This is a genomic window from Pantoea sp. 9140, assembly GCF_000745295.1.
GTDB lineage: Bacteria > Pseudomonadota > Gammaproteobacteria > Enterobacterales > Enterobacteriaceae > Pantoea > Pantoea vagans.
In genome coordinates this window covers 1-115,343 of sequence record NZ_JQNO01000003.1, presented here as the reverse complement: position 1 = coordinate 115,343, position 115,343 = coordinate 1, and the positions used below count along the sequence as shown (strand labels likewise).

Below are 115,343 nucleotides of genomic sequence, written 5' to 3'. Positions count from 1 at the left end.
ATCGTTATTTTTATGATGAATCTTTAAGTGACATACCAAACATTTTTCAGTTGCGATCTTCTAGAAATAGTTCTCACTTCACAGGATTGCGTATCCTCCGAAAATTAGCAAAAGGGGAAGACCCTACTTCCCCTTCTTACTTCTCGGTGGCTCAATTACTAGCTTATTTTACTGAAACTTTTAGTATGCAAGATGACTTCATTAAGAATTTAGATGTTCTTCTACGCCATGGTTTTGTTGAGTCAAATAATAGGCTAGACACATTCTCAGAATCTGTTGATAGAATAAAAATCACAAACTATGGAATGTATATGCTCAATGATCTAGCATATTATTTTACCTATCTCGACCTGATTTGTACAGATTGTGGCATCTTCGATGAAGAAACAAGTAATTATCTTACTGAAGCAGCTAGAAAAGAATATCATTATTTCACTAACCGAGACAGAATTAAAAGAGTTGAAGTGCGGTTAGAGAGGGTGGAAAAATTTATACAATATATTCATCAAGAAGAGCTGCGTGAAAGAGAAATATACTCACTGGGCATGCCACAAGAGGAAATGTTTTCTTATAAAGCACTTGATGATTTTGAAAGTGAAAAGCAACGAGTGATGAGAAGTGCTAAGAGACAAAACTTTAAGGCTTTAAGTAAACGGCAACCACATAGATAAAAGCTTTATAATTTACCTTTTTCGTGAATGCTAGCTCAAATGAATCTCATGATAATTGGCATATTTGATTATCATGAGGTTATGCTCATATTAAAATAGTCAGTAGTGTTGTTCATCGAGAATCTATTATTAACAATCTGGCTTAGTAGCCATTATTTAACATAATAAGTATTTTGCGCATAACTTGAAGTTAAATTTCCCGGCTTGAGCAATGCTCCACAATGGCCTACTTTCAATCAGTACATAACGCCTTACCATCAAGCCAACCGGAGTCACGATGGCCGACAAACAAAATCTCGCTCCATACAGCGGCACCCTGTTTTTCGATGTCAATGAAACCCTTCTGGACACCACCGAACTCAATCAGGTTGTTGCTCAGCGCCTCGGTAACCGGCCGGAGCGCGCCGAGGCCTGGTTTACCTCGCTGTTGCATCATTTACTGGTCGAGTCAGTGACGGGCAGCTGGCACAGCTTTGGTGATATTGCCGAAGCGGTACTGAAGATGACCGCTGCACGTTACGGCGTCACTCTGCCAACTGACGCGACGCCGCTGGCTGACATTATTGCCGCCATGCCCGCCCATCCGGACGTTGCCGCAGGACTGGCTGCCCTGAAGCAGCAGGGATTTACGCTGGTTGCGCTGACCAACTCCTCAGCCGCGCTGGCAGAAAAACAGCTCAGTTCAGCCGGGCTGGCACCGCTGTTCACCCGCATCCTTAGCGTGGAACAGGTGCAGGTCTATAAGCCCGATCTCAGAGTCTATCAGTGGGCAATGAAAGAGATGGGCAAGCCCGCCGCAGAGTGCATGATGGTGGCCGCGCATGGCTGGGATGTTGGCGGAGCAAAACAGGCAGGCATGAAAACTGCCTTTGTCAGCCGTCAGGGACAGCTACCTTATCCGCTGGCACCTGCACCTGATTTGATCGTCAGTGATATCCAGGCGCTGGCCGCACAGCTTAAGCCGCTCGGCTGAGCATAGTGCGCAGTGATTGCCGGTGAAACCCAGGCATTCAGTCTGTCTGAGTTTCAAACGCCGATCTGACCGCTTCCACGATACGCCCGGACAGCGTCGCATCGTCCAGCAACGGGAACGTTTTTTTAAGCTTGCCGGAAATCTGCCAGCCATTTTCCTTCAGCGAACGAATAATGCGACTCGCGTCCTGATCGGGCATTTCAATGACTTCCTTCAGGCGCTGCTGTGCACGCTGAAATATCACCAGTACGCGCGCTTCATCAGCCATCTCTTTTCGGACGGTGTGCTCTATAACTTTGCAGGTATAGAGCACATGCTCGGTTAAGTCGGGATAGCGCCAGGCGAAACGGGCATCCTCATAGTCGCTGAAACTGAAGTTGCTCAGCGTGCCATCTTCATAGGTTTTGAGCTCACTAAATCGATAGCAGCCTGCATAGCGCCGCATCAGCCGTTTCGAGAACACGTCCAGCGTGCGGTCGTAGCCGACCCGAAAATCCATCGAGCTGGTGATGGTGGCTGAGACCGGCAGGATGACCCCATCAGGTATCGCCCCGTCACGAATCAGCGTGTCATTGATTAAAAATCGATGGATGCGGCCATTGCCATCACGCATCGGGTGGATATAGACGAAGCCAAACGCAATAACCGCGGCACGGGCTAGTGGCGCGGCACCCTGTGTCGCCAGGTCAAAGGCTTTGAGGCCCTGCATGAAGCAGGGAACATCATCATAGTGTGGCGCAATATAGTGGACGATATCTTCACGCATTGTCGACTGCCCGACAAACACGGGTGAGCGGCGCAGGCCCAGTCCCAGTGCGTCACGGCCAAGAATACCCTGCTGTATGGTATGCAGGCTGCTATCACTGAGCGGATCGTCAAGCTGTCCGCAATACTGCGCAATCACGTGAGCAAAACGCTGAATGCGGTCGCCCTGATCCGACTCTTTCTCAATCAGAAAACTGGCGCGCGACTCTTTAAATGTCAGCCAGCTGGCAGTGCGCATCAGAATGTCTGCACCAAAGGCGTTATCCAGATCGTTTAAGGCATCATGAAGATCGAACGTAAGCGCCTGCTCAACGGCCGCGGTTCTGCGCACCAGTGGGCAGAAATCCACCGATCCCGGCAGGTTATCATTGATTCGCCAGCGTCTGACGCGCTTTACTGTTGTTCGGGTCAGACAGGCTTTGGATGAAATGGCCTCAATATAGCCTCCATTGGTGACATCCGGCACCTGCAGCGTGTTGCCGGTTAGCCATTCATAGAAAAAGCCAGCCCGCCGCGCATACTGTCCGAACGGCTCCTGACGGCACCACGCCTCCAGAGGTTCCGGGCCGACAGCGGTAAACAGGCGGGCAAAAAACTCCAGGTGAATCTCTTCGTATTTGAGACCAAAGGCAAAGTGACCGGCAAAATCATCTTCCGGCTGATAGCCAGGGGGATAATGATTTTCCACCTGCCCCTGACTCTCATGATGAGAGCGTACCGTTCCGATAGCTGACTTAACGCGTAGTGGCTGCGCCAGTCTGATAGCATAACGTTCGCGCAGTGCGCTAAAGCCGACCAGCATAGTGAATCCTTTATCCGTTGCCCGAAAAGAATAACAAAAAGGATATTTAACACTAAAACGCTAATATGGCTATCGTGACAACATTAATTTCTATCCGAGAACGGTAATAAACGGGATCTACGATGCGGAAACGCTAATTTATTTGTTCAGGGCTTAACCACGATGCACAGCAGCCCGATAACAATAATCGCCACGCCCGCCAGGCTATGCCAGCTGAACGCCTCATGAAATACCGGCACGCAGACCGCCACCAGCCAGACCAGCACGTAACTCAGGCTGAGCAGCGGATAGACCCGGTTCAGCGAGAAATAGTACAGCGCGCGAATCCAGCAGAGCATCGAGACCCCGTACGCGCCCAACCCGGCAAGCAACAGCAAGGCAGGGAGTATCGCAATCGCAGGCAGCGACGTGAGGCTACTGACATCGGGCAGGCGCGGCATCGCCCAGCGCATCATTAATTGTGCCACTGAAACCAGCAGCACGCTGCACGCGACCCATCCGTATCCTTTCATAGCTGACTCGCCATCAGCGCCACACCCGTCACCACCAGCAGCGTGCCGGCGATCTGACGCAGCGTCAGCCTTTCACGCCACAGGATGCGTCCGGCCAGCGCAACGAAGATGAAGTTCAGGCTCAGCATCGGATAGGCCTGGCTGACAGGCACCCGCTGCAGCACCAGCAGCCAGAGGAGCATCGCAACGCCTAACAGCAGCACGCTCAACCCAATCCAGCTCAGGCGAATCCGGCGCGATGCCGCATGAGTCGCCTGTTTCTGGCACAGCTGCGCACTGCAACTGAGCAGACTCACCAGCACAATCAGCAGCAGCATTACTTCATCTGACCGTAGTAGAGGCAGACCAGCCTGCCCTGACGATAGACCGCATCAGGCACCGGCACATCCTCCCCGATATCGCTGTGCACCGAGTCGACCAGCAACAGCAGCGACACGCTTCCGGTACGGCGATGGTCGGCAAGCCAGCTGCCGAAGTCGACCTGAGAGACAAAACGGGACTGCGTATCCGGGTAGCTCAGCCCATATTCCAGCTCGCCTTTGGTGTCGTAGAAGCCAATATCGCTGCGCTGCAGATGCCAGGCGACGGCAGAAGCCACGCCGGGATTGTCCGCCAGGATAAAGCGGCTGGAGGCCAGACGTGCGCTAATCGTGGTAACAAAGTGCTGCGGCTGTTTAGCGTCGCGGATTTTTTCCGGGATCGCAGCGCCAATAAGCAGTGCGACACCCAGCGGACAAAGCGCGGCCGCCAGCCAGCGGCGCTGTGAAGATCGGCAGCTGTATGCGCCCACCAGCCCCCAGATGAGAAATGCCAGCGCGCCCAGTACCAGCTTCAGCATCTCGTGCGTGGCGAACAACGGATGATGCGTCACGCTCCAGGGCGCCAGCACCAGCAGCACCGTTGCCAGGGTGAGAATGCCGAAAATCAGGTTAAGCCAGCCATTAACGGTTAATGCGCGCCCTGCCCGCTGCGCGGCGTTCAGCCCATAGTGCGCCATCAGCAGCGACAGCGGCACAAAACAGGGCAGGATATAAGTCGGTAGCTTGCCCTTTGCCAGGCTGAAAAACAGCAGCGGCATAACCGTCCAGCTCAGCAGATAGAGCGCGCCCGGATGCTGCTGACGCTCGCGCCAGCCGATCATTAACGCGCCCGGTAACAGCGCCAGCCACGGCAGTGTGCCCAGCAGCAGAACCGGCAGGTAATACCAGAACGGTGCCTTGTGCTGTGCATTCTCTTCCGCAAAGCGCTGGATATGCTCAACCCAGAAGAAGTAGTGCCAGAAATCGGGAGCCTGATGATAGATCGCCAGCGCCCAGGGCGCGCTGATCGCTGCGGCTGAAAGTACCGCCAGCGGCCCGAAGCAGAGCAGCTCCGAAAGTCTCTTGCGCCAGATCGCCCATGGCAGAATCGCCAGCACCGGAACCGCCAGTGCCAGAAAGCCTTTGGTCATAAATCCCATGCTGCAGGCGAGACCCAGCAGCAGATAACCGCCCACACGGCCAGTTCGTCCGGTAGCCTCTGTTGCCAGCCAGAAGCTGCACATCGCCGCCGCCAGCCAGAGCATCAGCATAGGATCGAGCACCGCATAAGTGCCCACGCCGTAGACCAGCAGCGAACTGAGGAAAATCAGGGTGCCGGCCGCGGCGGTACGCGCCGAACCAAACAGCCGGCGGCCAAGCCAGAAGATCAGCGCAGCGGTGATCGCCGTGGAGAATATCGAACCCGCCCGCACGCCAAAATTGTTGTGGCCAAACAACCACTGACCCAGCGAGTTAATCCAGTAACCCGCAATTGGTTTTTCAAAATAGCGCAGGCCAAAGAAGTGCGGTGTGATCCAGTTACCGGTCGCCAGCATCTCCCGGCTGATCTCCGCATAGCGGGTCTCATCCGGTTGCCAGAGATCGCGGAACACTGGTGGGATAAGGTAATAGAGAATAAAGAAGCTGAAAAAAAGCACCCACTTCGTGTTGTTACGTATCCGCACTAGTTCGCCTCTTCAGTCAGTTGCTGGCAACCCAACCACCCTTCCCGTCCTGGGATTTCGCCTCTGACGACCCTGCCCACCGGTAACGTGCTGAGATTGTCGGGCAGCAGCTCGCCTAACGGACAGAACTGGATGCCGTTACGTTCTGCAGCCTCCAGCAGCCGATCAAAGTCCGCGTAGCCGATAATGCCCTCCACTTCGGCATGTATGGTGTAAACCGCGCCCTCATCAGACGCGAGCATCTTCGCCAGAATGTAGTCGTTATACCCTTCTGCGCTGACCTCGCGGCCAACCACTTCATCCCATGTGGGCAGCGTTACCGGGATCTGCACCGTGCCGATCTGCCCATCAGGCAGCAGGGGCCGGAACGGGCCGCTGCCCCGACAGTCGCTGTTGTAGTGAAAGCCGAAGTCCTGTTTGGCGGCGATCACCCGGCCATCAGCGCGCCAGCCTGCAACGGCCGAGCAGCTGACCGGGTGACCGAGGATCTCACTCAGCGTTTCGGTGCCGCGCGCTATCTGCTCCACCAGCTTATCCTGCGGCCAGACGCCCGCCCAGGTCTGCCAGGCAAAGTGGTCCCAGGCGTGCAGACCAACTTCATGCTGACGGGTGGCGTCCTGCATGATTTGCCGCAGGCCGCGTCCCATCTGCTTTCCCGGCCAGGCCGTGCCGGCGAGCAGAATGTCCCAGCCATAGAGCGATGCGGCACGGGAACGCAGCATCTTCATGAGAAACGCCGGTTTCACCAGCCGCCAGAGATGGCGGCCCATGTTGTCCGGTCCCACGCTGAAGAAAAAGCTGCCCCGCACCGCATGACGCCGGAATAGCTCAAGCAGCGTCGGCACCCCCTGCTTCGTGCCGCGCCAGGTATCTACGTCAATCCGCAGACCAATCTTCTTCATCACTTATCAGCCTGTTGCTCGACGGTGCGCAGGAAGAAGTCGAGCGTGTTGTCGATAGTGACATCCATCGTGACGGTCGGCGTCCAGCCCAGCAAACGACGCGCATTGCGGATAGCGGGTTTGCGGTGCTCCACATCCTGATAGCCTTTGCCGTAGTAGCTGCTGCTCTCCACTTCACGGAAACCGGCAAACGGCGGGAACTGGCTGCGCAGCGGATGACGCTCAAAGCTTTCCAGCAGCTGCTCGGCCAGCTCTTTGATACTGGCTTCGTTGTCCGGGTTACCGATATTGATGATCTGACCATCACAATTCTGCTGCTTGTTTTCGATGATGCGGAACAGCGCTTCCACGCCATCCTGAATATCGGTAAAGCAGCGTTTCTGTTTGCCGCCGTCGATCAGCTTAATCGGCGAACCTTCTACCAGGTTGAGGATCAGCTGAGTGATCGCACGGGAGCTGCCGATGCGTGCCGCATTGAGGTTATCCAGACGCGGTCCCATCCAGTTGAAGGGACGGAACAGGGTAAAACGCAGCCCCTCTTTTTCGCCATATGCCCAGATCACGCGGTCCAGCAGCTGTTTCGATACGGAGTAGATCCAGCGCTGTTTGTTGATCGGCCCGACCACCAGATTAGAGGTATCCTCATCGAAACTGGCATCGGTACACATGCCGTAGACCTCAGAGGTAGACGGGAAAATGATGCGCTTCTGATACTTCACGCAGTCGCGAATGATTTTCAGGTTCTCTTCGAAATCGAGTTCAAACACGCGCAGTGGGTTGCGGGTGTACTCAATCGGCGTCGCAATCGCCACCAGCGGCAGGATGACGTCACATTTTTTGATGTGATACTCAATCCATTCAGAGTGGATCGCGATATCCCCTTCGACAAAATGGAAGCGCGGATGCTCCAGGAAGCGGCTGATAGCATCTGAACTGATATCCAGGCCGTAGACTTCGAAATGTTCATCCTGTAGCAACCGCTCGGTGAGATGGTTACCGATAAAGCCGTTAACACCCAGGATCAGCACGCGGGTACGGCGCTGCAGCACCGACTGCGGCTTTGAATAGAGCAATGCGCCAGGCACCATGCCCAGGCTCTGCGCCAGCTGACTGCCGTTCATGTAAACGCCATGCTCAGACTGTCCGGTCTGGATTTCCAGTGCGCCTTCGCCGCAGGCGACCAGGAACGGCTGTTTAGAGATGACCGTACCCGGTTTCGCCTGCTGCTGCTGCGGATGAACCCGGCTCTTCCAGACGATAAATTTAACCGAACCGGCAAAGGCGAATGCGCCAGGCCAGGGATCGGTGACCGCTCTGACCAGATTGTGAATCGTCGCAGCAGGCTGATTCCAGTCAATGCGGCCATCTTCGGCCGTGCGACCGCCCACGCGGGTTGCCTGGCTGTCATCCTGTGGCCACTCACTGACCTCACCCTGACGCAGGCGAGGCAATACGTCGCTCAGCAACTGCTCTGCGGCCTGGGTCAGCTTGCGATGCAGCGTCAGCGCATTGTCCTGATCGTCAATGGCCACTTTCTGCTGCGCCAGAATATTACCGGCATCAGCGCGCTTCACCATGCGATGCAGCGTGACGCCGGTTTCTCGCTCGCCATTGACCAGCGCCCAGTTCAGCGGTGCCCGGCCGCGGTATTTAGGCAGCAGGGAGCCATGCAGGTTAAAGGCCCCCTTCTGAGCGCATTGCAGGATCTCATCGCTCAGCAGATGGCGATAGTAGAAGGAGAAGATCATTTCTGGTGCCATGGTACGGATGCGGTCAAGCCAGATCGGATGATTCGCCTCGTCCGGTGCATAAACCGGAATACCGTGCTCTGCCGCCAGGCGGGCTACCGAGCCGAAAAAGTTATTTTCGGTCGCCACGTCGTTGTGCGTGAAAATGGCGGTGATCTCATAGCCTGCATTCAGCAGGGCATTGATGCCGACACAGCCCATGTCGTGATAGGCGAAAACAACGGTCTTCATGATTGAGTATCCTGTACTGAAGGCTCTTCAGGAGCCTGAACAATGCGTTGAACGAAATAGCGCGGACGCGCGCGAACGTCGTTATAAATGCGCCCGATGTACTCCCCGAGCAGTCCCATACCCACAAACTGGGCGCCGATAAACATGAACAGCACGGCGAACAACACGAAGACGCCGTCACCCGCCCAGGCCGCACCAAAAAAGAGTCGCAATACGATTAGCACCAGTGAGAAAGCAAAGCCGGAGAGCGCAATCAGGCTGCCGACCACGCTGAGCAGTCGCAGCGGCGTAGTGGTCAGGCAGGTCACCAGGTCGTACATCAGGTTGATCAGGCGCATAAAGCTGTATTTAGAATCGCCAAAAGCGCGTTCGGCGTGGATCACCGGCAGCTCGATGGTGTGACGGGCAAAGGTATTGGCCAGAATCGGAATAAAGGTGCTGCGTTCGTGGCAGTTGAGCATCGCCTCGACGATGTGGCGGCGGTAGGCGCGCAGCATGCAGCCATAATCCCCCATTGCTTTGCCGGTGACCCGCTGAATCAGGTGGTTGAGCGTGCGCGAAGCCTTGCGACGGAACCAGGTGTCCTGGCGCTGCTGCCGGACGGTGCCCACCACGTCATACCCCTGACGCGCAGCCTCGACCAGCCGCGGGATCTCTTCCGGCGGGTTCTGCAGATCGGCATCAAGGGTAATAATCAGATCGCCACGGACCTGGCTGAACCCGGCCATGATGGCAGAGTGCTGACCATAGTTGCGGTTGAGCAGCACGCCGGTTATCCGGCTGCCGGGAACGGTGGCGGCCTGTTCAATCAGTTCGGCAGAGTGGTCACTGCTGCCGTCATCCACCAGCAGAATTTCATATTCAAGGTTGATGGCGTCGCAGGCGGCGCTGGTGCGCTGCAGCAGCTCCGGCAAACTCTCCTGCTCGTTATAGACAGGGATCACCACGGACAGCATATTGATCGGTTTGATATCGCGCATCTCAGGCTCCGGCAATGTCATGTAAAGCCTGAATCACGCGTTCAACATCCTGATCCGTCATGGATGGAAACAGCGGAATTGAACACATCTGCTGGCTGTTACGATCACTGGCGGGCAGACGCAGATCGGGATAGCGCTCGCGGTAATATTTGTGGGTATGCGCTGCACGGAAATGCAGGCCGCTGCCGATGTCCCGCGTCTTCAGCGCCTGCATAAAGGCATCACGGGACAGGCCGCAGCGTTGTTCATCAATGCGGATAATAAACAGGTGCCAGGCATGCTGATGCGGCCACTCTGGCCGTGAAAGTGGCGTAAAAGGCAGCGAGCACAGCGCCTCAAGATAGCGTTCAGCAATTTCACGGCGGCGGGCAATAAAACCTGGCAGTTTCTTTAACTGTACCAGCGCAATGGCTGCGCTGATATCGGGCAGATTGTATTTGAAGCCCGGCATCATCACTTCCGCCTGCGGCAGACGCCCCTGGGTCTGACGATCAAATGCATCCACAGCAAGGCCATGAAACTTCAGGCTGCGGATACGATCGGCGAGAGCGGCGTCATCGGTCACGACCAGGCCGCCTTCCGCGCAGGTGATGTTTTTGATGGCGTGAAACGAGAAGATTGCCGTGCCGCGATGTCCGACCGGCCTGTCGTGATAAGTCGTGCCCACCGCGTGAGCCGCATCTTCAATAATGGCAATGCCATGCTGCTCAGCCAGTTGATAGATCGGTGCGATATCGGCGGGCGCACCGGCGTAATGCACCGGAATAATGGCGCGGGTGCGTGGCGTAATAGCCTGAGCTATCCGTTCCGGCGTCACCATCAGGTTGTCCGGATCCACATCAATCATGACGGGCGTGGCACCCAGCAGCGTAATCAGGTTCAGGGTTGAAACCCAGGTCATGGATGGCGTGATCACCTCATCGCCAGGCCCGATCCCCATCGCCATCAGCGTGACATGCATCCCGGCAGTAGCCGAGCTCACTGCAATGGCATGCTGGTTGCCGGTCAGCTGAACAAAGGCCTGCTCCAGTTCGGCGCATTTCGCCCCGGTTGTTATCCATCCGGAGTCGAATACCGCTTTAACAGCAGCCAGCTCCTCATCACCGAATGAAGGGCGGGAAAATGGCAAAAAATCCATGCTAAAACTCCTGCAAATCAAACCCATAAACTGTCGCGCGTTGTTAATCGGATATAACGCCGGAAAAGAACTGTAATAGCGATTTATCAATGTCTGGCAGGCAGATAAGTCATAACAGGTTTCCCGTTATGGAATTAAGGTTACCGGACTGCTAATACAAGCTAACGTATGAAAGTTAACTGAACATTAAATGAATAGGTTTAATTACAATAAAATCAACAGGGATTCAGTTAATGGATTCCTGAAAAGTTCACTATTATTTCAATAATATTTCCCCGGCACTCAACTCTTTTTGATTTATTGATATTTTGTTTATAAAACAGCAAGCCCGGCCTGTTGTCAGCTCAGATATAGCTCGCCTGACATCAATTCCCGCGCAGAATAAAAACGTAAGCCACTGATTAAAATAAGCTAATTTCAGATTGTGAATTGCCGAATCAATGTCGTCACATACTTCCAGTCAGGATTTCAGTAAAATGACAGATTAATAAAGTCGCCTTAATGTATTCTTAATATTTCCCGTTATTAATGTTCCGCTACCCGGAGTAATCATTACATTTAGGTGAATCTGAGGTGACAGTCAGTTAATATCTTTCAGATTATCTGTGCCTCTGTGGTAAAAGCAGTGCGAATAAAAGCGAATAAGATCGCGGTTTCAGGCATTAACGTTTGGTCTTTCTGAAAGAGAAAAAGTGATGATACGTGCCGCCTGTTTATGCACTCTGTTTGCCCTGATCAGCCCGGTGCTCTGTGCCGCGCCGGTAACCTATGCCATTACCCCCGATAAAACGTCGATTGGCCTTTCGTGGCGTGCCTTTGGACATGACTTTTCGCAGGCCAGACTGCAGGGCGTGACCGGCATGGTTACGCTTAATCCTGATGAAGATCGTGACGATCGTATTGAAGTGAATATTCCGGTGGGAACGCTGGTCGCCTCGAACAGCCTGTTAACCTGGCAACTGAAAAGTGATCTGTTTTTTGATGCAGAGCGCTACCCGCAGATTCATTTCGTCAGCAGTCGCGTGGCTGCGCTGGGTGACGGTAATTACCGGATTTTTGGCACGCTGACGGTTAAAGCTGTCAGCCGGCCGGTGGTGATGCTGGCCTCGCTGGACAGCGGGAAGACGCTCGTTCCTGCCTCTCGCTTGCTGGCACTGCATGCTTCCACCGCCATCTCTCGCTCCGCCTTCGGTATGGATCGGCTGGTCGGGGTAGTTGACGATCGGGTAAATATTGCGCTTAAGATTGCAGCACAGGTCAGAGAGCCGCGCTGATTGCCACCGCTGCGCATGCCGCAGGATAAGGTAAGCGCTGCCTGTCATGTTTCAGCGGTGGACGCCAGTTGCGCTGAGAGGTTGCGGCCAATCAGTGCGTATTGATAACCGTCGCGCGTCCACCAGGCCAGCTGCATGCCGTGACGCTGTTGGCGAGCAATCGGGTTCGTGTCTTCGTGTCGTGCGATGCGGGCGAGATACAAAGCGCCATCGGGCCATAATCCGCGTGCAACCAGGCGATCTGCGCAATTGACGTCCGTTCGTAGCGCAGGATATGCACCATTTTCAGTTCAGCACCCGCTATGCGCAGTTGATGAAACCTGCCAGAGACACTCCGCCAGCGCGGCGCTATACGGTAAACAGCTCAGCACCGGTTTCTATTCAATAAAAATAAACTTATTTTTTGTCAGCCTGCCATGCCGAATCAGATCAGCACGTTTTCCACCTGACAGAAACGCCTTTCCGTCAGGGACATCACCGCGGCTTCCGCAATCGCCTGTGCCCTGAGGCCATCCTCCAGACCAGGCAGATCCCCAACCTGCTCCCCGTTCAGCGTTCGGATAAATGCATCCAGATGAGCATAATAGGTTGGCTGCACCCGGCTGAACCAGTCTGGCAGCAGCCCAGGCTGCTGAATCTGCGCGCCCTGATAACAGCTGACTCCGCGCTGCGGCTGGGAGGCCGATTCCAGCATGCCGTTTGCCCCCATCACACTGATGCGTTCGTCATAGCCATAGCCGGTGCGGCGGGCATTATCGAGCTGTGCCAGCGCCCCGCTCTGCAGCCGCAACAGCAGCGTGCTGGTATCCACGTCGGCGAATTCGCCGATCAAAGGTAGTGCCAGCGCGGCCCCCATCGCCGCCACTTCCGTTACCTCTTCTTCTGTCAGCCAGCGCAGCAGGTCAAAAAAGTGGATAGCCTGATCGCGCATCTGACCGCCGGACGTCTGAAGATAGGCCAGCGGCGGCATGGACGAAGAACGGCAGACCATCTGAATCAGTTCTGCCGGACCAATCCGCCCCTGACGGAGTTGCTGCTTTAGCTGCTGATGGCTGACATCAAAACGGCGATTAAACCCCACCGTGACCGGCACGTTGTAAGGGAGGACGTTAGCCACGGCCTTACGGGCACGCTCAAGAGAGAGATCGACCGGCTTTTCACAGTAGATTGCTTTACCGGCGCGGGCAGCGGCTTCAAGCAAATCCGCATGGGTTGGCGTCGCGCTAGCGATAAGCACCATGTCAATTTGCGGATCGTTTATCGCTTCAGTCACGGACGCGACCCGGGCATCATAGCGGGTCGCAAAGTCGGCAGCGCGCGACGGTTCCGCATCCGCCACCCACACCAGCTCTACTCCAGGATGGGCCTGAAGATTCGCGGCATGAACTTCACCAATAAAGCCACACCCCAGCAGGGCAACACGTTGCTTTTTATTCATTTATTTGAACTCCATCATAGTCCGGCAGAAAGCTGCACCGGCAGGATAACGCGGCGTTTTACACTTACGGCATGATGTTTTGAGGTGTTTACCTCAGAGGAGAGCGGCATGTCGCTGAAAGAGGTCGCCCGACGGGCAGGTGTGGGACTGGCAACCGTGGATCGGGTGCTTAATGAACGTGGCGGCGTCGCGCCGGAGACGGTTCACAGAGTACTGCAGGCAGCACGGGAAATAGGTCTGAAGCGTATCCTGCCTGAAGAGCATCGTCATCCGTGGCAGATAGAATTGCTGCTGAGCAGCAACGATTCGTTTTTCTTTAAGCAACTGGCGCAGGATTTTACAGAGGTCGCCTCGCATCTGGGCTATCGCCGGTTAACGCTGCATCGCACCTTTGTTCCGGAAGCACAGCCCGGGCGACTGGCCAGGCTTATCAGACAGGGAGCAGAGACACGGGATGGACTGATCGTTTTTGGACATGAGCATCCGGCGATTTATGAGGCGCTGGAACATTGCCAGGTGCGTGGTGTACCTGTGATCTCGCTGGTCACCGATTTGCCTGGTGCTGCCCGGCTCTGTCATGTCGGGATCAACCAGCTGCAGGCAGGACGCACCGCCGCTCAGCTTATGGGTAAAATGCTGCATCAGCCCGGTGAGGTATTGATGGTCAGTGGTCACAGGGATTACAGCGCGCATCGTCAGCGCATTGAAGGATTTTGCACGCTGATGACTGAACGCTATCCCCATCTTCGTCTGCGTGAAGTTCTGGCCGCTCAGGAAAATCGCGAAACAATCAGTAAGTTGCTGGAGAAACAGCTGGTTCGGAGCGGAAATCTGTTGGGAATTTACAACACCGGGCTGGGGAATACCGAAATCGGACAGGCGCTGGCACGGCATCGCCAGCTGAATCAGTGCGTCTGGGTCACCCATGAACTTTACGCCACGACACGCACGCTGATGGCGCATCAGAGCGTTGCGCTGACGCTGGATCAGAATACCCGGCAGCATGCTCAGTTGGCGGTACAGCTGATGCTGAATTATCTGGAGCAGAAAGTGAAACCCGATGAGTATGCCAGTGGAAAAGTAGACTTCATGATTTATACAGCCGAGAACGCGTTATGAAGCAAACCAACACCTCATACTCTCCACCGGGGGCCGCATTTTCGTTATAGATGCCAGCCGTTGAATCTGTTTAGGCTATTGATAATGGCAAAGCGGACAAACCACTTTTAACCTCATGCAGCCTCACTTTTACTCTGCACTTCTGTATTGCAATCGCCTCAGAACGTCAAAAAACGCCGACATACAGTTTTTAAAACTGCCCACCCCCTAAATATTAAAATATAAATCTATATACACTCAATTTGTTATTTTAATATTCCACTCCATTTCTGAGTTGTTATCATCGCCTCGAATCCGACAGACCATCACCGCATGCAGTGAAAAACTTTCCAGATTAACCATTCTGGACCCGGGTCGTTGAACAGAATGAGTAATTCAGGAGCTGGCATGCTAAGGCGCATCACTGATAAAGCACGTTTTGTATAAGGTTTGATAAATATCAAGCCTGCCTGGATTTTTATGGGTAGTTTCCCGTTACGCTTTCACTTTATGACAGTGCGATGCTAAATTCTCATCGGTTTGAGGCAGGGAAACGTCCAGCGCTTTGAATATAAGCGGACTGAGCAGTAGGTTATCCTGAATTTTATCTCCACCGGTAACGGTGCCTGGCGGATTAATGAGAGCGTGGTTTGGAACAGTGTTTATCTCCGGTGCGCACCACCACAGAAAGAGTGCTGCACGCCGTTATTTTCGAAGTCGTTGCTAATGTCCTGGTATTCATCATTCTGATTAATTTTGCCTCGGCAGCACCTTCGCAATCGGCACTGTTGACTATAGTTTCATCAACGCTGGCGATGGGATGGAACTATCTGTTCAACCTGATTTTTGACAGCGTTCAGCTGCAAACCGGATTTAAAAAAGACTGGCGAATAAGATGTCTCCATGCCGTTTTATTTGAGGCAGGTCTGTTATTCGTATTGATACCTTTTGCAGCATGGTGGCTGGATATTACGCTACTCGCAGCGCTGAAACTGGAATGTGGATTGGTGCTGTTTTTTCTGGTTTATGCTTATCTGTTTAATCTGATATGGGATTACGGTAGGGCTGCAGTAAAAATCATTAAAAAACAATAAATTATAAAATCAATAAGGTGAAAACTGATTTTTTAACCTTCCGCTTAGCCAGGTCAGTGAAGCGTCAGAGGCGACACTGCGCATCTGAACGCATCCAGTGCGTAAGGACACACGTATATCAGTTGTCAGGTTATTATTTATTTTACTGGCAGCATCGATAGCACAGCGAGTCAGCTTAGTTAAAGTTAAGACCGCGCATAAGCTCATTTTTACAGGTTAACTTCAGCAAAAAATTATGAACAAAATCTACTATCTGAATAAGTTAAGAAACTGCCCGTCAACCGATATCCTGGATATCGTGACAAGCTATATGCGGAAAAAACTTCCTTCTGACGATCTCTCTTCTTTTGAGGGCGCATACGATCATCGCAAAGCCGAACTAATAATGAATGAGACTTACAACGAAGTGCCTGCGGAAGTCTGGCGATTAGTTTGCTGACGCTGAAATAAGCAGAGAAAATTAACATTAATACATTATCCGCTGAAAAATTACTGCACTGCTGATTATCCTTTTTCGTCTTACAGGTACGTCCGCGGACTGATATTTTCCAGCAGGGATAATGTATCGATAAGTCAGAGCATCACCCCTTCATGCAGTGATGCTCTGATATTATTCAGACACGGATATCAGAAGTGATATGACAGGCCGATCATACCACTGTAATCCGTTTTAAATTCACCACCCAAACTGCTCTCTACTTTCGCATTTAGTGAAAGGCCAGGCGCGACAATACCTTCCAGCCCTACACTGCCACGATAACGGTTATCTGACCAGGCGCTGTATTGCCGGTTTGACTGACGATCGGAAAGTGTGGTTGTGGAGCCATTATTACCAGGTGAATACTGATAGGCCAGACTGGCATTGACGTTAATATTCGGCATTAATGCGCCCAGACCGCGTTTCTGCACCATGAACCCGCTGCTGGTGAAGTAAGGTGTGGATGAACTTAACGAAACTGACGCATCTTCCCCTTTCAGGGTATAGCCGGACATGACACCAGCGGTCACACCAACAAACGGTGAGATAAACAGAGTATCGTTAGCCAGCGCAAACTCATAGCCAGTGCGCAGGCTGCCTGCCAGCATATGGCTGTCCTTTTTCATGCCATTAATATTTAAAGCAGGATCCAGCGTTATCTCCTGATTCAGATACATATAACGACTGGCCGCATCAAAGAACCATCCGGCATCAGCCTGCCAGGAATAAAATGCACCGACAGTAGCCAGTCGATGCTTTTCATGACCCTCCCCTTTTACCTCACCCTGCGTATAACTGGCGCTGATACCGGCTGTTTGCTTGTCGCTGCGGGTATCCCAGCCCACATTCAGTGTTTGCTGGTTGACGTCGAGTCCAAGAAAATGCCCTTTTTTCTGCTCTATTGTTGCCCATGATCCGCTGCTTTCTGGCGCGGCGCGCAGACTGTCAGTGCGGTTATGCAACTGACTGACCGCTTCACTGAAAATGTACTGCCGCGAGGCGATTAAGGCACGCGTGCGCTGGATCAATGGCAGGTTGTCGTAAACAGAGAACCAGTCATCCGGATTGAACGCCGGCTTTTTGGCTTCCTCTTCTGCTTTCGCTGCTTCCTCTTTCGCTTTTTTTTCAGCTTCGGCTTTTGCCTCAGCCTCTGCTTTGGAATTAGCTTCTTCCTCTGCTTTCGCTTTCTCTACAGCAGCTTGCTCAGCAGTAGCATTATCCGCTGACGAAGCATCTGTAGCAGGCGCTGGCTCTGGCGTTACTTCTGGCTCAGGGGTAACTTCCGGTGCTGGCGACAATTCCGGCTCAGGCGTGACTTCCGGTGCTGGTGTCAGTTCTGGCGCTGGCGTCGGTTCCGGCGCAGGCGTCACTTCCGGTGCTGGCGTCGGTTCCGGCTCAGGCGTGACTTCCGGCTCAGCCGACTTATTACTTTCCAGCACCCACAAAACACGGTCGTTATTGTCTTTCACCTGATAATTGGGGGTGTAAACGCTAAATCCGCTGTAGCTGTCTGCAAAAGAGAAATAGCTGTGCGACGTGCCAGCAGGTGCATCAACCATTACCAGATCCTGGGCCAGCGCAACTTCGTCTTCACTTCCGATTAGCAGACTTACGTCCAGCAGGTTGTCGCCACCACTCACCGAATTTTTTACAATCAGTTTGTCGCTTTCCAGTGTGGAGGGTTTAACGCCTAACATCAGATTTAACCCGGTCGCATCCAGCGTATCGACATTCAGTGTTTTGGCGCTCCAGCGGCCTGAAGGCACCATTGAAAGTGTCGAACCACGTCTCGCCAGAAGTGAACTGATATTACTGTTGCCGGTCATCGTCCAGTTCGCATTGGCATCCAGCGTCATAAGGCTGCTGCCTGTTGATGTTACGGCCCCCTGATAGTTAACCTTACCAAGATAAAGTGAGGCATTGTTAGCCAACTGAACATCGCCTTCCACTTCGCTGGCGGGCAGCAGTGCCAGTGCATCCGCGCTTCGCACTGGCTGACTGCAGGAAACATCATCAGAATAGATGGCAGAATAGCAACGCCAGCTTTTCTCGCCTGCAAGCTCGCTATCGTTGTAGCCAAAAGAGAGTTTTGACGAATCAGCAGCAACAATGTTGGCTTTCACGCCAGCATATTCTCCCACCTGGAAATTCGCACCAGTACCTACATTGATCTGATCGGCTTTAAACAGTGAAGTGTTCCAGTCGTCATCAACGATAACGCCTCCCGCATGTGGAACCGGCTGACCAGAGAGCACCACCGTGCCATTCTCAACATTGAGATTGCCATTCAGGTTCATGCCCCCCGTAAGTGCAGTAATGGCCGTAGCGTTGTGCGGCAGGATATTCACGTTCATCACGCCGTTAAGCGCCTTCTCCAGGGTTTCTCCCAGAAAGCCTCGGAATACCTGAATATTAAGCTGTGTGAGGCGATGGTTGATCGCTTCATCCGCATCGGTTCCAAGATACGTCCAGGTCGATGTCGAGGTTTTATCGGTTGGGAAATACCAGTAGGATGAGGTATTTAATTGAAAATACTCGGTATCTTTGGTGTAGGGGTTTTTATACACATAGATATTACCTGGTGTTCCTTTTGGGTTACTGCCCGTAAATGTATAAAAGGGAACGTCTGCGGCGTTATAGCCCGTAATGTTCAGCGTTGCTGCGGCAGCACTGTGGTTTACCAGCGTAGCACCGCTATCTGTATGGTTAATCCTTTTAAAACTCAGCGCGTTTCCATTCAAATCTAAACGGCCCCCACGATAGCCAAAGTAGATCTGATCAGTCGCAACCTGACTTTCATCATTCAGTACCACGGTTGGCCGACCACTCACTAAAGTGACTGACGAAAACGCCTGTTTATTGCCTGAGGCATCAGCTTGTTGATCGAGGATAACGGTACCCTCTCCCACATTCAGTGAACCCGGGTTTGTGCCAATGGCATTGATATGCAGTGTACCTGCGCCGATTTTATGCAGCGCATCGCTTGCCACGCCATTGACCTGCCACAGAACCTCTTTGTCCGCGTCAACCTCAATGCCGCCGCCAGCCCAGGTCGCATTGACGCCGTCGGCAGACGAGACAGTGTAGTTATTGGAAAACTGAAGTTTGCCAGCGCCCATGTTGATCGGCGTATTTAGCGTGATCAGCCCGCCAGCACCGTTGAAGCGAAGATCTTTGGTGGCATCAAGTTCTGCATTGGTGGCGATAGAGGGCGCCGCTGACGCATAGGCCGAATCCAGGCCTGCCCATGACCAGGAGGAACCGTATTGTGTGATCGCGGTGTTGTCCCAGAAAATCGTGCCGTTACCTGCGACATCGACAACATCAGGAGAGGTGTTAGTGGCAATAGTGCTTTGAATGTAACCATCCGGAATATATTCCCAGATACTCTCGGTGCCGTAAGGCTGATCATTAACAAACGCACCGTGTAACACCCCTGCAATCTTCCAGACCTTATCTGTTTCGTCATAGACCATGATTGGGCTGCCACTGTCACCAGCCATAGTCCCGATCGCCAATGGTGAAGTCAGGGGATTATCTGGACCATAGTCGATCGCACGCAAACTCCCGGATGGCGTGGTAACTGTACCGGCATTGATCGTTCCCCCACTAACCCAGTTATAAGCACCACTCAGGGTAATCTGCTGTGTCTGATCTTCGCTGACCTGGCTTTGTGTACCACCACCGATACGGGTATACCAGGAGTAGCGCGAAGTATCCCCTTTACGGATCTCAGACTTCTCTACGGTTTCAATTGGTCCGGCATCGATAACCACTTTATTCAGACGTGGCAAATGAAAATCGACGTCTGAATCAGATGGTGTTTCATTACGATTAATCAGCTTGTAAGTTGCGCCATACTGCGCACCTTTACCAAAACCCACTGACTGATAACCGGTATTATGGCGTGCACTGGCAACATAGGAAGGCGCAACCAAGGTACTATAACCATAATTAGCGACCATGCCGAAATCGGGCATAGCGAAATCAAGATACCCCGATAAAGTACCATCCATTTTATAGACCGGTATATTCGTCAAACCAACAGAATAATTCCCCAGGTTTTCAGCGAAATCACGATATTCCTGCACATCAACATCGTGTCGCATGATGCCCGCATAAGATTTTGTGCAGATAAAGAAGGTGCAATATAACGCTGCGCTTCCAAAATGTTTCAATGGATTATCCTCATGAGGCTATTATTATTTAAGAAAAACACCTTAATTAATGAAATAGTATCATTATGACAATCGGCAACAGAATCTGAGTTTTATATAGATATTGATTCAGATCAAAGTAAGAAGCCAGATTAGCGTAAAATTTGTGATAACCCATTGTATTAAAAGGCTATAAAAACCCATTACCAAATTGGATTAAATTTTTTCATTTAATATATTTATTAAAAATCATGTCGGGACAATTGCCAAATGAGATCAAAATAGATATAAAAAAACACTTCCTGATAAAAAATAATTTGTTAATTCAGAATAAAATTTTTTATCTACCGGGAAGTTAATTCTTATCTAAAAGAAGCTAATAATACTTTGTGGAAATAATGGTCAATATCATTCATGGGATTAACCCATCCAGTGTCTGGTACACATAAAACACGCGGTTAACCCATTTATAGTGTAAGAACGGCACCAGGAATCCGTAGTAGTCCAGAAAAAGGACTGCGATAAATGATCGGGTGTCTTGCAAAGATTTAGCCAGGATTGAGTTTAGACAAAGCCTCTTTGGCATTATCTATGCATTTCAATGGCGTTTGATAATCCTGCTGGCAGGGAAATTGAAAAGTGATTATTGCGGGTGATCGCGATGATACAATGCCCACTGCTCAATCCTTTCTCCTGAAGGTAACAGACAGTAGAGTGTGCTGGTGCTCAATGATTCATCCTTTACCTGCTGGCCGCCACGCTGCAGGCACCATTGACTTGCAGGATTCCGCATTGCCAGGCGCTGTGGCTCGGCATGATGGGGCATGCAGGCACTAATTTGTAGCGTGGCCAGCATCAGGGAGCAGACTGTGATTCTGTTCATGATTTTCATAAAACCCTCTCTCAGGATCAATTTCAGGTAGGTGAGACTTCATTTCTTATGCTCACAAGGCTATGGCACAAAGCGCATTAGCGCATTAATTAATACGCTCGCCGTCATACGTTTTTCATAGGCCATCGCTTCAGATTCCTTTCTTGCCCGTTTATGGAAAAATCTGGTGTGTATCTGAGCATGTAATAATGATAGCACCTACGCGCTAAACCCTCTCTTAACAACACCTATTGCTACCAGCACTCTCATTACTGACCTGCGAGAACCAATAAACAAACCTCAAATGAGAATGACTGTAATAATAAATAACAAGACTTCCCGAGTGACAGCTAACACATAAGCTTAATTTTAAATGAAAATTCCTTTATGACACTTCGGTTCTTTTAACCTCTTGTCAAAAGATGCATGCTTTCACTCTCTTTACATAATTAACGCCTGACCTGCATAATCCTGCCGCCCTTAGTAAATATGCTGTAATTAATGGATTTAATTAACAAGACGTTTAATTCTTATCGGGCTAAAAGAGCGTATGAAGTGCGAAATGGCATGCCTGTTTAACATTTTCACAGCCCCCCAGGCCCTTTAATAAAACCTTAAGGAAGAGTCACAGATATGAATAATAATACTGACTTAAATAAACGCGTAAAAGCGATGATACTGGCCGGTGGAATGGGTATGTTGCCTCTGGTCAGTTCAGCTGCAGTTGTCGGAAGCCAGAGAGGCGGAGATATTACGCTGGCAGATGGCACCACATTAATCGCCGATCAGTCATCTGGCGATGGTTATTATGGCATTCTTGTAACAGGTGCAACCGCTGCTGAAGTGACAGCCGGTTCGGGCAGCACAGTTACGGTGAAAGACCCTGAGCATTACGCTAAGGGAATTTTCATCCAGGCTGCGAACAGTCACTTTACTGCTGATAAATTAATTCTCAATGTTTCAGGAATATCCGCAGTGGCGATGGAGCTCAGTGGAAAGCAGGTTACTGCCAATCTGGGATCAGGTAGCTCCGTCACATCGATTGGATCAGGTATTGCTTACGCAGAGGGGGTGGTTGTAAGCAATCAATCCTCGTTGCAGGCCGAAGCATCGAGTATCAGTACCCAGGGCACCAACGGTATTGCACTGCGCGTCAGCGGTTACGGCTCAAACGTTGATCTAGGCAGTGACAGTAGTATACAGACCAACGGGACCAACAGTCATGGTGTACAGGTGGACACACTGACCGGTGATGCGATTAATGGTGCCGCAACGCTTAAAGCGGAAGCGCTGACCATTAATACTCTGGGCGATGCCTCGCAGGGCATCAATATTCAGGATAATGGCTCGGTTGATTTGGGCAGCCACTCAACCATTATCACCACAGGTAAGACTTCTGCAGGCATCTGGAGCCTGGGTGAACTGACTGCCGATCATCTGACAATCAGCACATCTGGCACGACTTCTCCTGGCATTTCAGCCAGAGAAAATAGCCTGATAAATGTCGGCGCAGGCAGCGTGATCTCTTCAGCACAGACTGGCGGCCTTGTTGCGATGGATAATAATGCCACCCTCAACTTTTCAGGTAGTGAAGAGGAACGCAACACCATTCAGTCTGGTGGTTATGGCGCATCCGCCCAATCGACAGGTGCAGTGATCAATCTGGCAAACACAGATATTGTTCTTAAACAATCAGATATGATCAGCAGAGGCCTATGGTCTCTGGGGGGAGGCGTGATTAATGGCGAAGACATCAGCATCACCGGGCCTGATACAGGAATAGGTGTTGTCGCCTGGAATGGTGGCCAGACCAATCTGACAGGCGATCTCTCTATAGATATGGCCTCTCCGGACGGAGTAGCAATAGCAACACTTTACGCCGAAGGGTTTGAACCGGGCATTATTACTTCTCAGGGTAAAGCGGATATCACCGGCAGCGTGGTATCGCTGGGAGGTCTGATTGACATTAATTTAGAGCCGGGTTCACTGTGGTCCGGTAGTGCTGCCAGCGATAATGTGAATGGCGGTCATTTAAACGTCAGCCTCACCAACAGCACATGGAACGTTAGTCAAACATCAAATCTTGATAACCTGACATTAAATAACTCACTGACAGACCTTTCTGCAGCAACAGACGATGCGACCTACTCCACTCTGACCATTGCTAACCTGAGCGGTAGCGGCAACTTTACCCTTCGTACCAATCTGGTCGGCGATGGTGAAGGGGTAAATAATACTGGCGACAAAATCGTGGTGACCAAAAGCAGCGCAGGTGAGTACGGTCTGAATATTCTGAACCGCGGCAGTGCCATTACCACAGGTAATGAAGTGCTAACCGTTGTTGAGACTACCGATGGTATCGCGACTTTCAGGGGCAACACCGACGTTGAACTGGGCGGCTATGTCTATTCGGTCAACAAACAGGGTACTAACTGGGTTCTCTCATCGCCAAAAACACCTGAAACGCCCGCAGCAGACGAACAGGCTGTAATACCAGCAGAGAATCCCACTGTTCAGCCCGCCTCCGCTTCGGATGCCACGGATGCCACGGATGCCACGGATGCCACGGATGCCACGACGCCATCAGGACAAAATAATTCAACCATCACCAGCACAGCGAATGCAGGTGCCAACTTCCTTAACATCGGTTATCTGATGAATTATGCCGAAATGCAGACTCTGATGCAGCGTATGGGTGATGTGCGCCAGGGAAAGACGGGCGGCAATGTCTGGCTGCGCGGAATGGATGGGCGTTTCAGTGGTTTTGCCAATGGCAAGCTGAGCAACTTCAGCATGAATTATACAGGCTATCAGTTTGGGGTAGATAAACGCCTGTCCGATGATCTGCCGATCTATCTGGGCTTGTTCATGGGAGCAACAGAGGGCTCGCCTCATTATCGTACTGGCGATGGGACTACCAAATCTGAACATTTTGGTATCTACGGCACATGGCTGAATGACGCGGGCTTCTACCTGGATGGCGTACTGAAATTCAACCGCCTGAGAAATCAATTCGATGTCAGCGATACCCAGAATAATCGCGTATCCGGACAGGGTGTCTCATCAGGCCTGAGTGGATCACTCGAAGCCGGGAAGAAGTTCAGCTTCTCTGACGAACTTACTGGCTTCTACCTGGAACCACAGCTTCAGCTGACTGCCGGTCATCAGGATGGAACCTCTTTGCAGGCGTCGAATGGCCTCAACATTAATCTCTCAAGTTACAAATCGATGATGGGAAGAGCCAGCGTACTGGCAGGTTATGAAGTCAATCAGAACAACTACAAACTCAATACTTATGTCAAAACAGGTGTTTTGCGCGAGTTTGACGGGGATGCTGCTTATGCTCTGAATGGTTCAGATGAGCGTCTCTCGTTTAAAGGTAATGGCTGGAATAACGGTATCGGTGTCAGTGCGCAAATCAGTAACCATACCCTTTTTATCGAAGGAGATATGGTGAATGGAAATCGCTTCAACCAGCGCCAGGTCAACGCCGGCTATCGTTTTAGTTTTTAATAAATAAACCGACAAAGGATGGGTGTTAAAGGAAACGTGTAAATGAAGAAAATATTATGGATGATACTTGCCCTCATCAGCTCAGGCTCGGTATATGCCCGGCAGGAGGTCACGGTTGCAGAGGCGAAAACCCTGCGCGACGATCGTCAGGTTACGCTCACGGGAACGATCACTGGCAGGGCCGATGATGATCACTACTGGTTAAAAGACCCGACTGGCCGCATCCGTGTCGATATAGACGATGATGATGATGATCGCTATCTGATTGGTAAAAAGGTACGGGTTAGCGGTGAAGTTGATAGGGATGATGGCTACAGCGAAATCAACGTAGATCATGTTTATATCCTGAAATAATTATCTGTAAATATAAAAAAGCCAGCGGTGACGCTGGCTTTTTTACTTGTTTTAACGTATCAGGAGTCTCAGTTAACCTAACGTTTGCAGGATCACGGACATATGAGATGCATAAGGAGTTAAAATTTTACAGACTCAATAACACCCTTATAAAGCTCTAGCAGAGTCAGATCATTGATGAAGGCGTTAAAGGCCATATCACCACTTAGCGAAAACTTCTTCATGACATTGTATTTATGTGCATAAATTGTTTTAGCGGAGAGATTCAGGCGTTTAGCTGTCTGCCCTACGCTATACCCTTTCTTGAGAAAACTTAGCACCTGCAGCTGGACTACAGTAATACGTGCGAAATCGCAATGCGAGCAATCCGTGTGTACAAAACCTTTGGCGCTCCCCTGATTTCCCAGCCAGAACCGGATGATTTTATCAGCAATATCGCGAACAGAATCCCTGCGCGAAATGATAATCAAAGAACGATAGCAGAGAGGCAAATGCTCAGTAATAATGTCTTCAATATCATCAACAAAGACTATTAAAATGCTACCGGGTTTCCTATCCCGGTAGGCAGGCTGACACATATAAAGGCGCCACTGTGCAACACTAATGAGTATAAAGTCCGCCTGACATAAACTTTTCGCGTCATAAGCGTGTAAGAATTCTACTGGCGTATCTGATAACAGTGCCTCCTCAATAATTTTGGAGATGCCCAGCCGAAAGAAGTAGTTCTCATTTGTACAAACGACTTTAAAATCCATTTTTCCCTTAAGCATCCCAAAAGTTAAATAAAAATAGACTCAGGTAAACTTGCCATTAACCAGGGTCAGCTCACCTTTCTCTTTTAATTCTTTCAAAACTCTGCAAATGGAGCTTTTTGAAAGATGAGAACTGTTTTCAATCAGGTAAAGTGCCGAAAAGCGCTTCTTAAGATGCGGTGGCAATTTTTCCCAGCGGCCAATTAAAGAAATCACTTCATCATGTGAGTTATTCTTGGGTAGCTGAATGTAGTTCATCAGGTCTGAGTACTGGCCAGAAAGAATGGACATGGCATCGTTAAAGAGGTCCTTCTCAAATACCAGTCGCCAGAACACATCGTAATCGATGAAACTGACCTTCCCATAATCGATTCTTTCCAGATAGACAGGAGGTTCATCGAGTGCCGGTGTGACACCGACAACAAAGGGAGCAGACAGGATATTTAAGACCTTATTTTCACTCTTTAATTTTAGTAAGAAGTCACCATCAAGAATGAACATTACCCGGCGTACATTATCTTTAGTGAGATGATAACGACGCTTACCACGTGAAATCTCATCTGGATTAGCAACCTGGGTGTACCCGGCTAGCGCATCGATGATCCGCTCATGATTCTCAGTCACTCTATACATAATAATTAACTCAATCTAACTAACACGAAGTTAGTGATTAGTAGAAAAATTAGTAAAAATCCGTTTGTTATAGTCTCTTTATTTCGCCTGGTGTATTTCTTATCTCTGACCCCCCAATATAAGCCATAGAAGAGGTCGTTATTGGTTTCACTATAGTAAAACCATTGCGATAAAATTCAACACCACAAACATGCAAAAAGGAAGATCATTAAGCCAGCGAATGGCATCACAACCAGATATTTCACCGCTTTAAAGCCATTTTATCAGTAGTTCAAACTAACAAGTAGAGACTTACTGATGGGGTTATAACTTTTTCCTTAAAAAAGGAATCAATCATAACCATATGAACATTAATGTTATAAAATCACTGTATTAAAACAAACAAGTACGCAGTAGCATTTTAAAAACCTGTAATAATCTTCACATGTTTACTCATAATATAATGATTGTTAATTCTCCCGTAAAAATAAAAAAAACAACACAGCTCCTGATGGCATAAATTAAACCATAGCATTGTCATAACAGACATTTAAATCGACAAATGATATATATATAGATTTATATTCTAATTTTTAATAATTAATAAGAATTTTAAGCCAACACAGGACATACCTTTAAGCACCCGGATTTTACTTTACACTTCATATGAAGCTGACTCACTGCGAATCAGACTGATTTAAGAAAAGCCCATAGATTATTTTCAAAGCCTTTACATCGCAGAATGCGTACCATTCTCACCGTCTGAAATTGATAGTTCCGCCTCAACGAAAGACAACCATAAAAATATGAACAGAAATAACTTATCGATAAGCTGAATAACCTCAATCCACCCAACTAAATCATAATGGATGTAAAAAAAATGTAATGAAATCATAACTTCTATAGCCAGTAAAAACCGCACCAAATATCAATTATGGATATTTTGCTATTTTATTTTTTATGACCTAAGAATCTAATAGCGCCGTTCGCTTGAAGCGGCATTTTAAAAAATTCATTACTGAATAACTGAACAACTGATTAATCCTGGAGATATAAATGAGAGAGTTAACATCTGTTGAAATGCAGAACGTTTCAGGCGCAGGTTTTTTTGATTTCATCGGTTCAGTCGTTGTAGGTGCAGCTGCAGGTATTACTGCTTTCGGTCTTAAATGGGCCATGAGCGGCGGTAGCGCGGGCGGCGTCCTGGGCGTTGGTATTATCTCTGGCGGTGTTGGTCTGATCGTGGGTGCCGTTGTGGGGCTGGTCGATGGCGCACTTTATGGCGCGATGAATGGCTGGGAAACAACTGCAGGCTGGTTCAATAATATAGTTGAAAACCAGCTTGACCTGGGAACAGGTGTAATTACTGCATAAGGAAAAATCATGCGTGAATTGAAAACAAATGAAATTGACGGCGTTAGTGGCGGCTCATTAACTTCCGTCATTTTAGATTTCTTTAAACAGATTGGCGGAAGCTCCAAAGAAAAAACTGAGTGGGTACGTCCGGAATCAATACCAGAAGCTAACCCGGTTAGCGGTACTGCTTTTGGCATGGGTATTGTCGGTGTTGCTGCGGCCGTAGTTTTCGGCCTGCTGATGTTCTGATTTACCAGGAAGGCGACAGACTTCCGGGAAGGAATGAGCGCTTGTCATAAAAATCAATCGCTCATAATTAAATGTTGTTCACTATTTTATACAAAGGAAAGTATATGAAAAAGGTATCCATGGTTGCTATGGGTCTGCTGCTGGCAGCGGCACAGGTTAGTGCAGCAGAAGCTTCAGATGGCACAATTAACTTCACCGGCACCATTGCATCTCAGACCTGTACCGTAAGCGTTAACGGCGGAAGCAGTACTGCCACCGTTACCCTGCCGAAAGTAGCAGCCGGTGTATTAAATGCGGCAGGTGCCGTTGCGGGCAACACTCGCTTTACTCTGGCGCTGAGCGACTGCTCCGCAACAACTGGCGATGTCTACGCTTACTTTGAGCAGGGCGCTGGTGTGAACGCCAATGGTCGCCTGACTAACACGGGTACTGCTACAGGTGTTGATCTGCAACTTCTGGACAGCGCTAACAACGCCATCAATGCAGGCAGCACTGAACAGTCTACCGCTCCTGCAACTGTCGCTCTGACTGCAGGAGCTGGCACCCTGTCTTACTCAGCTCAGTACTATGCAACTGCTGCTGCAGAAGCGGGTACCGTTGCGTCAACAGTAAACTATTCAATCAATTACCTGTAATTGATTATGGTGAGGGCAATGCCCTCACCACTCTTCTCCTTTCATCACTTCAGTTAATATCATGAAAAAAAAAAGTTTTAAATTTTTGATCTCCTGTTTGCTCACTTGCGCAATGACTTCGTCTGCCTTTGCCAGTGTGACCATCATTGGTACCCGGGTAATCTACCCCGCTTCCGAGAAAGAGGTTACTGTTCGTCTGGATAATCGCGGCGATCATCCCGCGCTTGTTCAGGCATGGGTTGATGACGGAAATCCTGACGAAGCAGTAGATAAAATAAATGTTCCTTTCGTTTTATTACCTCCGGTTTTCCGTATGGAGGCGAATAAAGGACAAACGTTACGGATTGTTTTTACGGGCGCCAGACTGCCCACCGACAAAGAGTCTATCTTCTGGCTTAATGTCCTTGATATACCTCCTCGTGATAAAAGTCTGGCTAATCAGAACCAGCTGCAAATGGCAATCCGGAGTCGCATCAAGATTTTTTATCGTCCAGTTCAGTTTGATACAGCCCAGGCCAATAAAGCTGCGTCAGGACTGGTATGGCGTCACGGTCAAAGACCTAATTTTCTTTCCGCAACTAACAACTCACCTTTCTACGTTAACGTCTCACAGATTAATGCAGAAGATAACGCAGGTCATAAATTAGTCAGTGAAAAAGGGGAAATGCTGGCACCAGGCGAAACAAAAGAGTTCCCGTTGAAAGGCATGAGCACAAGTCAAATAAAAACAACATTTAAGTATCAGTATCTGGACGACTTTGGTGCAGCACGTAAGGTTGAAAGCAAAATAAACGAGTAGCTTTTGATAATTATCCAGGGGAAATTATGATGGCAAGGACGGTATTTTTTAATAAACCAACTGGCAAAACTTTTTATCGCTCTTTTTTGGCGCTGTTCCTGACCGCAGCAACTCAGTCAGCGATTGCTGAAACTGCTTATGATTTCGATGAATCATTTGTAAAAAATTTAGCTGGTGTAAAAGTAGACGTTTCCCGCTACGCAACTGGTAACCCCATTGATCCCGGGGTCTACACGCTGGATATCTTTTTGAATGGCCGTCAGATTAGTCGGGAGAATGTTCAGGTTGTGCGTGAGGGAGCAGGTACTAAAGCCTGTCTTTCTTATGATCTGGTAAAAAGCCTTTCCATTAAAGATACAGTCTTCAGCTCTGAGCAAGCTGAAGAGTTACGTTCAGGTAAGCAATGTATAGCACTGGAAGATGTGGTTAAGGAGAGTCATGCCGCAATCAACTCCGCTGATATGCAGATGGACATCTCAATTCCACAGATTTATTTGCTGCGCTCAGCACGTGGCTATGTCGCTCCAGAATTCTGGGATAAGGGCGAAACGGCGTTAACACTTAACTATGACACCAACTATTATCGCTCTGTTAACGACGGACGTGAATATGACTCTTTTTATGGCAGGGCGCTGGCAGGTTTTAACCTTGGCGGCTGGATGTTTCGTCATGATGGCTCATTAAGCTGGCGACGCCAGCAAGGTAAGGACTCTCATCATTATAATGCCATCAACACCTATGTTCAGCGTGATATCCCGCAACTGAAATCACGCTTACTGTTAGGTGAAGGTAATACGAGTGGCGAGCTCTTTGATACCCTCGCTTTCCGGGGTGCGCAGATATCGACTGTCGATCAAATGTGGCCTGATTCACAACGTGGTTACGCACCAGAAATTCGTGGCGTTGCACGTACTAATGCTCAGGTAACTGTATCGCAAAACGGTAGTAAAATTTATGAGACAACCGTTTCGCCAGGCCCCTTTAATATCTCCGACCTCTACCCTACCGGCTACGGTGGCGACTTAGATGTCACTGTAAAAGAAGCTGACGGCAGCGAAACGCGTTTTTCAGTTCCTTATGCAGCCATGACGAGACTGAAGCGCCCGGGTATGACGTTCTACTCTGTGACGGGAGGTGTGTCGCGTAAAGACAACATGGCTTATACGCCTTCTGTTTATCAGGGCACCATTCAGCATGGCTTTACCAATAGTCTGACCGGTTATACCGGTGTGCTGGGATCAGACAACTATATCTCTGCGCTGTTAGGCGGTGCATTTGGGTTACCGATCGGCGCTATCTCTCTTGATATCACTGGTGCTCAGACAAAATATGGCGATGAGAAAAAGCAGGGTGTGAGCTATCGTGCGACCTACAGTAAAAAAGTTTCTCAGACTGACACCAACTTTACCCTCGCAGCGTATAGATTTTCGTCATCAGGCTATTACAGCTATGACAATGCACTGCAAATTAATAACTATTACAAAAAGAATAAAACCAACGGGACAAATTATCTCTCCCGGCCTAAACAACGCTTTTCACTGACTGCCAGCCAAAATTTTGGGGAGTCATATGGGAATATCTATCTTACTGGTTTCGTTCAAAATTACTGGAACAGCACCGGTACAAACACCCAATTTCAGTTAGGCTATAATAATAGAATTGGTCGCGTGTCCTATACATTGTCAGCAAACCGATTATTATATTCAACCGGCGGGCATGACACGCAACTCTCACTCGACTTCTCTATACCACTTGGTAGTGAAAGTAAAAATTATGTAACTGGAAGCGCCACACATAATAAAGAGGGTGTAACTGCTCAAACTGCACTTAATGGTGTACTAGGTGAGAATGATCAATTTAGCTATAACGTAGGTGCTGCACGCGATATCGATAATAAAAAATCAGGTTCGTTCGGTGGTCAATATCGCTCACCTTACAGCATGCTGACAGCAGCATATACTAAGGGTGAAAACTATTATTCAGCCTCGGCAGGCGCCAGTGGAACAGTTATTGCGTTACCTGATAGCATTAACTTTAGTGCTTATCAGTCGACAACGTATGCTGTAGTAAGCGCCGATGATGCAGCAGGTGCCCGCGTGTACGGTTATCCCAACATAGTGCTGGACGGAAGCGGCAGAGCAATTGTACCTAATCTTAATCCGTACAGAATAAATGAACTGGCGATTGATCCAAAAGGTATTCCACTTGATGTTGAGCTGGAATCAACTCAACAGCGAGTTATTCCTGTTGAAGGTGCTGTAGTCAGACTGGACTATAAAACCAGTAAGGGAAAACCACTTTTAATAAGGGCAAATCAGCCAAATGGCAATGCCTTACCATTTGGTGCATCAGTTAATGATGAAAATGGCAATCTGGTGACTACTGTTTCACAGGGTGGTCAGATTTACGTCAGGCTGAATAAAGATGTCAGCCGTCTGCATGTTTCATGGGGGAAAACGGCAAATGACAAGTGCCTGGTTAACCTTGAATCTGGTGCCGTTCAGTCCAGTGAAAATCAGACACTGGCGAGATTAACGACAACCTGCAGTAGCGATCAAGTGCAGCCGGTACGGTACGCATCTAATACCGACAATAAAGATACACAGGGTTAATGGGGTAACATCATGTTTTTAATTTCAGGAAAGAAAGTAATGCGCCTCATTGGCTCAGTTTCATTAATATTAAGTCTGATGCTGATAGCTACTTTCAATGTTAATGCAGCGGGTACCTCAACGGATGTGACACTGACGTGTAAAATAACATCAAGTACATCGTTAGTTGATGTGAGCTCATTGGGCATTAATATTTCAGCAGCTGTGCCAGTGGGTACGATCGTTTATAGCGGCACGGCAACTGCTAACTTCAAATGTGCTCTGGATAATTTGCAGCAGTACTTAGATGGATTAAGCGGTGAGGTCTATTTTAAGCGCAAGGCGATTGACGCGAGTGCCCTGGGTTATGGATTGACGTTATATACTGGCTATGGCGGAGAGATGAGTACCGATGCCGCAAGTATTGCAACCGGTATCATGATTAGTACTTATGCCTTAACCAGCGGCGGAACCGTGGGCACCTATACAGATGTCTCTCTCAACGTACCCTATCAGATTGTAAAGACCTCCAACTCTATGTCAGCATCGACTTCTCTAAAGAGCTATGTAAACGCTTTTGATGTTGGTTCGTTAGTATCAGGTAAAGATGTATCATTCAACTTCACTAATATTAAAACAGGTATCACAGTTAAAGATCAGACATGCTCAGTCGCCGGTGATACCAATCTGCCTGTGCCATTAGGTAGTTACACCACGAACCCTACTAGCGGTTTAGGATCAGGAATCGGCCAGACTAGCGCTACAACCGCGTTTAATATTCAGCTTAACTGTGAGGCACTTCTTTCGGGTTCGTTTGATGTGATGATGCAGTTGGATGGTGATGCGTCTAGCGGATTATCGGATTTGGGTGTGGTGGCACTTAACTCGGCCTCAACAGCGAGTGGTGTCGGTGTACAAATCCTCAATGAAAATCAGCAGCCGATAGCACTCGCTACACCGTTTAACATTGCGACTTACCCGCTCTCATCTGCCTTAATCACAGTGCCACTCTATGCACGTTATTATCAGACGGCGACGAAAATAAATCCCGGCTCGGCCAATGCAGTAGCAACGTATACGCTTAGTTACCAGTAATCAGCAGGGCTCTGCGGAGCCCTTCTTCACATTTATCTACAGAAAAGGATTATCTGTGAATAAACCTAAGGAAAAAAGTAAGCTCAGGCTTGGTGTATCAGATGAAAGTCCATTTATTTTTTACTCCATCCAAAACATACTGGTAAAGGAGTTTTCAGAACTTGATATTATTTCTTATCCGGTTGAAGCTGATCATTTGCTGTCTGTTATCAGAGAGGATATGCCAGATATATTAATAACGGACTTCTGCTTTAATTTTGAGCGTAACGATGTTAATGGCGTGAAAAAAATAGAACAGATACATAAGAAAAACCCGGACTTAAAAACTATTATTTTTACTGCACAAAACAGTCAGGCTATTTTGAAAAGTATATTGCAAATCCCGGTTAATGCCATCGTACACAAGCGAGACGACATTCGTGATTTGGTCAAAGCATTCAATTGGGTTTGCTCATCCAATACAGGAATATACTACTCAGAACAGATGAAGAATTTAATGCTCTCTGCACCCGCAGATCCGGCACAAACACTTTTGTCGCCGTCAGAAGTAGAGGTCATTCGATTATTCGCCATTGGATATAGCCTGATGGAGATAGCAAAAGCACGTAAACGTAGCATAAGCACCGTTGCAACACAGAAATACAACGCCATGCGTAAGCTACAGCTGCAATCAAACACAGATTTGATTAAGTATGTTTTTGCACAGGAACTCATTTAATCACCTGGCACAAAATTTTTATATACAGCGAAAATCATGAAATTTCATAATCAGAACATTGCATTACTGGCACTAACCTGTACTCCATTTTTCACATCTGCAACCAACCTGCAGCAAGCTGCTCAGGCTGCATTGAGCTATGACTCAGCATTACAATCCAGTCAGATGACCAGTTCAGCAGATAAACAAAAATACTGGCAAGGCATGGCCGGAATGTTGCCAACATTAACTCTGGAAGGAAACTGGGATCGTCAGGAACAGCCTGATAAGAAATATCAGAGTGGGGTAACCAACCACAGTTACGATCTCAGCGTCAGACAACCGCTATTTGATATGAGTAAATATGCCGGATGGCGTAAAGGTGTTGCTATTGCCAACACTGCTGAAGCACAGGCAAAACAGGCTGAAGAGAAATTACTTAGCGCTATTAGCAATGCTTATTTTACAGTGCTTTATCAGCAGGAAGTTTTACAGGCCGCCAAAGCCGCCAGCCATAACTTTAGGCAACAAGAGCAAAAACTTCAGACCGGGTTAATCAATGGGCAGAATACCCGCACTGAACTGGACGAGGCAAAAGCTAACTACGCTCTGGCACAGGCTAAGGAAATAGAAGCTGGCAATCAGCTATTGCTGGCAGGCGAGGCATTTCGCCGTTTATCAGGTATCAGCCCGGACACTGTAGAACCAGTGAATTTTCAGTGCCTGAAAGCATCGCCTTATTCTTCTCTGACCGATGCAATTAATGCCAGCCAGCAGCGTAATACTGATATTAAAATTGCGCTTTTTCAGAATGATCAGGCAGACGCAGATGTTCTTGCGGCTGACGGCGCACACATGCCAGTGGTCTCGCTCTATGCGAGATACGGCAAGAACTGGAGTCGTAATGACGACGACGACAATATCCTGTATGACGCAATCTTCGGGACGAACTCAAAGAGTAATAACCTCCAATATGGCGTAAACGTTTCTGTTCCATTGTTTGCCGGCGGCAGTCAGGTTTCACAATCCTTTGAAGCAGCTTATCGTCGTCAGGCAGCAAAGTATTCCACGATGGAAGCACAACGCAAGGCGGCAACCGATACCCGTTCTGCCTGGCTTAGCCTGACCAATGGCAAAGCCTTAATCAGTGCTCAAAAGAATGCCGTCGACTCAGCACGTGAAAAAGTGGTGTCGGTCCAGTATGGCCGTGAAATGGGCTTTCGCACCGTTAATGATGAACTGGATGCTCAGCAAAAATATTACACCGCACTCAAAGATCAGGCTGAAGCACGCCTAAGTTATCTCAATGCCCTAATCAATCTGGCGCAAAGCACTGGATCGTTATCGCTCGACATGCTGAATTTTTTTCAGTGCCGTTAATCCCTTAATCATGATGAATCTATAAATGGAACAATCACTCTTTCGTCAGGAGGCGCTTGATGCCGCTAATCGGGGTAACCTGGGCATCGTAGCACTTTATTGTCCGCCCTATCGCTGGCTTGTTATTTCTGTGGTGATTTTTATTACTGCCGTTACAACCCTGTTTTTCATTTTCGGCAGCTATACGAAATATGAATCTTCTACCGGAGAACTGCTGCCTGAGAATGGCATGTTAGTCGTTCCTCCTCCTGTAAGCGCAACCGTGGTGGATATTCCGGTTAAAGAGGGACAACTGGTCAAAAAAGATGATGTTCTTATGGTGTTGTCATCCGAAGTCTCAACACAGATGGGACAGACACGTCAGGTTATCGCCGAAAATCTGGTGGCTCAGCGGGAACGACTTCAGCAGGATCTTCAGACGCTTGCCAAATTGCATGACGTCGAAATGAAAGGGTTATCCGACACCATCGCCAGTCTGAAACTCCAGCAGGAACAGCTGAGACTTCAGCTGTCACACCGCCGCAAACAGGTGGCGTTAGCGAAATTGCAACTGGATAAACTCAACGCTATGCATCTGGAGGGGTACGCCTCAAACCGTCAGCTGGAAGAACAGGAATCCAATCTGCTCGACAGCCAGGCACGTTACCAGGAGTACCAGCGTCAGCTGCTGGACACGTCGCAAAAAATTGTTCAGGCGGAGCAGCAACTGCATGAAAAGCCGCTGGATGATGAGAAAAAACGCAACGACATCGAACGGCAACTGGCAGATAACCGTCAGTCAATGGCAGAGAATGAAGCGCGCCGATCCATTGAGCTTCGTGCGCCGAAGAGTGGTTATGTCGGCATGATCATGGTCAAAAATGGTCAGATGCTGAACGCCGGTCAGTCGGCCATCGCGATTCTGCCTAACAATACCAACCTTGTTGCCCGCATCATGGTCAATACGCAATCCATTGGCTTTATCCAGCCAGGTCAGCGTGTCGTGCTGCGCTATAAAGCCTTTCCTTATCAGAAGTTTGGCCAACAATATGGCAAGGTGATCGAGGTCTCTCGAACCGCCCTCTCGCCTCAGGAAGTCACCACCTTAACCGGTAAAAACAATGTTCAGGAACAGCAGTACCGGGTTCTGGTCTCTCTGGATAAACAAACTATTTCTGCTTATTCGCAGAATGAAAAACTGAAGCCTGGTATGGCGCTGGATGCCGACTTTATTGTTGACAAACGTCGTCTCTATGAATGGGTACTGGAGCCGATTTTCGCGCTGGGACACAAAATTTCTCTCTGATTTATAAGGTCTGTTCTGTGTTGTTATTAGAGAAACTCAATTTCAAATGGTTTAACCGCTTACCGATGATTCGTCAGTCACAGGCAGCGGAGTGTGGTCTGGCTTGTCTTGGCATGATAGCTAATTATCACGGCCATCAGATCGACATGATCACGTTACGTCGTCAGTTCGCTACATCGCTCAAAGGCGCCACACTGGCTGATGTCATCGCTATGGCACAACAGCTCAATATGACTTCCCGCGCACTGCGAGTGGAAATGGAAGAGCTGTCTAAACTGCGCATGCCCTGCATTCTTCACTGGGAACTGAACCACTTTGTGGTATTGAAGAAAGTACGCGGCAATAAAATCACCATTCACGATCCCGCGCGTGGGATCCGCGAACTGACCTTTAAAGAAGCATCGACCGCCTTTACCGGTGTCGCGCTGGAGCTGGTTCCCTCTTCCACCTTTGAAGTAAAAGAAGAGAAAGAAAGCATCTCAATGATGAAGCTGGTGGGCAGCGTGACCGGGGTAAAGTCTGCCTTTGCTCAGGTGCTCATCCTCTCAATCGCACTGGAGCTATTCGGCGTCCTCGGCCCCTTCTTTATGCAATGGGTGATGGATATGGTGCTGGTTTCTGCTGACTATTCTTTACTGTCGCTGCTCGGTGTGGGCTTTATCATGATCGCGCTGTTTCAGACTATCGTTACAGCGTTGCGCTCATGGGTAATGAGCTGGTTCTCAAGCCAGCTTAGTGTGCAGTGGACCATAAACGTCTGTCACCATATGTTAAAGCTGCCGCTGGAATGGTTCGAATCACGCCACGTCGGAGACATTCTTTCTCGTTACGGTTCGCTTAATACGATTCAGAGTACACTGACTTCCCGTTTCATCAGCACCGTACTGGACGGTGTCATGTCAATCGTTACGGTAGTGATGCTTTTCATCTATAACGCGCAACTGGCGTGGCTGGTCATTGGACTTTTTCTCGCCTATGCACTGCTGCGTTTTATGGCCTACGATCCGGTTCGCCGCGCCAATGAAGAACAAATCATCAGCTCGGCCCGTACCCAGTCGTCTCTGCTTGAAACGCTGCGTGGGATCCAGGCGGTTAAAACCAATAATAAACAGGTACCCCGACTCTCGGCTTACATGAACTTTCTGGTGGATACCACCAATAAAGGCATCGTGATTCAGAAGCTCAACATCCTGTTCGGTTCGGCTCAGGGACTGCTAACCTCAGTGGGCCGTGTGGTTCTGGTCTGGCTTGCTGCCCTGCAAGTTTTGGATGGCAACTTCTCTGCCGGTATGCTGACCGCCTTTATCAGCTTTTCAGATCAATTCATGAGTCGCGGTTCAGGTTTGATCAATGCCATCATCGATTTCCGTATGCTGAGAATGCATGGTGAACGCCTTGCCGATATTGTTCTGTCTGAAACAGAAGTCAGTTCTGAGGGCAATCCAGGTCTGGTTAGTAAGGAAACCGACAAGGAGACAGACGTACCGCAGGATATCAAGCTTATCAATCTCCGTTTTCGTTATGCGCCGACTGAACCCTGGGTTGTCGATGGTGCAAATCTGGAGATTAAAGCGGGTGAAAGCCTTGCCATCGTGGGGCCATCCGGCCAGGGTAAAACTACGATGGCCAAACTTATTCTTGGCCTGCTACACCCGGAAGAAGGCACCATCACCGTGGGTGGCATGGACATCACTCAGACCGGACTTGAACATCACCGTAATCGCATCGGCTGCGTAATGCAGGATGACATTCTCTTTTCAGGCTCAATCAGCGAGAACATCAGCTTCTTTGATAACGAACCCGATCACGCAAAAATTACCCGCGTGGCCCGTCTGGCTCAGATTCATGGCGATATCATGAAAATGCCGATGAATTATCAAAGCCTTGTAGGTGATATGGGCTCGTTTTTATCAGGTGGCCAGCTACAACGTATCCTGCTGGCGCGCGCACTCTATCGCGAACCTAAAATCCTGGTACTGGATGAGGCCACCAGTCATCTGGATATCTATAACGAAGCCCAGATCAACAACGCAATTAAGCAGATGATGATCACCAGAATCATCATTGCACACCGTCCGGAAACTATCCGCAGTGCCGATAAAATCGTCCTGTTAAATAACGGTAAGCTCAGCGAAGTCACGGCAGAGCAGTTATTTGGCCAGACAACAACCCATAATAAAACGGAGATTACCCATGGATAAGACTATTTGCCGCTTCACTGAAGGCACAATTACCTTGCCGGAAGGCTACTGCGAACGAACACTGAATACGCTGGCTGATACCCGATCTGTTCTGCCACCAATCACTATTTCCCGTGATAAGTTAGGCGACCATAACAACCCGGAAGAGTATATCCTTAGCCAGCTCGCTATCCTGCAAAAGCAGATGAAAGACTGGCAACAGGAAGCCCATCAGCCAGTAGTTTTGGGGGACAACCTGACTACGGGAATCATGATCAGTTATGATTTCCTGCGACCAGATAATCTTCGTCTTTATCAGAAACAAGCTTTATTCACGCTTAATATGGAAGACATATTGATTTTCTCTCTGTCGAAGGCGAGTCCTATTACCGCAGCAGATCTTCAGTTGTTCTCAGATACGCTAAAGAGTTTCCGTACCTGGTAATCAGTCGTGTACAGATAAAAAAACCGGAAGGGAGTTAACTCTTCCGGTTTGCGTTTCACTAATCAGTTACTGCGTTTAGTAACGCTGGCAGGTGAAAAGATAGGAGAGCGGCCCGCCGACCAGATAAGTTTTTTTATCAATTTGCGTGATATCCAGTTGCAGATAACCAGGATCGAGTGTGATCTCTGCCAGGAGAAGATTAAACACAGCATCCGATGTAGTGTCGTTAGTTGAAGTAATGGTCGTTCTTAATTTGTAGCGATAAGTGTCGCTATCGATTTTATTACCGGCACTCAGTGCAATACGTCGATTAAGGATGGTCACCTTATCACCAAAAGTAACCTGCCCATTCATTAACAGATAGCCGAGCTTAGAATCAATAAAACGTAAATCCTGAGAAACAACAAACTCAATCTTTTGATCATCATGACGGCTAAGATCGTAGCGGCTGAATGCTGAGCAGCGGAAAGGCAGGTCGTCAGGCCGGGGCTTCACGTAATTAATTCCCGCGAAGACCAGCAGCAGCATCACAGCCAGGGTTATCGTCAGCGTGAGGGTAGCGTTCCGTTTCAAAGCGGTCTCCAGTCAAGATAATAGAAGTTATCGCAGGAAACGATATGGCCACTGCTGTTTAGGTTACAGGCGGAAAGAATGGTCCTGCCATAATCTTTAGTTGTGAATGCCGTGTTTTTATCGAAATAGATGCGTCGTCCTGATACACAGGATTGATTATTCTCTTTAAGGATTTCCAGAATCTGCTTATCCAGTGACTTTTGCTCAAAAACATCCAGCCCCTGAATAATGACCGCCTCGCAACCACCTTCCAGTTTGATGGTACTCATAGCAGAATTCTTTGCAGCGGGATCCCCTGAAGTGATGTACCTGAAAGCACCACCCAGCAACATCAGCATGATAAGGACGACTATGACCTGTCTTAAGTTGAAAAAAGATTTTTTAACAGGCTTGTTTGCGATAACTGGATCGGATGATAGTGAGTAGCTATCCTGGCTGGAATCAACATTTTCCTCAGGCATTTCATCAGCCTGAAGCTTCCCCACAACCACAGCCGGGGAGTGTTTATGTTCAATTTTAATGTCAGTATTTAGTCGGATGCCGATTTTCGGAATGGTGATAATCAGATTTTCACAACCATAAGCCGCAAGCGCTCTGCGCAGAATACTCAGATACTGGTTCAGATTACTGTTTGATCCACGCAGCCCATATTTATCCCAGACTTCGGTCAGCAGGGTTTCGCGCGCCAGTATTTCTCCCTGGGAATTCAGTAACTGCTCAAACAGCCGGCCCGATGAAATACTCAGACTCAGCGTGTCCTGAGTAGGAATATGGCTCAGCGTACAATCATCTGAATTATAGGTAATCTGGTCATCGATAATGTAAATCATTAAGAAATCACTGAATTTGCGCTCATTTCCGACAGTATAATTCAGCTGATCTCAAGAAGCACGAATGAGTCCTGAATCAATCAACGCATAGAGGTGACGTTTAACTGGCATTAAAATGCGACAGGCATGAAGATCTGCAGCCTGCCGCATCGTTCTCGTGATTAATTCCGGCTTTCAGGGCTGATTCTCTGCGGCAAACGCCGGGTAATTAGCCTGCGTGATAGTCTTATAGGGGATCCAGTTCAACGGGTCGACTTTCTGTTTATCCAGCAACGCCTTAACGATCTTAACCGCTCCTGTCGCCTGCCCCTTAGCATCCTGGAAAATTGTCAGCGTCATCTTTCCATTTTTAACAAACTGCTGACCGTCGGGCGTACCATCAATTCCGGCGACCAGAATGTGACTGTTTTTCGCCTGACTCAGCGCCATGATCGCGCCGATGGCCATTTCATCATTATTTGCAGCAATCGCATCAATGGGTCGCTGATTAAGCAGCCATCCCGACACCACGTCTACCGCTTCATTGCGCTGCCAGCGTGCGGTCTGTTTTTCAATCACCGCCATCTGCTTATATTTAGCGATCACAGCTTCAACAGCGCGTGTCCGTTCACGCGCTTCTTCGTTCGATAATGCACCCATTAAAATAGCGACATTGCCACGGTAGTTCATCTGTTTTGCCAGCGCCTCCATCTGCATCTCACCTCCCAGAGCAGAGTCCGAACCGACATAGGCCATATTGACCGGCAGTTTCACTTCCGGCTTGCGGTTAACAAACACCAGCGGAATGCCTGCGGCTTCTGCCGCTTTCACCATCGGCAGTATGCCCTGGGTATCGACCGGATTAAGAATAATTGCATCCACGCCCTGATTGATAAAATCCTCAACCTGCTGAACCTGAAGCGCAACATCACCTTTGGCATCGACAAACTGCCCCTCCATATTCAGCGCCTTTATCTCACCCACCATCTGAGTTCGCAGAATTGAGACGAAGTTAAGGTCGAAATTCGCCAGTGCAACCCCGATTTTTGGTGTTTTCGCCCAGGCAGTAACGCTAATCAGCAGGCTGAGCAGCAGTGCTAACAACATTCTGGTTTTCATCGTGTATTCCTGTAGGGTAATTTTTATTGAGTAAACCACCGGGCAACAGGCAAATACCCGGTGGAATCGCTTATAACGTAAAATGATTGCGGAACTGCGCCAGCGCGGTTTCGCTGTCACCTGCGGCCCAACCCTCCAGCGCAATAACGCCGCTGTAGCCCATGTGATTCAGCGTACGGGCGATGGCACGATAGTTAATTTCTCCGGTGCCCGGCTGCATCCGGCCCGGCACATCGGCTACCTGAATCTCCCCGATGGCGTCACCACAGCGGCGGATAAGCGCGATCAGATTTCCCTCTCCAATCTGCGCATGATAGAGGTCAAGGTTCATCTTCAGAGCCGGGCTGCTGACCGCTTCGACCAGAGCCAGCGTATCGGCAGCTCGCGCAAATGGCGTACCCGGATGATCCACCGCCAGATTGAGGTTTTCGAGGGTAAAAACCCGACCGGCTTGTTCGCCCAGTGCAGCCACACGGCGCAGGGTGTCGGCCGCTTTAAGCCACATCTCGCCGGTCACCAACTCAATCGGACGAACCGCCTGGCCGCTGGCATCCAGTCCGGTGCCATGCAGATTCAGGCGCGGGCAGTTCAGACGTTCTGCAACCGCCAGTGAGGTTTCTGCGCTTTGCAGTAGCTGCGCAATCTCATCATCATCGGTCAGGTTCCCGCTGAGGTAGCCTGTCATGGAGGTAAAACGTGCGCCTGTTGCCACCAGCGCGTCGATATCTTTATTAGCCCAGTTCCAGATCTCCACCCCAAATCCCAGCGCATGGATCTTTTCCACACGCGCGATAATGGGCAGATCGAGAAACACCATCTCGGCACAGACTGACAGCTGATAACCGGCCATTAGCGTGCTCCCAGCAGAATGGGTTTACGTTGTCTGACTGATTCAATGCAGGCCAGCGCAATTTCCAGCGCGTTGCGCGCATCGGTGCCGGTCGCACGCGGTTTATCACCGTGCAGAATTGAGCGCGCAAACTCTGTCATTTCAGCAACATATGCCTCACGCAGCAGATCTGTATCCAGCCGGGAGGTGGCGATTGCAATACCGTCGGCGTGATAGCGTACGCAGTTATCCTGATTGATATTGCCTGTCTGCAGCATGCCTTTGCTGCCAAACACTTCGCCGCGAACGTCATAGCCGTAAACGGCCTGGAAGCTGGCTTCCGCCGTGGCTATCGCTCCGTTATCAAAGCGAATTGTCACCACCGAGGTATCAAGTAACCCTTTATCTTTAAAATCAGGCCGTACCAGCGCATCAGCCAGCGCATAGACTTCGACAGGTCGCGCCCCCGGATTAAAGTGCAGCAGAGTGTCAAAATCATGGATCAGGGTTTCAAGAAAGATGGTCCATTGCGGGATCGGGGCCGGATCGCGCAGGCCTGGATCGCGGGTCACAGAGCGGCTTAACTGGGTGGTGCCATTGTTGCCCGCCCTGATCGCTTCAATGGCTGCGGCGAAGCCCGTACTGAACCGACGATTGAACCCGACCTGCAACACGACCCCCGCGTCCACAGCGGCAGCGATAGCCCGATCGGCTTCCTGCAGCGTCACCGCCATCGGTTTTTCGCAGAAAATATGTTTGCCCGCCTGCGTGGCGGCGATCACCAGTTCAGCATGCGTGCGGGCGGGTGTAGCAATAGCAACCGCATCTATTTCACTGTCATTAAGCAACGCCTGGATATCGGTATAGGCTTTCTGCACTCCCAGCCGATCCGCCAGTTGCTGCGCTGCGCCAGGCTGCAGATCGGCAACGGCTGTCAGCCGGGCGCCGGGCACCCGTAGCGCCAGGTTTTCTGCATGAAAACTGCCCATGCGGCCAGCGCCAATCAATCCCACTCGTACCGTTTTAAGACTCATAACTGCTCCTGTCATTTATTGTCAGCCCGTCAGAGCTGGGTAGGGTTCGGAGTTCGCCTGCACTTCAGCAGCAAAACGACCGGATTCTGAACGCATCATTGGCTCAGTGTGTTCCGGCAAAACGCGCCATCCATTTTGCCGGCCCGTCAGTGCCGGATGTTCCGTTCAGGACTCAGTGACGCCGGACAACATCGGGATATCAAAGCCGGAGGTCGTGCCGTTCTGTCATGCCGTAAGTCAGATAAACAGCAGTAACTTCAGATTTTGTTTACGCATAACCGCTTAACTTTCAGGTTATTTTTAACCGGTGAGCGTTATCAACAGCGTTGCAAAGCGGATGCCAGTTTTTAAGCAGGTGTTTCTGTGAACGCGCTCGCAGAAGCCTCTTCATAACTGAAACTAAAATGTACATGTCAACTTAACATGTCATTAAAATGGACATTTCATCAACGTCGGGAGAGTGGAATGCAATCGCTGCATGATTTATTGCCAAATAAAGAAGAGAGCGACGCCATATTCAACCTGCCGGACAGCAGTGACGCGGCACAGTGGGAAACACAGCTGGTGCGCGGCTGGCAGGCGTTTATCCAGGGTGAAAAGCCACACTGGATCCGCCGCAGTATTCTGCAATCCTGGGCACGCTCACGCGAGCATCACATCGATCCGACGCACTTCTGCTACACCCCGGTCGCCCCGTCAGAGCTGGCCGCTATCCTGAGTCATCACAGCGAGCTGATCGCCGTGGCTCATAGCGTGATGGAGAATCTGCTGGCCTATAATCCCGATGGACACATTAATCTGACCGATGCTCAGGGCGTTGTGCTGAGCTTCTGCGGCAGTGACCTGACGCCGGTTGGCAGCGTTCTGCGTGAGGAAATTCTGGGCACGAACTGCACCGCGCGCTGCCTGCGCGAGCAGCGGCTGGTATACGTGCTGAGTGGGGAAAACTGGAAAATCGCACTGCGTAAACGTAACCGGCAGTGTGCCGCAGCGCCCATCCGGGATGCCAGCGGTCAGATGACTGGCGTGCTGACGCTGACCGCCACTCCTGATAACTTCAATGCCCATACGCTGGGAACGGTACAGGCCGCCGCAGAAGCGATCGGCCAGCAGCTGACGCTGCGCCGCCTGCTGGCCGAGCAGCAGTCGATACTGGAAAACCTGAATGAAGGCGTGGTGGTCTGCGACCGCGAGGGACGCATCAAAACGCTGAATCGCTATGCGCGTCAGATCTTTGCCGGTCTTGATGCCGGTAACGCTTCGATTGACCAGCTGCTGCAACCTCAGTCTGGTTCGCTGCTTACCCTGCCCTGCTGCAATGACCGTGAGATGGTTTTCCGCCCTGATGGCAGGCACAGCGTCTCCTGTCTGGTCTCGCTGATGCCGGCCCCGGACGGCGGGCGTATCCTCTCGCTTCGGGAAAACCAGCGCATTCGCGCCATTACGCGACGGGTTCTCGGCGTCAGCGCCAGTTATACCTTTGATATGATACGCGGTCAGGCCCCCACGCTTCAGCAGGCGCTTCAGGATGCCCGCGCCAGCAGTCGCAGTGACAGTACCGTTCTGCTGACCGGTGAAAGCGGAACCGGCAAAGAACTGTTTGCTCAGGCGATCCACAACGCCAGTAGCCGGGCAAATGAGTCCTTTGTCGCCGTCAACTGCGGCGCGCTGCCGCGTGATCTGGTACAGAGCGAGCTGTTCGGCTACGTCGATGGTGCCTTTACCGGTTCACGGCGCGGTGGGTCGGCAGGCAAGTTTGAACTGGCCGACGGGGGCACACTGTTTCTGGACGAGATTGGCGAGATGCCGCTGGAGGCACAGACCAGCCTGCTACGCGTGCTGCAGGAGAGTGAAGTACTGCGCATCGGGGCAGCGTATCCGGTAAAAGTGGATGTCCGTATTATCGCGGCGACCCACTGCGATCTGCAAAGCGCAGTCGAACAAGGTGCCTTCCGGCGTGACCTGTTCTATCGCCTGAATGTCATTTCGCTGACCATCCCCGCCTTGCGTGAACGGCAAAGCGATATTCCCGATCTGGTGAATACCTTTATCCGCACGCTGTGTCAGCGGCTGAATAAACTGCCTCCGCAGGTCAGTCCTGAAGCAATGAACGCTCTTGAGGACTGGCACTGGCCTGGCAACGTGCGTGAGCTGGAAAATCTGGTGGAGCGAATCGTCAATCTTTGCCAGAGCCATATTATCGACCTCGCCGATTTGCCGCCCGCGATGGTGACCCGCAGTGATGCTGAAAACTCTACGTCTGCCAGCAGTCTGCTGCAGGATAATGAGCGAGCCTGCATCCTGCAGACACTGCGCGATCAGGGCGGAAATATGCGTCAGTCCGCTAAACTACTGGGTATTTCACGTACGGCGCTTTACAACAAGCTCAATCAATGGAACATCGCCATCGACACGCTGCGTCAGTAAATTAATCTTAAAACGCAGTAACTGGCCTGGCGGCCTGCAAGAATAATTCTTACGCGGCAATTCATAGCTTTTCGCCGCAGCAGGACTTAAAATGTGACCACCCATAACAGTGGTCACTGAATTTATCACCCACCTTCAATTTGTCAGGCTATCACAATGACCCAATCCGTAACGGACAGTGGAACGCGCGGTCCTGCCGATCACAATGTGCGTGACCAGATTGTCGAGGCTGCCATGCAGCACTTTGCGCATTACGGCTACGAAAAAACCACCGTCTCCGATCTTGCCCGGGCTATTGGTTTTTCCAAAGCCTATATCTACAAGTTTTTTGAATCGAAACAGGCGATTGGCGAAGTCATTTGTTCAAACCGACTGGCGATGATCATGGAGCGTGCTGAAACCGCGATCGCCGATGCTCCAGGTGCATCAGAACAACTGCGGCGGCTGTTTCAGACGCTTTCCGCCACCAGTACTGAGCTATTTTTTCACGAACGTAAACTCTATGACATTGCCGCTGTCGCATCGCGCGACCGCTGGCCCTCTGCCATGGCTTACGAAAAGCGGATTCTGAATCTGATTCAGCAGATCCTTCGCAGGGGTCGTGAAATGGGTGAGTTTGAGCGTAAAACTCCGGCTGACGACGCGGCAGAAGCTATCTATCGGGTAATCAGACCCTATGTCAGCCCTGTGCTACTGCAGTACAGCCTCGATGAGGCTGAGGCCGCTTCCACGCAACTGGCCGCACTGGTATTACGCAGTCTTGCCCCCTGAAAGAAGTGACTATTGACTTAATTAGTCACAAAGGCAAAGATAACGGCCTGTCTGATTATCGCTCAGGATCCTGATGCTGCTAAGCTTATCTCTGTCTGTTCACTTTCATACCAGCATTCGCATATCGCACCCTTCTGCTAAGGGTCTCGCTAATCGCGCTTCAGGCGCGCATCAACTTTCTGCGGCAGTATTTTATTCGCTGTCCGGACTGACTACGGGAGCAACCGCATGAGTCATTCAACCTCATCTCAACGCATCGTCATCACCGGCGCGGGTATCGTCTCGCCGCTGGGTTGTGGCGTTGAAACCGTCTGGCAGCGATTAACGGCGGGTGAATCGGGTATTCGCGTTCTGCCCGATGCGCTCACCGCAGGAACCGGTATTTCAGTGGGGGGCAGCGTGCCTGGCATCGAAGACGATCCGCTGGCCGGATATGACCCGGAGTCGTTCATTGCGCCAAAAGAGCGAAAAAAGATGTCGCGGTTTATTGAGTTTGCGCTGCTGGCAGCGGAAGAAGCGCTGAAGCAGGCAGGCTGGCATCCTGAAGATGCGTCTGCGCGTGAACGCACGGCTACGATCATTGCTTCTGGCGTTGGCGGCTTTGGTGCGATTGCCGACGCAGTGCGTACGACCGACGCGCGTGGTCCGCGCAGGCTCTCACCTTTTACTGCTCCCTCGTTTCTGGCGAACATGGCAGCCGGTCATATCTCAATTAAACACGGTTTCACCGGCCCGCTCGGCGCGCCTGTTACTGCCTGTGCAGCAGGCGTACAGGCTATTGGTGACGCCGCAAGATTAATCAGAAGTGGTGAAGCGGACATTGCGATTTGTGGCGGCACCGAAGCGGCGCTGGATCGCGTGACGCTGGGCTGTTTCGCAGCCGCGCGCGCACTATGCGCAGGATATGAAGATGAGCCGCACCACGCCTCACGTCCGTTTGATCGGGACAGAAGCGGCTTTGTCATGGCCGAAGGCGCTGGCCTGCTGGTCATTGAGTCGCTGGCCCATGCAGAGGCACGCGGAGCGACGCCGCTGGCGGAGATTGTCGGCTACGGCACCAGCGCCGATGCTTACCACCTTACGGCGGGTCCGGAGGATGGCAGTGGCGCTGCGCGGGCAATGAGGTTAGCTCTGCGACAGGCGGGTATCAGCCCGGATGACGTTCAGCATATCAATGCTCATGCAACCTCGACTCAGGTCGGCGATCACGGTGAGCTGTCCGCTATTCGCGCCGTTTTTGGCGATGATTCGCCGGTCGCGATCTCATCAACCAAATCCGCCACCGGCCATCTGCTGGGTGCGGCGGGTGGCGTTGAGGCGATATTCACACTGCTGGCCCTGTGCCATCAGCTTATTCCGCCAACACTGAACCTTTATCATCCCGATGAAGCAGCAGGCAGTCTTGACCTGGTGGCGCTTAAAGCCCGACCTGCCGCGCTGAACTATGCCATGTCGAACGGATTTGGTTTTGGCGGCGTCAATGCCAGTATTCTGCTACGTAAGTGGTAATGACGGCATATTGACGACTCAATCGACGCTGCCGGATATACTGGCAGCGTCGCTGATCACATCACCATCCAGCCTATACAGCGCATTCTGTTATTTCCTGTCTGCCACCAGTCTTCAGCCCTTCAGCATCAGCTTTATAAATCTGTACCTTTCCTGACAAAATTGCCGTCGCCTGGCCGTCTGCCCTTTTCTTTCAGCACTACAATTAATTGAATGAAAACAACTTCAGAGAACGTTGATGAAAATTGCAGCTTTCGATATTGGTGGTACCTCTTTAAAAATGGGTGTGATTGACGATCAGGGAAATATTCTGACCAGCGATAGTGCTGATATTTCCCATAACGCACGCGATAAAATACTTGATGAAATCCTGGCCTGGCTGGAGAAAAATCCCGGTTGTGCTGGTATTGCCGTCAGCACACCCGGTTATATTGATGCTGACGCTGGTTATATTGCCATGGGCGGCACCATACGTGACTTTGACCAGTTTCATCTGAGCCAGTGGCTGACAGAAAAAACGTCCCTGCCTGCTACCGTCGAAAACGATGCACACTGTGCACTGCTGGCTGAAAAGTGGCTGGGAAAAGCGAAAAAGCTCAACGATTTCCTGATGCTGACGATAGGCACCGGGTTAGGCGGAGCGGCCTTTTGCAATGGCGCACTGATTCGGGGTGGACGCAACCGGGCTGGCGAGTTTGGTTGCCTGCTGACGTCGCGTCCCACCAGCGGCAATATAGAACGCCACACCATGAGCCAGAGCTGTACCATGACAGCACTGCGGGAGAATTACAGCCAGCTTATTGATAAGCCTGCCGACGATGTCAGTGGTAAAGATGTCTTTGACGCATACGATCGTAATGAAGACGCCGCGCAGCAGGTGGTAAATAAATTTTATGCGGATCTTGCGGCCTGCTTATATAACCTGTTCAGCGTGTTCGACCCGCAGAGGGTATTTATTGGCGGGGGAATTACTGAGCGCGAACCCTTCCTCAAGGAATTGGGAGAGCAGCTGGCAAAATATGATCCTGATATCCGCATAGATGCCGCAACCTACGGTAACGACTCCGGCATGCTGGGCGCAACCTGGAATTACCTGCAGCGCCAGCCTGCGGGCAATAAGACCTGAGAGCTTTACTTTCCCTGAAGTGAAAAATTGCCATCAGGTCTTATCCGCAGAGGCTTAATGCTGGATGTTAGCCAGATCGTCTGAGGAAAGACCTGTCATTTCCATGATGGTTTTACGTTCAAGGCCGCGCTGTAACATAACGCGAGCGATTTCCAGAGTGGCTTCGCGCTTACCTTCACTGCGGCCTTTCTCCATTCCACGCTGTTCGCCCAGCTCAATACCTTCAGCGCGGCCTTTTTCTATACCTTTTGCGATACCTTTTTGCTCAAGCTGCTGTGCAATAGTCATCAGTGCATCTCCGTGTTGCGGCACCCGCTGTGCCAGTTCGCGAACGAAAGCTTCGTGATCAGCTGATTCACCTGCCTGCATTAAATAGTGTATCAGCGCCAATACCTGGGGTGAAGAAAGATAATCGGCCATCAGTAAGGTACTCAGACGGTCAATGATCGAAGCCATATCACGTTGATGAATATGCTTCTGCATCAGTGTCAGTGCGGCCATGCTACGGTGCTTCATGATTTCGTCATCAGGAATAACCGTGACGTCCACCAGCGGAAAAGCACTTCCATAGAGTTGTTCTGCCACAGCCGGATCATCAAATTCGTCGAACCAGCGGGTCGAATAAGGATAGGGCGAGCGCTTACCGGTGTAGAACAATACAGGTATCACCAGAGGCAGCTTTTTATGACCCGCTGCAAGATGCTGTTGCATAGCGGCAATCGCATAACGCATCAGACGAAACGCCATATGCCTGTCCGGTGTAGATTGATGTTCAATCAGAACGTGTATGTAGCCGTCCCCGGCTGAGGTTTTAAGACTGTACAGAACATCACTAAAATATTGCCGCAAATCGTCTTCGACAAAGGAGCCGGATTCAAGCTTAAGTGTGCCGAGATCGCAGATTTTACGCAGTTCTTCAGGAAGATGCAGCTGCATAAAATCTCTGGCAACATCCGGATTTGCCAGAAACTGTCGGAATGTCGCGTCATGGGGAACAGGGCTTTTTTTCTTTCTCATCGGTTTACTTTCTATAAGGTTCACATACTGACAGCTCAAGGAAAAGTGGTTTATCCAGGCCGGACGGCAATATTATCGTTGTGTTATCTGTGAATTAAAATGGCCTACGCCCATGATGAATTAACTGAAATTCTTAAAAGTAAAACCAATGCATTAAAAATAAGCCACCCCTTAATATAAAAAATAAATATCGTTACAAATCAGCAGGATGAGCACTGATGAACTGAAAAAAACCATGATTCCCCACATCCACCAACAAGATTAAAACCGGAATAAATAAGAGATAATGAATTATAAAAAAACGATCATTGCCTGAATCACCTGTTTTTTTCAGCATGATTTACCAATGATAAAACGGCTCAGTTTAAATTTATAAACCACGCCTGTTAATTAGCAGCATTACATTCACTAGCAAGGTATTTCTATTTCCTGCCAGCCGCTATATCAGCATTGATTTATTCGGTAACAGAATGACTTAATAACTGTAAGCGCTGCAGTGAATATTATTCATGTCCTTATCCCCGTATCGGCGCATCAAACAGACTCAGCGCCACGATGAGAAGGGCATAAACCAGCAGATAGAACAGAATCAGCGCAGCCAGCAACCGTCGATGGCTACGCATCTCACTTTTCTTCATGGTGCCATTCAGAAGGTGTAGCTCAATGCCAGCGTGGCCGAGGCACCATTGTGCCGGGCGACGATGGGGCTATCTGAAGCATGTTTATCCAGCCAGGTGTAATCGCCGATCACGCTGGCAGCCCAGGCGGGCGTGAACTGGTGACTCCATGTCAGGCTGGTGTCTGTGCCATAAAATCCACCCGCGGCGTTATAGCGTTTAAACCCGCTACGAGCACTCTGCTCGCTGCTCACGCCATACCAGGTGTTCATATAACGCGCATCGCCAGACAGACCTGCCACCTGCAGTACCACCGTATCGTCCTGGGTCTGCCAGGGGATCAGGGTTACAGACGTCCGGTACTGCACGCCCTGACTGTCACTTAATGGCAGCGTCGCTTTCCCCTCAACCACAAACCACGGGGTAACCGACCAGCCCACCGCCAGCGCGGTGTTAACCGTTGCGTCGATATTCCCCATGCCTCTGAGCCGGTCATCACCGTCGCGCCACGATGAGTTACGGTCAGAGCGGCCCAGCCCATAGCCCAGCGTATGTTCCAGATACAGCCCGTTATCCGCCTGCAGGTCATAACCAATGCCTTTTTGCGAGTCGAAAAAGAATGCTCCGTCGCGCGCCTGAATAACCGGCATCAGCTGCCAGTGCTGCTTATCTGCGCCGCTGTAGCGTGGGGCATTAATGCCCGCAATGCCCAGCGTCAGGCTGGGCGGTGGCGTGGCACTCTCATCAGCCATAGCAGTAGCGGCACTCAACCCCAGCGAAAAACAGACCATGTGAAGCGTTATTTTTCCGGTTATCATCACGTTTCCTCATTATCACATCAGGTGCGGAGCTGAGGGATTCAGTGCCGCGTCACTGTCCGGAGTATGCGAGGCGAGTGTCAATGAACGACCAGGGATTTATGAAGAAACAGTCAAGGTGATCCGAAAATGCAGTCAAAACGTGTACTGATTATTGAAGATGACGCAGATGCGGCGGGTGTACTTGAGGCCTACCTGAAACGTGAAAACTATGAGGTCATGATTGCCGGTGACGGACCCGGCGGGCTGGAAACCGCAGGACGCTGGCAACCCGATCTGATCCTGCTGGATATCATGTTGCCTGGCATGAATGGCACCGAAGTGCTGGCCGCGCTGCGTCGGCGTGACGATACCCCGGTAATCATGGTGACGGCGATGGGTGACGCGCCGGACCGCATCGGCGCGCTACGTTATGGTGCTGATGACTACGTGGTCAAACCCTACCATCCGGGCGAAGTCGTGGCGCGCGTTCAGGCCGTGCTGCGCCGCAGCCAGAGTCACGCGCCCGCCGCAGAATCGCTGCGCTGGGCGGGTCTGGTGGTTGATCCCCTGGCACTTACCGCCGTGGTTGATAGTGACAGTGATGCACCGCGCCGCCTGGATCTGACGCCTACCGAATTTTCTCTGCTGGTCACGCTGATGCGTGCCCCGACGCGGCCTTTTACCCGCCTGTTTCTGCTGGAGCACTGTCTGCCGGAAAGCGATGCTCTGGAGCGTGTAGTCGATACCCACGTCTATAACCTGCGCCGTAAACTGGAGGCTGCAGGCATCTCTGACGTCTTACCGGCAGTACGCAGCGTCGGTTACCGGTTCAGACAGCCATGAAGAACAATACGCATACCTCACTGTGGCGCTGGATCTGCATCCGGGTGCTGTTTCTGGCTATCGGCAGCGTGATCCTCATCGCCGCCTGTATGTGGTTGCGCTTTGCGGTGCAGGCGTTCTGGGTCTACCACCGGATGCCGCCCACGCTGCTCGATGAGTTCACGCAGCTGCGCCATCATCCCGCCAGCGATCCGGCACGCTTTCATCAGATTGTCGATCAGTGGTGGGGGATCAAATTTTCCGATCCTTCGCTGGCATCCTCTGACTGGCTGACCGTGCTGGTCCTGGTAGTGGTCACCATCCCGTTTATGGTGATGATGGCGCTGCGTTTCGCCCGTCCGCTGTCGGCGCAGTTCAGCCAACTGGCGACGGCGGCGCGTGCGGTGTCGAAAGGGGAATTTGGCCGGACGGCGGCGGTAGTGAAAGAAGCCCCACAGGAGCTGGTGCGCTTTACCGACGATTTTAACCAGATGACACAACAGCTGGCGCGCTACGATCGTGAGTTGCGCACCTCGCATGTGGCGATGGCACACGAACTCCGCTCACCATTGACAGCAGCGATGGGCCGCCTGCAGGGCATTCTGGACGGCGTCTTCCCTGCCGAGCCGCAGCAGCTGGCGATGATCATGAAGCAACTGACGCAGCTCAGCCGCCTGACCGATGAACTGCATCTGCTGTCACTGGCAGACGCCGGGCAGCTTACCCTCAACCGCGAGCGATTTAATCTCTCTGAGTTACTGCGCGAGCGTTCAGGCTGGCTGCTGCCACAGGCAGAAGAGTCGGGGGTCGTCATCAGCGTAATGGCACCCGGCGATCTGCTGCTCTGCGCCGATACCTTTCGCCTGGGTCAGGTCATAACCATCATCTGTGAAAATGCGCTGCGCTACGCCGCCGATGGTGGCGCATTGTTGATCACCGCCAACCAGAACGATAAGGCGACCACGCTGACTTTCCGTGATTACGGTCAGGGCGTAGAGCAAGACTTCCTGCCGCAACTGTTTGACCGCTTTACCCGGGCTGACTCCTCACGCGCCCGCCACTCCGGCGGCAGCGGGCTGGGGCTGTCGATCGCCAAAGTGATTATCGAGGCGCACGGCGGATCGCTGCACGCCACCCTGCCTGCCGAGGGTGGTCTGCTGATTGGGATAACGTTACCGGCGGGATAAATTTACTGACTTGACCATTTCTTGATGGTTCATGGAACGTTTCTGGACACAGGCCGGGTTCAATGAGCACAACTCATTAAAGGAACCCGGTTATGACAGACTTCTTATCGGATGCTGCCCGCCAGGTGTGGCGTCATCTCTTCAGTGTACATATTTTCGCGCCGATCGTGTTCGTGCTGCTCGGCGTATTCATCATGACCGGCTGCCGCGACAACAATGCTGCCCCGCCAGCCGCCCCACTCCGCCCGGTCAAAACGGTGATTGCCCCGCCGCTCAGCAGCAACGCGTCACGCGTGCTGACCGGTGAAATTCGCGCCCATGAAGAGGTTGCACTGGCCTTCAGGCTGGATGGTCGGGTGGTGAGCCGCGCGGTTGAGCTGGGCGATCGCGTCACCGCCGGGCAACCCCTGGCCGCGCTGGAAAACGATCAGTCACGTAATCAGCTGAGCAGCGCGCAAGCCGATCTCGACAGCGCCCGCGCCGCCGAACGCGTCGCTGCGCTTAACCTCCATCGGATGCGGCTGCTGATGCCCGGCGGAGCCATCGCCCGCAGCCAGCTGGACAGTGCCGAGGGAGACTGGCAGAGCGCGCAGTCCCGCCGTCTCAGCAGCGAAGCAGCACTGAAAAATGCCCAGGATAATCTCAGCTGGACCCGGCTCACTGCGCCCGCCGCAGGCCGGATTACCGCCCTCCCGGTTCAGCCCGGCCAGGTGGTCAGCGCCGGACAGACTGTGATGACGCTGGCAGCCGGTGATGCACGCGATGCGGTGTTTGATCTGACAACGCCTGCTTTGCTGCGAGCTGACGACCAGACTCCGCTGAAGGTGACGCTGCTCGCCGACCCGGACATCCAGGCCAGTGGCACGATACGTGACATCAGCCCACAGGCCGATTCACAGACCCGTACCTGGCGGCTGCGCATCTCAATGCATCAGCCACCCGAGGCGATGGCACTGGGTGCCACCGTCACCGTCACGCTTCCCGATCCGCAACCGCCGGTTATCGCCCTGCCCGCCAGCGCCCTGACCCGGTTTGCAGACAAGCCCGCGCTGCTGGTGGTTGATGCGGCATCACGCTTACAGCTTCGTCCGGTGGTGCTGGCCCGCTTCAGCGCACAGCAAATCTTTGTCTCTGCCGGGATCCGGCCAGGCGAGCGCGTGGTTACCGCCGGTGTCGGCACCCTGCAGCCCGGTGAAAAAGTGACACTGGCGCAGGAGGGCTCATGAAAAAAATGACTGGCTTTAACCTTTCCGGCTGGGCGCTGGCGCATCAGCAGCTGGTCATCTTTTTCATGCTGCTGGTAATGGCGGCGGGTGTGCTGAGTTATGAACGCCTGTCACGTAATGAAGACCCGGCGTTCACCATCAAGACCGCCGTGATCTCTGCCCGGTGGCCCGGAGCTGACGTAAACACCACCGTACAACTGCTGACGGACGTGCTGGAACAGAAGGTGCAGGAAATCCCGTCGCTGGATGCGGTTGAGAGCGAGACCCGCGCCGGAGAGACGGTCATTTATGTCAACCTGCGCGATGACACGCCACCTTCTGAGGTGGCCGGTATCTGGTATCAGCTGCGGAAAAAAATGCATGATGTGACGTCTTCCCTGCCGCAGGGCGTGCAGGGTCCGGCGGTTAACGACGAGTTTGATGATACCTTCGGCACAATTTACGGCTTCACGGCGGATGGCTTTACCGCCAGAGAGCTGCGCGATCGGGTTGATAACCTGCGCCGCAGCCTGGCCAGTCTGCCCGACATTGGTAAAACCAGTCTGCTGGGCGTGCAGGAGCAGCAGGTGGTTATTGCCTTTTCCCCACGCAAGCTGAACGGCATGGGGCTCGATTTACAGCAGGTCAGCGACGCCATCAAAGCGCAGAACGATGTGGTGCCCGCTGGCAGCCTGCGCACCGACCGCGAAAATATCGCGCTGCGGGTGAGCGGTACGCTGACCTCGGTCGAAAGCCTGCAGGCGATTACCCTGCATATCGGGGAGCGTTTCATCCCACTGACCGATCTGGCGACCATCAGCCTGCAATCTGCTGAACCGCCGGTACCCACCTTTCGGATTAACGGCGTGCCGGCTATCGGGCTGGCAATCTCCATGGCCGCCAGCGGCAACATGCTCAATTTCGGTAAACAGCTTAACCAGCGCATGCAGACACTGGCCGGTCAGCTACCGCACGGTATCACCATGACTCGCGTGGCCGATCAGTCTTCCGTGGTGAAACAAGCGGTCAGCGGCTTTGTGCGGATACTGGGCGAAGCGGTTGTCATCGTGTTAGCCGTCTCCTTTGTTACGCTGGGATTGCGTGCCGGTCTGGTGGTGGCGGCGGCTATTCCGCTGGTACTGGCGATGACCTTTACCGGCATGTTGCTGGCGGGCATCGGACTGCAGCGCATCTCACTGGGCGCGCTGATTATTGCGCTCGGGCTGCTGGTGGATGACGCCATGATCACCGTCGAGGCGATGGTGGCACGGCTCGAAGCGGGCGACAGTAAGTGGCAGGCCGCGACGTATGCATTCAGAACCACCGCCTTTCCGATGCTGACCGGCACGCTGGTGATGATCGCCGGGTTCATCCCGGTCGGATTCGCCGCCTCCAGTGCCGGGGAGTATTGCTACTCGCTGTTTGTGGTGATTACGCTGGCGCTGCTCTGCTCATGGGTGGTTGCGGTCATCTTCTCGCCGCTCACCGGCTGCTGGCTGCTGTCAGCGAAGCGCATCAAAGCCCACCAGTCGCCGGGCTTACTGACGCGCGGCTATCATGGGCTGCTGGAGGTCATTCTGCGCCACCGGCTGATGACGATTGGCGCAGCGCTGACGGTGCTGCTGGTCAGCCTGTACGCCACCACCTTTATGCAGGGTGAATTTTTCCCGGCGTCAGACCGCCCTGAACTGCTGGTCAGCCTGACGCTGCCCGCCAGTACTTCCCAGGCGGAAACCACGCGCCGTACCGCACAGCTGGAACAGATGCTGCGCAACGATCGGGATGTGGCGAACTTCACCAGTTACGTCGGCTCTGGCGCAATACGCTTCTATCTGCCGATGGATGTATTGCTGGATAATGAAAACATCGCACAGCTGGTGGTGGTGGCGAAGAATCTGGCGGTACGCGATCGGCTGCGCAGCAGGCTGGAGAAGAAACTGGCCGCGGATTTCAGTGATATCACGACGCGGGTCTCGCCGCTGGAGCTGGGTCCGCCGGTGGGCTGGCCGCTGAAATATCGTATCACCGGCCCGGACAATGGCCGGGTGCGGCAGGCTGCCGGTGAGCTGGCAGCGCTGATCGCCCGCTCTCCACTGACCCGCGAGGTGAATCTCACCGCCGGGGAGCCGGAACGGGTCATGACGCTGGCCGTAAACCAGACCGCCGCCCGTGCCGCCGGACTGTCGTCCGACACCATCGCCTCTGCGCTGAACACCCTGATGTCCGGCAGCGTGGTGACCACTCTGCGCGATCGCAACCGGCTGATTGACGTGGTGCTACGCAGTAATGACGCCGAGCGGCAGAACACGGAGACGCTGGAAGGATTGATGATCACCAATGCCAGCGGACAGAAAATTCCGCTGCGCCAGGTAGCGACCCTGAACTGGGGTGTGGATGATCCGGTGATCTGGCGCCGTCAGCGGCTCTCTTACATCACCGTACAGACCGATATCGCACCCGGTCAACGGGCTGAAAAGGTCTCGCAACAGCTCGCACCTGATGTCGCCGCCCTGCGCGCCTCACTGCCTGCCGGATACGGTATTGAAGAAGGTGGCGTAGTGGCGGAATCGGACAAAGGCAATGGTTCGGTGTTTGCTCTGCTGCCGGTGACGATCTGCGCCATGCTGGTCCTGCTGATGATTCAGCTGCAACGCTTCTTCGGTATGCTGCTGGCACTGAGCATGGCCCCGTTTGGCCTGCCCGGCATCGTCTCCGCGATGCTGCCGGCAGGCACACCGCTGGGGTTTGTGGCGCTGCTGGGGATTATTGCGCTGGCGGGGATCATCATCCGCAACGCGGTGATTATGATCAGTGAAGTGGATGCGTACAGCCGCGCCGGACTGCCTGCTGGTGACGCTATACGGCAGGCCGCCCATCACCGGGCGCGTCCCATCCTGCTGACCGCCTGTGCCGCGATACTTGGCATGATCCCTATCGCCCATCAGGTGTTCTGGGGGCCGATGGCACTGGCGATTATTGGTGGTCTGGTCAGCGGCACGCTGGTGACGCTCACGGTGCTGCCCGCCGCGTTAAGTCTGCTGATGCAGCGACGTTCAGGTTAAAGCAGTTCGTATTAAAACGCCCGGCGATCCCATGCTGAGAACAGCGGGATCGCCGGATGCGTTCAGTTCATCACCTCGACCAGAATCAACGGGCACTTTCTGACTTTGCAGGCCTGACTGTAGGCCAGCGAGCAGACCGAACAGAGGTCGCGCACGTCAGACTGGTACTCATACTCCATGAAATAGCGGAACTGGCCGCCCGCCGAATCTGTTCTCCAGAATCGCTGCGGCTCCAGAATTTCATCCAGTTGCCTGAATGTCAGGGCTGACGGGTTGTGATACCCGACTCTTACGCGGTATGTAGTCATGCACCGATTATTGGCATCCCGGCCCCGCCGCCGCCAGTTGGTTATTGTTTTCAGTACAATAGCTGGCGCTTATCAACCCGCTTCGCCTGGTGTCACAGGCGGTTCGGCCAGCAGCGCCAGCAGATGCAGCACCGCTTTTGATGGATGATGCCGACGCCAGGCAAACGCCACGTCGGTAAACAGCGTGTTGTTCTCGATATCGCAGAAGCTGACTTCGGGATTATCGACGCAGCGCAGCGACTCCGGCACCAGCGCAATCCCGCAGCCTGCAGCCACCATGCCCAGCGATGTGGTGATCTGTGGCGCCTGCTGGAAGGTGTGGCGTGAAAAGCCCGCCCGCAGACAGGCCGTAACAATCAGCTCATAGAGACTTGGCGAAACGTCGCGCGGGAAGATTATCAGGGTTTCATCCGCCAGCGCGGACAACGAGACTGTCGGCGTGCCGCTGAGGGGATGGCAGCGCGGCAGCGCAATCAGCATCTTTTCGGTGGAGATCACGCGCAGATTAAACGCCTTGCTGCTTTCGCACGGCAGCCGGATAAAGGCAGCATCCAGCAATCCCTCTTGCAGATCCTGCATCAGCAACGACATATTCTCTTCACGCGTCAGCAGCTCCATCGCCGGATAGCGTTCCGTAAACTGACGGATCAGGGTGAAGATGCGCGGATTAAACGCCACCGAGCTGGCAAACCCAAGCGACAGCTGGCCACTGATCCCGCGGGCAATCCCGCGCGCGTTCTCCAGTGCCTGATCGGCCAGTTGGACAATTTGCCGGGCATCGGCCAGAAACGCTTCCCCCGCTTCAGTAAGTTCCACGCCGCGCGTCAGTCGCTTCAGCAGCGGTGTGCCAATTTCCTGCTCCAGCCGCAGTATCTGCTGGCTCAGCGGCGGCTGAGAAATCCCCAGCATTTCAGCGGCCCGGGTGAAGTGAAGCGTCTCGGCTACGGCAACAAAATAACGCAGGTGGCGCAGTTCCATATCAAAAACGTCTCAAAGTTAACAGGTTTCGCTATTGGACCCACCGACTGAATCGGTTCACCATTAGGTTAACACGGCTTAACGGTTAATCGATGAGGCATGAAATGAGCAATTGTGTAACTGATTGTTCCTGTGAGGATCAACTAAAACATAGTGTCTTAACGCTTTCCCAGGATGCACCAGAAAGCGTTATCTATCAGACCTCTTTAATGAGTGCGCTGCTGAGCGGCGTCTACGACGGCAACGTCCGCATCGCCGACCTGCTGCGCAAAGGGGATTTCGGCCTGGGCACGTTTAACCGGCTGGATGGCGAGATGATTGCGTTCGACAGCAAGGTCTATCAACTGCACTCAGATGGCAGCGCGCATCCGGCCGATCCGGCACAGAAAACCCCGTTTGCGGTGATGACCTTTTTCAGGCCGCAGCACCTGTTTGAGTTTGACCGGCCCATGTCGCGCGAGGATATCCATCGGGTGATCGACAGCGAAATCACCTCCGATAACCAGTTCTGCGCGCTGCGCATCAGCGGTCGTTTCAGCCGCGTCGATACCCGCACCGTGCCGTGTCAGTGCCGTCCCTACCGCTCCATGCCGGAAGTGCTGGGCGATCAGCCGACCTTTGCCTTCAGCCAGCGCGCGGGCGAGCTGATTGGCTTCCGCACGCCACAGTATATGCAGGGCATTAACGTAGCGGGCTATCACGAACACTTTATTACCGACGACCGCGAAGGCGGCGGCCACATTCTCGATTATGCGCTGGAACAGGGCACCCTGACCTTTGGTGCCATCAGCAAGCTGGTCGTGGATCTGCCGCAGGACAGTGACTTTCTCAATGCCGACCTGAACCCCGCCAATCTTGACGCCGCGATCCGTGCGGTAGAAAGCTAATCAGAGGAATGACGATGAAAACTCCAACCGATACCACACTCTGGACCTGCGGCGCTGACCTGGTGGTCGCACAGCTTGAGGCACAGGGCGTGCAGCATGTTTTTGGCATCCCTGGCGCAAAGATCGACAAGGTTTTTGACTCCCTGCTGGATTCCTCCATTCAGACAATCCCGGTTCGTCATGAAGCCAATGCTGCCTTTATGGCCGCCGCAGTGGGCCGGCTGACCGGCAATGCCGGTGTGGCACTGGTCACGTCCGGGCCGGGCTGCTCCAACCTGATCACCGGCATGGCCACCGCTACCAGCGAAGGCGATCCGGTGGTCGCCATCGGCGGCCAGGTGAAACGCTCCGACAGCGCCAAACAGGTTCACCAGAGCATGGATACGGTGTCCATGTTTCGCCCGGTCACCAAATATGCAGTTGAGGTAACCGATCCCTCTGCGCTCTCTGAATGCCTGTCGAATGCGTTTCGTCACGCCGAGCATGGCCGCGGCGGCGGCGCCTTTATCAGCCTGCCGCAGGATATTGTCGACCAGCCGGTGACCGGCAAGGCACTGAGCAGCAAGGGCCGTCCGGTGCTGGGTGCCGCGCCAGACGCGATGATTGACACGGTCAGCCAGGCGATTGCCGGGGCGAAAAATCCGGTCATCCTGTTGGGATTAATGGCGAGCCAGCCGGAAAACAGCGAAGCGATTCACGATCTGCTGAGCCGCAGTCATATTCCGGTCACCAGCACCTATCAGGCGGCGGGCGCGATCAGGCAGGATCACTTCTCACGCTTCGCCGGTCGCGTCGGACTGTTTAACAACCAGGCAGGTGACCGGCTGCTGCAACAGGCTGACCTGATCATCACCATCGGTTACAGTCCGGTAGAATATGAACCGGCGATGTGGAACAGCGGTAACGCCACCCTGATTCACATCGACGTGATTCCGGCAGAGACCGACAACCGCTACCTGCCGGACGCCGAGCTGGTGGGCGATATCGCTGCCACGGTGCGTAAACTGGCAGCACGCATTACCGCGCCGCTGCAGCTGACATCAGAAGCCGCCAGCATTCTTGAAGATCGTCAGCAGCAGCGCAAACTGCTGGCGATGCAGGGTGCCAGTCTCAATCAGTTTGCCCTGCATCCGCTGCGCATCGTGCGCGCTATGCAGGACATCATTAACAGCGACGTCAGCCTCACCGTTGATATGGGCAGCTTCCACATCTGGATCGCCCGTTATCTTTACAGCTTCCGTGCCCGCCAGATCATGATCTCCAACGGTCAGCAGACCATGGGCGTGGCGCTGCCGTGGGCGATTGGTGCCTGGCTGGTCGATCCGCAGCGCAAAGTGGTATCGGTTTCAGGGGATGGTGGCTTCCTGCAGTCCAGCATGGAGCTGGAAACGGCCGTCCGGTTAAAAGCCAATATCCTGCACATCGTCTGGGTCGATAACGCCTACAACATGGTGGCAATGCAGGAAGAGAAAAAATATCACCGCGTCTCTGGTGTCAATTTTGGCCCGGTCGATTTCAAAGCCTACGCCGAAGCGTTTGGCGCTGCGGGCTTTGCGGTGACCAGCGCGGCAGAACTGGAGCCGACGCTGCGTAAAGCGATGGATGTCCAGGGTCCTGCCGTGGTGGCTGTGCCGGTCGATTACGCCGACAACCCGCTGCTGATGGGTCAGCTGCATCTGAGTCAGCTTCTTTAATTTCACAAAAGGAAATCAGGATGAAAAACAGAGTGGCATTGGTAACCGGCGCAGGCCAGGGCATTGGTGAAGCGATCGCCCTGCGTCTGGCAAAAGATGGGCTGGCGGTGGCCGTCGCCGATTTCAATCAGGAGACCGCCCGCCAGGTCGCGGAGAATATTAACCAGCAGGGCGGCAAAGCGATAGCCCTGAAAGTCGATGTCTCACAGCGCGATCAGGTGATGGATGCTGTTGAAGAGGCGCGTCGCACGCTGGGCGGTTTTGATGTCATCGTCAACAACGCCGGTATTGCACCCTCCACGCCGATTGCTGAGATCACCGAAGCGGTGGTCGACAAGGTCTATAACGTCAATGTCAAAGGGGTAATCTGGGGCATGCAGGCCGCAATTAAAGCGTTCGCTGCAGAAGGCCACGGCGGCAAAATCATTAACGCCTGTTCGCAGGCGGGTCACGTCGGCAATCCGGAGCTGGCGGTCTACAGCTCCAGTAAGTTTGCCGTGCGCGGCCTGACGCAGACCGCCGCGCGCGATCTGGCACCCGCCGGTATCACGGTCAACGCCTTCTGTCCGGGCATTGTCAGAACCCCGATGTGGGAAGAGATCGACCGGCAGATCTCTGAAGCCGCCGGAAAACCCGCCGGTTACGGCACCGAAGAGTTTGCAAAACGCATTACGCTCGGACGGCTTTCCGAGCCGGAAGATGTAGCCGCCTGCGTCGCTTACCTCGCCAGCCCCGACTCCGATTATATGACCGGTCAGTCTCTGTTGATTGACGGCGGCATGGTGTTTAACTGATCTGCTCTCGCCTGCTGCGTCTCTGCGCAGCAGGCTTTTCTCAAGACCGGATTGAACCGTTAATTTATTTTATCTGAAAAGCGGTTACCCATCAGCCGGTTGCCCTCCTGACCCCGTTTTTGCTTAGTTTTTGTCGCCGCAGAGATTAAAGCTGCTTATCACCCTGCCGATAAAACAGAGACTCCTCTCCCTGTTCGAAGCGACCATGTTAACGATCAACCATAACGAAACCGCCGCCATTACGAACAAATTGCGGTACGGTACTGACTCCGTTCTGGGACGAACGGTTGAACGGCTATCATCAGGGATGCGGATTAACAGTGCCAAAGACGATGCGGCAGGTCAGGCGATTGCCAACCGTATGACGGCCAATGTCAACGCCGACGCGGTAGTGGCACGCGGCCTTAATGATGCCATCAGCTATTCCCAGACCGCCAGTGGCGGCCTGGGGACCATCGTCGATCTGTTGATCCAGGCGCGTACGCTGTCGGTGCAGGCCGCTAACGGCACGCTGTCAGACGCGGATCGGCAGAGTGTAAACGGTGCATATCAGCAGATTCTGGCCGGCATCAACGAAGTCGCGGATCACACCGAGATTTTCGGGCGTTACCCGCTGGCAACGGATAATCCCGATCTGCCGCCTGCGAAACTAGGTAACGTTGACCCTATCAACGTTAAGTTCCCGGTGCCGGGCAAGAATTACTCGTTTACCTCGGGTGTGATCCCGCTGGCCTATATCCCGGCAGGCTCAACATCGATAAGCATTACCATTGACTCACTGGGTCAGGATGACGATCTCCAGTTGTTTACCCGCGACGGTAAACATCTGGCGGGAACACCGCTGGACGGCAGTGCACCTGATTACACCTGGACCAGCAAAGGCATTACGGATGCAGCGACCGCAGATTCGCGCCTGCTGACCAGTAAAAACGGTTTTGCTACTGGCGCAACTTATGACAGCTCTCAGCTGCTGGAAGGCGGCCCGAGCTGGGCGCTGGCGGGCAGTAACAGCAGCAGCTACAACGGGATGACCATCACCTACAGCGGTGACGGCGACCGCTATGAAGATGTCGCCAGCGGCGATTTCAATAACGGCACCAATACCGGCACCCGGCTGGAGCGCATCTCGCTGGACACCGTCAGCGAAGATTTGATTGTGGTGGTGGTGGGCAACGGCTCCTTCACTGGTAGTCTGACCTGGGGAATCCTGCCGGAGCCCAAGGGCGTGCCTGCAACGCCGCCACATGAGAGTCGTCCTCTCGAAGTGATCACCAGCGCCGACTATGGTCAGCCGATACAGTCGGATAGCATCCCCGCTACGCCGTCAGATACTAAAACGCTGGGACTGAACAACACCACTCTGCTGACCAGTGGCGACATCTCCACCACCATGAAGGCGCTGGATAAAGCGCTGGAGAAGATCAGCGGCTATCAGTCGCTCTATGGCGCTAAGATAAATCGTTACGAGTCAAACCGTAATGTGCTGTCAGAACAGGGTGTGGATACCTCTGCGGCTCGCAGCCGCATTCAGGATGCAGACTATGCTGAAGAAGCGAGTCAGCTGGCGCGCAGCCAGATTATCCAGCAGGGACAGACAGCCGTCAGCAAGATGGCGAACAAAACACCTGAAATGATCATCCAGCTATTAGGCAGCTAATACCTTATCCGGCTGAGCATCCTGACTCAGCCGTTTATCCTGTTTCTTCACCATCTGAACCGCCTGATTCCGCACCCTGCTGGCCCGACATTCGCGATTACACCTCGTCACCCTTTGATCCCAGTCACACAAACTCGTTTAAGATTCGTTTAAAGATGATCGCGATCACCCTTCCTTGTTAAAGAAATGCTAAATCCTGACAACTATTTACTATCATCCTGCAGTGCAGGGTTAAATAAAACAACAGGTTAATTGTTACCACGCTAACTAATTACCTGAATTTTCCTGGCTTCATGTAACTTTTTTATTACTTTTACGCCAATGTGAGGGCTGCTATTTTGCTGACGATACTGGGTTTTTCCATGGTTGTTTGCTTCATGTATCTGATCATGACCAAACGCATGTCAGCCTTAATTGCGCTGATCCTGATACCAACTATATTTGCGCTGATTGGCGGATTTTATGCCGGACTGGGTGCCATGATGCTGGATGGCGTCAAAAAGCTGGCGCCGACCGGTGTGATGCTGACCTTCTCCATTCTCTATTTTGGTCTGATGATCGATGCCGGGCTGTTTGACCCGCTGGTACGCTTTATTCTCCGGCTGGTGCGTGGCGATCCCCTGAAAGTGCTGGTCGGCACCGCGGTGCTGACGCTGCTGGTTTCGCTGGATGGTGACAGCTCCACCACTTACATGATCGCTATCGCCGCGTTTCTACCGCTCTATCACCGGCTGGGCATGAACGTGCTGATGATGACCTGTCTGGTCAACCTCGCCAGCGGCATCATGAACCTTTCTCCCTGGGGTGGCCCGACGGCACGAGCCGCCGCAGCACTGCGCATTGATGCGCTCGACATCTTTATTCCGATGCTGCCAGCGATGCTGCTCGCCTGCGTCAGCCTGGTCGCGATGGCGGTGCTGTTTGGCCTGCGTGAGCGTAAACGGTTAGGCGTGATGACCATGAAAGATCACCATCTCGACAACATCGAGCTGGGTCTGGGCGATGCCGAAGAGTGCGCTGCCAACCGCCGTCCGAAGATGTTCTGGCCTAACTTTATCCTGACCACGGTGCTGCTGGTGCTGCTGGTAATTGGTTTAATGCCGATTCAGATCCTGTTCATGCTGGCGTTTGCCATTGCAGTGATGCTCAACTATCCCACGCTGGAGGAGCAGAAAGCCCGTATCAGCTCGCATGCCGGTAACGTGCTGGCGGTGACCGCGCTGATTTTTGCCGCCGGTATCTTCACGGGTATTCTCTCCGGCACCGGCATGGTGGATGCCATGGCGAAGAGTCTGCTGGCCGTGATCCCAACCAGCTTCGGACCTTACCTGGCGGTGTTTACCGCGCTGGTCAGCCTGCCGTTCACCTTCTTTATGTCGAATGATGCGTTTTACTTCGGCATCCTGCCGGTTATCGCGCAGACGGCGGCCAGCTACGGCATTACCGCCGAAGAGATTGCCCGTGCTTCCATTGTCGGTCAGCCGTTCCACCTGCTGAGCCCGCTGGTGCCGTCGGTCTACCTGCTGGTGGGCCTGGCGAAAGTCGATATCGGCGACCACCAGCGCTTTGCCATCAAGTGGGGGATTCTGGTCAGTCTGGTATTGATGGCGGGCGGTCTGCTGACCGGTGCTTTCCCGCTGTTCCACAGTTAATTCTCTGCTTTCTGGCGGATAACCGGCTTTTTTTGCCCGGTTATCCGCTTCACCGCTCCGCCTGTTGTTGCAACCCGCTCTACACTCTATAGCCAGGCTGATGTGCTGCGCGCCAGACAGGCCGTAGTCTCTCAGAGATTTTGCCGATGACCCTATGGAGGCCCGATGAAAATTCACCACCTTAACTGTGGTTGTATGTGCCCGCTGGGCGGCGCGTTCTATGATGGATTCAGTAAAGGCCTGAAAGCGCACCTGGTCTGTCACTGCCTGCTGATTGAGACAGATCGCGACGGGCTGGTGCTGGTCGATACTGGCTTTGGGCGGCAGGATATCCATACGCCCGGCAGTCGCCTCTCGGGCTTTTTCCGCGCCTTAAACAATATTCAGCGGCGTGACGATCTCACCGCCTTGTCACAGGTGAAGGCACTGGGCTTTCGGGCTGACGATGTGCGGCATATTATTCTGACCCATCTTGATTTTGATCATGCTGGCGGACTGACCGATTTTCCGCAGGCACGCATCCATCTGTTGCAGCAGGAGGTCGATACTGCCCACCAGCGTCATAGCTGGCTGTCGCGCGAGCGCTATCGTCCCGGACAATGGGGCGGGATCGGCAACTGGGAAACCTATCAGCCGCAGGGGGAAACATGGTTTGGTTTTGAGGCGGTAAATCGCCTGCGGGATTTACCACCGGAGATTTTGCTGGTGCCGCTGGCGGGCCATACGCCGGGTCACGCGGGCATTGCGATTCAGCAACCCGATGGCTGGCTGCTGCACGGCGGCGACACCTGGTTTTACCGCGGCGAAATGCGACAGCCGACGCGCCACTGCACGCCGGGACTGCGCTTTTACCAGTGGATGATGGGCATGGATAATGTGGCCAGACGGCACAACCAGCAGCGACTCCGTGAACTCTCCTGCCAGCGCGGCGGCGAAATCACCTTTTTCTGCAGTCACGATGCGCGCGAACTGGATGCGTTGCAGATTAATGCGCCGCTGCGCTGATGCGATAAACTCCGTAATGGTGATGGGGCAGTCACCTCAGGGCGAGGACTATGCCGTCCCGTCACTCCCCTGGGACGTCACGAGCCCCGGATGCAGAGGCACGCCGGAAACGTCTGTCGTTTCTCGTGCCTTAGACAGATCGCATGCAGCCTGCATGGATAACCAGAGCCGCGCTGAAATACCCAGCCCCGCCTCCAGCCGAAGAGCCATTTCCGGGCTTACGGAGGCTTTTCCGCCTGACACTTTGCTCAGCGATGCCGCCGAAACGCCCAGCTGTTTAGCCAGACTGCGCATACTGATGTCATTATCTTCCAGATATTCCGCTATCAGGCTGCCTGGGTGTGGCGGTTTAAACATTACCATCAATGATAATCCTCGCGGTTGAGAATGAATGCGTCGACGTCCGTGAATCCGAATGTGATGTGCCAGTTTGCTCTGACCGGAACTGAATAGACGTTCTTTCTTTCCCCGTGCCTGGGTAAAAGCGAAAGCCCGGCTTTTCATTGTACAATGGTTTGTTTTATTCACTGCGGAGGTCTTTATGAAAGCCATCATTTTCGGCGAAGCCCGACGGAATCTTTCTGCCACGATGATTCAGACGGCAGAAGATAAAGCGCCAGTAATGATCATTCGCCGGAACGGTGAGTCCTGCGTGCTGATGTCGACTGAAGAATATAACTCACTGGAAGAGACGGACTGGCTACTGCGATCGCCCAGGAATGCCCGCAGATTGATGGATGCTATCGAAAGCCTGCGAAGCGGTGACGGGACTGACAGGAATGTGATTGCGTAAAACTGTCCAGGTCCGCAGAAGCCCGGCGGGTCTTTGCCGTCAGTGGGGATGCTCTGTCAATCGCCTTATGCCGCTATCATTATTGACGGGCTCAGGAGTTTACCCCTGAGCCCTTATCTTGCGCCTGTTTCAGCGGCGTCGTCATCCACCGCAATCCTGTTACGTCGGATCGCCCGCCCTCTTTTTAAGCTGTGCGGAAAGCCATGGCGCAGTCAGACTCTCTGCGGATGTGCTGACCGCTTCCGGCGTACCGGACGAGACAATCCTTCCGCCCTTCAGCCCCGAACCGGGCCCCAGATCAATCACCCAGTCCGCCTCTGCCACAATGCGCATTGTGTGTTCCGCCATCACGACGGTGTGGCCGCGCGTTACCAGTTCATTCAGCACAATCAGCAGTTTGTCCATGTCGGATGGGTGCAACCCGGTTGACGGTTCATCAAGCAGATAGAGCGTGGCTGTGCGCTGGACGCGTTGCAGCTCCCAGGCGAGCTTGATGCGCTGACACTCACCGCCAGAGAGCTCCGTGGCGGGCTGACCCAGCGTCAGGTATCCCAGCCCCAGAGATCGCAGTGCCGACAGGGAACGCTGGATCCCGTCGTACCCGTCAAACACCCTGGTGGCATCGTCTACGGTAAGATCAAGCACATCCGCTATGGTCAGGTCGTTCCACTTCACCTCTAGCGTTTCGGGGTTGTAGCGGCTTCCCGCACAGACCGAGCAGGTTGCGGTGGCGCTGGGCATAAAGAGCAGCTCAATCGAAATCTGTCCCTGACCCTCGCACGCAGGACAGCGACCCGCGGGCAGATTGAAGGAAAACCGGCTGGCGCTGAAACCTCGGGCTTTCGCCTCGGGGGTCTCTGCAAACAGCCGGCGGACGATATCGAAAAAGCCGGTATAGGTGGCCAGATTGGAGCGTGGCGTCCGCCCGATAGGGCGCTGATCGATTCTGACCAGACGGCCAATGGCGTCATTTCCGCTGACAACCTGACCCTTAACGTCCGGCACCAGGTCCTCTTCCTCACCCTCTTCACTGTCAGATGTTTTGTCAAAACGTCCGAGCATTTCCGGAAGTACGCGATTCAGCAGCGTCGATTTGCCGGAGCCGGAAACACCGGTAACCGCCGTCATTCTCGCCAGCGGGATGGCGATATCCACGCCGGTAATATTGTTGCAATGGACCTGCTCAAGCCTGAGCCAGCTCTCCGCGGGCTGGCGCTGGCGCAGCCCGGTATAGCTGCGGGAGAAGAGATAGCCTGATGTCGGTGAGGCACTGACGTCTTTAAGGCCTGCCGGTTCACCGTTATAGACGATCTCACCGCCATGCATTCCCGGGCCGGGACCGACTTCGATGAGCCAGTCAGCCTCGGCGATGAGGTCGAGGTTATGTTCGACGACCACCAGCGAGTTACCTGCACGCACAAGATTCCTGAGGGATGCGAGCAGCGCTTTGACATCCTCAGGATGCAGACCAGCTGAAGGCTCATCCAGCACGTAAAGCACGCCAAACAGCCGCGAGATCAGCTGGGTAGCCAGACGTACGCGCTGCAACTCGCCGGAGGAGAGCAGCGTGGTGCGGCGTCCCGGTGCCAGATGCCCAAGTCCCAGCGTCTCAAGCTGTTCAAGCCGCATGCAGATATCTGACGCCATCCGGATGACGGCTTCCCGCAGCGCCGCCTCGGCAGGCAGATCTGATGATGAACCGTCTGCATAAGGCCTCAGCCGTTCAGCAAGTTCAGAAACCGACAGCTCACTCAGACTGGCAATGTCATAACCGGCAAAGGTCACGGACAGTGCGTTCCGGTTTAACCTTTTGCCATGACACACTGAACAGGGCGTGACCGTGACAAAGCGCGCCAGCCGTTTTTTCGTCGTCTCGCTGCCACCGGAATAGCTCTGCAATACGATTTTTGCTGCGCTGGTGTAGGTGCCGGTATAAGCGGGCTCTTCGCCAGCCGCCAGGGCTTTTTCACGCTGTTCAGCGTTCAGACCCATAAAAATCGGCACTGATGGCTGCTCGTCAGTCAGCAGTATCCACTGCTGGTCGCGGGCTGAAAGCGTATCCCAGGGGGCATCGACATCGTAGCCGAGCGTCTCAAGGATGCTGCGCAGATTTTTGTTATGCCAGCCCCGCGGCCATGAAGCTATGGCGCCCTGCCGGATGCTCAGTGACCTGTCCGGCACCATCGCCTCGGTTCTGACGGTATGGACCCGTCCCAGCCCCTGGCAATGCGGACAGGCACCTTCAGGATTGTTAGGCGAGAAATAATCGGCGGTCATAAACGGCACACCGTCAGGCCTTGTGCCCGCACGGGAAAACAGCAGGCGCAGCGTGACGGAAATTCGGGTCAGGCTGCCTACCGTTGAACGCTCCTGCGCGCCAGCCCGGCTCTGCTGAAGCGCCACCGCAGGCGGCAGTCCGTCAATGTTATCCACATCCGGCGCAGCGGCCTGATCGATCAGGCGACGGGCATGGGGTGAAACCGACTCAATAAACCGGCGCTGGGCTTCTGCATAAAGCGTATCAAAGGCGAGTGAGGATTTCCCGGACCCTGAAACCCCGGTGAACACCACCATGGCATTACGGGGAAACCGCAGCGATACATCTTTGAGATTATGTGTTCTTGCACCCTGCACCGAGACATAAGGATCGATGTGCTCATCAGCGCGATAAGTTTGGGCGTTATCTTGTTCTGTCATGATGTCCCTGTTTGATGATGCACGGCAGATTAACGATCAACTGCCGTTAATGACTGAAAATTGCAGAGGCTGACCCGGCTTTCGGGCTATCCGGCCCATTACGGGACAGAAACACCAGCAAGGGTAGTCAGGGATTTTAGTCTGCACAACGCGGGGGCAGCTGATTCAGGACAGTAAAAAGAACAGCACATAAAAAAGCCCACACAAGGTGGGCTTTAGTTACCGGGCGCTTATCCTTTCGGATTGAGCTGCACCTACGAGTGATGCGAGCGGAATATTGAACATTTTATGCAGGTTCCGGATCATGGGCAGCGTCAGCGCACGCTTATGATTCAGTACCTCATAGACGCGGTTCGGGCGTCCAATTGCCGGCACCAGGTCTTTCGCTGTCAGCCCCATCTGCTCCATGCGGAATTTAATCGCCTCCACCGGATCAGGTGCCTCAATCGGATAATGTTCCTGTTCATATTTTTCAATAAGCAGGATCATGACTTCCAGAAAGTCACCGGCTTCACTTCCCGGTTCTGGCTCATTGTCGAACAGGGGAGATACGGCGGTTAGGGCGGCTTGATAATCTGCTTCACTGTGAATCGGTTTGATTTTATAAGTCATCACATTTCCACCCTATTTGCATTTACCCTGTCGTACGTCGTTTTATCTCAAGTTGATGGCTATGTCATTGCGTGCTTAGCAGAAACAAAGCACATGAGCATAAAAATGGCGTCCATGTGTTCAGATCCATTTATGAACGTTACGCTGGCAGGTCGGCACAGATAAGTGCCATTCCGGGCGAAAAAAACTGAAAGGCGATCCCGCGCCGCAGATTTCATTCAAAACGTGCTCTGCACGCAAAAAAAAACCCGTCAGCGACGGGTTTTTTCAGGCCTGAAAGATGAAAGTCAGCGTTACGGCTTTTTAAACTTGTCTTCGACCTTATCTTTTGCTTCAGCAATTTTATCCCCGGCTTTTTCCACGAAACCCTCTTTATGGGCGGGTTCGCTGCCTGGCGTTACCGGACGGCTGTCGTGGTCAGCGCGCGCCTGACGCGTACTTTCCAGCAGCGGGTCGGTCGCGGCAGGATTACCGGTCACCGGATCTGCATTGAGATGGTCGGCACGGGCATGGTCAATATCCACTTCCTGACGACGTACCGAATCGTTGATGGTTTCGACCCGATCGCTGGCCTCTTTACGCAGCACCACTTCTTCGATGATCTGCGCAGTCTTATTGACGACCGGCTGCTCATGCGTCTCTTCCACTTCAACCGTTTTCTCGGACCAGTCAACCTGGTCAGGTGAGCCCGTTTCGTTCACCGGACGACGGAAAATTTCCGCATGCTGCTCATGCAGAGAGACGTTTTCAGACACCCGATCCGTGACAGTGTAGCGGCGCACGCGGGTTGATCCTTCGCTGACCAGTCGTTTACCCACTTCCAGTCGCTCTTCGGCCAGACGCAGCACATCCTCCTCACTCTCATCACCGGTCAGGGCAGTACGCGCCGCGCCGCGATGGGCAGAATCGGTATTAAGCGGATCGATGGCACCGTTTTCCTGAAGCGTGCCGCTGGCGGGCGCTGTCAGGCCATCATCGGGCGCATAGTCATCAGGTAGCGCGGCACTGCGCTCAGTCAGCTCTTCATGTGCATCCAGAATGCCCAGTGCGCGCGGCAACTCATCCTCATCGGCCCGCAGCGACAGCACCACACCGCCGGTACGCATCGCATCTTCATAAACTTCGGCCTGATCCTCTTCCAGCGTGTTGCCAAACAGGCGCTGCCAGAAACCCGGATGACGGGCTTCATGACCTTCAGTACGCAGCCGTTCACCGGAGATGATATCAATGTCATCATCCAGGAACCCGGCCTTAATCAGGTTACGCTTTGCACCTTCTGCCAGTGAGATATTGCTGAACATTGTTACGATTGTTTCACGCGCCATGTTGTGTTCCTCGGTGATGGATTCGGACGGCTCTGAATAGGGTATTCGGGTCAGATGAGCCTGCTGTCGGCGCAGGGAGACAATCTGTTCTGTCTCCACCTCGCTGACGACTGTGCGAATGTGCCACTCCTCTTTCAGCACCAGATGACGGACGATCTCGACCTCTTCTTCGACAATCGGAATAATCAGGACGCCATTTTCTTCACGAATCGCCGGCATCTCAGTTAGCCGCTCCGATTTAGGAATGCGTTGAATATCCGCCGTCTGCTGCCGGAGCATCAGCGCAATTTGCTGCTGATGTTCAGTGACCTGGCGGGTAACCCTGACATGACCGTCGATGACCCGCTGTTTCGAGACCTCAACGGTTTCCTCCGCCAGACTTAAGACCTGTTCGCTACCCTCTGACCCTGGTTTTTCAGGAGGTTGATTGTTCATGGTTAACCTGCCTGTGATACAGAGCGATCATTTGTACTTTCCCTGGCCTTGAGCATAAGTGACTGCTTTTGGGTTAGTTAAAGCCTGGCACAAAGAATGATAATGGAAAGAAAAAAGCAGAAATATGCCGCGATGTGAAGATAACATGGCGCTAAAATCGGATAAGCGATGCGGCAGATAAAAAGAGGATCAAAGGGTGAATAGCAGTGAAATCTCTGTTTTCAGATGAGTCAAAGAGAAGGGATCGGGCAGTGAGCTCGCCTGACGTGCCTAATGTCACGGGTTGATCCATCCGCTTTCCTGCCGTTCCCCATGGGCAGAATAGTAAAACAGTGCGCGCTGATTATCATTGCGCTGAAGCTGATACGCATCCAGCATGCTGACCTGCACAATCACCACGCCAAAACGCGATTCGCCCGTTTCTGCTGTCGACGCGTCCGGTAGCTCATGAGCGGGAGCCTGCGCTTCTCCCGGCGGCCCGCCGATGTACGTCTGGCGCGTGTGCTGGGGTAACGTGCGCCAGGCGTCATGGGCAACAGCACTTCCCGCTGCATAACATTCAGCCTGTCCCACCAGCCGGAGCTGCAGGCGACGCTCATGGCAATATCCCAGCACGGTAACCTGGGGGTTCGCTGCCATCTCCAGCCACTTCGGACTACGCACATCGGTATGAAAGGTCAGCATCCGGCGAACGTCATGGCACTCGCGCAGGACCACCGTGCGCGCCTGAGGCCGTTGTGCAGCATCCACGGTAGCGAGCGTCAGATAACGAAATCCGGCCTGTGGATCGGCGGCAGCCTCTGCCAGTGCTGCCCAGCTGGCTGTTTCAAAGGTTTTCAGATCCATTGGAAATTACTCTCATCAGGGGCAATGTCAGCCATATGGCTAAAAGCGTAGCAATGACGTGAGCAGATGGCCTGTCCGCCCCACTCTGGCAGGAGAATATGACCCGCGACTCGCCGCGCAATACCGCGGAAGAGTAAGACAGCCGCGTGATTGCGGAACGCCTCGCAAAGTCGCGAACGCGCGTCCCGCCAGTCTGCCGCTCTGTGCTATTTTTGCGCCATCACCTTACCGTTTTGTCCGCAGGGAATGGCACTATGTCTGATGAGAAACCCGCTGAAGTCCGGCCAGAAGTGCCCGTTAAAGTCACCTCGCCGCGCCTGACCTATCGGCCACTGAGTCAGGAAGACTGGCCTTTTTATCTTGCGGTCAGTCAGGACAGATCGGTGATGAATTACATCAGCGATCCGCGCAGCGCTGAAGAGATCCGAACCCGGTCATTCGACGTGCGCCTGCCAGCCTGGTACAAAGGCTGCACACACTGGCTGTGCCTGGTCATTGAGGAAAAAGCGACGGGTCTTCCGGCTGGCTTCTGCGGGTTTATCGATCGCGGAGAGGGCATTGCGGAATTTGGTTTTATTCTGGCTGCCCACGCACAGAGCAAAGGCTACGGCAGCGAGTCGCTGCATGCCACTATCGCCATCTGCTTTGAGCAACAGGGTTACCGCAAAATGACCGCAACGGTGACGGCAGGCAATGTCGCCTCGCGCCGCACGCTGATCTCCGCGGGCTTTATTCAGGAAGGCACTCTGCGGCAGAATTTCTTCCTCGATGGCCAGTGGCAGGATGACTGGATTTTCGGATTGCTGAAACAGGATTACCGACCCGGACAGCTAGACTGACGGGCGTCGATAGCCCCCTCTCTTCGGCTGTCAGGGTCAGAATGTTCAGGGGGATGTGACATCGTAACCGCTGGCAACAGCGGGCACAGAATGCTCCTCGCCGTACAGCATCGCTTCAAAGTCCGCCGGTGTCAGTGGCCGGCACAGGCCATTGCCCTGCATAATGTGACATCCGGCTGACGTGACAAAGGCGATCTGCTCTTTGTCTTCAACCCCTTCAGCAGCCACCCGAATACCCAGACTTTTGCCGAGTGCGGTGATAGATCGGAACATCATTCGCACCCGCATGCTGGAGTTCAGCTCGTGCGTCAGCGACTTGTCGATTTTGAAACCTGCCACAAAGCTGTGGCGCAGCAGATTAATGGCCCCCAGCGTGCGTCCGTAATGATCGATGACAAATGAGGCACCGGTCCGGCGCACCGCTTCAACCTGAACCGGCATATCCTGCACCAGCACAGCCAGCAGAGGCTCATCCACTTCCAGCTCAACAAAACCCGCATCGCCGCCGGCACTCTCGCGTATAACGTTTTCTAGGCTGTTCCCTGTCAGCTGACGCGGAAACAGATTGATGCTGACACGAAGATCAGGCGATCGCACCTGCCACTGCCGGACCTGTGCCAGAGCACTGCGGATGATCCATTCCCCCAGCGTTACGGAAAGCGGGCTTTTAACCAGCATGCCGATGAAGTCGGCAGGCAACAGCAATCCGCGTGTCGGGTGCTGCCAGCGTACCAGCGTCTCGCAGCCAGCCAGTTTTCCGCTTTCCACGTCGAAGCGGGGCTGATAGTAAAGCGTGAACTGCTGCTGCCGCACTGCCGTTTCCAGTTCGCGTTCAAAACGGCGGCGCTGCTGCTCCGCTTCACGAAACGCAGGCATAAACAGGATACTGCAGCCTTTGCCTGAGGCTTTGGCACGGTAGAGTGCCAGATCAGCAGCGGACATCACCGCAGAGGGATCGCGACCGTGCTCCGGGTAGGAAGCGATGCCGGTACTGGCACCAACCACAACCGGCGAGTCGTGGTAGCGGAACGGCGTCTGTACGGCTGCAATCAGTTTTTCCGCCGTAATCGCTGCCTCAGCGCTGCCGCCCGCCAGCAGGATCACAAATTCATCGCCGCCCAGCCGCGCAGCCGTCACGGCACCGGCACACACTGCACGAATCTGCTCGGCCACGTGACACAGCAACGCATCGCCAGCTGCATGTCCCAGCGTATCGTTCACCTCTTTAAAACCATCGAGATCGGTCATCAGTAACGTATAGGGAACACCCGCTTTAGTCAGCTGCCCGACCTGATCCATGAACGCGCTACGGCTGGCGAGTCGCGTCAGCATATCCAGAGAAGCCAGCTCACAGAGCCGCGCCTCACTTTCATAGCGGGCCGTAACGTCGCGGATGATCATGCCCACCAGCCGCTCGCCCTCTTCACGCCAGCCCGAAAATGAGACTTCTGCCGGGAATTCACGGCCGTCACGCGTGACGCCCCATATCTGCAAAGAACGAGGATGAGAGATAGCTGCTTCGTCTGAGGTAATCCGGGCCAGCTCGTTACGGTAATCAGTCTGGCAGCGCGCCGGGATCAGCTCGCTGACATACTGTCCTCTCATCTCCTCTGCGCTGTAGCCGAAGAGAGCAGTGGCGGCCGGATTCCAGAAGGTGATGCCGCGCCGCAGGTCGGTACAGACAATGGCGTCGGGTGAGGTGGATGAGATTGCCTGAAGACGCTGCTGACTGGTGTAGCGCAGTAACTCCAGACGATGCATCTCCATGCGATCCATCACCAGCGCAGCAATATCGGTCAGATGCGTCCGATCCTCTGCAGTCAGCGGCTCGCGCGGATGACTGTCGGTCAGGCAGACGGTGCCAATGTGATGACCATCCGGCGTCGAGAGCGGGATCCCGGCATAAAAGCGGATAAAGGGGTAGCCATGAACCAGCGGACTGTCGCGGAAGCGGGGATCTTTCAGCGTATCGGGCACGCACAGGATATCGCCCTGTGCCAGCGTATGGTGGCAGAAGGCGACGTTGCGCGACGTACCGGAAATGTTCAGACCGTAACGGGAAGCGAAAAACTGTCGTTTCTCATCAATAAGCGATACAAACGCCACCGGTACACGGAACAGTCGCGCAGCAAGCGTGGTAAGGCGATCCAGCGCATCGGTCGGCGGTGAATCCATCAGATGATACTGCTTAAGTGCATCAAGGCGAGCCGCCTCGGCATCATGATAAACTGGGCGTTTCAGCGTAAATCCCCTCTGATGTTATCTGCTGTGGCCGGCATGACGCAGCATGAAGAGGACACGTTCAATCAGACAGGACGCGCAGAACTGGCTGCCGACCCGCTACCGGAAGAAAGGCCCGTCAGTGAACTCTGCAGCAAAAACCAGCTGCAACGAGTCCGATAATACCGGCATCGCAGGCAGCGAGATGCCGGTTAATACATTATGCCGGGCAGTGCGGTCGTGACGGTTCGGCGGTTAATAGCGGACCGTGCCAGGACAATCCTGCCAGAGCAGATAAGATGCGCGAATTAATGCGCTTCGCTTAGCTCTTTATATCGGCCTGAAATACGTTAACTTCAGGGGAAAAAGCGGCAGAACGCCTTACTTTTTAAGCTTTGGAACCAGTTCGTAGTGCGGATGCTCTCCCGCCAGCAGCATCAGCAGTTCATATTCTCCCTGGCTGAGCAGCGCAGGGTTTTTGGATGCTTCTTTAGTCTGCCAGACGCGCTGGCTAAGGTCGAAACGTTCGGCTGCAATCTCCTGCGAAAGACCCGCCGCAAGGCGCAGCTCACGCACGTTATGCTGGACGGCAACAGGCCGCTGTAAAATCTGATTTCCCATATGAAACGCTCCGCATACGGTGCCCCGGTGAGATGGTCAGGCAACCGAATCCGCCTGCATCCAATACATAAATTTGAGTTAAGTTTTAAATGCGCAGCGATCCGTAATCGTCAGGAAAGCATAAAGCTCAGGTAAAACCACAGAGATGAACTGTAATTATATTTAATTCGTGAAACGGATAATCATTGCACCGCTGAGAATAACCCTCGCCCTTCTGAATAGTGATTATGATCAGGTAATGATTAACATTCATCATCGCCTGAAAAAGATGACTTTTTTCATTCAGAAATAAAAGAGCGCAATTATTAACCGTTATTTTACTTTACAGAGCCGTTATCTGCAGATGAATAAAATAGCCGGTCAGGCTATGCCTGACCGGAATCCACACGGCCGCGTGTGTTTAATCGATGCAAATGTCAGTTCACTATCCCGACAACCTGCGGTGGCAGGGTAAAGCGGGTAATGACGCTGCCCAGCGTTTCAGTCTGTCCGCTAAGGCTGCCTGCCGTTGCCGAAACCTGCTGGACCAGCGTCGCGTTCTGCTGCGTAACGCGGTCAAGTTCAGCCACCGCCACGGTGACCTGGGCAATCCCTTTGCTCTGCTCATCCGAGGCCAGCGCAATCTGTCCAATCAGTTCATTGACGCCGCCGACACCGCGCAGCACGGCTTCCATAGTCGTTCCGGCACTCTCTGCCGCCCGTCGGCCATCATCCACGCGTGCCACGGTATCGGCTATCAGCTCTTCGATCTCTCTGGAGGCCGCGGCACTTCGCTGGGCCAGTGAACGTACCTCACTGGCAACCACCGCGAAACCGCGGCCCTGCTCGCCCGCACGCGCGGCTTCTACGGCGGCGTTGAGCGCCAGAATATTGGTCTGAAATGCGATGCCATTGATGGTGGCGGTGAACTGCCGGATTTTCTCTGATCCCTGCGCGATGCTGGTGATGGCTGCCGACACCCGCTGAACCAGCTCCACGCCCTGATGGGTCGTATTCGTGGTGCTGGCGGCCAGTTCACGCGCTTCACGGGCATTCTGTGCATTATGACGCACGGTAACCGTGATCTCTTCCATGCTGGCGGCGGTCTGCTCCAGCGCAGCGGCCTGAGTGGAGGTCCGGTCAGAGAGATCGGCGTTACCTGCTGCGATGTCGCCAGCCTCACGATGAAGAATGGCTGCGTTGTCGTGAATAGCGCTAACCGTCTGCAACAGACTGTGCTGCATCTCTTTAACCAGCGGCACCAGCTGCCCGACGCAGTTGCGACCCAGATCTTCCGGCTCGCGCGTCAGGTCACCTCCGGCAATAATTTTTAAATGCCCGCGGATTTTACCCACCGGACGCACCAGATGGACGACCAGATAGCGGTCGCAAAACAGCAGCAACGCGAAGGCTGCCAGCAGTGCCGCCAGCAGTATGCGCTCGAGCTGACGCCGGTCGGCGTTAAGAACGGCCTGATTTTGCGCCAGCTGCTGCGTCACGCTATCCAGCTTCGCACGGGTAACCGTTGCATACTCTGAGGGTGAGGTCGTAAGTGCTGCGCGAAAGCTATCCCAGTCAGCACTGGCCGGGGTTAAGGCGACCAGGGCGTTTTTGTCTGCGTCTGTTCCACCCTGCATAACAAGAGCGCTGTGCGTAAGAAAACTCAGTTGCTGCGTCAGAACAGCTGAGCGATCGGTCTGACGATAAATATCCCGCACAATCTGACTGCTGTAGCCACCTGCCAGCGCGACCACGCCCAGTGAGACGATCATTATCCACAGCACAACGCGGCGAATAGTGAAATGCCTGAGTGAGTTCATGAGGTTTTCCCCGATGTTGTCATTGGTGTAGTTAAAATCAAACAAAAATAAGTTATGTCATCTACTTTAATGCGTTATTATATAGTGCACTATGTTTGTGCTTACTATCCTGGCAGGGTATTCCAGAAATTAAAAGTTTTTAGCGACAAAATAATAGAATCGTCATTCATAAAATATTTCGTTAAAGAAAAAGGATTTGCTATTCTGCTCAGGACTGGCAGGCAATGTAATAAAAAATAAATCGTCATGGCTCTTTCTTTTTACAGAAATAGACTGTAGTCATGACGCTATAACCTTCAATTTTTCTGTTTAGTTTCGCTCCGTAACCAGCCGGCGCGGAGGAATCCATGCTTATGAGCCTTAGCGGCGGCGACGATTGCCGTACGCGAACCCTGCACGCGCTGCGCAGTAACGACGAGAGTCGTGACGATGTGTTGCGACAGTTCGTCCGGCTGGCCAGCCAGGCCATTGGCATTCCCGGCAGCTTTATCTCCGTTCTGGATGATGAGATGCAGCACGTCAAAGCGGCGCACAATTTCACACTGACTCAATCCACGCGACAGGACTCGCTCTGCCGGCACGCCGTGGACAGTGACAGTACAGTAGTGGTGCCCGATACTCTGCTGGATAGCCGTTTTGCTGCCCATAAGCTGATTACAGGCGCGCCTTTTATCCGTTTCTATGCTGGCGTGCCGCTTAAAAGCAGTACCGGTCTGATTCTCGGTACACTCTGCGTGACCGACACGGCACCTCATCGCTTCAGTGACGATCAGGTGGCGATGCTGAAAATGCTGGCCGCGCTGGTGATGTCTTTTCTTGACGCCTGGTACTCGGCTGGCTTTGCCGACCCGGTAACCGGCCTGCCCAATCGTCAGCGTCTGATCCGCGACCTGCAGTTCCTTGCCGCCTCCGGAGACACCACGCCACGGCGGCTGGTGCTGATTGACTGTATCAATATGCCGCGTGCTTACGAGCTGGCGCGCTCAATGGGCATGGGGCCGGTTGAAAGTCTGCTGAAGGATGTGGCAACACTGCTGCCGCTGCGTCTGCGCCCAGCCCCGGGAGAAATGCTTTACACCGTAGCAACCGGACGCTTTGCCCTGCTGACACGGCAGGAGAGCAGACTCACTGCCAGCTGGGTGGCCAATAAGCTGGCCGGGATCAGCGCCGATCTGGGTGATGGGCTATCGGTTGCGCTGATGACCCACACCGGTGAGGCAAGTTTCAACACGGGTGAGATGCCTGCCCAGGAGATCCTGCGGCGTGCAGTCAGCGCGTTGCACGAAGCCATTACCCGCAACGTTGCCTCAATGCCGTTCAGTGAAGCCACTGATACGCGCCATACCCAGGATTTCACCCTGATGCATGACCTGGCCACTGCTATACGCCAGGATAAAGGGTTATGGCTCGCCTGGCAGCCGAAAATCTGCCTTCACAGCGGTAAGCCGATAGGACTGGAAGCGCTGATCCGCTGGCAGCATCCGCAGCGCGGCGAGCTTTCACCTGCGCAGTTTTTGCCCGTTGCCGGGCAAACCCAACTGCTTACAGAGCTGACCGCCTGGGTCACAGAGCACGCCATCGCCCGTTTGTCCCGTCTTCGCGACAGCTATATTCAGCTGCCCATCACCATTAACGTCAGCAGCAGCGATTTTTCCCGTGACGGTTTTGCTGACGAACTGGAAGAACAGATGCTAAGAGCGAAGCTGCCGGTTTCACTGCTGGGCATTGAGTGTCTGGAAACAGAACGGATTCTGGAAAGCCCCACCGCGATGCAGGGGCTTGAGATGCTGAAGCTACGGGGATTTGGTATTTCACTGGATGACTTCGGGACCGGCTACAGTAACATCAGTTATCTGCGGCGCATGCCGCTGGATGTGATCAAGCTGGACCGCTCACTGATCAGTGAAATTTCGTCTGACACCGCATCGCGCGTCATTGCCCGCAGTATCATTGCGATGCTCAAGGACCTTGATTACATGGTGCTGGCTGAAGGCGTTGAGAATGCGGAAACCGTTACGGCGCTGACCGAGTTCGGCTGCGACCAGGCTCAGGGATTTTTCTACTCCAGGCCGCTGCCAGAAGCGGCGCTGGATGAGTGGCTCGGCTGGCGATTACGCAGTAAGTGCTGATTCTGTCTTCCCTGCCCCGTAATCTTATCTGGCAGACTCAGGCGTACTGAATCCGTCCGGCCCGGCAATGATAACCGTATTGCGCCCGGCCGCTTTCGCCTCATAAAGCGCTTCATCCGCCCGGCGCAACAGCGCATCGCGATCGCGACTCTGGTCATCCCGTGAAGCCACGCCTGCTGATATGGTCATCGTACCGGCGAACGGGAAGGTGGTGGCGCAGACGGTCTCGCGGATGCGTTCCGCGGTGCGGGCAGCATCGGCCAGCGTCGTGTCCGGCAGCAGCAGTATAAACTCCTCGCCACCAAAACGGCTGACGATATCGCCGGTTCGGCAGGCCTGACGCAGCAACGCCGCCAGGCTCACCAGGACCGCATCGCCCGCGTCATGCCCATACCAGTCATTGATCTTTTTGAAATGGTCAATATCAATCGCGATGACACACTGTTCATGCTCACTATCTGCCTGCGCCGCCAGCGCCGAAAATCCGCGACGGTTGCAGAGCCCGGTCAGCGGATCGGTCATCGCTTCATCGTTAAGCGCAGCCAGATGGCCTGCCACGGCATGGCGATGCGCCTGCACCGCTTCTTTGAGCCGGTCAGCCTCGTAATACCAGGTTTTGACGGTGGCGAGTGACTCCGCCTGTGCTTCGCTGCCGCCATCCCGAACCCTGTCCGCCAGCTTTTCCAGTGGCGAAGCGATCCGTCCAGCCATAAAAGCAATCACGCCAGCCGTTACGAGAATAATGCCCAGAACGAACCAGATGGCGCTTTCTGCCGTGCGCAGCAGAATATGCCTGACCGTTTCAGAGGTGCCGGTAATAAACACATTCCAGCCGGTTTTATGCAGCGTGCCATAGCCGGTCAGAAAGTTTTGCCCCCCATTTTCCAGGGTAAAATGTCCACTTTCCGTAGTGGACAGACGCTTCTGCAGAGCCAGGCTCAGCAGCATCTTCGTTCCGACGAGCGCCGGATCATGACTGAAAATAATCAGCCCCTCATTGCTGACCACGCTGACCGTCGAGCCTTTGGTATAAAAATGCTGGCTAAGGATCTCACTCAGCATGCTCTGTTTTTTAAGATAAATGGTGCCGCCGATATAGCCCAGATAGCCCCCTTCTTCGCTGAACAGCGGCTGAGATAAAAACACCACATAGTTTCCGGCGGCAGAGGTAAAGGGCGCTGAGATAAAGGGCTTACGGGTGGCAATAGCCTGCAGACTGGCTGCTGAGTGAAGTTTCATGCCTGTCAGATTCAGGCTATCCGGTGAGGTTGCCGCAATAATGGCATCGTGGTTAACCACCACCACCGAGTTGAAAAAGCCTGACTGCATGCGCAGACGATCGGCCTCTGCTTTTAGCTGTTTCAGATCGCTAAGGCCCTTGATCTGCGATGCACTCCAGGCCAGTTCCCGTTGTGCTGTTGTCAGGTAACGATCAGTGGTATCGGCCAGTTTGCGGGCATAGGCAATGTTTCCTTCAAGCAGGCTGTCTTCAATATTAGCCTTCTGAAACAGTAGCAGCGCACTCAGCAGCAGACCCGAGGTCAGAATGACGCCCCCAATGGAAAGCAGAGTCAGCAGCGAACGAAGGCGCATTTTTTCATGGAACATTGCAGTCGGGATCCGGATGAAGTATCACCTCAGTGTAACAGTTGATGCTTAACGTCAAGGGAAGAACAGAAGAGGATTTACAGTGGATCACGCTGCATTGCCGGGCGCAGGACAAATCCGTACGGGCTTGCATAAGGCCTTGTTGAGCATTTATCAGGCACTGATAAATAGCAGCCGAAAATAATTAAGCAGTAATAATGAAACGGATTAAGCCGCGACCGGCTCAGGTGAGACGCCTTATTATCGCCAAGCGCCAGCATGAGGTGCTGCAGGCACGAAAAATAACGGGGCAGAATCTGCCCCGTTTATCATCATGAATGAAATTCCCGTAAAACAGCTAAATGAAATCTGCGTTGTGAATACGCAGTCAGGCACAGGATTACTCATTACGGTCGGATTAACGCCAGAACGACTTAATATAAGAACGGCTGCTGAGTTTTTTAATAAACTGATGCGGGCAGGTAAAGCGACACCCTTCCCACTCCAGATTAATCCACTGAAATTAATCATTTTTAATTTTATCCAGCAGGCTCACCGCCTGCATGGGCGTCTGGAAAGCATAAGCCTTCATAACGCCCTCTTTGGTACATAAATCAATATGGACCATGTGCCCCCCGGAGTTAAAAAGATCGTATATTTTATAATTATTGAACAGCCTGTTTAGCATAATCCATTTACCGTCCGCCAATTATCTGATTCCGTAATATTTACGTAAAAAAAATACTTTATTTTTCATTTAATTTTCGGGCAACTTAGCTCTATTGCATCAATTAATTTGACCATGTTTGCGTAACGTGCCAAAAGCCGGGGAAATGCTCTTTTTTTTAAATCAGCAAGCCGGCGGAGATAATAAGCGCGCAGGAGGATGACGTTTATCTGACTGCATTTGAGGCATGAGACCGCGCGCGCGGCAGGACCGGCACCTTCATGAAACGCCAAAAAATTCGTGCTGACCGATGCGATGGTGATGGTCATAAAGCGAACGCATCGTTTACACTCTCAGCAGCCTTATCGGCACGGTTATATCGTGTACGCAGAGAGGCAGGAGATTACTGACGGCGGGCAATAAGGAATCTTATGCTGAATTATATGGTATCGCTCTACCGTACTGTGCCTGTCTCATCTGAATGTCTCAGCGACTGGCTTACCCGCTGGCTGGCGCAGCAGCAGGCCCGGTGCCATGATCATCACTTCTCCGCCGCCTTTCCCTGGCGTGAAACCAGCCTGCCCCAGCACACGTTTTTGCAGCGCGAACTGACGATTAACGGCCAGCGTTTTCTCACCGGCCCGCGCTATCTGGGGGGCGACCCCGCTCAGCCTTTTATTGAAATCGTGGCCCGTGATGGCGCACTGGATTACGCAGCCGCAGCCGCCATCATGCGTGAGTGGCAAACGATCAGGCCGCTGAAGATGCGTATTCTGCTGCCGGCCACGGATCCTGATATTGGTATAACCGATCAGCTGATTTACCTCAGCGTTCCAGGCTTACACTCCGCGTCTCACGACGATGAGATTTCGCTGATTACGGCCTGTCGGAAAGATTATGCCCTCTGTAGCTCCGCCATTAACCGCGCTTATCATGCCAGCTGGCACACGCTGCCGCATCTGCGGGATCAGTTGCTGGCCACCAGCAGGCAGGAATTACGAGACGATATTGCCGGGGGGCATGTGTTTCTGATCCTCTGGCAGGGCATGGTGGCGGGGCTGATGATTTGTGTGCCGCGACGACTGGCCTTTATTGAAGGATTTCAGATCATGGATGAGGTGATTTTGCCGGCGTATCAGGGCCGTGGACTCGCTGCACGCGCTCAGCAGCGTTTGCTGCAGCAGCTTCACCATTACTGCGGTCATGATGCGATGCTGACCGGCACCATTCTGCCCGGCAATACGCCGTCTCTGCGAAGCGCGCAAAATGCCGGACGGCGCTGCGTGCTGAAATATCACTTTTTTACCCCCGCTGATTTACGGGCGGAGCGCCGGGCCATTTAAATCACCACAGCGCCAGCTCAATCAATTCATCCTGAATGCTGTAAACGCACTGCTTCAGGTTCAGAACCTCTTCTGCGCCGATCCACTTTGCCTCAACCGCATGATTAATTTTTTCCAGTGCGATTCTGGTGCTGCTTTTCAGACCATTGTGCCAGTTGGCATCCGCACGGTTTGACGCCTGTTTTTCCAGAATCCCGACGAGTTCCGCGACATTTTTACCACTGGCTGACGTTTCAGTTGCAGACATATCTGCCTATTTTTGCTGCTAAAAATGATGAAACCGGCGGCACGTATTATACCGATTATCCGACAGGCATGACGGCTTACTGTGCGCATAACCCGGCATGCATCGCAGAAGCTTTATAGCCTTGCAGAGATGACCTGCAGGGCGCGGCTTCGCTCGCAAAATTCCGCCAGCTGTTCTTAACTCAAAATCAGTGATTTTGTGCCACTGAGAGAACTATCGGAGGACGTTTTGACGACAACATCTCTGACTACCGCCAGTGACAATACCCTCACGCTACGGCGCTGGATTACTGTGGGCCTGCCCGCTACCGAGCTTTTTAACCTGTGGCTTGAGCCCGATACCCTGCCCCGCATTATGAGCCACTTTGCCAGCGTGACGCCGGTCAATAAAAGCGATGCACACTGGCAGATTGAGGGCCCACTGGGTAAGCACTACCGCTGGGATACCCGCATTGTCGAAGCGCAGCCAGGCGAAGTGATTGCCTGGCGCTCGCTTGAGGATGCAGACATTCCTAACGAAGGTGAACTGCGCCTTCGCCCGGCGCCGGGGGAATGGGGCACCGAGCTGGCTCTGACTCTGCAGTTCACGCCGCCGGGTGGCGCACTGGGAAAAAAGGTAACGACGTTATTTGATCTGCTGCCAAAAGAGGTGGCCAGCAAAGCGTTACATCGCTTTAAAAGCCTGGCTGAAACCGGTGAAATTCCTACCCTGAACGGGCAGCCTGCGGGTCGTCATGCCGGACGTCAGGATAAGGAGAAATAAATGCGCGCACTCTGCTGGAATGGCGTCAACGATTTAAGTGTTGAAACCGTAGCCGACCCCGGTCTGCTCAATCCTCATGATGCCATTATTCGCGTCAGGCTCACCACCACCTGCGGCTCCGATCTGCACGTCATTGACGGCCTGATCCCGAGTATGCGTGAAGGCGATATTCTGGGTCATGAATTCATGGGTGAGGTAGTTGAAGTTGGCCGTGCGATAAAAAATATCCGGCGTGGCGATCGGGTCGTAGTGCCCTCTTTCATCTCCTGTGGTTCCTGCTGGTATTGCCAGCATCAGTTGCCCTCCTGCTGTGACAATACGCATCCGCAGTGGGAGAAAGGTGAAACAGTGCTCGGTCATGCCACGGGCGGCATTTACGCTTACAGCCACGCGTTTGGCGGTTATGCAGGCTCACACGCAGAGTATGTTCGTGTGCCCTTTGCCGACAATGATTGCTTCGTCGTGCCCGAAGGCGTAACCGATGAGCAGGCGCTGTTCCTCTCCGATGCGACGCCGACCGGTTATATGGGTGCCGACTTCTGTAATATTCATCCCGGTGACACCGTGGTGGTCTGGGGCTGTGGCGGTGTCGGACTGATGGCACAGCAAAGCGCCTGGCTGATGGGCGCGCATCAGGTCATCGGTATCGATCGCTATCCTGAACGGCTGGCCATGGCACGCGACTTCGCAGGCAGCATAACGCTGGATTACACCGAGGTGGACGTCAACGAAGCGCTGCTGGAGTTAACCGGCGGGCGCGGCCCGGACAGCTGTATTGATGCTGTCGGCATGGAAGCCCGCGGTGAAGGATTAAGTCAGGTCTATGACAAGACCAAACAGATGCTGCATCTGGAAACGGATGTCGGTGCAGCCTTGCGCCAGGCGTTATATGCCTGCCGTAAAGGCGGCAACATCGCGATTCTGGGGGTATATGGCGTGATGGATAAGTTCCCGCTGGGGCTGATGATTAATAAAAGCCTGACCATCCGTACCGCCCAGCAGCACGGGCAACGCTACATGCATCGTCTGCTGGAGCATGTTGCCAGAAATGAGCTGAACCCGGCTTTTATGGCGACACATCGTTTTCCACTGGAAGAGGCCCCGCGAGGCTATGAGATGTTTAAACACAAAGAAGATGGCTGCGTTCGCGCCGTGTTCGTGCCCTGAAAACACATAAACCGATTCGGGCGGCGCTGCCGCCCGGCGGGACCTTTCCTGAATTCTGGCAAAAATCCCACTTATTCCCGGACGCTGAAACACTGATGATAAGCGCCTGTCACCGTAAAGCTGAACCTGAATTAACCCGCCATAATTCCATGTTGATATGAATTTTTATGAACGTAAAGTGAAAAAAACACATCAGAATCAGATCCCTGTAAACGCTAAGCAGACACCTCTGCCTGTTCACATTTTGAAAACAAAATAATCACAATAAGTTATTTTTTCATGTGTAAATTAGTGCCAATTTTCATTTATGGAGCAGGCCAATGACGCAATATGTGGCAGTTTTTCTCTCTTCACTGTTCATGTGCAGCAACGTTTTCGCAGGTTCGGTTTCTTCCGTATCACTCGACGCGCTTTCCACCGCATTAAATGAACGCATGCAGGTCATGAAGGCTGTGGCGGGTTATAAAGCGCAGCATCATTTACCCGTTGAGGATCTGCCTCGTGAGCAGGTTGTTCTGGAAAAGATGCTGCATAACGCGCAGCAGGCAGGACTTGAACCTCAATCGGTGGAGCCTTTTGTCCATGCTCTGATGAACGTCAGCAAAGCGATTCAGTATCGCTATCGGGCTGACTGGCTTTCAGCACCGGAAAGTGACGTACCCGTCACCGATCTGGCCGGGACCCGGCAGCAGATTGAACAGCTGGATACCCAGCTCCTGGCTGCGATCAGCCAGCGCCTGATGACCGGCAGCTTCTCGCAGGAGGACAAAGCGTTTCTGATGTCACAGCTCACGGCACCCCACCTCAGCGAAAGTGATAAAAACAACCTTTTCGCTTCTCTCGCCCGCATTCAGCGCTCGCATTAATCCTTAAGCCGTGGAGTGAGCTATGCAGCTTCATGAACTGATGAACCCCGAATACACTGACAATCCGTTTCCCCTTTATCGGAAACTGCATCGGCAGGGCCCGCTTATTCCTGCCGGGGATAAGATCATCATCAGCGGGAGTCACGCGGTGGTGGAGACACTGCTGAACGATCGGCGGGTCGGCAAGAATTATATGGAAAGTGTCAGGCTAAGATTTGGAGATGCCGCAGCCGACATGCCGCTGTTTCAGGGCATCAGCAGAATGTTTCTGGTGCTGAATCCGCCGGATCATAACCGATTAAGAGGACTGGTTATGAAGGCATTCAGCGCCCGGGAAATTAAACCACTCCGGGAGATGGCGCTGAGTGTCGCTCATGACCTGGTTGATGCGCTGGCAGGTCATCGCGACTGCGATCTGGCCCAGGCATTCGCCTTTCCGTTACCGGTACGCATTATCTGCGGGATGCTGGATCTTGCTGAGTCTGACGCGCCTGAACTGGGTCGGCTCACATCTGTACTGGTCAAAGTGTTCGACCCGCAAATCAGCCAGTCGGATCTACTGGAAGCCGCCGATGCGTTTGCCGTACTGGAGCGTTACTTCAGCGCAATGATCGTCGCCCGGCGTGACAGCACGGCCAGCGATCTGGTGTCCCTTTTTCTGCGCAGCAGCAGCGATGGCGACCGGCTAAGTCACGATGAGATCATCGCCAATGTGATACTGCTGTTTATTGCCGGCCATGAGACCACCTCAAATATGCTCTGCAATACTCTCCTGGCTCTGCATGACCATCCGCAGGAACTGGCTTGCCTGAAACAGAATCATGCACTGATACCTGATGCCATAGCGGAGTGTCTGCGTTACGACAGTTCGGTCCAGATGCTGTACCGCACGACGCTGAAAGAAATTGAGGTGGCAGGCCAGCTCATTCCGCCAGGAACACGCTTTTTTCTGAGTCTGGGCGCAGCCAATCACGACCCGCTTGTCTTTACCTCGCCGGAGCGGGTCAATATCCGGCGACATGAGGGACGCAGCCTGGCATTTGGTGGCGGGATACATCACTGTATGGGCTACCGGCTGGCACTGGCGGAAATGGAGGTGGCGCTAGAGGTATTGCTGACCCGACTGCCAGCAATGCGACCGGTAACCGCCGGGGTTCGCCGCAATCACAGAGCCAACCTGCGTGGTGTCAGCGCCCTGCCGGTCAAGTGGTGAAACCGCCGGGGCCAGAAGCGCCCGGCGATTAGCCGCGCAGGCGCAACGTGGCGGGCAGCACCAGCTGGCTGTCTGCTGGATCATTTCCGGCGATCATCGTGGTCAGCATAGAAAAACAGGCCTGCGCGAGCGCCGGAACATTCTGCTCTACGGTGTCGACAGGAATCGAGAGTGAATCATAGAGATAGTGGTCATCAAAACTGGCGATGCGGATATCGCCGGTCAGCAGGTGATGCTCACTCATGTAGCGCAGTACCCCTTCCAGCAGGCCGCAGGCGGCAGTGAAAATTGCTTTAGGTGGACGCCCCAGCCGCTGACATAGTGCGGCAAACATCTCGTAACCGCTGCCGGGATGGTAGTTCCCCTGGATTACCCACTCCGGCTGCAGCGTTACACCGGCCCGCGCCAGCCCCTCTCTGAATCCCGCCAGACGATCCTGAGTCGGAGAAAGATCGGACTGTCCGCCCATAAAGTAGATCTCCTCCGGACAGGCGCGCGCCAGCTTTTCAACCAGCTCAGCGGTGGGCGTCACGGAGTCGGTGATGACCCAGGGCAGCGTCGTGTTGTTCATGTGGCGGTCAAACAGCAGCACCGGCAGCTGTTCGCTGAGGCTGACATAGTCGCTGTCAGTCAGCATACTGGAGGCAACAATCAGGCCGTCGACCTGACGCGCCACCAGATTGTTGACCACGACCCGTTCCTGACCGGCATTTTCGTCGGTACAGGCGATCAGCAACTGCAGACCCGCCGCACGGCAGAGATTTTCCAGCGCATGAGAGAAAGCTGCAAAACCGTGGTTGGTGATCTCCGGTACTACCAGCCCCAGCGTATGACTGCGGGCGTCGTGCAACATCCGCGCATGGATACTGGGCTGATAATGGTGTTCGCGGGCCAGCCTCAGCACCCGCTCACGCGTCTCCTTCGCGACCCTTAACTCTTCGCCACGGCCGTTGAGCACCAGGCTGGCAGTGGCTTTTGAAACCCCGGCCAGCCCGGCGATATCACTGATGGTAACGCGTTTTGTTTTTCTCACGGCAAGACATCGGTTAGGGAAACAAGGGCTTATTCTACCATGCAGCGACGTAACGACCAGTAGCGCGCCTGCAGTTCTGCGCGCCCGCGCAGAGTCAGCAGCGCCGGCTGGTCCGGAAAATAGCGGCTGCTCATCACCCCTTCCCCGTCGTTGATGAAGATCTCAACGCTGGAGTGGTCACACAGAATCTGTAACCGGCGGGCTGCTCCGGTCCAGTAACGATACGTCCATTCACCCGAGATCAGGCTGCGACGGGCAAGCCGCAGTTCGTTGTGCTGCCACGTCAGGATCAGGGTATCGGCGAAATTGAGTTCGATGTTGCCCTGGCTCTCAAGCTCAAGCTCCAGCCGCTGGGCGGCAATCGGCGGCGCATCATCGGCGCGGCCCTGATAGTGCTGCTCGTGCTTGCGCAACGCCTGCAGTTCCGCGATGGGCTGCTGACAGAGCCGCCCGTTACGTGAGCTCAGCTCGCGCAGACAGGTCATCTGGTGGATCCAGCCCTGCGCCACGGTTGGCTGGGCCATCTCTTCACCGTCTGGCGTCCCCATCCAGCCCACCAGCAGCCGCCGGCCATCCGCGGTCAGCGTGGTTTGCGGAGCATAAAATTCAAAGCCGGCATCCATTTCGTTCAGCGGGCCGTGCTGGTATGCAGGCTGCTGATAATCCAGGTCGCCACTCAGCCAGGCACAGGCGTGACTGTTCAGAAAGCGCTTCTCTTCGGGCGCAACACCCTGCGGACAGCAGATCAGATAGGTGCTGTCTCCGAGCGTGAACATGTCCGGGCACTCCCACATATAACCCGCGGCATCCAGCCCGCCCAGTCCGCTGCCCGCAATCTCGCCGGGATTCTGCCACTCCCGCAGATTGTCAGAACGCAGCAGCAGCACCCTGCCCTGCCGCTGCGTATTCTGCGCCGCCAGCACCATGTACCAGCGATCGTCGTGACGCCACACTTTGGGATCGCGAACGTGGCCGGTATACCCCTCCGGCACGGCGATGACCGGACCGAGCTTGTCAAAACCGCCCGCTCTGTTCTGCTGCGCCAGGCACTGCCACGCCGTGCGCGAGCCATCATCAAATTTTACGTTGCCGGTGTAGACCAGTGTCAGTACGCCGTTATCGTCGACCGCGCTGCCGGAGTAGCAGCCACTGCGGTCATACTCCTCATCCGGCATCAGCGCGATGGGCTGATGCTCCCAGTGCAGCAGATCGGCTGAGCGCCAGTGCCCCCAGCATTTATGCTGATGCGCACAGCCCAGCGCGTTCCACTGGTAGAAGAGATGATAGTGACCGTCGAAATGGATGAAGCCGTTGGGATCGTTAAGCAGTCCGGTAACCGGTGCCAGATGCCAGCCGGGATAGTGGCTGTCGCTGAGCGCCTTTGACATCCCCTGCATCACCGCCTGCAGAATGGCGGCAAGACGTGTTGATGAGGCCATTATTCAGAGTCCGTTTTGTATTTGAGCAGATAAGAGATCACAAACGCGGTGGTGAACGCGATGGCGACGCCGATGACATAATTGAGCAGAGAACCCGCCTTAACAATCGCCATGCCCGGCAGACCGGTCAGCCCGACCGCCGTCATATAGACATGGACCGATACCACCCAGGCACCGCCCAGCGCGCCGCCCACCAGACCCGCGATAAAGGGTTTCATAAACCGCAGGTTGATACCAAAGATAGCCGCCTCGGTGATCCCCAGCAGTGCTGAAAACGCCGAGGGCAGCGAAATTGCTTTGATCTTCGCATCGCGGGTTTTAAACCACACCGCCAGACAGGCCCCGCCCTGAGCAACGTTCGCCATCGCCCAGATAGGCAGCAGAAAGTTAACCCCGATAGACGGGTTACCCAGCAGTCCCGCCTCAATCGCATGGAAGCTGTGATGCACGCCGGTAATAACAATCACCGAGTAGAGCCCGCCAAATACCAGTCCCGCCAGCCAGCCAGCGTGAGCAATCAGGGTGCTGAGCACAAAAGAGATCCCATCGCCCAGCATACGGCCCGCCGGACCGATAATCAGCAGCGCAATGAAGCCTGAGATAATCACCGTCAGGAACGGGGTCAGAATAAGATCGAGCGCATCCGGGATCACCCGACGCAGCTGCTTTTCCAGCATGCTCATAAACCATACCGCCAGCAGCACCGGGAATACCGTACCCTGATAGCCAATCATCGCCACTTCAATGCCGAAGAAGTTCATGGTGTGGAAACCGGCGGCGACGCCCCAGGCGTTGGTCAGCGCCGGGTGCGTCAGAATGCCGCCCAGCGTCGCGCCCAGAAATGGGTTGCCGCCAAACTCGCGTGCTGCCGTAAAACCAATCAGGATCGGCAGGATAATAAAGGCCGCTGAGCTGCACATATCCAGCATGATGTAGAGCGCATTTTCCGGATTGACCCAGCCGTAGGTTTTAACCATCCCCAGCAGGCCCATCAACAGACCCGACGCCACAATAGCCGGAATGATCGGCACAAAAATGTTCGACAGCAGACGAGCGATACGCTGGAAAGGATTGAGCTTGCGGGCGGCAATATCAGCAGCCTCAGACTTGCTCGATTCGCTAATGCCAGCTTCGGCGATAAAGGCAGCGTAGACCTTATTTACCACACCGGTACCGAAGATAACCTGAAGCTGTCCGGCGTTGCGGAAGCAGCCTTTAACGCCCTCAATCCGGCCAATCGCGGTGGTGTCCGCTTTTTCATCATCTGCCAGCACCAGCCGTAGCCGCGTCGCACAGTGAGCCGCACTGGCAATGTTCTCTTTGCCACCCAGCAGGGGCAGCAGGGCCCGCGATATTTTTACATAGTCCATACATACCTCACTCTTGTTATGTTTTTATCCGCGTGACGTTCAGGCCCCGGCAGCCGGGGCCGCCCGATCAGAACCAGGTTTCCATCTGTACGCCGAAGTTCCATTCGCCGCCGGCATCGAAGCCTTTGCTGCCGAACGCGTCGTCACTGGCATAGTTATCCAGCCGGTGATCCCAGTTCATCCAGGTGGCAAACAGACGAATCTCCGGACGTTTAAGGAAGTCGCCGACATCACCGGCTTTCAGGGTTGGCGCAACGGTGAGTTTGGTGAAGCTGCCGCTGACCGCGTTACGGTTGTTGTAGCCTTCCGGACGCAGATCCATGTACTGATAAGAGCCTTCATACTGCATCTCGAAGTTCTGCGTGATTTCCTGAATCAGCCGGAGGTTGACTGTCGCCCAGTCATAGCTGTCACCTTTGACATAGCGATCGTCACTGCGCTGTGCCAGTAAGGCGGGCGCAATGTGCCAGCCACCGCCAAGAGGCGTCGTACCGTAACTCGCCAGCCGCCAGGTATCCGCTTCCGGTAGCAGTGCGCCGTCAGAACCAATCGACTTCACCTCAGCGCCCAGGCCATGACCGTAGAGCAGGGCCGTTTTCGACGTGCCTTCTGTCAGCCCATAAAAACTATCGTTATGCAGGCCCAGCAGCGCATGGACGCCGGTTTCTGCCGCATCGCTTTTGACACGGAGACCGTCAATATCCCGGCGATCGTCGTTATCTTTCGCCCGCATACCGCTGACCATCATCTGCACCGGGCCGACAAAGTTATTCAGCGACAGGATGTAGTTCTGTGCGGTGTTTTCATTGTTTTCGATGTCACCAAAGGTACGGCCATAAAGCGAGATGTTGCTGCGTGCCTGATCGCTCCATGTCATGTCGTAGATACCGGCACCGGTTCCGGCAAGGAAGACCACATCGGAGTCGATCCAGTGAATATCGAAGTTATCACGATCAAAACGCTTACCGGCCCAGACCGTTGCGTTATCGAACGCACCGCTGAAAGTGGGAAGCTGTCCCAGCTCGACAAACGCCTGACGCAGGTTGAGATCGCTGCTGGCAGCCGTCCAGTCGTTATAAGTGCGCTGTCCATCGGCCAGCATCGCTTTGAAGCGGGTGGTGGCGCCATTGTCCAGCGTCTGCTTATGTTCAAGGTTGAGCTCAACGTAGGTATCCGGCTCATTACCCAGACGCCCAACGTGACCGCCGGTTTCTCCAGCCGGAGTTACGGTCGGGCCACCCTGAGTTCTGGCGGCAGAGCTGTTCATCAATAATCCTGAGCGGGCATAACCGTGGAACTCAAAGCCACCTTCATCGGCAGATTTTTGTTCCGGTTTCGCAGTGCGCTGCGCGACCTCAGCGGCAGAGGTCTGGGTCTGCTGCTGCACCGCTGCCAGCTGATGAGCTTGCCTTTCAGCCATCTGAGCCTGTTTTTCGGCGACCTCTGCGCGGCTTTCAGCGGCATTCGCCCGCTGCTCGGCAGCCTGCAGGCGCTGCTCCATCGCCGCAAGGCGGGCTTCGATGCTGCTCATGCTGGGATCGGCCCAGACGGATGTGGAAAGGAATATTGCAGAGAGGGCGACAGCTAACGTGCTTTTTTTCATTTTTTTATATCCCTGAGGAGAAGCTATCATCACCGGTATTTTTTGCTAAACCGGTTTAGGCGCAAATCATAGCCACGGGTAATTTCCCTCTGCAATGAAAATAGCTAAACCGGTTTAGTGATTGTGAGATAGCTCCCAAAACAGGGGCATTACAGGATGATTAGCCGGCCAGATCGTCCAGCTGGTGGCGCCAGGGAAGTGCTGTCATGGCTCCTTTCGCCGTGGTTGCAAGTGCGCCACAGCGCTGCGCAGTCACCAGATAGCTGGCAAGTTGTGATTCGTTTACAGGCAGACCCGACTTAGCCAGCTCCCAGAGTAACCCGGCTACAAAGGCATCACCTGCACCGGTAGTATCGACGCTGTCAACGGGCGTGGTGGCATGGTGGGTTATCTGTCCCTGATAACATGCCATCACCCCTTCCCTGCCCCGCGTCACCAGTAACAGGCGAATGCTGAATTTGGCGGCCAGTTGAGGCATGCTGACAGCTGCTTCCTGACCCGGACTAAGAAAATCGAGCTCTTCGTCAGAGAGTTTCACCACGTCCGTATGACTGAGGGCTTCGTTCACCACCGCATGGAGGAGTACCGTGTCGGGCCAGAGATCTTCCCGCAGATTTAAATCGAAGCTGACATGGCCGCCTGCCGCGCGGATTTGTTTCATGGCGGTCAGCGTCGCCGTACGAGAGGGTTCCGCCGCTAAGGCAATGGAACAGCAGTGCAGCCATTCCCCGCGATGAAACTCGGGCAGATCTGACGGTTCAAGAAACAGGTCGGCACTGGGCCGAACCATAAAGGTAAAGGAGCGCTCGCCCTGCTCATCCAGCCCGACCACCACGGTTGATGTGCGATGCTGTGAATCGGCAATCATGCAGGCCGTATCAACATTTTCTTCACTGAGCGTCTGCCGCATAAATTCACCAAACGGATCGGCACCCACCCGTCCGATAAAACCGCTGTTTCCCTGCAGGCGGGCAATGCCAACGGCGACATTAGCGGGTGCTCCGCCCGGACACTGCATCAGGTTACCCGGCATTTCGGGTAGCAAATCGACCACGGCATCCCCGAGGCACCATACGCGAACAGACATAAAAAACTCCTCTGATTAAACCTGAAAGCTAAACCGTTTTAGCTATAACGCTAAATGGTGTCAGCTTCAAGCGTTAACATGTTTAAGTGATATGTGATTAGCAGAGGAGTTTCATGATTAGAGAGCAGGAATAAAAAAACCGGCGCAGCGGCCGGTTCCATTGTCAGTAATGTGTGATGAAGATTATTTAAGCGTAGAGAGTATCTGTCTGATCGACGCATCAATCTGTTCAGCAATCTCTTTCGGCAGACGACTGAATTCATACTGCACGGTGCGCTTCTCATCATTGGTTTTACGACGCGCATAGGTATTGGCCGTAGTAAACGTTGCCAGCTTTTCAGTCACCGTTTTACTGACCGGTGCAGGTTTTTTTAACTGACGACGCGCGCTTTTGAAGCCATTCAGGATTGCGCTCTTCTTCTCGTCTGCATTAGCGTTTTGCAGTGCATCGTCTGCCTCCAGCTTTTGCTGAATTCCGCTGACCAGTCCGGCGACATCAATCGCTTCCGCTTTCGCCTCCTCCCAGACATCAAGCAGCAACTGATAATCCTGAAGGGTCAGCTCAGAAACGACCGGGAAGAGTTCGATAAACTCAGCGGGTACGGATGCGGCCTGAAATGCACGGGAGACCTTAGCATTTGAGATACCTTCCGCTTTAGCAATGTCTGATTTGCTCATGCCACTTTCATTCATCAGCATAAAGCGCAGCCCTAATTCACGCAGGTTATGCTCTTTCGCCGTCTGAATATCAGCAGCCAGCTGACGCGCATCGCTAAGGCTCAGTTCATCCGCGGTGACCAGCACTTCCAGACTGGCCCCGGAAAGAATACAGGCAGCGCGACGGCGCGAGCCATCCATGATCTCAATTCGGTCACCGTTCACGCGACCTATGGCCGGGAAAAATTGCTGCAGTGTAATCGTACGCGTGATTTCCTGCAGCGATTCAGGCGTCAGCGTGCTCTGATCACGTCCATTGATTTTCGGGTCAACGCTGGTTCGGGTTTCAATATCGTCATGCAGGATCAGCTGGCGTACAAAGGTCGCCTTCGCACCTGACTTCAGCGTAAAAGTGCGCGACTGGCTGCTGCTGTCGATCATGTTCGCAATAGCAGAATCGCCGAACTTGCGGCCAATGCGCTGTATCGGTTTGCTCACAGGGTACTCCTGATATATTCGATGCGATCAAACACAGCCCTTGAGAACTGCTCGGCTTCATATTTGGCTTTTCGCAGGGCGTCTGCACTGCCCGGATAGGAAGCGGGGTTGGCACTGATCACCGTGTCAAAGGATTCGCCACAACGCTCAAATCCATCAAGACGCGGTAAGCCGCAGTCCAGCATGGATTTGGTAAATACCTCACGGGCATAACTTTGTGACGTCAGGTGATCATGCTTGGAGGTCATTTTAGACATAAAGCCAATATTAGCTTTGAGCCGCGGCTCGATACCTTCAGCCTCAATACGCTCCAGCATTTCTGGCAGGCGCGTCAGGTACTTCATGGTGGAGTGGAAATCGACCTGTGCCGGCGGCGTCGGTGTCAGCAGCACATCGCTGGCCGCGATCGCATTCAGCATAAAAGAATCAAGATGAGGGCCGGTATCAAGGAAGATAAAATCGTAGTCACCTGCCAGACGGTCGATCACATTACGGCGAAGGACTTCTGAGGGGGCAACGCCGGGCAGATGTTCAGCAACCAGTTCTTCCCAGTCGCTGGCAACGAAGCCATCGTCGATTGAGGCCGGGATAACGTCAACGCCGGGCATGACGGTAGGTTTAATAAACTGCTCGCGAAGCTGGTCTGCATCCAGATCGTTGAGCATAGCCTGCGCTGCTGTTTCCAGTACAGAACCGACACTGTTGGTATGGCTCAGGAACATCGTGCTTGATGCCTGGGGATCCAGGTCAATAACCAGTATGCGCAGGTCATTGTGCAGCATTGAAGGATGGGCGCGCATACCGTGAGCCAGCGTCACGGTGCTGACGGTTTTAGAGACACCGCCTTTAAGGCTGACAACAAACACGACAAAGGGGCCATCATGCCGATCGCGATATTTTGGTACTTTACGATGCTGATAAATGTCGACGACGTTCTGAAGGGTCAGGGCATATTGCGATGTACTGCCGGTTTGCTTTTTACCAAACTGGTATCCTGCTGCTTCCATATCACTAATTGCAGCGACGACAGCGTGCTTACTCAGCAGTGGCATATTAGCAACAGCATTGCGGGAGAAAGTCTGGTAAAAACCTGTCTGGTTAAATTCCTGACGCTGCTGCTCAATGTGGTCACTGAGTCCATGTAACATGGAGTTGGCACGTGTTGCCATCTCCAGCACTCCACCATAATCGCGCTTCATAAGCCCCTCTGCGTTAATGTTTTTTGCATACTACACAAAAAGCGCATACCTGCCAATTTTTTAGGAAAATGCCAAAAACCTGGATTTTTTGTCTCAGGTGGTGGAATGGTTTTCGGAAATTTATGGTCAGCTGTAAAAGAGGATCTCTTGAGCTCTGTGGCCGCAGTCCATTCAGTTTGAGTATATTGAACAGGCATCAGAGAGGAGTGTGACAATGGATGGCGGATGTTAGTGCCCGATATTCGTTTTAATTCTGTAATGGCAGAAATGTCCAGTCGGCAATCGTGGCCCTTGTTTCAGTTGCTGATCATGGTGTTTTCATCATGAAAATTTTCTATATATCCATTTATATCAATATCTTACGAGAATATTCGCTTGGTGAAAATCTGCAGCGAAAATGGGTTTTTATAAAGTATTCTTTTAACTATAAATAGTGGCTTAACGTTAGTGGAAAGTCTAAGTGGTCACCCTGGCAGTACTCTCTTTTTGATAATAAAACCTTGTTCCCTCAAAAGAACAGATATCAGCCTTATACATTACCAAACTAACCTTTTCTGACTTTTAAGATCATCGCAATCGAAATCGAAGAATTCCTTTTCTGGCCCGGAGCCGATCTGTCAGCAATGTAAGCTTTGCTAAGAGCCAGGCGTAGACATGACTTCTTCGAGAAAGTCTATAAAGGCAAAGCTATAGGATGCGATGCTTTACCCACTTTCTTAATAAATCTGCAAAAGAGAGGAAATGTATCGAGCCAGGCTGAAACCCTATACATCAACTATCGGGCTGTGAACTTCTACACGAAAAATGGTTATATGCGTATTGGAGTTACAGCTCCTGTATAGGCAGGACAGAATCTGTCTGTTCCTCTAAGAAATGGTGCTGGTCGTAAGCTTGTCAGAAATTCATATCCTCTTATAACTTTCAATTACGATTTGTTTATAGTCTGTGTGGATGCTTCTCACAGAGTCCTGCAGCATTTGTCACTGCATCTGACAGAGATTCTATTCTTATCGCTGACTGACTTTGATCCCCATAAAGATGTTTTATTTATAGTGTTAGCTTTAGCGGTTTCATGAATACTGTGATGAAACATTGAGATCTGTGAATAGGGCAGGGGATTGAGAGTAACAGGCCAGATAGTAATAACCAGTAACACGCCGCATAAGCAGCAAAAGGAAATCCGCATAATTTAAACATCGTCTGTTCGGTAAGTGTACGGGTATGACAACCAACTTTCTTTTTCCCTCGTGATAAACGATCGTATGCAGTTACCTGATGATGAGACTATGCATAACAAATTTCTTTATGAGCTGGATTTATCAGGTTGGGGAAAAGTATCAATTGCTACGCTACCTTATCGCTGTCTGCTTCATTCAGGAGCCAGTTGGACTTAATGAGTCCATCTTCAACCTCTTGAAACGTTATTTCTGAGATCATAAGCAGGGTGTTTTCACTATGAAAATATGTAAAAATTACTTTTTTATCAGATACATAAATCATTAAATTCATGGTGAAAATCTGTTCTTTACTCATGAACGTTTATTTGAAGAGCTTGGAGATATTCACTCTGGGCTTAAAACCTTAATCTCTTTATGGTTATTGGCACATACCCGATTAAATGCTTTGCCTTGTCAGCAACAGATTGCTCCCACACCTAATAACTCGCTCAGAACCTGCTTATAGAATTCTTAATCTCGTATCTGCAGTTGAAAACCCGTTTGATCTCAGATTTGGTTATTGCTGAATCGTGTCTGTTTTATCCCCGTTATTCACAGGCCAGATCCAATTGGTCGATCCTCAATAGATCAAATTGAGATCCTTAACAGATCCCAACAGGCTTTGAAGCCACGCAGCACAAGGTCTGAAAGGGTGTTGGTATCCACTGTAGCGAGAAGAACAACCACTGCAGAGAGCACAATAACCACTATAGCGAGTAAAGCAACCGCGCTGGCGAGTACTCAACAACCACTGTAGCGAGTAGATAACACTTTTTCATGTGCATAACCCTCGATTGAGCACACCCGCTGCAGTTTTAGAGTCTTTGGCAAGGAAACAGGATAAAAACGGAGATTCTGATTAACCGGGGGCAGGCTTTTTTAACGGGTTATCCACCGAGCAGATCCAATAACAGATCCACATAAGATCCTTTTTAAGTTCCTTAAAGATCCCCGTGCCGCCTCAGCCCCTGGTATCACTGCGATAAAGAAGGTTAGCTAACCACTGTAGCGAGTAAAACAACCACTGTATCGAGATAAATAACCACTATGGCAAGTAGATTAACCGCTATAGTGAGTGCTAGTATCCACTGTATTGAGTAACAGCGGCTCTCGCCTGTTCACATTACGGATCATCCTAATGCCAAGAAAAGAACCAGATATCCTGAACATAGCTGATGCGTTTAGCGAAACAGACAAGCGTACAGGCGAAGTTGTTACTCTAACGCCCAACAGTAATAACACCGTGCAGCCAGTCGCGTTGATGCGTCTCGGCTTGTTTGTTCCAACGCTGAAATCCACAGCGCGCAGTCAGAAAAACCAGATGAATGCGATGGATGTGACTCAGGATCTGAAACAGTTATCTCTGGTCAGATCGGAAGGGTATGACAACATCAAGATTCTGGGTGCCCGGCTGGATATGGATAATGATTTTAAGACCTGGGTTGGGATCATTCGCGCATTCGCCACGCATGAGTGTCTGGGAGACACAGTAACGCTCTCGTTCGTAGAATTTGCAAAACTCTGCGGCATACCTTCTGCGCGCCTCTCATCGAAGCTCAGGAGCCGTCTGGACGCTTCGCTGACGCGGATTGCGTCTAATACCCTGACTTTTACCAGCAAGGGCGGAGAGAACTACACAACGCATCTGGTGCAGTCCGCCAAATACAGCGTCAAAAAGGACACGGTGACCTTACAGGCTGATCCCAAAATCTTTGAGCTGTATCAGTTCGACAGAAAGGTTCTGCTGCAGCTTAAGGCTATTAACGAGCTGGCACGCAAAGAGTCCGCTCAAGCGCTTTATACGTTCATTGAAAGCCTTCCGCCTAAACCTGCACCAATATCCATGGCACGCCTGCGTGCAAGGCTTAACCTTACGTCGCGCGTGATCACCCAGAATGCGACAGTCAGGAAAGCGATGGAGCAGTTAAAAGAGATTGGTTATCTCGATTATACCGAGACCCGCCGCGGCTCTTCCGTATACTTCTGGGTCCATTATCGTCACCCCAAGCTGCGCCCGGCCGAACTGCCGCTCAGCAAGGCAGACCTGATCGATGATGAGATGGACGAGTTTGACGATATGGACAACGATCCCACTATTATTGATGTCAATCTGCCTGAACCGGTGGGTGAAGATGAAAGCAGTGAACTTGTCATGGTATCGCGTGAGGAAAAAGAGTTACTGAATAAAATCAGGAAACAGAAAAAGCATTAGATGCCTGTTCACCACACAGTTCATGGCTGACCCATCCTGCAGCCTGCTAACCACTATAGCGAGAGATGGGCTGTTTAAGGGTATCTGACAGCCCTAACCACTATAGCGAGTTAGATTACTCGCTATAGTGGTTAGCCCCTTTCCGAAAGAGCATCAATATCCAGATGCGCCTGCCTGAAAACATCCTGCAATTTGCTGTGGTCTTCCATTCCGCCTCCCGGACCCAGAGGGTGCATTGGACTTCACAAGAGATCTACTTCCCGTAGTGGTTAGCCAGTACGTGGCTTCACTGTAAACGCTGCAATAAGGCGTTATCGTGTTTATCACTCTCTATAGTGGTTAGTCAGGTCTGGTTAACAGAATGCGGATTCTCCTCCCAATGCCATCTGACGTGTTCCGCAGGCGATATTCAGCTCTTCGGTTTTACTCGCTACAGTGGTTATCGCCATTCTGAAATGGCTATCTCATCCTGGTTTGCCTCATTCTGCCCAAAAGATTTACACGCTACAGTGGTTTTCTGGAGATTTATTGGCTGATGCGTTCAGATAATGATCAGGTGACAGACCCGGTTCTTACAACATTCTCGCTACAGTGGTTATTTTTTTGGATTGAGGGGCGATATTACTCGCTATAGTGGTTAGCAGTATCATTTTACTCTGCCTGTTAATGACATGTAGCTAGTTAAAGTGAGTGCTTACTATCAATATTTATCTCTCATAGCATGATGAGAACAAAAAATTAGCATAGCAGGTAAGGTCAGCCAGGCACTCGCTACAGTGGTTGTGTTACAGGATGAGCAGAATGATTTCGTCAACAGAACAAAGCTATTTTAGCGAATAACAGCGCAAAACAGGGCAGGGCTATCACTCCGTTCCTGCTACATGCACCTCCTCACACGACCTTTTCACTCGCTATAGTGGTTATGCCGCATGGAAGTCGTGCGTGGTGCACTGTTGAGCATAGATAATCTTAGGCTCCTCTTTCTGGATCACTTACTCGATACAGTGGTTATCATCTGAGGACAGAGGTGAGCAGGTACTCGCTACAGTGGTTATCTGAGCGTTTATCGACTGCCTGAGTGATTTATCGGCATAATCCGGATGAATATTGCGCAACATACTGGCTACAGTGGTTGTCATAAACGCTTCGGGCGCACCTTTGCTCGCTATAGTGGATATTTGTCACATTCTATACCCTGATAGTGCAGTTCAGTCTCAGATTTACTTCCTATAGTGGTTAACCTGTAAGCGTTACTCGCTATAGTGGTTATCAGAAAATGTATGCCGGAAATGCGTCAGAAACTCATTCAAAAATGCAGTATCGCGTCCAGGATTTACAAAAGAAGCTTAGAATGCGCAGATAAATAAAGGGGAGTAGGGAGGGCCTGTTAATCATGCCTTTTCCTGAGAGTCGGCACGGCCATAAATGAAAAAAGCGGCCGCTCGCTGGCGTACCGCTTTAAAATTATTAAGACCGCGTACGGTTACATCGCTTCGCGATATTCCGGCCAGGCGACCGATTGGGCCTCATAACGGCCCGCAGATGCGAACAGCGTACCCTGGAAATTGATCACACCTGCAGCTTCCAGCCACATCCACTCTTCAGCCTGTACAATCCCAGCCGCGATAACGGTGATCTCCAGCGCTGAGCAGCACTTGATGATTGCCTGCACCACCGCCTGCTTTGGCCCACTGCGATGAACGTCGCGGGTGATACCGGCATCGATACGGATACGGTCGGGCTGAATATGAGTCAGCAATGACAATCCCGCGGAGCCGTCTCCAAAATTGTCGATAGACAGGCTGATCCCAAACGCTTTTAACGCGCGTACGGCTTCAGAGAACGCATCCAGCTGTGAAATCACGCCGGTTTCACTCACACCAATAACCACCTGCTCCGGCACCAGACCCGCCTGCTGAATGGCTGCCACAATGTGCTCAACAGCGTCGGGTATGACAACCAGCGTCATTGGCAGCAGACTCACGTAGAGCGTCATACCATCGGGACAAACCAGGCCAGCGTGGGCAAAGGTTTTCTTCACGGTTTCCAGATCGTCAACATAAAGCCGGTCGCCGGAAATTTCACCGGTCAGCGCCGGACGCAGGGTGACAGCTTCAATGGCGGTCACCTGACGCGCCAGTGGATCGACCACCGGCCGGAAGCTCACCCCTTCTGTCTCCGGACGGGAATCCGGCACATTAGTGTGCTCTGAAATAAACTCCCAGTAACCTGGCGGCAGAACCTCGTAGTAGTTTTCTTTCTCGCGTGACTCAACAAAAGTACGCAGGAATTGCAGTGCCCGATCATCATAGGTCAGGCGATATTTAGACGTACCTTTGTCCAGGACCGCCTGCAGCAGTGATGAGCGATCGTGTTCGCGCAGATCAAACAGCGACATGCCCGCATTACCAAAACGTCGGGAAGGCGCATAGTCGCGCATTAACTCCACCACATTATGATGCCGGCGATCGGCACAGATTCGCTGATAAACGGCCTGAATGCCCGCTTCCGGGCCTTCAAGTAACTGGAAGAAATGGGTGCCGTTGAATAACAGGATACCGGTTACACCGTGGGTAGTATTGATTTTGCTGGCGTTGTCGACCATTTCCGGTAGGGTTCTGACCGGAAAGTCATCTGAAATATGGCTGCGATAGATTATGGTGGTAAGCATGTGCAGCTCCGTTTTACGTGATTGTTGCGGACACGCTAACATTGATCAAAAAATGTTTCACCTTTACTTGGTTACTGTCGCACAGACTGCACCAGAGCAGGTGGCACTAAGCGAAGCGGCAAATTGGCAGATCTGAATTCAGTTACCTTAATGGTAATAATGCTGCTGGATCTCCGCAGAGAAGCTCATTTCAGTGCATCATAAATAAGACCGCCATCAGGGCGGCCTTGTGGCTTTAGCGGAAAGTTAATCCGCAGCTCAGCAGTGACATAAGCGCAATGTTCAACACAGGTATAGCCTGCAGGTTTAATGACACTCACCACGCAATTTCCAGTGAAGCCAGTGATCCAGCGCCTCTTCGTTTAATGGCCTGGAATAGAAATAGCCCTGAGCCTGATCGCAGCCATATTCTGTCAGGGATGTCACGGCGTCAGGACACTCAACGCCTTCTGCCACCACCGTATAGTCCAGCTCTTTGAGCATGGCGATAATGCTGCGGGCAATAATGCGTGAAGCCGTATCTGAAGAGAGTTCACTGATCAGAGAGCGATCCAGCTTGATAACATCCAGCGGCATACGGCGCAGATAGCTGATATTGCTGTAGCCTGCGCCAAAATCATCGAGTGAAATCGTGAATCCCCGTTCTCTGAGCATCTCCAGTCCGCGAAGGGCGGTGGGGCTTTCCAGGATACGTTCTGTCTCCAGGCATTCGATGCCCAGCAGCGAAGTCGGAAGCTTAGACTTCAGCATTTTGCTTTCCAGCGCGGATGCAAATCCCTCGCATGCAAAATCGCGTACGCTGACGTTGATGGTCAGTGGCAACTGAATACAGTTATTACGCAGTCGTCTGAGACGTTCAACGGCCTGATCGATAATCCAGGCGGTGAGCACCGAGAGCAGATCGGTCTGCTCAGCCAGCGGAATAAAGGCGGCAGGTGAAAGTTCCCCTCTGCTGGGATGTCGCCAGCGGATGAGCGCTTCCAGGCCCACCGGTTTGCCACTCTGCAGGCAAATCTTAGGCTGATAGACCATATAAAGCCCGATGTTATCGCGCAAAGCGGTTTTCAGATCGGTCATCAGCAGGAAATCTTCTGAGCGCTGTGTTTCCGCCTCAATATCAAAACGCTGAGAGGGCAGTCCGCGCCCGACAGCTTCATTCAGCGCGCTGACCGCGCGGCGTAACACTTCCGACGCTGACATGCTGCCGGCAACAAAGGCCGCCTCACCGGTATGAGGCGTCAGTGCAACTGACAGCCCCTCATCCATGTCTGCACTGATACCTTCCAGGCGACCGGCGACCCAGGCTGCACTCAGTCTGCTATCAGCACGGGTCAGAATGGCAAACCGCCCTGTGGCCACGGTGTAGATCATCTCACCCACCGCCGGGCGCAGGCGCAGCGGCAGCAGGGTAGCCATATCCTTCAGCAGGCTTTCAACCGGATTCATTCCCATGGTGCGGGCCAGTTCATAAGCACGTGACATGTCGATGCAATCAATCAGCACCAGACGGCGTGGCGTGGTGTCACCAGCCACGGCCAGATATTGTAAATCACGTATCAGGCGCTGACGGTTAGGCAATCCGGTCACCGGATCGCAAAAACCAGCGGAATGCCAGGCTTCAAGAAAGGACATGACCAGCGTGGAGAGCAGCGTTAATGTCGTCACCTGCTCAACGGCAAACGCATGCGGCTCGGTGTCGGTAACACAGAGCGTGCCCAGAATAATGCCGTCGCGGGTTTTCAGAGGCACACCGGCATAAAAGCGAATAAAAGGTGAGCCGGTGATCAGCGGATGCGTCACGAAACGCGCATCGTGATAGGTATCCGGGACGATCACTGCGCTGTCGCTGTCTACCACATGACGGCAGAGTGAATCCCCACGCGTTGAACGTTGCAGATCAAAGTTATGTGACGCCCGTACGGTCTGGAACTCGTCATCCAGCACAGAGATAAAGCTTCCCGGGATGCCCAGGGCCTGACTGGCTAACCGGACAAATTTTCGCAGAACGTCATCGCGACTTTCGTCAGGGTCACGCAGTGCCTGCAAAGCACGACTTCGGCGTTCATTGTCGCCGTTTAGATTCTTGAGCATGTGTGTGTAACCTCCGCACCGGCTGATTACGGAGCGAAAAAAGAAAACTGTCCGGAGCGAAATTTCATTCGGGCGGCAGTAAATATAGCGTATTTTTTTATTTTCATCCTGATGATAAGGGACTATGCGGCGGGTGTCTCTTAATATTTTCTTTAACGCATAAAGGCGATATTTACGATTCGAAAATTTAATCGAAGCGGTGCCTGATTATTTACCTTTTATATTTTCAGCCCGGCGCAGCAGCGCTGTTAAGGTTTATTCCCGGGCAGAAAATCAATAAGCATTCAGGATGGTTACTATTATTTCTAAGTTGGTTTTCAGAGGGAACAGTCATGATGCCGGAGGCAGGATCGTTATGCGCAGACTACTCAGCGGGATAACCTCTTCAAACACAACGCAAAAGCCGGGCAGAAACCCGGACCGGCAGAGATGACCTGTCAGCGTGCTCCCGGCTGATGCAGGCCAATCCACCGCAAGGCCGGCGTTAACACAGCGTTTCTGTCAGCAATCAGCTTAACGTTTGATGCCATTCAGAGATTGAGCCGGGCGGCGTGGGGGCGGGTTCTGTTCCAGCCAGTCACGCACCTGTTCGGTCCGCGCGCCGCTTTCTCGGATCGCGCGTGTCAGCCTTTCCTGGGTTGTCCTCAGCTCCTGAGTCCAGTAGGTGATTTGCCACTGCTCACGAATTTCCACATGCGACAGATCGTCGGGTGAGCGACGCTGGATGGGATTTTTCATTTATTATCCTCCTCTGGTTTCAATGATGCAGCCTGAACAGGAACCTCAGGCTAAACATCTATCCTGATGAAGAAAGCGGCATTGAGGTAGCGGATTAATCCCTGAATGGTCCTTAAGTCAAATAACAGGATAATTCCTGGCGGAAGAAATAAAGCATTCTAAGGAAATAGGAAAAGTACTGTGAGGACGAAATATGCCGCTTCGCTTACAGAAAAATTTCGCTTAATTGTTGAATCTGAAATTTGACATTTAAGCAAAATAGTCAATTATTCTCTGGTCTTTTCGCTGTGAGCGCTTTCAGGCCGCTTCGCTTTAATTGCTGGCGAAGCGCTGTGCTTTTGCGTTTTTAATCATGTTGAAGGAGTGTTTGTTTGGTTAATCGTCCCCCCAAGCCGCCTGTGGTTGTCCAGAGTAATGTACGTGAACTTCGTCTTGCCGCTGGCCTCTCACAACAGAGCGCCGCTGAGCGTTTTGATCTTAGCCTGAGAGTCTGGCAAACCAAAGAAGCGGCAGGTAATCCGACGCTACTCAGTCAGGGTGAATATGAACTGCTGTTATTACTGGCGGGTTGCCATCCCCATTTCACTCTTGCGCCTCAGAGCAAAAAGTAACGGCTCAGTTAATACCCTGAAATGTATTTCTGTGATAACCGGCCGTACAGTCACGTTAAAAAAAATCTATTAAGCTACTTGAAAGCGGACAACCGATCCCTATTTTAGCGATGATCGGGAATATCATACCGGTCAGATGAACTTTTGGATGAACCTGTTCAGGAGATTATCACCATGTCTGTACAACAGTTTTCTGTTTTTCCTTCGCTGACGGATTCTGTCTTTTCAGACCGTTTTAGCCGTATCGATAAATTGTTCAGCCAGCTGACTGGCGACAAGCCGGTGACGTCAGTTCCCGCTTACGATCTGCAGCGGGTTGAGGATAACCGCTACGCGCTGACCGTCAGCGTACCCGGCTGGAAAGAGCATGAGCTGGAGATAGAACTACGTGGCGGCCGGCTTTCCGTGGCAGGTCACCGGGATGATGCATCCGGGGAGTCGTCCGGCGAAGCTCGGCAGGAGAACAGCAGCTGGATCCATCGCGGCATTTCCCGGCACGATTTCCAGCTAAGCTTTTCGATTCCGGAGCACATGAAGGTGACCGGCGCCAGCCTGGCGGACGGTTTACTCAGCATTGATTTGATCCAGGAAATACCGGAGAGCGAGAAACCGCGTCGTATCCCGATTGCGATCGGCGGACCACGAACGCTGGAACATCAGTAATGTGAACAGGGCGGAAGCGGCTAAGGCTGTTTCCGCCCTTTTAACTGCTGGCAGGGAAGAAGGTCAACCGAATCAGGCGCTGGCAGACATCGGACAGATGGGCGATTGCACGCCAGTATTTGTTCCGGTCAGCATAACAGGATCACCCGCCTCCAGGCTGGCGTGAAATGCCGCCTTCATCGATGCACTGATACCATCGCCACACCACATCAGATGATGCTCAAAGCGGCGATGCGCTACAGCGGGAACACCGCATGCGGCCGCTGCGACTTCAACCCGAAAGCCCTGTCCGTTGAGCCGTATCGCCTCCATCCAGATCTCGGTTTCATCCGTTACGCTGACCGCTTCAAGAAACAGTGGTACGGTGCTGCGTCGCCGTGCGGCCAGCGACAGGCGCTCCCACTGGCCGATGACGGCACTATGAAAACGCTGCTGACGCTGGGCTGCTCCTTCGCTGAGGTCAGAACGCAGCCAGAGGTTGAGCGGCCGCAGATAGCGATTAACATAGTCATCACCACAGTAGTCGGTATTCATCATCTGCAGTTCACGTTCAACATCTGCGTCCGGATTGTTCGCCAGCAGTTGCAACATATCCTCTTCCCGGCAGGCCCAGCCGCCGGGCAGCGTGACGCTGGGCCAGTTAAGGGCAGCATGGATATCAAACAGCGTATGGCCTCCTGATGTCATTTCACGAACGCAGAGCGCGCGCGTGAGCTGCTGATCTGAATAGCCAGCAGGGCCAGGCGGTGTGATCAGCCCGGCCCGGCGCCAGCGACGCAGGGTTTCAGGAAGAACACCGACGAGACCACATACGGTGTCGGTAGAGTGGTGAGGCATAGTTGATATCCGGGAAGCGTTGCAATCCCATGATCGGGAAAGATGGCCGCATTATGCGCGCCAGGAATAAATAAAGAAACAATCATTTCCATAATCTGTCCCTGCAACAGGTACAGAGGTGTCAGAGAGTAAATGAACAGACGGAGAGAAGGGCTGACGGGCAGGTGCCGGGCGCAGAGACGCCCGGCGATTAAGAACGCTTTACCAGTGGTACTTGTTGGAATCTTCCCACTCTTTTACTTCTTTTTCGGCACGGTCTTTCTCGTAGCCGTAGCGTTCCTGAATTTTACCGACCAGCTGATCGCGCTTCCCTTCTACAACGGTCATATCATCATCCGTAAGATCACCCCATTTTTCCTTGACCTTACCTTTGAACTGCTTCCAGTTGCCGCCAATGCGATCTTCGTTCATGGTGATTCTCCCAATTCCGGTTGTTATCCAGGGACCTGATGAATATCTGTCCTGCCAGAAGGCTGTCAGATGGATCAAGCATGGCACAGCTTTTGCTTTTTGCAGCGAAGCGGTGTGAGCCGCTTCAAACTATGAGCATAAGGGCAGGCAGGGAGGTATTTCTGCCGGGGAAATCACGGGCGTCGTGCAGGCCAGCTAACAGCAGGCAGAGCATTAAGGGCAGGGCGGGCAAACAGAAAGCCCTGGTAATAACTGACCCCGGCACCTTCCAGCCAGAGCCACTCTTCAATTTTCTCCACGCCTTCCGCAATGACCGTAATTTCCAGCGCCTGGCAGCATTTAAGGATGGCCAGCACAATCGCCTGACGCGGGCCGCTGCGATGAATATCGGTGATCAGCTTGCGATCGATCTTAACTTTGTCGGGCTGGAAATCGGCGAGCAGCGACAGGCCGGCGAAACCGGCACCGAAATCATCAAGGGCCAGGCTGATTCCGGCTGCTTTCAGCTGGCGCACAGCAAACTGAAAGGCATCGAAGCGGGAGATGACCTCATCTTCAGTCACCTCAACCACCACCTGCTCAGGGCGCAATCCCTGTTGCCTGATCTGCTGAATGAGATGTTCAACCGCATCGTCGATCACCACCAGCGACATGGGCAGCAGGTTGACGGAGAGCGTCTGCTCCCGCAGACCGAGATGTCTGGCCAGCTGAAACGCATAGGTTTTGGAATGGAGATCCGCCTGATAACGCTCGCCTTCCGGCAGCTGTGAAAAGTAGTCTGCGGGTGGTGCGCCCTGAAGACCGCGTATCAGGGCTTCGCAGGAGACAATCCGGCGATTCGCAGCGTCTACGATAGGCTGAAGCGCAAATTCACAGCGCTGATCCGCTGCAGGCTGCAGGGGTGGCCGGGCACTGACGGTAAGAGGCGCAGTCAGTGTCCACTCGCTGGCAGGGGCAATCCCGATAAACGTTTCTTTATCTCTGCCTTCGACAAAAGAACGCAAAAACTTCACTACCCGGTCATGTCTGATTCGCTCATCAGTCAGGGTGACCCGTTTAAGCAGGGCTTCCACGACGGTATGTTTCTGATAGTCACGTAAATCAAATAAGGCCATGCCGGCATGACCAAAGCGACGTGCAGGGGCATAGTCTCGCATCAGTTCAATCAGATTAAAATGCCGATCATCCCGACTGATATGCTGAAAAACCGTGTGAACATTCTCAACGCTCCCTTCAAGCACCTGAAAAAAGTGCTGCCCGTCATAGAGCAGTATCCCGGTGACTTCAGCTTCAGCGTTTTTAATACTGGCGCGCTCCACCAGCGCTTTAAGCTTCTCTGGCGAGACCGAACCCGCAAGCTGGCTACGGTAAATCAGGGTGGAGAGCATAAGCAGACTCACATGACAGGAAGTTACTGATTAACCATACCACATAAATATTGATGGTTAAGGGCATAACTGCGGCCAATATATCGTTCTGCTTGCGGCATCAAACCGGGCATAGGGCAGGGTAATACTTCAGGCTTTAAGCACACACATGTCAGATGGCGTCTCAATAATAAACCGGCGAATAAGCTGAGATAAAAGAAAAGCCCCCGCAAAAGCGGGGGCGAAGAGCGGATATAGCGCATTATTATAACGTCACGACATCCCTGGTGAGGCGCCGGTCATTCGGGTTGTGCCTGATTATTACGCGCTTTATATTCTCCTTACCATGTTGTTCTGGCGGGATTATTAAGCGGGTAAAAATCAGTTTCTCTGATATTTCAGAAAATTGTCCTGATATTCAATCAACTGGTTTGGGCTTTTGATAATATCAGCACAGCCATTGAATTATCAGGTTACAAATCCACCACTTTTCCAGTCGCAATCTTAACGTCTTCAGCAGGTTTAACCGGTACGCGTAAACATTACTCGCCTGCAGAGTTAACTGCGTGTCGACATCTGCGGTAACTGAAAAAGTGCCCCCCTGTAAAAGGGGGCAAGGGTAGGAGTCAGATCACTCTGAAACAGAAGTGGATTTCGTTGCAGAGCCATTTAAAGATAGGGCAAAACCGCTGTTATTTCCGCTGCGGTTAACCCTTTTTTTAGTTAGATATCAAATAATTAAAATGCTTACAATGTAAAATAATGAGCAGGATCAGTCAGTTAATCAGATATGAAAACGATTACTAAGATTAGGATTAAAGTCCTGATCTGCCTGCGGCTACGGCTATTAATGGCCATAATTCCGGCATCCAAAGCATGTGAATGCAGACTTGACCGCCTGACGGATTAATTATACTGTTCATAAACACAGTACTATTTCAAACAAAAGCCGTTGTGGAGTCAATGTGATGTCACAGGATGATGAGATCTGGCATGCTTTCAGAGAGGCGACAAGACAGGATGATGCCGGTCAGTTTACCGTCAGCACCCGGGATTTTGTGGCGGAGCTGCAACAGCGCAACGCACCTCATACACTGCGAGCCGCAAATACCTGGATCGAGATGCATATCACGACCTTCCGTGATATCTCTGTTGAGCCTGGAGAGTGTCGCCTGTTTCAGATGCCTGCGGCGCGCGGTTAACACGCGCCGCAGAACGGAAATAACACCACAGTGCAGGTATTTCAGCCACGCTGCTCTGGCAGATGCTGACTGAATGGCTTCAGAGCCTGGGCGAATGACGACTCATATCTGACCGATCCTGATAGTTAGGATTAGTGGGATAGCTCTTCTCGCAGGTCATGCGTGCCAGGTTGAGCGCAACTTTACGCTTTTTAAGCTTTAACTTTGGCAGCCACTCTTTGAACTGCGCCGTCAGCGACGCTGCCTGCTGTTCAGTTGTGACGCGACAGATAAACAGCTTGCTCTTCGTCTGGCGGCTGACATCAATGGCGTAGATTTCAAAGCCAGCACTGCACTCTTCATATTCAACATCCGTAAACTGCATGTGTGGCCAAAGACCGGTTCTGGTTTCAAATGTGGCTAAATCCATGAGAACTACCTTTTTTATTGTAAGCGTTATTGCTGCGCGACAGACTTAAGCCTGGTCGGGCCAGTGAGCATAGACCACAATCAGCATTCCGCCAGTGGATTCCCTGATTTAATCTGGCCCTGACACAAATAGCTAAAATCTCAGAGATGTACCGCCAGGGTTCACCCGCTCACGTTTACACCTATCAGTTAATCTGATGACACGCCCACATTTCTAATGTTCCTCTCCGGCAACGCCTGCTATTCGCAGCACTGACGTTGCAGGATCTGTTGCCCTCTCTCATGGTGTTAATGTGCCTCTTAACAATAATTATCGTCAGCGATCCTGTTGAATTAGCAGGCTAATCATCAGATCCCAACTGACAGCATTTCAAGCCTGATCCTGACCATCGGGTTGTGTAAACAGCGTGTAAGCAGGCAGGCAGATTTTTGTCGGCATGCATTGTTAAAGGGGAAAGATGAAAGGGGAAAGATGAAAGGGGATCGATAACAGAGAACATCGTGAGGTAGTTCACTCTGTTACAGACGCAAGAAAAAATAAAAAAATATATCCTCCACGATTGATTAAAGCCCTGCAGACGAAAGCCGATAAAAATAATCCAGTTCAAACCAGGTTCACACTTATTTTCTCTCCAGGGGACGTTTATGACTATTACACAGCGTCTGGTATTGATTTTCTCACTGCTTGCAATGTCACTGATTGCACTGGTGATTATTTCTTTATCAGTGATTTCGGGCTTTCAATCCCGTTTTGAATACGTACAGGTGAATGCGATACCCAGCATTCGCGATCTCAACAAATCGATCAGTGTGACCAATCAGATAGGGATTGCTCTCTATCGCCACCAGAGCACTAACGATGCGACAAAACTCCCTGCTGCGGAAGAGCGCATTGAAAATCTGCTTCAGCAGGTTAAGTCATTGAATGATTATTACATGGCGAATGACATCTCCAGTGATGAAGATAAGGCGATGACCGAGCAGGCCTATAAAAATCTGGATGCGGTTCGCAGCGCATTGCCAGCTTTTCTTGCCGCGTCACGCGCCCATAATGATGCTGTCACGCTTCCGTTACTCCAGAGTGATAATGGTGTGGGTGCTGCTGCCCGTAAAATGGAAGCGGATTTTACCCGTCAGATTCAGCTGAATATTGATATTGGCGAACAGCTCAGGGCTGAGAACAAGCGCATTTATTCGCAGACGCTGTGGGCGATGTCTGGTGGTTCGCTGCTGCTTGTTCTGCTGCTGGCCGGTTTCTCCGCTAAGGTGATCCTTGGCATTAAAAGGAGCCTCTCAGGCATCGTCAACACCATGACGCAGGTGAGTCATACGCTTGACCTGACCCATACCGCGGAAGTCAGCAGTAAAGATGAGATCGGCAAAACGGCGATGGCGTTTAACCAGTTGCTGTCACGCGTTTCCGGCACGCTGCTTTCGGTCAGTCACGCCGCGCAATCGGTCAGTGCCGGATCCACGCAAATTGCTGCAGGTAACGAAGATCTTTCCGCGCGTACTGAAGAGCAGGCGGCATCACTGGAGCAGACAGCAGCCAGCATGGCGACGCTGAGCGAAACGGTTCGTCAGAACTCAGAAGGCGCGCATCAGGCCAGCAGCCTGGCGAATAACGCCAATCGCATGTCGATCCAGAATGGCACGTCAGTAAAGCAGATGCTCAACACCATGGATGAAATCCGTGCCAGCTCTGCAAAAATTTCTGAAATCACCGGGCTGATCGAAGGCATCGCCTTCCAGACCAATATTCTGGCACTGAATGCGGCAGTCGAAGCAGCACGTGCAGGTGAACATGGTCGCGGCTTTGCTGTGGTCGCATCTGAAGTGCGTAATCTGGCGCAGCGTTCCTCGTCTGCCGCACGTGAAATCAAAGACCTTATCTCAACGTCGGTTTCACAGGTGGAGCACGGTTTAGAGCAGGCCAGCGGCGTGGGATCAAACAGTGAAAATGTCCGTCAGGCGATTCAGCAGGTAGCCGATCTGGTCAATGAAATTGCCGCGGCAACGTCTGAGCAGAGCAAGGGCATTGAGCAGGTTCATCAGGCGATTGGCCAGATGGATGAGGTGACGCAACAGAACGCCTCGCTGGTAGAAGAGGCTTCATCCGCCTCTAAATCCCTGCAGGAGCAGGCAGAGACGCTGTCAGGGCTGGTGGCGACCTTTACACTGGAGAGCAACCAGCGTGTTGCGCAGTCGCAACACGCTGGTGTACGTCGTCCGGTATTGCAGGCGAAGCAGCCTGATCGCCACACCGTCGACATGACTCAGGCGAACTGGGAAAGTTTCTAATCGCTGAGCAGTAAAATCCTGGCCTCCACACTGTGGGGGCTTTTTTTTATCTTTTATGAGCGAAATAAGAATAATTTTTATTTAAATAAAAATGAAATGAAATCGATTTCATTTTTAAAATATGCTGATCAAATTAACTCTTTAGAGTGAGGTGAGACTGTATCGATATATACAAGAAAAGAGTTCGTCAGGGTTAATAGCGTAATGGAGATTGATTCGATACAGTGCGGATGTCTGTTATCGGCGATAGATGCATTAACTTGAATTTCTTTATTTTCATAACGGTGATGCTGAAGTCAGGCTTACGACTAAAAATGCTGATATGTGCATTATTATTTTATGTTATTGATATTTATAAATATTTTGAGATTTAGCTTAGGTGAAACTTGCAGTAAATATCGTCATTTTATTCACTGTAAAATAACGTACCGCAATCTATACTCCTTTCTGCTGCGATATGCATTTCTGAAATTTCATACCAAACCCCTTTCTTCATAGCGTTATTGCGCTGCATGAGGCGTCTCTGGCTATGTCAAAGAAAGGGTAAAAATAATATGACACGAGCAATTTTGTGCACTACTCACCTGCACGCCCCACACATCAGAGCGGAAAAGAATGA

Annotated in this window: 96 protein-coding genes and 1 pseudogene (1 of these 97 running past the window's edge); 47 read left to right on the top strand and 50 right to left on the bottom strand. The window is 52.6% G+C overall.

The genetic code is table 11. From position 1 onward, the window contains the following. Positions 1 to 671 carry the 3' end of a hypothetical protein gene (locus FA92_RS22075; RefSeq protein ID WP_156105747.1) on the top strand. 1,849 nt of this gene lie to the left of the window's left edge, so 671 of the gene's 2,520 nt are visible here — the last part of the coding sequence; its start codon lies beyond the left edge, outside the window; it ends in the stop codon at positions 669 to 671. Between the two features lie 277 nt (positions 672 to 948). Beyond that, positions 949 to 1,644 (top strand): haloacid dehalogenase type II, encoded by a 696-nt coding sequence (locus tag FA92_RS22070; RefSeq protein WP_033785267.1) that lies wholly within the window; start codon positions 949 to 951, stop codon positions 1,642 to 1,644. Between the two features lie 37 nt (positions 1,645 to 1,681). Here FA92_RS22070 and FA92_RS22065 read toward each other — a convergent pair whose 3' ends face one another. The 8 genes from FA92_RS22065 to arnB all read right to left on the bottom strand — a co-directional run bounded on the left by FA92_RS22065 (position 1,682) and on the right by arnB (position 10,706). Further along, entirely contained in the window at positions 1,682 to 3,211 is a 1,530-nt protein-coding gene (locus tag FA92_RS22065; protein ID WP_033785265.1) for a Fic family protein, read from the bottom strand. 146 nt (positions 3,212 to 3,357) lie between these two features. After that, positions 3,358 to 3,723 (bottom strand): 4-amino-4-deoxy-L-arabinose-phosphoundecaprenol flippase subunit ArnF, encoded by a 366-nt coding sequence (gene arnF / locus FA92_RS22060; protein WP_033785264.1) that lies wholly within the window; start codon positions 3,721 to 3,723, stop codon positions 3,358 to 3,360. Further along, entirely contained in the window at positions 3,720 to 4,040 is a 321-nt protein-coding gene (gene arnE / locus FA92_RS22055; RefSeq protein ID WP_013356559.1) for a 4-amino-4-deoxy-L-arabinose-phosphoundecaprenol flippase subunit ArnE, read from the bottom strand. Before arnE ends, arnF begins: the two co-directional genes overlap by 4 nt. Then, positions 4,040 to 5,707 carry a lipid IV(A) 4-amino-4-deoxy-L-arabinosyltransferase gene (gene arnT / locus FA92_RS22050; RefSeq protein ID WP_081917242.1) on the bottom strand — a complete coding sequence of 556 codons (1,668 nt, stop codon included), beginning with the start codon at positions 5,705 to 5,707 and terminating at the stop codon, positions 4,040 to 4,042. Before arnT ends, arnE begins: the two co-directional genes overlap by 1 nt. Continuing rightward, positions 5,707 to 6,609: a 4-deoxy-4-formamido-L-arabinose-phosphoundecaprenol deformylase gene (gene arnD / locus FA92_RS22045; protein WP_033785263.1), complete on the bottom strand. Its 903-nt coding sequence runs from the start codon at positions 6,607 to 6,609 to the stop codon at positions 5,707 to 5,709. The genes arnT and arnD overlap by 1 nt, the downstream gene beginning before the upstream one ends. Next, on the bottom strand, positions 6,609 to 8,588 hold the full coding sequence (gene arnA, locus FA92_RS22040; protein ID WP_033785262.1) for a bifunctional UDP-4-amino-4-deoxy-L-arabinose formyltransferase/UDP-glucuronic acid oxidase ArnA: 1,980 nt from the start codon (positions 8,586 to 8,588) through the stop codon (positions 6,609 to 6,611). Before arnA ends, arnD begins: the two co-directional genes overlap by 1 nt. After that, a complete protein-coding gene (gene arnC, locus FA92_RS22035) occupies positions 8,585 to 9,568 on the bottom strand; it encodes an undecaprenyl-phosphate 4-deoxy-4-formamido-L-arabinose transferase (protein WP_033785261.1) in 984 nt (327 codons plus the stop codon). Before arnC ends, arnA begins: the two co-directional genes overlap by 4 nt. Position 9,569: 1 nt before the next feature. Next, positions 9,570 to 10,706 carry a UDP-4-amino-4-deoxy-L-arabinose aminotransferase gene (gene arnB / locus FA92_RS22030; protein WP_033785260.1) on the bottom strand — a complete coding sequence of 379 codons (1,137 nt, stop codon included), beginning with the start codon at positions 10,704 to 10,706 and terminating at the stop codon, positions 9,570 to 9,572. 695 nt (positions 10,707 to 11,401) lie between these two features. Here arnB and FA92_RS22025 point away from each other — a divergent pair. Then, positions 11,402 to 11,980: a YceI family protein gene (locus tag FA92_RS22025; protein ID WP_033785259.1), complete on the top strand. Its 579-nt coding sequence runs from the start codon at positions 11,402 to 11,404 to the stop codon at positions 11,978 to 11,980. Between the two features lie 424 nt (positions 11,981 to 12,404). On the opposite strand, the gene FA92_RS22020 is transcribed toward FA92_RS22025, so the two are convergent. Continuing rightward, on the bottom strand, positions 12,405 to 13,418 hold the full coding sequence (locus FA92_RS22020) for a Gfo/Idh/MocA family oxidoreductase (protein ID WP_033785258.1): 1,014 nt from the start codon (positions 13,416 to 13,418) through the stop codon (positions 12,405 to 12,407). A gap of 108 nt (positions 13,419 to 13,526) precedes the next feature. Between FA92_RS22020 and FA92_RS22015 the strand changes: the two genes are divergently transcribed. From FA92_RS22015 to FA92_RS23800, 3 genes are all read left to right on the top strand, one after another. Further along, the gene (locus FA92_RS22015; RefSeq protein WP_033785257.1) at positions 13,527 to 14,537 is read left to right on the top strand and encodes a LacI family DNA-binding transcriptional regulator; all 1,011 of its coding nucleotides are present in this window, start codon (positions 13,527 to 13,529) and stop codon (positions 14,535 to 14,537) included. A gap of 629 nt (positions 14,538 to 15,166) precedes the next feature. Beyond that, on the top strand, positions 15,167 to 15,610 hold the full coding sequence (locus FA92_RS22010; protein ID WP_033785256.1) for a PACE efflux transporter: 444 nt from the start codon (positions 15,167 to 15,169) through the stop codon (positions 15,608 to 15,610). Between the two features lie 235 nt (positions 15,611 to 15,845). Continuing rightward, positions 15,846 to 16,049, top strand: coding sequence for an Hha/YmoA family nucleoid-associated regulatory protein (locus FA92_RS23800; RefSeq protein ID WP_033785255.1), 204 nt, complete (start codon positions 15,846 to 15,848; stop codon positions 16,047 to 16,049). A gap of 188 nt (positions 16,050 to 16,237) precedes the next feature. Here the strand turns inward: FA92_RS23800 and FA92_RS22380 are convergent, their stop codons facing one another. Continuing rightward, positions 16,238 to 20,266: a S6 family peptidase gene (locus FA92_RS22380; RefSeq protein ID WP_051926590.1), complete on the bottom strand. Its 4,029-nt coding sequence runs from the start codon at positions 20,264 to 20,266 to the stop codon at positions 16,238 to 16,240. Between the two features lie 622 nt (positions 20,267 to 20,888). Continuing rightward, a complete protein-coding gene (locus FA92_RS23735; RefSeq protein WP_234366599.1) occupies positions 20,889 to 21,038 on the bottom strand; it encodes a DUF333 domain-containing protein in 150 nt (49 codons plus the stop codon). Positions 21,039 to 21,749: 711 nt separating this feature from the next. Here FA92_RS23735 and FA92_RS21995 point away from each other — a divergent pair. Continuing rightward, a complete protein-coding gene (locus FA92_RS21995; protein WP_033785254.1) occupies positions 21,750 to 24,629 on the top strand; it encodes an autotransporter outer membrane beta-barrel domain-containing protein in 2,880 nt (959 codons plus the stop codon). 42 nt (positions 24,630 to 24,671) lie between these two features. Beyond that, a complete protein-coding gene (locus FA92_RS21990; protein ID WP_033785253.1) occupies positions 24,672 to 24,983 on the top strand; it encodes a NirD/YgiW/YdeI family stress tolerance protein in 312 nt (103 codons plus the stop codon). Positions 24,984 to 25,102: 119 nt separating this feature from the next. Here the strand turns inward: FA92_RS21990 and FA92_RS21985 are convergent, their stop codons facing one another. Beyond that, positions 25,103 to 25,738: a LuxR family transcriptional regulator gene (locus FA92_RS21985; protein ID WP_033785252.1), complete on the bottom strand. Its 636-nt coding sequence runs from the start codon at positions 25,736 to 25,738 to the stop codon at positions 25,103 to 25,105. Positions 25,739 to 25,777: 39 nt separating this feature from the next. Then, positions 25,778 to 26,368 carry a helix-turn-helix domain-containing protein gene (locus FA92_RS21980; RefSeq protein ID WP_013356578.1) on the bottom strand — a complete coding sequence of 197 codons (591 nt, stop codon included), beginning with the start codon at positions 26,366 to 26,368 and terminating at the stop codon, positions 25,778 to 25,780. A gap of 1,035 nt (positions 26,369 to 27,403) precedes the next feature. Here FA92_RS21980 and FA92_RS21975 point away from each other — a divergent pair. The 11 genes from FA92_RS21975 to FA92_RS21925 all read left to right on the top strand — a co-directional run bounded on the left by FA92_RS21975 (position 27,404) and on the right by FA92_RS21925 (position 39,059). Beyond that, positions 27,404 to 27,721, top strand: coding sequence for a hypothetical protein (locus tag FA92_RS21975; RefSeq protein WP_013356579.1), 318 nt, complete (start codon positions 27,404 to 27,406; stop codon positions 27,719 to 27,721). Between the two features lie 9 nt (positions 27,722 to 27,730). Further along, positions 27,731 to 27,952: a hypothetical protein gene (locus FA92_RS21970; protein ID WP_013356580.1), complete on the top strand. Its 222-nt coding sequence runs from the start codon at positions 27,731 to 27,733 to the stop codon at positions 27,950 to 27,952. Between the two features lie 104 nt (positions 27,953 to 28,056). Continuing rightward, positions 28,057 to 28,587, top strand: coding sequence for a fimbrial protein (locus FA92_RS21965; RefSeq protein WP_033785251.1), 531 nt, complete (start codon positions 28,057 to 28,059; stop codon positions 28,585 to 28,587). 61 nt (positions 28,588 to 28,648) lie between these two features. Next, positions 28,649 to 29,386 (top strand): molecular chaperone, encoded by a 738-nt coding sequence (locus tag FA92_RS21960; RefSeq protein ID WP_051926588.1) that lies wholly within the window; start codon positions 28,649 to 28,651, stop codon positions 29,384 to 29,386. A 26-nt stretch (positions 29,387 to 29,412) separates the two neighbouring features. Further along, positions 29,413 to 31,998, top strand: coding sequence for a fimbria/pilus outer membrane usher protein (locus tag FA92_RS21955; protein WP_051926586.1), 2,586 nt, complete (start codon positions 29,413 to 29,415; stop codon positions 31,996 to 31,998). A 12-nt stretch (positions 31,999 to 32,010) separates the two neighbouring features. Further along, a complete protein-coding gene (locus tag FA92_RS21950; protein ID WP_033785250.1) occupies positions 32,011 to 33,072 on the top strand; it encodes a fimbrial protein in 1,062 nt (353 codons plus the stop codon). A gap of 55 nt (positions 33,073 to 33,127) precedes the next feature. Then, complete coding sequence (locus FA92_RS21945; protein ID WP_033785249.1) at positions 33,128 to 33,790, top strand: response regulator transcription factor; 663 nt, start codon at positions 33,128 to 33,130, stop codon at positions 33,788 to 33,790. Between the two features lie 36 nt (positions 33,791 to 33,826). Then, positions 33,827 to 35,149, top strand: a complete 1,323-nt coding sequence (locus tag FA92_RS21940; RefSeq protein ID WP_033785248.1) for a TolC family outer membrane protein — start codon at positions 33,827 to 33,829, stop codon at positions 35,147 to 35,149. Positions 35,150 to 35,174: 25 nt separating this feature from the next. Further along, entirely contained in the window at positions 35,175 to 36,434 is a 1,260-nt protein-coding gene (locus FA92_RS21935; protein ID WP_013356587.1) for an HlyD family efflux transporter periplasmic adaptor subunit, read from the top strand. 17 nt (positions 36,435 to 36,451) lie between these two features. Continuing rightward, on the top strand, positions 36,452 to 38,635 hold the full coding sequence (locus FA92_RS21930) for a peptidase domain-containing ABC transporter (RefSeq protein WP_033785247.1): 2,184 nt from the start codon (positions 36,452 to 36,454) through the stop codon (positions 38,633 to 38,635). Further along, on the top strand, positions 38,628 to 39,059 hold the full coding sequence (locus FA92_RS21925; RefSeq protein WP_013356589.1) for a DcrB-related protein: 432 nt from the start codon (positions 38,628 to 38,630) through the stop codon (positions 39,057 to 39,059). Before FA92_RS21930 ends, FA92_RS21925 begins: the two co-directional genes overlap by 8 nt. Before the next feature lie 75 nt (positions 39,060 to 39,134). Here the strand turns inward: FA92_RS21925 and FA92_RS21920 are convergent, their stop codons facing one another. The 5 genes from FA92_RS21920 to FA92_RS21900 form a co-directional block, all read right to left on the bottom strand. Next, complete coding sequence (locus FA92_RS21920; protein ID WP_033785246.1) at positions 39,135 to 39,632, bottom strand: FidL-like protein; 498 nt, start codon at positions 39,630 to 39,632, stop codon at positions 39,135 to 39,137. After that, positions 39,629 to 40,462: a winged helix-turn-helix domain-containing protein gene (locus FA92_RS21915; RefSeq protein ID WP_033785245.1), complete on the bottom strand. Its 834-nt coding sequence runs from the start codon at positions 40,460 to 40,462 to the stop codon at positions 39,629 to 39,631. Before FA92_RS21915 ends, FA92_RS21920 begins: the two co-directional genes overlap by 4 nt. Positions 40,463 to 40,636: 174 nt before the next feature. After that, positions 40,637 to 41,560 carry a substrate-binding domain-containing protein gene (locus tag FA92_RS21910; RefSeq protein ID WP_033785243.1) on the bottom strand — a complete coding sequence of 308 codons (924 nt, stop codon included), beginning with the start codon at positions 41,558 to 41,560 and terminating at the stop codon, positions 40,637 to 40,639. A gap of 70 nt (positions 41,561 to 41,630) precedes the next feature. Further along, the gene (locus FA92_RS21905) at positions 41,631 to 42,410 is read right to left on the bottom strand and encodes a TIM barrel protein (protein ID WP_033785242.1); all 780 of its coding nucleotides are present in this window, start codon (positions 42,408 to 42,410) and stop codon (positions 41,631 to 41,633) included. Then, the gene (locus tag FA92_RS21900) at positions 42,410 to 43,423 is read right to left on the bottom strand and encodes a Gfo/Idh/MocA family oxidoreductase (RefSeq protein WP_033785241.1); all 1,014 of its coding nucleotides are present in this window, start codon (positions 43,421 to 43,423) and stop codon (positions 42,410 to 42,412) included. The genes FA92_RS21905 and FA92_RS21900 overlap by 1 nt, the downstream gene beginning before the upstream one ends. Positions 43,424 to 43,888: 465 nt before the next feature. On the opposite strand from FA92_RS21900, the gene FA92_RS21895 reads away from it, so the two are divergent. The 4 genes from FA92_RS21895 to FA92_RS21880 all read left to right on the top strand — a co-directional run bounded on the left by FA92_RS21895 (position 43,889) and on the right by FA92_RS21880 (position 49,256). Continuing rightward, complete coding sequence (locus FA92_RS21895) at positions 43,889 to 45,850, top strand: sigma-54-dependent Fis family transcriptional regulator (protein WP_033785240.1); 1,962 nt, start codon at positions 43,889 to 43,891, stop codon at positions 45,848 to 45,850. A gap of 156 nt (positions 45,851 to 46,006) precedes the next feature. Then, positions 46,007 to 46,621: a TetR/AcrR family transcriptional regulator gene (locus tag FA92_RS21890; protein WP_013356598.1), complete on the top strand. Its 615-nt coding sequence runs from the start codon at positions 46,007 to 46,009 to the stop codon at positions 46,619 to 46,621. Positions 46,622 to 46,849: 228 nt separating this feature from the next. After that, on the top strand, positions 46,850 to 48,130 hold the full coding sequence (fabF, locus tag FA92_RS21885; protein WP_013356599.1) for a beta-ketoacyl-ACP synthase II: 1,281 nt from the start codon (positions 46,850 to 46,852) through the stop codon (positions 48,128 to 48,130). A 238-nt stretch (positions 48,131 to 48,368) separates the two neighbouring features. After that, on the top strand, positions 48,369 to 49,256 hold the full coding sequence (locus FA92_RS21880; RefSeq protein ID WP_033785238.1) for an ROK family protein: 888 nt from the start codon (positions 48,369 to 48,371) through the stop codon (positions 49,254 to 49,256). A gap of 54 nt (positions 49,257 to 49,310) precedes the next feature. On the opposite strand, the gene FA92_RS21875 is transcribed toward FA92_RS21880, so the two are convergent. From FA92_RS21875 to FA92_RS21870, 3 genes are all read right to left on the bottom strand, one after another. Beyond that, positions 49,311 to 50,273: an Rpn family recombination-promoting nuclease/putative transposase gene (locus FA92_RS21875; protein ID WP_033785237.1), complete on the bottom strand. Its 963-nt coding sequence runs from the start codon at positions 50,271 to 50,273 to the stop codon at positions 49,311 to 49,313. Positions 50,274 to 50,788: 515 nt separating this feature from the next. Continuing rightward, entirely contained in the window at positions 50,789 to 50,911 is a 123-nt protein-coding gene (locus FA92_RS23795) for a hypothetical protein (RefSeq protein WP_013356603.1), read from the bottom strand. Between the two features lie 8 nt (positions 50,912 to 50,919). Further along, a complete protein-coding gene (locus tag FA92_RS21870) occupies positions 50,920 to 51,708 on the bottom strand; it encodes a MipA/OmpV family protein (protein ID WP_033785235.1) in 789 nt (262 codons plus the stop codon). 129 nt (positions 51,709 to 51,837) lie between these two features. Here FA92_RS21870 and FA92_RS21865 point away from each other — a divergent pair, with 129 nt between their 5' ends. From FA92_RS21865 to FA92_RS21850, 4 genes are all read left to right on the top strand, one after another. After that, positions 51,838 to 52,533: a response regulator gene (locus tag FA92_RS21865; RefSeq protein ID WP_033785233.1), complete on the top strand. Its 696-nt coding sequence runs from the start codon at positions 51,838 to 51,840 to the stop codon at positions 52,531 to 52,533. Further along, positions 52,530 to 53,699 carry an ATP-binding protein gene (locus FA92_RS21860; protein WP_033785231.1) on the top strand — a complete coding sequence of 390 codons (1,170 nt, stop codon included), beginning with the start codon at positions 52,530 to 52,532 and terminating at the stop codon, positions 53,697 to 53,699. Before FA92_RS21865 ends, FA92_RS21860 begins: the two co-directional genes overlap by 4 nt. Positions 53,700 to 53,791: 92 nt before the next feature. Then, positions 53,792 to 54,925, top strand: coding sequence for an efflux RND transporter periplasmic adaptor subunit (locus FA92_RS21855; protein WP_033785229.1), 1,134 nt, complete (start codon positions 53,792 to 53,794; stop codon positions 54,923 to 54,925). Then, positions 54,922 to 57,966, top strand: coding sequence for an efflux RND transporter permease subunit (locus tag FA92_RS21850; protein ID WP_033785228.1), 3,045 nt, complete (start codon positions 54,922 to 54,924; stop codon positions 57,964 to 57,966). The genes FA92_RS21855 and FA92_RS21850 overlap by 4 nt, the downstream gene beginning before the upstream one ends. Before the next feature lie 62 nt (positions 57,967 to 58,028). Here FA92_RS21850 and FA92_RS21845 read toward each other — a convergent pair whose 3' ends face one another. Together FA92_RS21845 and FA92_RS21840 are read right to left on the bottom strand one after the other, a co-directional pair. Continuing rightward, the gene (locus tag FA92_RS21845) at positions 58,029 to 58,274 is read right to left on the bottom strand and encodes a hypothetical protein (protein WP_013356609.1); all 246 of its coding nucleotides are present in this window, start codon (positions 58,272 to 58,274) and stop codon (positions 58,029 to 58,031) included. A 72-nt stretch (positions 58,275 to 58,346) separates the two neighbouring features. Next, complete coding sequence (locus FA92_RS21840; protein WP_013356610.1) at positions 58,347 to 59,252, bottom strand: LysR family transcriptional regulator; 906 nt, start codon at positions 59,250 to 59,252, stop codon at positions 58,347 to 58,349. A gap of 104 nt (positions 59,253 to 59,356) precedes the next feature. Here FA92_RS21840 and budA point away from each other — a divergent pair, with 104 nt between their 5' ends. The 6 genes from budA to FA92_RS21810 all read left to right on the top strand — a co-directional run bounded on the left by budA (position 59,357) and on the right by FA92_RS21810 (position 66,941). Further along, positions 59,357 to 60,139: an acetolactate decarboxylase gene (budA, locus tag FA92_RS21835; RefSeq protein WP_033785227.1), complete on the top strand. Its 783-nt coding sequence runs from the start codon at positions 59,357 to 59,359 to the stop codon at positions 60,137 to 60,139. 14 nt (positions 60,140 to 60,153) lie between these two features. Further along, the gene (gene alsS, locus FA92_RS21830) at positions 60,154 to 61,833 is read left to right on the top strand and encodes an acetolactate synthase AlsS (RefSeq protein WP_033785226.1); all 1,680 of its coding nucleotides are present in this window, start codon (positions 60,154 to 60,156) and stop codon (positions 61,831 to 61,833) included. 20 nt (positions 61,834 to 61,853) lie between these two features. After that, positions 61,854 to 62,627: a (S)-acetoin forming diacetyl reductase gene (locus FA92_RS21825; protein WP_033785225.1), complete on the top strand. Its 774-nt coding sequence runs from the start codon at positions 61,854 to 61,856 to the stop codon at positions 62,625 to 62,627. A 205-nt stretch (positions 62,628 to 62,832) separates the two neighbouring features. Beyond that, positions 62,833 to 64,284 (top strand): flagellin, encoded by a 1,452-nt coding sequence (locus tag FA92_RS21820; protein WP_072009013.1) that lies wholly within the window; start codon positions 62,833 to 62,835, stop codon positions 64,282 to 64,284. 338 nt (positions 64,285 to 64,622) lie between these two features. After that, on the top strand, positions 64,623 to 65,936 hold the full coding sequence (locus FA92_RS21815; RefSeq protein ID WP_033785223.1) for a CitMHS family transporter: 1,314 nt from the start codon (positions 64,623 to 64,625) through the stop codon (positions 65,934 to 65,936). Between the two features lie 165 nt (positions 65,937 to 66,101). Then, positions 66,102 to 66,941: an MBL fold metallo-hydrolase gene (locus tag FA92_RS21810; protein WP_051926582.1), complete on the top strand. Its 840-nt coding sequence runs from the start codon at positions 66,102 to 66,104 to the stop codon at positions 66,939 to 66,941. 48 nt (positions 66,942 to 66,989) lie between these two features. Here the strand turns inward: FA92_RS21810 and FA92_RS21805 are convergent, their stop codons facing one another. Together FA92_RS21805 and FA92_RS23840 are read right to left on the bottom strand one after the other, a co-directional pair. Next, the gene (locus FA92_RS21805) at positions 66,990 to 67,304 is read right to left on the bottom strand and encodes a HigA family addiction module antitoxin (protein ID WP_033785222.1); all 315 of its coding nucleotides are present in this window, start codon (positions 67,302 to 67,304) and stop codon (positions 66,990 to 66,992) included. Continuing rightward, positions 67,304 to 67,411, bottom strand: a pseudogene (locus tag FA92_RS23840) (Killer protein); the annotation flags it as partial. The pseudogene FA92_RS23840 and the gene FA92_RS21805, both read right to left, overlap by 1 nt. Positions 67,412 to 67,482: 71 nt before the next feature. Here FA92_RS23840 and yefM point away from each other — a divergent pair. Beyond that, positions 67,483 to 67,734 carry a YoeB-YefM toxin-antitoxin system antitoxin YefM gene (gene yefM, locus FA92_RS21800; RefSeq protein WP_013356618.1) on the top strand — a complete coding sequence of 84 codons (252 nt, stop codon included), beginning with the start codon at positions 67,483 to 67,485 and terminating at the stop codon, positions 67,732 to 67,734. Positions 67,735 to 67,893: 159 nt separating this feature from the next. On the opposite strand, the gene FA92_RS21795 is transcribed toward yefM, so the two are convergent. The 4 genes from FA92_RS21795 to FA92_RS21780 form a co-directional block, all read right to left on the bottom strand. Then, positions 67,894 to 70,431, bottom strand: coding sequence for an excinuclease ABC subunit UvrA (locus tag FA92_RS21795; RefSeq protein ID WP_033785221.1), 2,538 nt, complete (start codon positions 70,429 to 70,431; stop codon positions 67,894 to 67,896). A 219-nt stretch (positions 70,432 to 70,650) separates the two neighbouring features. Further along, positions 70,651 to 71,043: a transcriptional regulator gene (locus FA92_RS21790; RefSeq protein WP_033785220.1), complete on the bottom strand. Its 393-nt coding sequence runs from the start codon at positions 71,041 to 71,043 to the stop codon at positions 70,651 to 70,653. A 293-nt stretch (positions 71,044 to 71,336) separates the two neighbouring features. Beyond that, a complete protein-coding gene (locus FA92_RS21785; protein WP_033785219.1) occupies positions 71,337 to 72,803 on the bottom strand; it encodes a YsnF/AvaK domain-containing protein in 1,467 nt (488 codons plus the stop codon). 276 nt (positions 72,804 to 73,079) lie between these two features. After that, on the bottom strand, positions 73,080 to 73,649 hold the full coding sequence (locus FA92_RS21780; RefSeq protein ID WP_033785218.1) for a pyridoxamine 5'-phosphate oxidase family protein: 570 nt from the start codon (positions 73,647 to 73,649) through the stop codon (positions 73,080 to 73,082). 254 nt (positions 73,650 to 73,903) lie between these two features. Between FA92_RS21780 and FA92_RS21775 the strand changes: the two genes are divergently transcribed. Then, positions 73,904 to 74,488 carry a GNAT family protein gene (locus FA92_RS21775; protein ID WP_033785216.1) on the top strand — a complete coding sequence of 195 codons (585 nt, stop codon included), beginning with the start codon at positions 73,904 to 73,906 and terminating at the stop codon, positions 74,486 to 74,488. A gap of 45 nt (positions 74,489 to 74,533) precedes the next feature. On the opposite strand, the gene FA92_RS21770 is transcribed toward FA92_RS21775, so the two are convergent. From FA92_RS21770 to FA92_RS21755, 3 genes are all read right to left on the bottom strand, one after another. Continuing rightward, positions 74,534 to 76,663, bottom strand: coding sequence for an EAL domain-containing protein (locus tag FA92_RS21770; protein ID WP_033785214.1), 2,130 nt, complete (start codon positions 76,661 to 76,663; stop codon positions 74,534 to 74,536). A gap of 426 nt (positions 76,664 to 77,089) precedes the next feature. Next, positions 77,090 to 77,329 carry a hypothetical protein gene (locus FA92_RS21760; protein ID WP_013356627.1) on the bottom strand — a complete coding sequence of 80 codons (240 nt, stop codon included), beginning with the start codon at positions 77,327 to 77,329 and terminating at the stop codon, positions 77,090 to 77,092. A gap of 416 nt (positions 77,330 to 77,745) precedes the next feature. Further along, positions 77,746 to 79,128 carry a methyl-accepting chemotaxis protein gene (locus FA92_RS21755; protein ID WP_033785301.1) on the bottom strand — a complete coding sequence of 461 codons (1,383 nt, stop codon included), beginning with the start codon at positions 79,126 to 79,128 and terminating at the stop codon, positions 77,746 to 77,748. Between the two features lie 347 nt (positions 79,129 to 79,475). Here FA92_RS21755 and FA92_RS21750 point away from each other — a divergent pair, with 347 nt between their 5' ends. Continuing rightward, positions 79,476 to 81,257 (top strand): GGDEF and EAL domain-containing protein, encoded by a 1,782-nt coding sequence (locus tag FA92_RS21750; protein ID WP_033785213.1) that lies wholly within the window; start codon positions 79,476 to 79,478, stop codon positions 81,255 to 81,257. A gap of 24 nt (positions 81,258 to 81,281) precedes the next feature. On the opposite strand, the gene FA92_RS21745 is transcribed toward FA92_RS21750, so the two are convergent. Further along, positions 81,282 to 82,865, bottom strand: a complete 1,584-nt coding sequence (locus FA92_RS21745; RefSeq protein ID WP_033785212.1) for a diguanylate cyclase — start codon at positions 82,863 to 82,865, stop codon at positions 81,282 to 81,284. Positions 82,866 to 83,178: 313 nt separating this feature from the next. Between FA92_RS21745 and FA92_RS23390 the strand changes: the two genes are divergently transcribed. After that, positions 83,179 to 83,457: a hypothetical protein gene (locus FA92_RS23390; RefSeq protein WP_156105745.1), complete on the top strand. Its 279-nt coding sequence runs from the start codon at positions 83,179 to 83,181 to the stop codon at positions 83,455 to 83,457. 140 nt (positions 83,458 to 83,597) lie between these two features. Here the strand turns inward: FA92_RS23390 and FA92_RS23385 are convergent, their stop codons facing one another. Then, complete coding sequence (locus FA92_RS23385; RefSeq protein WP_156105743.1) at positions 83,598 to 83,840, bottom strand: hypothetical protein; 243 nt, start codon at positions 83,838 to 83,840, stop codon at positions 83,598 to 83,600. A 102-nt stretch (positions 83,841 to 83,942) separates the two neighbouring features. Here FA92_RS23385 and FA92_RS21735 point away from each other — a divergent pair, with 102 nt between their 5' ends. After that, positions 83,943 to 84,854: a GNAT family N-acetyltransferase gene (locus tag FA92_RS21735; RefSeq protein ID WP_033785211.1), complete on the top strand. Its 912-nt coding sequence runs from the start codon at positions 83,943 to 83,945 to the stop codon at positions 84,852 to 84,854. Between the two features lies 1 nt (position 84,855). On the opposite strand, the gene FA92_RS21730 is transcribed toward FA92_RS21735, so the two are convergent. Next, complete coding sequence (locus FA92_RS21730) at positions 84,856 to 85,101, bottom strand: hypothetical protein (RefSeq protein WP_033785210.1); 246 nt, start codon at positions 85,099 to 85,101, stop codon at positions 84,856 to 84,858. Between the two features lie 228 nt (positions 85,102 to 85,329). On the opposite strand from FA92_RS21730, the gene FA92_RS21725 reads away from it, so the two are divergent. The 4 genes from FA92_RS21725 (at position 85,330) to FA92_RS21710 (ending at position 89,109) form a co-directional block, all read left to right on the top strand. Further along, a complete protein-coding gene (locus FA92_RS21725) occupies positions 85,330 to 85,863 on the top strand; it encodes an SRPBCC family protein (RefSeq protein ID WP_051926580.1) in 534 nt (177 codons plus the stop codon). Beyond that, positions 85,864 to 87,030: a zinc-dependent alcohol dehydrogenase gene (locus FA92_RS21720; RefSeq protein ID WP_033785209.1), complete on the top strand. Its 1,167-nt coding sequence runs from the start codon at positions 85,864 to 85,866 to the stop codon at positions 87,028 to 87,030. It abuts the gene before it with no gap. A gap of 320 nt (positions 87,031 to 87,350) precedes the next feature. Beyond that, on the top strand, positions 87,351 to 87,896 hold the full coding sequence (locus FA92_RS21715; RefSeq protein WP_033785208.1) for a chorismate mutase: 546 nt from the start codon (positions 87,351 to 87,353) through the stop codon (positions 87,894 to 87,896). A 22-nt stretch (positions 87,897 to 87,918) separates the two neighbouring features. Beyond that, positions 87,919 to 89,109 carry a cytochrome P450 gene (locus tag FA92_RS21710; RefSeq protein ID WP_033785206.1) on the top strand — a complete coding sequence of 397 codons (1,191 nt, stop codon included), beginning with the start codon at positions 87,919 to 87,921 and terminating at the stop codon, positions 89,107 to 89,109. A gap of 28 nt (positions 89,110 to 89,137) precedes the next feature. Here the strand turns inward: FA92_RS21710 and FA92_RS21705 are convergent, their stop codons facing one another. The 7 genes from FA92_RS21705 to FA92_RS21675 form a co-directional block, all read right to left on the bottom strand. Continuing rightward, the gene (locus FA92_RS21705) at positions 89,138 to 90,142 is read right to left on the bottom strand and encodes a substrate-binding domain-containing protein (protein ID WP_033785205.1); all 1,005 of its coding nucleotides are present in this window, start codon (positions 90,140 to 90,142) and stop codon (positions 89,138 to 89,140) included. Between the two features lie 29 nt (positions 90,143 to 90,171). Continuing rightward, positions 90,172 to 91,581, bottom strand: coding sequence for a sucrose-6-phosphate hydrolase (locus FA92_RS21700; protein ID WP_033785203.1), 1,410 nt, complete (start codon positions 91,579 to 91,581; stop codon positions 90,172 to 90,174). Beyond that, positions 91,581 to 92,951, bottom strand: a complete 1,371-nt coding sequence (locus tag FA92_RS21695; RefSeq protein ID WP_013356646.1) for a sucrose-specific PTS transporter subunit IIBC — start codon at positions 92,949 to 92,951, stop codon at positions 91,581 to 91,583. Before FA92_RS21695 ends, FA92_RS21700 begins: the two co-directional genes overlap by 1 nt. A gap of 67 nt (positions 92,952 to 93,018) precedes the next feature. Continuing rightward, a complete protein-coding gene (locus FA92_RS21690; RefSeq protein WP_013356647.1) occupies positions 93,019 to 94,554 on the bottom strand; it encodes a carbohydrate porin in 1,536 nt (511 codons plus the stop codon). A 160-nt stretch (positions 94,555 to 94,714) separates the two neighbouring features. Continuing rightward, positions 94,715 to 95,641 (bottom strand): aminoimidazole riboside kinase, encoded by a 927-nt coding sequence (locus FA92_RS21685; RefSeq protein ID WP_033785202.1) that lies wholly within the window; start codon positions 95,639 to 95,641, stop codon positions 94,715 to 94,717. Between the two features lie 183 nt (positions 95,642 to 95,824). After that, positions 95,825 to 96,796 (bottom strand): ParB family protein, encoded by a 972-nt coding sequence (locus FA92_RS21680; RefSeq protein WP_033785201.1) that lies wholly within the window; start codon positions 96,794 to 96,796, stop codon positions 95,825 to 95,827. Then, entirely contained in the window at positions 96,793 to 97,995 is a 1,203-nt protein-coding gene (locus FA92_RS21675; protein ID WP_033785200.1) for an AAA family ATPase, read from the bottom strand. The genes FA92_RS21680 and FA92_RS21675 overlap by 4 nt, the downstream gene beginning before the upstream one ends. A gap of 2,355 nt (positions 97,996 to 100,350) precedes the next feature. Here FA92_RS21675 and FA92_RS21665 point away from each other — a divergent pair. Next, the gene (locus FA92_RS21665) at positions 100,351 to 101,424 is read left to right on the top strand and encodes a RepB family plasmid replication initiator protein (protein ID WP_033785198.1); all 1,074 of its coding nucleotides are present in this window, start codon (positions 100,351 to 100,353) and stop codon (positions 101,422 to 101,424) included. A gap of 1,483 nt (positions 101,425 to 102,907) precedes the next feature. Here FA92_RS21665 and FA92_RS21660 read toward each other — a convergent pair. From FA92_RS21660 to FA92_RS21650, 3 genes are all read right to left on the bottom strand, one after another. Next, positions 102,908 to 104,095 carry a diguanylate phosphodiesterase gene (locus tag FA92_RS21660; protein WP_033785197.1) on the bottom strand — a complete coding sequence of 396 codons (1,188 nt, stop codon included), beginning with the start codon at positions 104,093 to 104,095 and terminating at the stop codon, positions 102,908 to 102,910. A 306-nt stretch (positions 104,096 to 104,401) separates the two neighbouring features. After that, positions 104,402 to 106,186, bottom strand: coding sequence for a GGDEF domain-containing phosphodiesterase (locus tag FA92_RS21655; RefSeq protein ID WP_013356496.1), 1,785 nt, complete (start codon positions 106,184 to 106,186; stop codon positions 104,402 to 104,404). A gap of 513 nt (positions 106,187 to 106,699) precedes the next feature. Next, positions 106,700 to 106,924: a DUF3606 domain-containing protein gene (locus FA92_RS21650; protein ID WP_013356498.1), complete on the bottom strand. Its 225-nt coding sequence runs from the start codon at positions 106,922 to 106,924 to the stop codon at positions 106,700 to 106,702. Positions 106,925 to 107,295: 371 nt separating this feature from the next. Here FA92_RS21650 and FA92_RS22895 point away from each other — a divergent pair, with 371 nt between their 5' ends. Together FA92_RS22895 and FA92_RS21645 are read left to right on the top strand one after the other, a co-directional pair. After that, positions 107,296 to 107,535, top strand: coding sequence for a hypothetical protein (locus tag FA92_RS22895; protein ID WP_013356499.1), 240 nt, complete (start codon positions 107,296 to 107,298; stop codon positions 107,533 to 107,535). A gap of 174 nt (positions 107,536 to 107,709) precedes the next feature. Then, the gene (locus FA92_RS21645; protein WP_033785196.1) at positions 107,710 to 108,198 is read left to right on the top strand and encodes an Hsp20 family protein; all 489 of its coding nucleotides are present in this window, start codon (positions 107,710 to 107,712) and stop codon (positions 108,196 to 108,198) included. 72 nt (positions 108,199 to 108,270) lie between these two features. Here the strand turns inward: FA92_RS21645 and FA92_RS21640 are convergent, their stop codons facing one another. The 4 genes from FA92_RS21640 to FA92_RS21630 all read right to left on the bottom strand — a co-directional run bounded on the left by FA92_RS21640 (position 108,271) and on the right by FA92_RS21630 (position 110,834). After that, positions 108,271 to 109,035, bottom strand: a complete 765-nt coding sequence (locus tag FA92_RS21640) for a MerR family transcriptional regulator (RefSeq protein WP_013356501.1) — start codon at positions 109,033 to 109,035, stop codon at positions 108,271 to 108,273. Next, complete coding sequence (locus tag FA92_RS23525) at positions 108,951 to 109,127, bottom strand: hypothetical protein (protein WP_197061530.1); 177 nt, start codon at positions 109,125 to 109,127, stop codon at positions 108,951 to 108,953. The genes FA92_RS21640 and FA92_RS23525 overlap by 85 nt, the downstream gene beginning before the upstream one ends. Before the next feature lie 109 nt (positions 109,128 to 109,236). Then, positions 109,237 to 109,446, bottom strand: a complete 210-nt coding sequence (locus FA92_RS21635; protein ID WP_010256969.1) for a CsbD family protein — start codon at positions 109,444 to 109,446, stop codon at positions 109,237 to 109,239. Between the two features lie 173 nt (positions 109,447 to 109,619). Continuing rightward, complete coding sequence (locus FA92_RS21630) at positions 109,620 to 110,834, bottom strand: diguanylate phosphodiesterase (protein ID WP_033785195.1); 1,215 nt, start codon at positions 110,832 to 110,834, stop codon at positions 109,620 to 109,622. A gap of 947 nt (positions 110,835 to 111,781) precedes the next feature. Here FA92_RS21630 and FA92_RS21625 point away from each other — a divergent pair. Then, a complete protein-coding gene (locus tag FA92_RS21625) occupies positions 111,782 to 112,015 on the top strand; it encodes a hypothetical protein (protein ID WP_033785194.1) in 234 nt (77 codons plus the stop codon). 79 nt (positions 112,016 to 112,094) lie between these two features. On the opposite strand, the gene FA92_RS21620 is transcribed toward FA92_RS21625, so the two are convergent. Beyond that, complete coding sequence (locus FA92_RS21620; protein WP_033785193.1) at positions 112,095 to 112,424, bottom strand: hypothetical protein; 330 nt, start codon at positions 112,422 to 112,424, stop codon at positions 112,095 to 112,097. A 644-nt stretch (positions 112,425 to 113,068) separates the two neighbouring features. Here FA92_RS21620 and FA92_RS21615 point away from each other — a divergent pair. After that, positions 113,069 to 114,724, top strand: a complete 1,656-nt coding sequence (locus tag FA92_RS21615) for a methyl-accepting chemotaxis protein (protein ID WP_033785192.1) — start codon at positions 113,069 to 113,071, stop codon at positions 114,722 to 114,724. Positions 114,725 to 115,343 lie beyond the last annotated feature (619 nt).

What these genes read in the sequence shown, in the direction of transcription:
- FA92_RS22070 (WP_033785267.1), top strand. Translation starts at nt 949, where the DNA reads ATGGCCGACAAACAAAATCTCGCTCCATACAGCGGCACCCTGTTTTTC.
- FA92_RS22065 (WP_033785265.1), bottom strand. Translation starts at nt 3,211, where the DNA reads ATGCTGGTCGGCTTTAGCGCACTGCGCGAACGTTATGCTATCAGACTG.
- arnF (WP_033785264.1), bottom strand. Translation starts at nt 3,723, where the DNA reads ATGAAAGGATACGGATGGGTCGCGTGCAGCGTGCTGCTGGTTTCAGTG.
- arnE (WP_013356559.1), bottom strand. Translation starts at nt 4,040, where the DNA reads ATGCTGCTGCTGATTGTGCTGGTGAGTCTGCTCAGTTGCAGTGCGCAG.
- arnD (WP_033785263.1), bottom strand. Translation starts at nt 6,609, where the DNA reads ATGAAGAAGATTGGTCTGCGGATTGACGTAGATACCTGGCGCGGCACG.
- arnA (WP_033785262.1), bottom strand. Translation starts at nt 8,588, where the DNA reads ATGAAGACCGTTGTTTTCGCCTATCACGACATGGGCTGTGTCGGCATC.
- arnC (WP_033785261.1), bottom strand. Translation starts at nt 9,568, where the DNA reads ATGCGCGATATCAAACCGATCAATATGCTGTCCGTGGTGATCCCTGTC.
- arnB (WP_033785260.1), bottom strand. Translation starts at nt 10,706, where the DNA reads ATGGATTTTTTGCCATTTTCCCGCCCTTCATTCGGTGATGAGGAGCTG.
- FA92_RS22025 (WP_033785259.1), top strand. Translation starts at nt 11,402, where the DNA reads ATGATACGTGCCGCCTGTTTATGCACTCTGTTTGCCCTGATCAGCCCG.
- FA92_RS22020 (WP_033785258.1), bottom strand. Translation starts at nt 13,418, where the DNA reads ATGAATAAAAAGCAACGTGTTGCCCTGCTGGGGTGTGGCTTTATTGGT.
- FA92_RS22015 (WP_033785257.1), top strand. Translation starts at nt 13,527, where the DNA reads ATGTCGCTGAAAGAGGTCGCCCGACGGGCAGGTGTGGGACTGGCAACC.
- FA92_RS23800 (WP_033785255.1), top strand. Translation starts at nt 15,846, where the DNA reads ATGAACAAAATCTACTATCTGAATAAGTTAAGAAACTGCCCGTCAACC.
- FA92_RS23735 (WP_234366599.1), bottom strand. Translation starts at nt 21,038, where the DNA reads ATGCGGAATCCTGCAAGTCAATGGTGCCTGCAGCGTGGCGGCCAGCAG.
- FA92_RS21995 (WP_033785254.1), top strand. Translation starts at nt 21,750, where the DNA reads ATGAATAATAATACTGACTTAAATAAACGCGTAAAAGCGATGATACTG.
- FA92_RS21990 (WP_033785253.1), top strand. Translation starts at nt 24,672, where the DNA reads ATGAAGAAAATATTATGGATGATACTTGCCCTCATCAGCTCAGGCTCG.
- FA92_RS21985 (WP_033785252.1), bottom strand. Translation starts at nt 25,738, where the DNA reads ATGGATTTTAAAGTCGTTTGTACAAATGAGAACTACTTCTTTCGGCTG.
- FA92_RS21980 (WP_013356578.1), bottom strand. Translation starts at nt 26,368, where the DNA reads ATGTATAGAGTGACTGAGAATCATGAGCGGATCATCGATGCGCTAGCC.
- FA92_RS21975 (WP_013356579.1), top strand. Translation starts at nt 27,404, where the DNA reads ATGAGAGAGTTAACATCTGTTGAAATGCAGAACGTTTCAGGCGCAGGT.
- FA92_RS21970 (WP_013356580.1), top strand. Translation starts at nt 27,731, where the DNA reads ATGCGTGAATTGAAAACAAATGAAATTGACGGCGTTAGTGGCGGCTCA.
- FA92_RS21965 (WP_033785251.1), top strand. Translation starts at nt 28,057, where the DNA reads ATGAAAAAGGTATCCATGGTTGCTATGGGTCTGCTGCTGGCAGCGGCA.
- FA92_RS21960 (WP_051926588.1), top strand. Translation starts at nt 28,649, where the DNA reads ATGAAAAAAAAAAGTTTTAAATTTTTGATCTCCTGTTTGCTCACTTGC.
- FA92_RS21955 (WP_051926586.1), top strand. Translation starts at nt 29,413, where the DNA reads ATGATGGCAAGGACGGTATTTTTTAATAAACCAACTGGCAAAACTTTT.
- FA92_RS21950 (WP_033785250.1), top strand. Translation starts at nt 32,011, where the DNA reads ATGTTTTTAATTTCAGGAAAGAAAGTAATGCGCCTCATTGGCTCAGTT.
- FA92_RS21940 (WP_033785248.1), top strand. Translation starts at nt 33,827, where the DNA reads ATGAAATTTCATAATCAGAACATTGCATTACTGGCACTAACCTGTACT.
- FA92_RS21935 (WP_013356587.1), top strand. Translation starts at nt 35,175, where the DNA reads ATGGAACAATCACTCTTTCGTCAGGAGGCGCTTGATGCCGCTAATCGG.
- FA92_RS21925 (WP_013356589.1), top strand. Translation starts at nt 38,628, where the DNA reads ATGGATAAGACTATTTGCCGCTTCACTGAAGGCACAATTACCTTGCCG.
- FA92_RS21915 (WP_033785245.1), bottom strand. Translation starts at nt 40,462, where the DNA reads ATGATTTACATTATCGATGACCAGATTACCTATAATTCAGATGATTGT.
- FA92_RS21910 (WP_033785243.1), bottom strand. Translation starts at nt 41,560, where the DNA reads ATGAAAACCAGAATGTTGTTAGCACTGCTGCTCAGCCTGCTGATTAGC.
- FA92_RS21905 (WP_033785242.1), bottom strand. Translation starts at nt 42,410, where the DNA reads ATGGCCGGTTATCAGCTGTCAGTCTGTGCCGAGATGGTGTTTCTCGAT.
- FA92_RS21900 (WP_033785241.1), bottom strand. Translation starts at nt 43,423, where the DNA reads ATGAGTCTTAAAACGGTACGAGTGGGATTGATTGGCGCTGGCCGCATG.
- FA92_RS21895 (WP_033785240.1), top strand. Translation starts at nt 43,889, where the DNA reads ATGCAATCGCTGCATGATTTATTGCCAAATAAAGAAGAGAGCGACGCC.
- FA92_RS21890 (WP_013356598.1), top strand. Translation starts at nt 46,007, where the DNA reads ATGACCCAATCCGTAACGGACAGTGGAACGCGCGGTCCTGCCGATCAC.
- fabF (WP_013356599.1), top strand. Translation starts at nt 46,850, where the DNA reads ATGAGTCATTCAACCTCATCTCAACGCATCGTCATCACCGGCGCGGGT.
- FA92_RS21880 (WP_033785238.1), top strand. Translation starts at nt 48,369, where the DNA reads ATGAAAATTGCAGCTTTCGATATTGGTGGTACCTCTTTAAAAATGGGT.
- FA92_RS21875 (WP_033785237.1), bottom strand. Translation starts at nt 50,273, where the DNA reads ATGAGAAAGAAAAAAAGCCCTGTTCCCCATGACGCGACATTCCGACAG.
- FA92_RS23795 (WP_013356603.1), bottom strand. Translation starts at nt 50,911, where the DNA reads ATGAAGAAAAGTGAGATGCGTAGCCATCGACGGTTGCTGGCTGCGCTG.
- FA92_RS21870 (WP_033785235.1), bottom strand. Translation starts at nt 51,708, where the DNA reads ATGATAACCGGAAAAATAACGCTTCACATGGTCTGTTTTTCGCTGGGG.
- FA92_RS21865 (WP_033785233.1), top strand. Translation starts at nt 51,838, where the DNA reads ATGCAGTCAAAACGTGTACTGATTATTGAAGATGACGCAGATGCGGCG.
- FA92_RS21860 (WP_033785231.1), top strand. Translation starts at nt 52,530, where the DNA reads ATGAAGAACAATACGCATACCTCACTGTGGCGCTGGATCTGCATCCGG.
- FA92_RS21855 (WP_033785229.1), top strand. Translation starts at nt 53,792, where the DNA reads ATGACAGACTTCTTATCGGATGCTGCCCGCCAGGTGTGGCGTCATCTC.
- FA92_RS21850 (WP_033785228.1), top strand. Translation starts at nt 54,922, where the DNA reads ATGAAAAAAATGACTGGCTTTAACCTTTCCGGCTGGGCGCTGGCGCAT.
- FA92_RS21845 (WP_013356609.1), bottom strand. Translation starts at nt 58,274, where the DNA reads ATGACTACATACCGCGTAAGAGTCGGGTATCACAACCCGTCAGCCCTG.
- FA92_RS21840 (WP_013356610.1), bottom strand. Translation starts at nt 59,252, where the DNA reads ATGGAACTGCGCCACCTGCGTTATTTTGTTGCCGTAGCCGAGACGCTT.
- budA (WP_033785227.1), top strand. Translation starts at nt 59,357, where the DNA reads ATGAGCAATTGTGTAACTGATTGTTCCTGTGAGGATCAACTAAAACAT.
- alsS (WP_033785226.1), top strand. Translation starts at nt 60,154, where the DNA reads ATGAAAACTCCAACCGATACCACACTCTGGACCTGCGGCGCTGACCTG.
- FA92_RS21825 (WP_033785225.1), top strand. Translation starts at nt 61,854, where the DNA reads ATGAAAAACAGAGTGGCATTGGTAACCGGCGCAGGCCAGGGCATTGGT.
- FA92_RS21820 (WP_072009013.1), top strand. Translation starts at nt 62,833, where the DNA reads ATGTTAACGATCAACCATAACGAAACCGCCGCCATTACGAACAAATTG.
- FA92_RS21810 (WP_051926582.1), top strand. Translation starts at nt 66,102, where the DNA reads ATGAAAATTCACCACCTTAACTGTGGTTGTATGTGCCCGCTGGGCGGC.
- FA92_RS21805 (WP_033785222.1), bottom strand. Translation starts at nt 67,304, where the DNA reads ATGGTAATGTTTAAACCGCCACACCCAGGCAGCCTGATAGCGGAATAT.
- yefM (WP_013356618.1), top strand. Translation starts at nt 67,483, where the DNA reads ATGAAAGCCATCATTTTCGGCGAAGCCCGACGGAATCTTTCTGCCACG.
- FA92_RS21795 (WP_033785221.1), bottom strand. Translation starts at nt 70,431, where the DNA reads ATGACAGAACAAGATAACGCCCAAACTTATCGCGCTGATGAGCACATC.
- FA92_RS21790 (WP_033785220.1), bottom strand. Translation starts at nt 71,043, where the DNA reads ATGACTTATAAAATCAAACCGATTCACAGTGAAGCAGATTATCAAGCC.
- FA92_RS21785 (WP_033785219.1), bottom strand. Translation starts at nt 72,803, where the DNA reads ATGAACAATCAACCTCCTGAAAAACCAGGGTCAGAGGGTAGCGAACAG.
- FA92_RS21780 (WP_033785218.1), bottom strand. Translation starts at nt 73,649, where the DNA reads ATGGATCTGAAAACCTTTGAAACAGCCAGCTGGGCAGCACTGGCAGAG.
- FA92_RS21775 (WP_033785216.1), top strand. Translation starts at nt 73,904, where the DNA reads ATGTCTGATGAGAAACCCGCTGAAGTCCGGCCAGAAGTGCCCGTTAAA.
- FA92_RS21770 (WP_033785214.1), bottom strand. Translation starts at nt 76,663, where the DNA reads ATGGATTCACCGCCGACCGATGCGCTGGATCGCCTTACCACGCTTGCT.
- FA92_RS21760 (WP_013356627.1), bottom strand. Translation starts at nt 77,329, where the DNA reads ATGGGAAATCAGATTTTACAGCGGCCTGTTGCCGTCCAGCATAACGTG.
- FA92_RS21755 (WP_033785301.1), bottom strand. Translation starts at nt 79,128, where the DNA reads ATGAACTCACTCAGGCATTTCACTATTCGCCGCGTTGTGCTGTGGATA.
- FA92_RS21750 (WP_033785213.1), top strand. Translation starts at nt 79,476, where the DNA reads ATGCTTATGAGCCTTAGCGGCGGCGACGATTGCCGTACGCGAACCCTG.
- FA92_RS21745 (WP_033785212.1), bottom strand. Translation starts at nt 82,865, where the DNA reads ATGTTCCATGAAAAAATGCGCCTTCGTTCGCTGCTGACTCTGCTTTCC.
- FA92_RS23390 (WP_156105745.1), top strand. Translation starts at nt 83,179, where the DNA reads ATGAATGAAATTCCCGTAAAACAGCTAAATGAAATCTGCGTTGTGAAT.
- FA92_RS23385 (WP_156105743.1), bottom strand. Translation starts at nt 83,840, where the DNA reads ATGACCATCACCATCGCATCGGTCAGCACGAATTTTTTGGCGTTTCAT.
- FA92_RS21735 (WP_033785211.1), top strand. Translation starts at nt 83,943, where the DNA reads ATGCTGAATTATATGGTATCGCTCTACCGTACTGTGCCTGTCTCATCT.
- FA92_RS21730 (WP_033785210.1), bottom strand. Translation starts at nt 85,101, where the DNA reads ATGTCTGCAACTGAAACGTCAGCCAGTGGTAAAAATGTCGCGGAACTC.
- FA92_RS21720 (WP_033785209.1), top strand. Translation starts at nt 85,864, where the DNA reads ATGCGCGCACTCTGCTGGAATGGCGTCAACGATTTAAGTGTTGAAACC.
- FA92_RS21715 (WP_033785208.1), top strand. Translation starts at nt 87,351, where the DNA reads ATGACGCAATATGTGGCAGTTTTTCTCTCTTCACTGTTCATGTGCAGC.
- FA92_RS21710 (WP_033785206.1), top strand. Translation starts at nt 87,919, where the DNA reads ATGCAGCTTCATGAACTGATGAACCCCGAATACACTGACAATCCGTTT.
- FA92_RS21700 (WP_033785203.1), bottom strand. Translation starts at nt 91,581, where the DNA reads ATGGCCTCATCAACACGTCTTGCCGCCATTCTGCAGGCGGTGATGCAG.
- FA92_RS21695 (WP_013356646.1), bottom strand. Translation starts at nt 92,951, where the DNA reads ATGGACTATGTAAAAATATCGCGGGCCCTGCTGCCCCTGCTGGGTGGC.
- FA92_RS21690 (WP_013356647.1), bottom strand. Translation starts at nt 94,554, where the DNA reads ATGAAAAAAAGCACGTTAGCTGTCGCCCTCTCTGCAATATTCCTTTCC.
- FA92_RS21685 (WP_033785202.1), bottom strand. Translation starts at nt 95,641, where the DNA reads ATGTCTGTTCGCGTATGGTGCCTCGGGGATGCCGTGGTCGATTTGCTA.
- FA92_RS21675 (WP_033785200.1), bottom strand. Translation starts at nt 97,995, where the DNA reads ATGAAGCGCGATTATGGTGGAGTGCTGGAGATGGCAACACGTGCCAAC.
- FA92_RS21665 (WP_033785198.1), top strand. Translation starts at nt 100,351, where the DNA reads ATGCCAAGAAAAGAACCAGATATCCTGAACATAGCTGATGCGTTTAGC.
- FA92_RS21660 (WP_033785197.1), bottom strand. Translation starts at nt 104,095, where the DNA reads ATGCTTACCACCATAATCTATCGCAGCCATATTTCAGATGACTTTCCG.
- FA92_RS21655 (WP_013356496.1), bottom strand. Translation starts at nt 106,186, where the DNA reads ATGCTCAAGAATCTAAACGGCGACAATGAACGCCGAAGTCGTGCTTTG.
- FA92_RS21650 (WP_013356498.1), bottom strand. Translation starts at nt 106,924, where the DNA reads ATGAAAAATCCCATCCAGCGTCGCTCACCCGACGATCTGTCGCATGTG.
- FA92_RS21645 (WP_033785196.1), top strand. Translation starts at nt 107,710, where the DNA reads ATGTCTGTACAACAGTTTTCTGTTTTTCCTTCGCTGACGGATTCTGTC.
- FA92_RS21640 (WP_013356501.1), bottom strand. Translation starts at nt 109,035, where the DNA reads ATGCCTCACCACTCTACCGACACCGTATGTGGTCTCGTCGGTGTTCTT.
- FA92_RS23525 (WP_197061530.1), bottom strand. Translation starts at nt 109,127, where the DNA reads ATGGAAATGATTGTTTCTTTATTTATTCCTGGCGCGCATAATGCGGCC.
- FA92_RS21635 (WP_010256969.1), bottom strand. Translation starts at nt 109,446, where the DNA reads ATGAACGAAGATCGCATTGGCGGCAACTGGAAGCAGTTCAAAGGTAAG.
- FA92_RS21630 (WP_033785195.1), bottom strand. Translation starts at nt 110,834, where the DNA reads ATGCTCTCCACCCTGATTTACCGTAGCCAGCTTGCGGGTTCGGTCTCG.
- FA92_RS21625 (WP_033785194.1), top strand. Translation starts at nt 111,782, where the DNA reads ATGTCACAGGATGATGAGATCTGGCATGCTTTCAGAGAGGCGACAAGA.
- FA92_RS21620 (WP_033785193.1), bottom strand. Translation starts at nt 112,424, where the DNA reads ATGGATTTAGCCACATTTGAAACCAGAACCGGTCTTTGGCCACACATG.
- FA92_RS21615 (WP_033785192.1), top strand. Translation starts at nt 113,069, where the DNA reads ATGACTATTACACAGCGTCTGGTATTGATTTTCTCACTGCTTGCAATG.